The following is a 112348-nucleotide window of genomic DNA, read 5'->3' on the forward strand; positions in this document are numbered from 1 at the left end:
CACGTCCACCATCTGTGCGCTGCCGTCCCGGCGCAGGTGCGTCAGGGCGGCGGGGGTCTGTTCTGCATTCACAGCATCCATACTTCCACCTCGTCCCCGGCCGCGAGTTCCGTTACGCCGGCGGGTACGTGGACCAGGGCGTTGGAACCGGCCAGCGCACGCACCAGGTGGGAGCTCTCGCCGCCTTCCAGCCGGACGGTGCCGTCCGGCTGGAGGTTGCCGCGCCGGACCTGGTGTTTGTGCTGCGGCGACGTCAGCGGATGGCTGAGCCTGGCGCGGACAGGAAGGCGGAGGGCCGGAGCCCCGAGGACTGCTGCCAGGGCCGGCCGGAGGAACATCTCGAAGGACACCAGGCAGCTGACGGGGTTCCCGGGGAATCCCAGGAACGGGACGCCGTCGAACATTCCGATCCCCTGCGGCCCTCCCGGCTGCATGGCCACGTGCAGGAATTCCACCGGCTGGACTTCCATGGCCTGCCGCACAACCTCGTAGGCGCCTTTGCTGACGCCGCCGGTGGTGACGATGACATCGGCATCCGCACCCTGGCGCCGGAGCAGCTTCTGCAGTTCCGCGGGATCGTCGGTGGAAATACCGGCCCGCCGCACGTCCAGGCCTGCCTGCGCCATGGCGGCGGCAAGGAGGGTGCCGTTGGCGTCGTAGATCTTGCCGGCAGGCAGGTCCTGCCCCGGTTCCACCACCTCGTCGCCGGTGGTGACGAACAGGACCCGGACGGCGCGGTAGACCTCCACATCGGGGATACCCAGGGCGGCAAGCAGCCCCAGCTGGGCGGGACCAAGGCAGGTTCCGCCGGCCAGGGCACGCTCCCCCGCGGCAATGTCGCTGCCCACCGGGCGGACGTAGGTCCCCGCCGCCGTTGCCGGCAGCGTGACGCGTGCGTCCGTTCCGGGAGCGGGAAAGCTGTCCGGCACCGCACGTTCAATGGGTACGACGGCGTCAGCACCGTCAGGGAGCATGGCGCCTGTCATGATGGGCGCCGCGGTCCCCCGGGCCAGCGCGGGCGGACGCATCCCCGCCGGGACCGGCGCTGCGACGGCGAACTCCGTGCCGTCGTCGTACATGTCTGCGGAATTGACGGCGTACCCGTCCATCTGGGAATTGGCGAAGGGCGGCAGGCTGACGGGTGCCAGGAATCCGTGCACCAGTGCCCTGCCGAGGGCCTGGGACAGCGGAACGGTTTCGGTGCGGGATTCTGACCGCAAAGGGGCCAGCAGATCCGCAACGGCGGCAACATGGTCGGCAACGGAGCGGGCCTGGTGTGGCGTGCCCGCAGGGGCGTGGCGGTGCAGGCTGGTCATGGATGCGCCTTCAGTGTGGGCCGTCAGGATTTCACGTCCACTCTAACCGTGTGGAATCCGGTGGCGCCGTCCGGGACCACTGGCCGGGATTCCTCGTCCTGGACGGTGCCCGCAAGGTCAGTGGCCCGGACCTGGACCTCGTACTGCCCTGGTGTCAGGTCCATGCTGAGCTTCCATTGGTACCAGGTGTCCGTGGAGATCCCGGATGACAGCTCAGCGGCCTGCCAGGAACCCCGGTTGACCCTGAGTTCAACGGCGCTGACGCCGGTGTGCTGGGCCCAGGCAATGCCGCCAAAGGTGACCGTTCCGGCGTTGACGGGCCTGCCGCTGCGGGGGACGTCGATGCGGGAGGAAAGCTTGATGGGACCATGGTCGGACCAGCCCCTCGTGGTCCAGTAAGCGGTGTCCTCCGCGAAGGTGGTCACTTTCAGCTCCGTGACCCATTTCGTGGCGGAAACATAGCCGTACAGGCCAGGCACCACCAGCCGGACGGGGAATCCGTGTTCGAGCGGCAGCGGGCCGCCGTTCATGCCCACGGCCAGGAGTGCGTCCCGGCTGTCCGTAAGCACTTCCAGCGGGGTGCCGGCAGTCCATCCGTCGGCGCTCCGGGACAGCACCATGTCCGCGCCCCGGGCCGGCCCGGCCAACGCCAGGAGGTCGCGGACCGGCCAGCCGAGCCAGCGCGCGTTGCCGATGAGGTCCCCGCCTACCGGGTTGGACACACAGGCGATGGTGATGTGGCGTTCGGTCAGCGGCTTGGCAAGGAGCTCAGCGAGGGTCAGTTCCACCTCGCGCTGCACCATGCCCGTGACCTTGAGGACCCAGGCATCGGGGTCGACGGCGGGTACCACCAGCGCCGTATCGATCCGGTAGAAGTCGTTGACGGGGGTGACGAGCGGCTGCATGCCCTCAACGCCTGCCTCCGCTCCTGCAGGGATGGGCGGCGCCGGTACCGCCGCCGGGGTTATTACCACCCGGGCCCGGGCATCGTTGACCTTCAGCACGGTCCCGCGCCAGGATCCTGCCACGACCCCGCCAACGGCCGTGAGTGCGGCACCTGCGGCGAGGTTCCGGAGGAACGTGCGGCGGGCCGTGGCCTGCCCGCCGTCAGGGGCCGCTTCCCAGGCCTTCAGCCTGCCCATCAGCAGCCGGAGGATCAGGGCGGCGGCGGCGGCCGCAGCCACGGGAAGTGCCAGGGCCACCGGTGTGGCCTGGGCCCGGCCGGCGACAGCGGCCACGCCCGCGAGTCCAAACACGGCGATAACGGCCAGCCCCGCGAAACGCCGCCGCCGTTCCACTACTCCTGCCAGGGCCGCGAGGACGGCGATGACGAGGGCCATACTGGCCAGGAGGGCCGCCTTGTCCGCCGTGCCAAAGAGTGAGACCGCCCAGTCCTTTACTGCCGGCGGGACGGCATCAATGACGGCTCCGCCCACCGCTGTCAGCGGCGACACCGACGGGCTCCACACGCCGGCCAGCAACTCTCCGAGGACCACCCCGCCGACCACGGACACCACGCCGGCGGCCGCAGCGTGCCCGCCCGGGCGTCCCCGTACCCGCTGTACCCGCGCGCTGGGTTCCGCCGAACCGCCGTGGCGGGTACCGTCGTCGTGCGTGGCCTGCTGCCGGGCGCTGTTCACCCTTCAAGCATAGGTTCGCGGGGCCTTTCCGCCGGTTGCCCGGCGCGGATTCCTGCCGGTCCGGGGCAGCAACCGTCACGGGTGTGATGTGGAGCCCATCGTGGCGTAGCCTGAATTCATGAGTGTCCAGCTAGGCATGCCCCAGCCCCGCGAAGAAGCGGACCCGGCCCAGCCGGCCGTCCCGGCTGCGCGTCCGGCTGACGCGCCTGCGGGCCTGGTGGACAGGTACGGGCGCCGGGCCAGCGACATGAGGCTGTCCCTGACCGATAAATGCAACCTCCGCTGCACCTACTGCATGCCTGCCGAAGGCCTGGAATGGCTGGCAAAGCAGGCTGTCATGACGGCCGAGGAGATCGTCCGGATTGTCCGGATCGGGGTTGAGCTGCTCGGCGTCCGCGAGCTGCGGCTCACCGGCGGCGAACCCCTGGTGCGGCACGACCTGGTGGACATCATTTCCGCGCTGCGCAGCAACCATCCGGACCTGCCCATCTCGATGACCACCAACGCCGTGGGGCTGGCGAAGAAGGCCGCCCCGCTCAAGGCCGCGGGCCTGACGCGGATCAATGTCTCGCTCGATTCCCTGCACGAAGAGACGTTTACCAAACTCACCCGCCGCCCCTTCCTTGACCAGGTGCTGGCAGGCGTGGACGCCGCATGGGCGGCCGGACTTGGTCCGGTCAAGCTGAACGCCGTCCTGATGCGCGGGATCAACGATGCCGAGTCTCCTGCCCTGCTGGGTTGGGCTTTGGACCGGGGGTATGAGTTGCGCTTCATCGAACAGATGCCGCTCGACGCCGACCACGGCTGGACGCGCCGGAACATGATCACCGCCGCCGAAATCCGCGAAATTCTTTCCGCCGAATACGTCCTGAGCGCCGATCCGCGGGAACGCGACGGTGCGCCCGCCGAAAGGTTTGAAGTACGACGCCGGGTGGCCGGGTTGGATGCCGGCGTCGCCCCTTCCGCGCACGGCCCCGTCCTGGGAACGGTGGGAATCATCGCCTCAGTCACCGAGCCGTTCTGCTCGGATTGCCGCCGGACGAGGATCACGGCCGAGGGCAAGATCATGAGCTGCCTCTTCTCGCGTGAAGAGTACGACCTCCTGGGGCTGCTGCGCTCGGGCGCCGACGACGACGCCCTGGCGCGCCGGTGGCAGGACGCAATGTGGATTAAGCCAAAAGCCCACGGCATGGACCACGTGGGACTCGACGCTCCGGACTTCGTCCAGCCGGACCGCAGCATGAGCGCCATTGGGGGCTGACCGGAATGCATGTACGTTACTTCGCTGCCGCACGCGCCGCCGCCGGGTTCGAGGAGGAAAAGTTCGACCTCCCTACCGGGGCAACCGTGGCGGACCTCCTGGACGCCGTCCTCGCCGTGCCCCGGGAGGAGCCCCCGGCCGGGACGCCGCCGCTGGCACGCATCCTCTCCCGCAGCAGCTTACTGTTGAACGAGGTGGCGGTGCGGGACCGTTCAACTGTTGTGGGCGCCGATGACGTCGTGGACGTCCTGCCGCCGTTCGCCGGAGGGTAGCCGCGCCCTACCGCCAGGTTGCCTGCCGCCCGCGGAGCCGGTGCAGCGTCAGGCCCGCCGGAAGGTGGAGGTCATGAAAGGCGTGAAGGCGGGGCGCTTGCCGTTTGTACGCGCGTTGGTTTCGTCCACCACGTGTTGTTCCAGGCCTGTCCGCAGCTCGGTAACGTGAACGAGCACCGCGCTCCGCGGCTCTGAGTCTGCGGGGCCAGTAAGGAAGATGCTGTGCCGTGTCCACCCCGTGCCGGCGCGCCGCTCAACCCGGAGCACGCCGTCATGCCAGGTGCAGCGGGACGGACTGCCGGGAGGCCCGCCGGTGCTGTCGACGTAGTACCAGAACACATCACGGTGGTCGGGATCCAGGGTGAAGACGCCGTGGCCCTCAAAGTGCGCACCGTCAGGCTCCACGTGCCGGTAGCTCTGGACCACCGCAAATCCCCCGGCTGCCCGGCGGTATGCCACCTCGGCATCCACCGTCCGCTGCGGCCCCCAATGCCCCGCAGCCAGCTCGGTACTCCCCCGCCAGTCGCCGAGGAGGCCCGCCAGCGCCGGATGAACACCGGCGGGCACGTTCGGTCGCGGCGGATCCGGGGCGCCATCATGGCCCAGCCGGAGTACGTTCACGCCATCCACTCCTCACCAGCACGGCGATGTCGGATGGCCTCATCGTAGTCCTGCAGTCTGCGCCCCGCGAGTGGTCCGCGCGCCCAACGCGGGCCGTTCTGGCCAGCGGTCAGGACCGCACTATAAGAACCCGCGTTTCGGTCGCCCGATGCTCAGAGTCCGAAGGTCTCGGTTTCGTCGAACGGGCCCACCACGGTGACGGTGCGGGGCGCGGCGGCCAGTTCCGCGGCCAGTTCCTGCACCTGTTCGGCGGTGACGGACTTAATCAGCCGCAGGGTCTCGTCGATGTCCTGGTACTCGCCGGACACCAGTTCGGCCCGGCCCAGGCGTGACATCCGGGAGCCGGTGTCCTCGAGGGCCAGCACAATCCCGCCGCACAGCTGGCCCACGGCCTTGCGCAGTTCGTCTTCGGAGATGCCGTGCTCGGCGAGTTTGTCCAGCTCGATGCCCAGCAGTTCAAGGACTTGCCGCACCTTTGAGGGCGTGCAGCCTGCATACATGCCGAAGTAGCCGGCGTCAGCGTAGGACGACGCGAAGGAGTAGGTCGAATACACCAAGCCGCGCTTTTCACGGATCTCCTGGAACAGCCGGGAGGACATGCCTCCGCCGAGCACGGCGTTGAGGACACTCATGACATAGCGGCGCCCGTCCGTGGCAACAATCGTGGGGCAGCCCATGATGATGTTGGCCTGCTCAACGGCACGTTTCACCACCTGGAGCCCGGCGGTTCCGGTGATCAGCGCCCGCTCGGTGGACCGGCGGTCGACCGGCGACGCGTCCGTCTCAAGCGACCAGCCTGCAGACTCAAGGGCATCCACCACGAGGCCGCAGACGACGTCGTGCTCCAGCCCGCCGGCAGCGGTGATGACCAGTTCGTCGGGCCGGTAGTAGCGCTGGTAGTGCTCCCAGACGGAGTCGCGGGCAACGGCGCGGATGGCGTCCGGGGTTCCGCCGATGGGGCGGCCCAAGGGGTGGCTGCCAAGAACCGAAGCAACGAAGTGCTCATGAGCAACATCGGTGGGGTCGTCGCTGTCCATGGCGATTTCCTCAAGGATGACGTCCCGTTCCTGCTCCATCTCGGCGGGGTCGAGGACCGCGCCGGTGATCATGTCGGCAATGACATCAATGGCCATGGGCAGGTCCGTGTCAAGGACGCGGGCGAAGTAGCAGGTGCTTTCCTTTGCCGTCGCGGCGTTCGATTCGCCGCCCACCTCGTCGAAGGCCGAGGCGATCTCCAGCGCGGTGCGCCGTTTGGTGCCCTTGAAGAGCAGGTGCTCCAGGAAGTGGGTGGAGCCGTGTTGTCCGTGGGCCTCGTCGCGGGACCCCACGCCTACCCAGAAACCGATGGTGGCCGACCTTTGGCCAGGCATCGCTTCGGTCAGAACCCGCACGCCACCGGGCAGCACTGACCGGCGGACTTCGGAGCCGCCGTCGGAGCCATGGACCAGGGTGTCGCCGAGGTGGTTCTGCTCAAGGGGCAGGGGTACAACAGTCATTGAGGCCTTTCGGGTGGTGCAGCCGGATCTGGCTGTCATCGTAACAGCGGCGGGGCCGGTGGATCGTCCCACCGGCCCCGCCGTTTCATACTGGTGTTCCTGTCAGGGAACCGTTAGATCTCGACGCCTTCAGCAGGCTCCGTGGCGTGGGCGCGTTCGGTGCCTTCCGCGCCTTCTTCCTCGGCCACAACCGGGGAGAGCGAGAGCTTTCCACGGTCGTCGATCTTGGTGATTTCCACCTGGACCTTCTGGCCCACGGAAACGACGTCATCAACGTTGTCCACGCGCTTGCCGTTGGCCAGCTTGCGGAGCTCGGAGATGTGCAGGAGGCCGTCCTTGCCCGGGGTCAGCGACACGAAGGCACCGAAGGTGGTGGTCTTGACGACCGTACCCAGGTAACGCTCGCCGATTTCCGGAACCTGCGGGTTCGCGATGGCGTTGATGGCGGAGCGTGCTGCGTCAGCAGACGGACCGTTGGTGGCGCCAATGTAGACAGTGCCGTCGTCCTCGATGGAGATGTCGGCGCCGGTGTCTTCTTGGATCTGGTTGATCATCTTGCCCTTGGGGCCGATGACCTCGCCGATCTTGTCCACGGGGATCTTCACGGCGATGACGCGCGGTGCGAACTCGGAGAGCTCGTCCGGAGTGTCGATGGCCGAGTTGATGACCTCGAGGATGTGCAGGCGGGCTTCGCGGGCCTGCTTCAGGGCCGCTGCCAGGACCGAGGCGGGGATGCCGTCGAGCTTGGTGTCCAGCTGGATGGCCGTGACGAACTCGGAGGTACCTGCAACCTTGAAGTCCATGTCGCCGAAGGCGTCTTCGGCGCCGAGGATGTCGGTCAGCGCGGCATAGCGGGTCTGGCCGTCAACCTGGTCGGACACCAGGCCCATGGCGATACCGGCGACGGCTGCCTTCAGGGGCACACCGGCGTTCAGCATGGACAGGGTGGAGGCGCAGACGGAACCCATCGACGTCGAACCGTTGGAGCTGAGGGCCTCAGACACCTGGCGGATGGCGTAGGGGAATTCCTCGCGGGAAGGCAGTACAGGCACCAGGGCGCGTTCTGCCAGGGCACCGTGGCCGATTTCGCGGCGCTTGGGCGAACCCACGCGGCCGGTTTCACCGGTGGAGTACGGCGGGAAGTTGTAGTTGTGCATGTAGCGCTTGCGCGTGACGGGCGACAGCGAATCGATCTGCTGTTCCATCTTGAGCATGTTCAGCGTGGTGACGCCCATGATCTGGGTTTCGCCGCGTTCGAAGATGGCCGAACCGTGTACGCGGGGCAGAACCTCAACCTCGGCGGTGAGCTGGCGGATGTCCGTCAGGCCGCGGCCGTCGATGCGGATCTGGTCCTTCAGGATGCGCTGGCGCACAACCTGCTTGGTGACCGAGCGGAACGCTGCGGACAGTTCCTTTTCGCGGCCTTCGAACTGGCCGGACAGCGAGGCAACGGTTTCGTCCTTCAAGGCATCAGAAGCAACGTCGCGCTCCTGCTTGTCGGCGATCTGGAAGACAGCGGCCAGCTTGTCGGCAGCAGCTGCTTCAACAGCGGAGTACACGTCGTCCTGGTAGTCCAGGAAGACCGGGAACTCGACGGTGGGCTTCGCGGCGCGGCCGGCGAGGTCCGCCTGCGCGTCGCAGAGTGCCTTGATGAACGGCTTGGCAGCCTCGAGGCCCTCGGAGACAACCTCTTCGGTGGGGGCGGTGGCGCCCTGTTCCTTGATGAGGTTCCAGGAGTTGTCGGTTGCTTCGGCTTCCACCATCATGATGGCGACGTCGTCACCGGCGATGCGGCCGGCGACGACCATGTTGAAGACGGAGTTTTCCAGCTGGGAGTGCTTGGGGAAAGCAACCCACTGTGAACCGTGCTCATCGGCGACCAGGGCAACGCGGACGCCGCCGATGGGGCCGGAGAACGGCAGGCCCGAAAGCTGCGTGGACATGGAGGAGGCGTTGATGGCCACCACGTCGTAGAGCTCGTCGGGGTTGATGGCCAGGACGGTCACCACGATCTGGACTTCGTTGCGCAGGCCCTTGATGAAGGCGGGGCGCAGCGGACGGTCCATGAGGCGGCAGGCCAGGATGGCTTCGGTGGAGGGGCGGCCTTCGCGGCGGAAGAACGAGCCCGGGATGCGGCCGGCAGCGTACATACGCTCTTCGACGTCCACCGTCAGGGGGAAGAAGTCGAAGCCTTCGCGCGGGTGCTTGCCTGCGGTGGTGGCGGAGAGCAGCGCGGTGTCTTCGTCGATGTACACCATGGCTGCGCCGGCTGCCTGCTTGGCGAGGCGGCCGGTTTCGAAGCGGATTACACGCTTGCCGAAGCGGCCATTGTCAATGACGGCTTCTGAGAACTGGATTTCGGGACCCTCCATAGAGAGTCACCTCCGTTTCTGTTTTACGGAAGTCCAGCCACATCAACCCAGGCCAGCATATGTCGACTGGCCCTGCACCCGGTCGTCGATCGAGACCCACGGGCCAGGGCAGCCATTCGATGCTGCCGTTCCCGGGGATCACTACCGAGGACCGCGAATGCGTGATGCGGTTGATCCTCCTGTTTAGTTTTTTAGGTGGAGCGGGGCGGCCCGGTCCCGAAGGGGACAGGGCCGCCCGAAAGTCCGACTAGCGGCGCAGGCCGAGGCGCTCGATGAGCGCACGGTAGCGGTTGATGTCAGTCTTCTTCAGGTAGCCAAGCATGCGCTTGCGACGACCGACCATGCCCAGCAGACCGCGCTGGGTGTGGTAATCGTGCTTGTGCTCCTTCATGTGCTCAGTCAGATCCTTGATCCGCTGGGTCAGGACTGCAACCTGGACCTCGGGCGAACCGGTGTCGCCTTCGCCGGTTGCGTATTCCTTGATGATGGACTGCTTTACAGCGGCGTCAAGTGCCACAATAACTCCTTGGAAATGTGCCGTGAGGGCCCGGGTCAGTAATTCACTGCCGGGTCTGCCGCTGCGGCCAACCGGTCAAACCGGGTGCGGCCGTACACAGCAGGAACCAGCCGCCACGGACTGCAGCCGGATCCATCGTCTAGTTTACCGGCCGCGGCCCAATGTTGTCGAAACAGGGCCGGCGGCGGCCCGGCGTCCGGTCAGCGCCGGAAACCGGGTCAGGGCGCCAGCCTGTCCCTGATGGCAGCCATGCCGTGCAGGACTTCCGCGAAACTGGTGCTGAGCGGGGACAGTCCCACCCGGAGCCCGCGGGGTGCCCGGAAGTCCGGGATCACATCCCCGTCCCACAGCGCCTCGACCGTGGCCTTGGTGAACTCGGCGTGGTCCACCGTGATGTGGCTGCCGCGCTCCGCCGGATCACGCGGCGACGCCAGCTCGGCACCAAGCGGTGCCAGCAAGGCCTCGAAGACCTCTACGGCGAACGCCGTGAGCTTCTCCGACTTGGCCCGGATGGCTGCCATGGATACTTCCTCGATGAGGTCGAGGGTGCCCCGCATGGCCAGCATGCCGAAGACAGCGGGCGTTCCGCTCAGGAAGCCGCGGATGCCCGGCGCAGGTTCATACCCGGCAGCCATCTCGAAGGCGTCCTTTCGGCCCATCCACCCCCAAATGGGCTGGTTCAGTGATGGCAGGTGGCGCTCGTTGACATAGGCGAAGGCCGGCGATCCCGGACCTCCGTTGAGGTACTTGTACGTGCAGCCGGCGGCGAAGTCCACGCCGGCACTGTCCAGGCCGATCTCCACCGACCCGGCGGAATGGCAAAGATCCCACACCACCAGCGCCCCGGCGTCGTGCACTGCCTGGGTGATCGCCGGGAGGTCCGCGAGGTGCCCTGAGCGGTAGGCGATCTGGCTGAGGAGTACGACGGCGGTGCGCGGCCCGGTGGCCTGGCGCACCTGGTCAACGGTCACCCCCGCCGCGGGATCCGTTTCGATCCAGCGCAGGGTGAGGCCCTCTTCCAGGGCGATGCCCTCGACAAGGTACCGGTCCGTGGGGAAGTTTCCGGTGTCGAGGACGAGCTCGTTCCGGTCCGGGTCGTCCACCGCTGCCAGGGCGGCCCGGATCAGTTTGTAGAGGACCACAGTGGTGGAGTCGGCGATGATGGTCTGGCCCGGTGCCGCGCCGAGGACCGCACGGCCCAACTGGTCGCCAATGGCCTGCGGCAGGGCCAGCCACTTCTCGTCCCAGCCGCGGATGAGCCGGCCGCCCCATTCGTCGCTGATGAAGGCCGCGATGTCCCCGGCCGTGCGCTTGAGCGGCCTTCCCAGGGAATTGCCGTCCAGGTAGGACAGCGGCGTGTCCGTTCCGATGAACAGTTCCCGGTAGTGCGCCAGCGGGTCTTCCCGGTCGAGTTCGCCGGCACGCTGCCGGAGTACCTCGTCCGCCGGGACCGCGGTATGCCCGGAGCCTTGCTGGTGAATGCTCATTGTCCGATCTCCGTCCTGACGGCGAATAGTTCCGGAAAGAACGTCAGCTCCAGTGCTTTCTGCAGGAAGGTCACCCCGCTGGAGCCTCCGGTGCCCGTCTTCATCCCGATGGTGCGCTGCACGGTGCGGAGGTGGCGGAAGCGCCAGAGCTGGAAATTGTCCTCGAGGTCCACGAGTTCCTCGCAGGCCTCGTAGGCGCCCCAGTTCTCCGCCGCGTGCTCGTAGATGTACTTGAACAGCGGAACAAGTTCGGGCGTGAATTCGTGGGCGCGGGTGACGTCCCGTCCCAGGACTCCAGCCGGCACGTCGAAGCCCTGGCGGGAGAGGTAGGCCAGGAATTCGTCGTAGATGCTGGGAGCCGCGAGCAGTTCCTCCAGCATGGCGTGCGCTCCGGGATCGGACTCGAAGACCGGGAGCATCTTGCGGTTCTTGTTGCCGAGCACGAACTCGACCGCGCGGTACTGGGCCGACTGGAACCCCGAGGAGTTTGCCAGGAAGCCGCGGAATTGTGAGTACTCGGTGGGCGTGAGCGTGGCGAGGACGGACCACTGCTCGGTGAGGGTCTTCTGGATGTGCTTGACGCGGGCGATGCCCTTCAGCGCCGAGCCGAGATCGTCGGCCCGCAGCCACGCCGCGGCGCTGCGCAGTTCATGCAGCACGAGCTTCAGCCACAGCTCCGTGGTCTGGTGCTGGATGATGAACAGCAGCTCATCGTGGTGTTCGGGCTCGCTGACCGGCTGTTGCGCACTCAGCAGCGTGGGCAGCTGCAGGTACGAGCCATAACTCATCCGGGAGCTGAAGTCGCGGACGATTCCCTTGTCCAGCTTGCGGGTGTTCTTCTCGACGGACACGTACAGCCTTTCGCGTGCTTCCTGGGTGGTCCTAGTGCCGTGCCAGCAGCTGGCGCGCCTGCACCACGTCCAGTTTCATCTGGTCCACCAGGGCTTCGGGACCACGGTAGGCCACCATGCCGCGAAGGCGCGCCACGAATTCCACGATCACTGTCTGGCCGTACAGATCGAAGTCCTCCACGGCTTCCCGGGGCCGGTCGATGACGTGGGCTTCGACCTGCCGGCTGACGCCGTCGAACGTGGGGTTCGAGCCAACGGAAATGGCCGCCGGCCAGCGTTTGCCGGCCTCGTCCACCAGCCAGCCGGCGTAGATGCCGTCTGCCGGAATCAGGCCGGAGGAGTTACTGGCCAGGTTCGCTGTGGGGAACCCGAGGGCGCGGCCGCGGGCTGCGCCGTGGACCACTTCGCCGCGCATCCGGTGGGGCCTGCCGAGCACCTCCGCCGCCGTGGCCACGTCGCCTTCCTGCAGTGCTTCGCGGACCCAGGTGGACGAGCAGCGCCGGTCCGTGCCGTCGTCGTCATGCAGCGGGTACCCCTCGGAGCCGAATTCGCTGATGACCTGTACCTCGAAGCCGAACTTCCCGCCCAGGGCCTTCATGGTCTCCAAGTCCCCGGAGTTGCCGCGGCCGAACCGGGCATCGTGGCCGATGACCACGTGGCTGGCGTGCAGGCAGTCCACCAGGTACTGCTCCACGAATTCTTCCGCCGTGAGGCTGGCAAGGTCGAGTGAATACTTGACCACAAGGATGGCGTCCAGGCCCAGCTCGCCGAGGGCCTCGAGCTTGTCCTCCAGGCCCATGATCAGGCGGGGGGCGCTCTCCGGGCGGTGGATGACGGCCGGGTGGGGATCGAACGTGACGGCAACGGCTTTGGAGTGCGTGAGCCTGGCGGAGCGAATGAGTTGGGACAGGACCTGCTGGTGCCCGCGGTGAACGCCGTCAAAGTTGCCAAAGGTGACAACGGATGGGCCAAAGTCCGCCGGGACCTCGGACGGATCGTTCCAGATGTAGACCATCACCCTCGCCTTAAACTGCCTGCAGCATCAATGATCCGCGGCCATCCGGCCGCGGAATTCTTCAAGGTTACCCGCATTCACCGGTCCGCTTTTCCCAGCGAGGGCCGGCGCCGGTAGAGCCATACCAGGCCAAGGACGGGGAGTATCAGCGGGATGAACCCGTAGCCGCGGCCAAACAGGGACCAGACCGTTTCGTGCGGGAACGCCACGGAGTCGAAGATGCTGAGGGAACCCACCACCACAACGCCCACCAACTCGACCAGGACCGCCGCCACGGAGACCTTGAACCAGGTGCTCCCCGCCTTGGCCAGCGACACCGTGGCCACGGCGTACACCAGGGCTGCGAAGGCGGACAGCAGGTAGGCCACCGGGGCGTCGGAAAACTTGGTGAGGATCTGGTAGCCGGCGCGCGCTGTGGCCGAGATGGCAAAGACGGCGTACACGGCAATCAGCAGCCGGCCCGGGCCGGTATTGCGGGTGTTGCCGCCGGCGCCGGTGCGCGCCTTGTTCCTGCTGCCTTGGTCCGCCGCCATCGCGTCGGCGGACTGGGGGTGCTGGTCATTCACGTTGTGTGCTTCTTCCACTTCAGTACCAGATCTGGTTCATTCGGGCGGCCATCACCAGGGCGGTCACGCCGACGGCGGCAAGGACAAAGTTGCTCCACCGGGTCCGTTCCAGGATGGACCAATAGACGGCGGCCGGGGGCAGCAGCATGGCAGTCACCAGGTAGCCCCAGAACTCCCAGGCCTCGCCGGCAATCGTTTCGCCGGCGATGACCCTGATGATCGACCCCACCAGGTAGACCACCAGGGCCACCTCCACTGCCGCGACGGACAGGATGGTGGCGTCGTTGGGTGCCTTCCTCATGATGCCCGCAGCCAGGCAGATGACGGTGGAGAGGAGCCCAACGGCCAGGATGATGTAGAAATACGCGTCCACTCAGGCCTCCCCACCGGCCGCGGAGGAGTTGCCGTTGCCGTTACCGGGAGCGAACACCAGGACCGGTTTGGCGTAGTTGCCGCTGTCCGCCAGCAGGGCCACCAGGCTCCCGTCGGGAGCGAAGGCGGCTGCAGGGTGGTCGGCGGTTGCGGCGCCAGGGCTTCCCGGGGCCGCTCCGGCGGCAATCCGGCGGCCATAGGAAATTTCCGTGGTTTCCTCGGCGCTCAGCTCGCGGTTGGGCATGAGGGCCCGGGCGGCCTGCGACATTTCCAGCACGTCCAGCTCTTCGGCGAGCTGTTCCAGCGTGCGGGCCTGGTCCAGCGAGTACGGGCCAACGTGGGTCCGCCGGAGGGCCGTAAGGTGTCCCCCCACCCCCAGGCCGTTGCCCAGGTCCCGGGCGAGGGCGCGGATGTAGGTTCCCGAGGAGCACTCAACGGTGACATCGATGTCGATGACGTCGGCCCCGGTGTCGCGCCGGATGCCGTGGACTTCGAACCTGTGGATGGTGACGGGCCGGGCGGCGAGCTTCACGTCCTCACCGGAGCGAACCCGGGCGTAGGCGCGTTCGCCGTTGACCTTGATGGCGCTGACGCTGCTGGGCACCTGCTGGATGCCGCCGGTGAGCGCTGCGACGCCGTCGTGGATGGCTTGCTCTGCCACCGCGGACGTGCCGGCCGAGGCAACCACGTCCCCTTCGGCGTCGTCCGTCACCGTGGACTGGCCCAGCCGGATGGTTGCAGTGTAGGTCTTGGACGTTCCAACGATGTAGGTGAGCAGGCGGGTGGCCTTGTTGATGCCGACCACCAGCACCCCCGTGGCCATGGGATCAAGTGTGCCGGCATGGCCCACTTTCCGGGTCCCCGCGATGCGCCGCATCCGGCCAACCACATCATGGCTGGTCCATCCCTGCGGCTTGTCCACTATCACCAGTCCAGAAAGCACGCCTACCAGTATATCGGCGCTGGTTGGGGGCACAGCGCACGCCCTGCCCGGCCCGGTGGCAGCGCTAGGATGGCTGGCATGCCTGAGCTTGCCGCCCATGTCCGCGACGTGCCCGTCAACCAGATCCGGGAAATCACCGAGGCCGCGTGGCGCACCCCCGGAGCGCTGGTGCTCAGCATCGGCGAGCCCGGGTTCGCGCTCCCCCGCCATGTCCTGGACGCCGGAATGGCCTGCCTGGACCGCGACGAGACGAACTACACGCCGAACGCCGGGCTTCCCGCCCTCAGGGAGGCGTTCGCGGCGAGGTTCCGCGAGGAACAGGGCGTCGACGCCGGCGCCGACAGGGTCTATGTGGTTTCCGGGGCCCAGCAGGGCCTGCACTTTGCCATGAGCCTGCTGCTGTCCCCCGGCGATGAGATCCTGATACCCAATCCCGGCTACCCCACCTTTGCGATGACCAGCCGGCTCCTGAGCGCTGTTCCGGTGGGCTATCCGCTGTACCCGGACCACGGCTTCCAGCCCTGCACGGCGGACATCGAGGCCCTCATCACGGCCAGGACCAGGGTGCTGGTGCTGAACTCCCCCTCCAACCCGCTCGGTGCCGTCCTCAGTGAGGACTCGGTCCGGGAACTGATGGATCTTGCCCGCCGTCACGACCTGTGGGTCATTTCGGACGAATGCTATGAGGCGTTCACCTACGATGTGCAGCACGTCAGTCCCGCACGGTACGACGCCGTCGCGCCAAGTGAGGCGCGCGTCTTCACCTCCCTGACACTGTCCAAAACGTATGGCCTGACAGGACTTCGGATCGGCGCGCTTGTGTGCCCGCCCGGGTTGCAGCAGCAGATGGACAACGTCATGGAATCGATCGTGTCCTGCGTCGCCGCTCCCTCCCAGTACGCGGCGCTGGCGGCGCTGACCGGGCCGCAGGACTATGTGCAGCACGCCCACCGGCACTACCGGAACAACAGGGACGCCGCCTCCGCAGTCCTCGACGGCAAGAACATCCCGTACCTGCGGGCGCAGGGTGCGTTCTACCTGTGGGCGGACATGTCCCACGTCAGCAGTGGCGACGTCCGGCAGTGGGTGCGCCGGTTCCTGGCCGATTCCGGTGTTGCGCTGGCGCCCGGCACCGCGTTCGGCACCATCGGCGAAGGCTGGGTCCGGATAGCCCTCTGCGGCAGGCAGCAGGATCTGCTGGAGGGCCTGTCCAGGCTTCCGGCACGGGCGGCGGACTGCACGCAGGCCGGTTAGCTGCCCGCGCCAGTCAGGGCCTTGTCCAGCCAGGTCCGCAGCGCATCGGCAGGAGCGGCTCCGGCCTGGCGCGCGGCCACCTTGCCGTCCACCAGGACCATCAGCGTGGGGATGGCCTGGACGTCGAACCTGCGGGACAGCGCCGGCGACTTGTCCACATCCACCTTCACGAGCTTGATCGCGCCTGGCCGCTCCCGTGCGAGCTTGTCCAGGACAGGGCTGACCATGCGGCACGGACCGCACCATGCGGCCCAGAAGTCCACGAGCACCGGCACCGGTGACTCCTCGGCGACACGGCCGAAGTCAGCGTCTCCTGCGTCCACGATCCACGGCAGCCCGGCCTTGCAGTTGCCGCAACGGGGCCTGCCGGCAGCCTGCACCGGAATCCGGTTGGTCTTGCCGCACGCGGTACAGGCCATGAGTGTTGTTTCCACGTCAGTACTCCGTCCGTTCCTTGTTGGCGCCCCACGCCTTGAAAGGGGCGTCCGACGCCGGGAGGTCACCACGGGTCACAGGCATGAGATCCGTGCGGGTACCGTCGAAGTACTCGTAGAACAGGGCATCGTCGAAGCCGGCCGCGGCCGCACCGTGGCGGTCTGCGGCGAAGTAGACGCGGTCGATCCGGGCCCAGAGGGCGGACGCGAGGCACAGCGGGCAAGGCTCGCAGCTCGCGTAGAGGACCGCGCCCTGCAGGTTGAAGTCCGCCGTTCCGGCAGCTGCCGCACGGATGGCCACCACCTCGGCGTGCGCGGTGGGGTCGTTGTCGCGGGTGACCCGGTTGACGCCTTCGAAGACCCGCCCGTCGGCCGTCACCACCACCGCGCCGAAGGGGCCGCCGCCGCGGCCGACGTTTTCCGTTGCCAGGCCCACGGCCTGCTGAAGGTAGCGGGAAGGGCTGTTTTCGTCGGGTGCCGTGGTCATAGCTCGATCCTAGCCATGGGCGGGCCGTTGGGGGGTCAAAATGGGGTCGGTTTCAGGGGGAAAGCACCGATGACATCCTGGCGCCGCAGGCATATCCTTGCCCCCGGGGGTCCGCATTTTTTTGCCTCTTGGGAGGCTTCCTATCCGGCCCGCTAAGGGCACGCACCCGGAGTACCCACAATGAAGAAGAAGATCACCATTATTGGTTTGGTGGCGGCTGTGGTGGCTTTTGCCCCAGCCAGCCCGTCGACAGCCTCTGACAAGGGCCATGACGACCCCAAGCCGGAAGACGTTGCCACCGGCCTTGCCACGCCGTTGCACCTGGCCCTCGGAACAGCGAAATCCATCTACGTGAGCCAGGACTTCGCCGGCAAGCTGAGCCGGGTCAACCGGGACGGCACCGTCGAAGATGTCTATGCCAGCCCCAAGCCCGGGTGGGACATAGCAGGAGTGGACACCCGCGGGGCCACAACGTTCTTCCTCGAAAGCACCGGTGCCGGCCTGGGCAAGCCGGAGAACCTTGAAGGCTACCTGAAAGCCATCAGCCCGAACGGGGATGTCAGGACCATCGCCAACTTCGCCGACTACGAGCGGGAGAACAACCCCGACGGCGACCAGGAGTACGGCTTCGGTGACGATGTCAGTGACGCGTGCCTGCAGCAGTGGCCCAAGGAGTCCCCGGCTCCTGCCCGCTATACGGGTACCGTCGATTCGCATCCCTACGCGCTGGCCGTTCAGGGCAATACCGCCTACGTGGCTGACGCCGGAATGAACGCCATCCTCAGCATCAACCTGCGGTCCGGCGAGATTTCCACCCTGGCCGTCCTGCCGCCGCGGCCGGTGGTCATTCCTGAAACTGCTGCCCGTCCGGAGGCGGAAGGCGGTCTCGGCGTGCCAGCCTGCGTCGCGGGATACGAGTACGCATTCGAGCCGGTGCCCACCGATGTGGAGATCGGCCAGGACGGCTGGCTGTACGTGACGTCGCTTCCCGGCGGACCGGAAAGCCCGGCCCTCGGGGACCGCGGTGCGATCTTCCGGATCAACCCATGGAACGGCAGGACGAAGGTGTGGGCGGACGAAATCCTCAGCCCCACTGGTTTGGCCATCGCGGACAACGGTGACGTCTATGTGGCTTCGCTGTTCGGCGGGAAGATCCTGAAGTTCAGCGGTTGGAAGGGCGAGCGTTCGGAGTTCCTCACGGTCAACCAGCCGGCCGACGTGGAGATCCAGGGGCGGACACTGTACGCCACCACAGACGTGCTGCCGGCAATGCTGGGACCTGAACCCCCAGCCGGTCCCCCGCCGGCAACCGGCAAGCTCATCAAGGCCGGCATCCGCTAGGCAGGCAGCAGGGATTCCAAAAACGCAGCAGGCCCGGACCAAATGGTCCGGGCCTGCTGCGTTGGTCATGCCTTACTTGGTGCTGTCCGCGTCCTTGTTGGCGTCTTCATCGATGTCGTCGTCGCCGGCGAGGTCAAGGTCCTCTTCGTCGAAGTCGTCTTCATCGATGTCAACATCCTCGGGAGCATCGCTCTTGTAGGGATCAGCTTCGCCTGCGTGCTTGGCGTTGGCAGCCAGGGCGGCCACCTCAGCGTCGCGCTTCTTGGCTTCCCGCAGCAGTTCCTCCAGGTTGGACGCAACCACGGGAATCTGGTCAGCCACGAACTCAAGCGTGGGGGTCAGCCGGACCGTGATGTTGCGGCCCACTTCCTGCCGCAGCACACCCTTCGCCTTCTCAAGCCCCTTGGCAGCATCGGCCTGGACGGCCTGGTCTCCCAAAACGGTGTAGTACACAGTGGCATGCTGCAGGTCGTTGGTCACCCGGGCATCGGTGACAGTAATACCTTCAAGCCGCGGATCCTTGACCTTCCGGCCAAGAGCCTCAGCAACAACAACCTTAATCCGCTGCGCCAACTTGGCAGCACGTGCCGGATCAGCCATTACCACTCCTAAATATTTGGATGTACGACGGCGCGTTAGCGACTTGCGTACAAAAGGTTCGGTTAATTGCCACGCACCTAAGGCGAGTCTACGACGGACCCGCGTTGGATTTTTTCCGGCGGCCTGGGAGTGGCATCGGGCCTGTCGGAGCCGGGCGGTTTGCGGTCGAAGATCGAAAACCGCCCGGCGAAGGGGCGGGGCCGCCGGAAAAATCCAACGGCCCCGACCTTCTGTTACAGCTCGACCAACTTAGACGCGCGGCTTCTCGCGCATCTCGAAGGTCTCGATGATGTCACCTTCGGTGATGTCGTTGTACGAGCCAAGACCGATACCACATTCGAAGTCCGTGCGGACCTCGGTGGCGTCGTCCTTGAAGCGCTTGAGCGTCTCGATGGTGAGGTTGTCGCCGATGATCTTGCCGTCGCGGCTGATCCGTGCCTTGGTGTTGCGGCGGATGATGCCGGAGCGGACGATCGAGCCGGCGATGTTTCCGAACTTGGAAGAGCGGAAGACTTCGCGGACCTCGGCGGTGCCAAGCTGGAATTCCTCGTATTCCGGCTTGAGCATGCCCTTGAGCGCTGCTTCGATGTCATCGATTGCTGCGTAGATGACGGAGTAGAAGCGCATGTCGACGCCTTCGCGGTCTGCCAGGTCGGCAACCCGCTCGGCGGGCTTGACGTTGAAGCCGATGATGACGGCGCTGTCCACTGTTGCCAGGTTGACGTCGTTCTGCGTGATGGCACCCACACCGCGGTGGATGACGCGCAGCTGCACGCCTTCGCCGACGTCGATCTTGAGCAGGGCGTCTTCGAGGGCTTCCACGGCACCGGACACGTCACCCTTGAGGATGAGGTTGAGGGTGTCGATCTTGCCGTCGGCCACTGCCTGGTCGAAGTCTTCGAGGCTGATGCGCTTGCGGCGCTTGGCGAGCTGGGCGTTGCGGTCAGCTGCTTCACGCTTTTCGGCGATCTGGCGGGCGGTCCGCTCGTCGGAGGTCACCAGGAAGGTGTCACCGGCGCGCGGCACGTTGGACAGGCCGAGGACCTGGACGGGGCGGGACGGCAGTGCCACGTCGAGTGCTTCGCCGTCTTCGTCGAACATGGCGCGGACGCGGCCGTGGGCCGTGCCTGCCACGATCGTGTCGCCGACTGCCAGCGTTCCGGACTGCACCAGGACGGTGGCAACCGCACCGCGGCCCTTGTCCAGGTTCGCTTCGATCGCGATACCGCGGGCGGCCTTATCCGGGTTGGCCCGGAGGTCCAGTGCGGCGTCTGCGGTCAGCAGCACAGCGTCGATCAGCTCGTTGATGTTGAGGTTCTGGCGGGCAGAGACCTCAACGAACATGGTGTCGCCACCGTATTCCTCGGGAACCAGGCCGTACTCGGTCAGCTGGCCCTTGACCTTGTCAGGGTTGGCGCCTTCCTTGTCGATCTTGTTCACTGCCACAACGATCGGCACGTTGGCCGCCTGGGCGTGGTTGAGAGCTTCAACGGTCTGCGGCATGACACCGTCATCGGCTGCCACCACGAGGATGGCGATGTCGGTGACCTTCGCACCACGGGCACGCATGGCGGTGAACGCTTCGTGGCCCGGGGTATCGATGAAGGTGATGTCGCGCTCGACGCCTTCGTGTTCGTGGCTGATCTGGTAGGCACCGATGTGCTGGGTGATGCCACCGTGTTCGCCGGCCACGACATCCGAGTTGCGGATGGCGTCCAGGAGCCGGGTCTTACCGTGGTCAACGTGGCCCATGACGGTGACCACGGGAGCACGCGGTTCGAGTTCTTCGTCGCCTTCGGCCTCAAGCTCGGCCTCGACGTCGATATCGAACGTGGAGAGCAGTTCGCGCTCTTCGTCCTCGGGAGAAACAACCTGGAGCTTGTAGCCCAGTTCTTCGCCGAGGAGCGCGAAAGTGTCTTCGTCCAGCGACTGGGTGGCAGTGGCCATTTCACCGAGGTGGAACAGCACGGTGACCAGTGCGGCGGGGTTCGCCTCGATCTTGTCGGCGAAGTCCGTGATGGACGAGCCTCGGCGCAGGCGGATCACAGTGTTGCCATCGCCGCGGGGTACGCTCACGCCACCCAGCGACGGTGCGCTCATCTGCTCAAGTTCCTGGCGCTTTGCGCGCTTCGACTTGCGCTGCTTGCCGCGGCCTGCGCCGCCCTTACCGAAGGCACCCTGGGTACCGCCGCGACCGCGGCCGCCCTTGCCGAAGCCACCGCCGGCGGGAGCACCGCCGCCGCCACCGGGACCACCGGTGCCGGGTGCGCCGGGGCGCCCCGGACCGCGTCCGCCGGCGCCCGGACGTCCTGCACCGGCAGGTGCGGGACGCTCAGTGCGGTTGGGCATCATGCCCGGAGTGGGACGGGGACCACCGGGGCGCGGTGCGCCGGGACGGGGGCCACCGGCACCTGCTGCGGGACGGGGCCCACCTGCACCGGGAGCGGGACGCGGACCACCGGGACGGGGGCCACCGGCGCCTGCCGCGGGACGGGGACCGCCGGGGCGTTCTCCGTCGCTGCGGCCGGGACGGGGCATGCCCTGGGAAGTTGCGAAGGGGTTGTTGCCCGGACGGGGTGCACGGTCACCGTCGCCGCCACGGCCGCGGGGCATGCCCTGCGAGGTGGCGAACGGGTTGTTGCCCGGACGGGGGCCGCCGGGACGGGGTGCCGAGGAACCCTGTGAAGAGCCGCCCTGGCGGGGTGCGGGGGCGGGAGTCTCAGCCTTGGGGCCGGGACGGGCACCGGGCTTGGCGCCCGTGGACGGAGCCGCGGGTGCCGCAGACGACGCCTGGGGTGCCGCCGGAGCGGAAGCTGCCGGAGCTGCCGGAGCAGCGGGGGCCGGTGCCTCGACCTTGGGGGCCGGAGCCTTGGGCGCGGCGGGGCCGGGAGCCGGAGCTGCCGGGCGCGATTCCGCCGCGGGGGCGGGTGCCTTGGGAGCGGCAGGTGCCGCAGCCTTGTTGGCGGCGTCGGGGAAGGCGTTACGCAGCTTCCGCACAACGGGGGCCTCAATGGTGGAAGAGGCGGAGCGAACGAATTCGCCCAGTTCCTGCAGTTTTGTTACTGCATCTTTGGAAGTGATACCGAGCTCTTTGGCGAGCTCATGTACGCGGACCTTGGCCACATTTCTCCTGTCTCGGTCCGCACCGAGCCAGGTACGAACCGTCTACTTCTTACTGCGGACCCTGGCCGCGGCTGGTGCGGAAGGGCCCATTGCAGAGCGCAACAAAGTTGTCATCGTTACGCACTCATCGCTGGGAACTCATCGGGTTTCCATCAGACTTCTGACCCGCTTTCAGGTTGGACGGTTGGTGCTGCAGCCACCGGGGCGCCTGCGGAGGCCGGGCCTGGCTTGATCCGGCGTTCGACGTCGGCGGTTTCGGTTACGCCCCGAAGGGCACGTCCGAATGCCCGCCGTTTGAGCGCCAGGGCAAGGCACGATTCGCTGGGATGCAGCCATGCACCCCGGCCAGCCATCCGGCGCCGTTCATCCACCAGGACAGCGGATGAACCGCTGCCGCCGGCGACGAGCCGGATTAACTCAGTCTGCGGACCTTTCTTCCGGCAGCCGATGCAGGTACGTTCCGGCCGATTTCCGCTGGTAGGTGTTGCTGCCACGGTGATCGTCCTGACGTTCATATCTGCTGGCCCCCGCAAAACCTGTCCCGCTGCTGCGGAACGGGCACACGAAGGCGCACTACTGCCGGCCGTTAGGCGCGGACCTATCTATTCTAGCCCCTTCGGGCCGTTCTGCCCGAACCCATGGCCTGCCACGGTGTGGCAGGCCACCTGGGACGGGGCGCTGAAAGTGCTTCAGTTTTCCTTCGGCGCGGCGGCGTCGGAAACGATGTCGATACGCCAACCGGTCAGCTTGGCGGCGAGGCGGGCGTTCTGGCCTTCCTTGCCGATCGCCAGGGACAGCTGGTAGTCGGGGACCACCACCCGCGCGGAGCGGGTTGCTTCGTCGGTGATGGTGACGGAATTCACGCGCGACGGCGAGAGGGCGCTGGCGATGAACGTCGCCGGGTTCTCGCTGAAGTCAACGATGTCGATCTTTTCGTCGTTGAGCTCCGTCATGACGGCGCGGACGCGGGAACCCATCTCACCGATGCAGGCGCCCTTGGCGTTGATGCCGGATGCGTTGGCCTTCACGGCGATCTTGGTCCGGTGCCCTGCTTCGCGTGCCAGTGCCACAATCTCCACTGAGTGGTCCGCGATTTCCGGGACCTCCAGTTCAAACAGCTTGCGGACGAGGCCGGGGTGGGAGCGGGACAGCGTGACTGACGGACCCTTGGTGCCGCGGTGGACGTCGATGACGAGGGCGCGGAGCCTGTTGCCGTGGATGTACTTCTCCCCCGGCACCTGCTCGGGCGGCGGCAGGAGCGCTTCCAGCGAACCGAGGTTCACCTGGATCATGTGCGGGTTGTTGCCCTGCTGGATGGTGCCGGATACCAGCTCACCTTCGCGGCCCTTGAACTCGCCCAGCACGTTGTCATCCTCAACGTCGCGCAGGCGCTGCAGGATGATCTGGCGGGCGGTACTGGCAGCGATGCGGCCGAAGCCCGCGGGGGTGTCTTCGAACTCGCCGATCGGTGCGCCGTCGTCGTCAATTTCAACAGCCCAGATGGTCACGTGGCCGCTCTTGCGGTCAAGCTCTGCACGGGCTTTTTCGAAGGCGCCGGGCGACTTGTGATAGGCCACCAGCAGCGCCTGCTCAATGGTGGGAATCAGGAGGTCCAGCGGAATTTCACGCTCACGCTCCAAAAGTCTCAGTGCGCTCATGTCAATATCCATCAGGCCTCCTCGGAAGGTCCATTGTGTTCTGGTTCCAGGCCATCTTCCGAAAGGTGGCTGAATTCGATCTCGACTTTTCCGGTGCGGATCCTGTCGAAAGGAAGTTTTACGGGATCGCCCTGCTTGGGTTTCATGCCCTTCTTGACGGCGATTTCCGGTACCAGGGTGACTCCCCCGTCATCCACCGACTGGATGCGTCCGGTGATGTTCTCACCCTGGATGACCTTGACGCTGGCAATCCGGCCTTTGGCGCGGTGCCAGTGGCGCGGTTCCGTCAGGGGGCGGCCGACGCCGGGTGACGAGACTTCGAGGTCGTACGGGCGGGTGTCGGCGCCGGGATCTGTATCGAGGACATCCGAGAGCACCTTCGAGATGTCAGCGATGACATCGAGGCTCACGCCGCCGGTTTCTTCCTGCGGCAGGTCCACCACGACGTGGAGCACCCGGTGGGAGCCGGCAACGTTGATGGTGACGTCCTCGAGGTACAGCCGGTTGGCCAGGACGGACGGTTCAAGGAGGGCCCGGAGCCGGTCGGCTTCCGGATTGTGGGCCGGCGCGGAATCAGCCTTCCCCGGTGCGGTGTGGTCTGATGAAGCCTGGGCTTCTGCATTGCTCACGATGCCGGCCGCCTCCCTTATAGATGATGTGGTGTGTACTAGCGTAGCCATTTTACCGGTCCAGTGGTGCACCCGGATCCCCTTCCGCCGTGACACCATGGTCTGTTGTGAAAGACGACAGCCAGGAAAGAAAACCGCGGATGCGCTACGTGCGGTACGCCGTCTTTTCGCTGGCAGCCCTGCTGGTCCTCAGCCTTGGATTCGCCGTCATTCCGGGCGAGCAGCCCGCTCCGGCCCCGCCGACGTTCACCGATCAGGCCCGCGCGGCTGCCCTGGAAGACGCCTTGGCACTGCGGGCCGCAGGGTTGGACCTTGCCGCCCCGGGGGCAGGTGACGGCGTTGCGGGGCGTCCCGCGCAGGCGGTTGTGACGTTGCTGACTTTCCAGGCCCGCGCCTTCCTGCCGGCGGGTTCGCCGACGTCACCATCGGCCCGCCCCTCCACGTCGCCCGGCCCGTCCGCGACAACCCACCCAACGGCGTCGGGGTCCCCGGCGCCGGCTGCTGCTCCCAATGCCGTGGATCTGGCCAGGGCCTTGGCCGCCAGCGGTTCCCGCCGGCTCAAGGATGCGCAGGAGGCCGACGGCGGGATGGCGCGCCTGCTCGCGGGTGCGGGGACCGCACAGCTGCTGGCCGCCCGGCAACTTGCCGCAGCCGCCGGTGAGCCTGGCGCAGTCACGGGGGCTGCCGCGGACCAGGCGGACGCGGCCGCAGGTTCCGGCCAGCAGGCCGGCTCCGCCCCCACGCCGCTGCCGGCGGATTGCCCGTTCGCGGCACCTGGCACCACCACCGCACCCCTGGGCGCAACACCGGGAGGAGCGTCGCCCGCAAGCGGCAGTCTTTCCGCAGATGGTGCCGCCGGAAAAACTGTCGAAGCGGGAACTGCCGGGGCCGGGCTTGCGGCCGTGCTGCAGGCTGAGCAGAAGGCGGCCTACGGGTACCAGGCAGCCCTGCCGCGCCTGGCTGCGGAAGATGCCGTGCCGGCGTCGGAATTCCTCCAGCAGCACCGGGCCGTCGCGGAAGAAACCGAAAACCGCCTCCGGCTGGCGTGCCAGGCGGCCCCGCCGCAGCCGCCGGGATACGCACTGGATGCAAATTTCCTCAGCGCCCCGGCCACAGGCCTGGGCACGCTCGAGGCAGCTGCTTTGCCCGTATACGGCGACCTGGTTGCCTTGACCGGGGGCGCTGACCGGACGTGGGCCCTCTCGATGCTTGAATCAGCTGCTGCCCGGACCGTCCATTGGGGCGCCGACCCGGGCCCGGTGCCGGGTGTCGTCCTGGATGCTGCCGGGCTGCCCGCATTGCCGGCCGGCAGTTAGCCCGGCCCTGCAGACACTAGGCTGATGCCGATGACTCCAGCAACGAGCGTGCCCATCCCGTCCGAACTCGACGCGAGGTACCGCCGCAGCAGTTCCGGGCGGGCCTGGCTTGCCTCGCTCCCGGGCCTGATTGCCGGCCGGATGGAACAGTGGAACCTGGCGTCCGCCCTCCTTCCGGGGGCCCCGCCCTGGAGCGGCCATGGGGCAGTGGTGGTGCCCGTGCTGAGGGAGGATGGCACGCCTGCCGCCCTCAAGGTCGCCTACCCCCATAACGAAGGCCTCGGCGAGCCCCAGGCCCTGGCACTGTGGGCCGGTCGCGGTGCCGTGGGCCTGCTGGAGCGGGATGGGCAAACGTGCTCCATGCTCCTGGAACGGCTGGAGGCGGGCGCCTCCCTCAACGACGTGCCGCTGGACGAGGCGGCAGCAGTGTGGGGCGGCCTGGTCCGGCAGCTCAGCCTGGTGCCCGACGCCCGGCCGGAGTGGAGCGCCTTCGAACACATCGCGGCCCGCGCCGAGCAGTGGAGCGATGAATTTCCCGCGGACTGGGACCAGCTGGGCCGGCCCTTTCCGCGGTGGCTGCTCGAGGCTGCCCTTGAGGTCTGCCAGACCCGCGGCGCTGTGGGCCGCCGCTCCGCCCGTGACGTGCTGGTCCACACTGACCTGCACTTCCTGAACATCCTGGCCCGTCCTGGCACCGGGCGGCCCGGAAGCCGACAGCCGGCCGGACGGTACGTTGCGATCGACCCGCAGCCGCTGATCGGCGAGGCCGAGTTCGCCGTCGCTCCGCTGCTGTGGAACCGGCTGTACGACCTGCCGGCGGACGGTCCGGAGGCGGCGCTGCGGCGCCGCTGTGAAGACTTCAGTACCGCGGCAGGACTGGACCCGGAGGCAGCCCGGCAGTGGGCGGTCGTCCGGGAGGTGGCGAATGCCCTCTGGTATGCGGCCGAACCCCACCACCGGGGCGACCTTGCCCGGTCCCTCTGGGTGGCCAGTACGCTGGCGGGACGGACGCTGCCGGGGTTGCCGCCGGCCCGTTTGCTGCCTGAACCGGGGCAGGACAGTGGGTCCGGAACGCTCCGCTGAGTGACGGGTTGCTTCACCGGGTTGCAGGCAAGCCGTTAGTGCGCCCGCACGGCCTGGAGGGCGGACCTGACCGCGTCCACAGCTGTTGCAACGTCGTCAGCGCCGGTCCGCCAGTTACTGACAGAGACGCGAAGGATGTCCCGGTCCCGCCACCGGGAGCCGGACATCCACACCCTGCCATCCGCGATGATGCGGGCGGTCACGGCCCGGGTGGTGTCGTCGTCGCCGAATGACAGGCTGACCTGGGTGTACTGCACGTCATTGAGTACTTCGACCCCGTCGATGCCCCGCAGCCCCGCAGCGATCCGTGCGGCTGCGGTGGCCAGCCCGTTGACCTGTGCGGCAACGCCGGTCCTGCCCAGGCTCCTTAGCGCCGCCCACACCGGGACGCCCCGGGCCCGCCGGGACAGTTCGGGCACCTTTTCGAACGGATCGCCCGGCCCCTCGGCATCGTGCACTAGGTAGCTCGCATGCAGCCCCATGGCCGCACGCAGGGCCGGGGCGTCACGGACTATGGCGATGCCGCAGTCGTAGGGGACGTTCAGCGTCTTGTGGGCATCAGTCCCCCACGAGTCGGCGCCATCGATTCCATCCGTCAGATGCCGCAGTTCCGGCGATGCTGCCGCCCACAGCCCGAAGGCACCGTCGACGTGCACCCAGGCGTTGTGTTTCCTGGCCACCCTGATGGCCTCGGTAAAGGGGTCGAATGCACCGGAATGGAGGTTCCCGGCCTGCAGGCAGACGAGCGCCGGCCCGCTGCCGGCTCCCAGTGCTGCGTCCAGGGCGTCAGCAATCATCCGTCCCTGGCTGTCGGCCTCGACCACGGCCGGTTGGCCCAGCCCCAGGTACCGCAGTCCCAGGTCCACGGTGTCGTGCCGTTCACGGCCCACGATGCAGCGGATCCGCGGCGCGCCCGCCAGCCCGTCGCGGTCCAGGTCCCAGCCGGCGTCGGCAAGGAGCCGCCACCGCCCCGCGGCCATGCCGGTGAAGTTGGCCATCGTGGCGCCGGTCACGAACCCGACGTCGGAGCCCGCCGGCAATCCCAGCAGGTCCACAAGCCACGTCCCGGCGGCTTCCTCGATGGCAGCCATGGCAGGGGTGGCGTAGCGCAGCCCGGCGTTCTGGTCCCAGGCGCTGACCAGCCAGTCCGTGGCCAGCGCCGCGGGCAGGGTTCCGCCGATGACCCAGCCAAAGAAACGGCTGGAGGGCATCGCCATGAGACCGGGTTCGGCAGCCCGGGCCAGGAAGTCCACCACATCTTCCGCTGGGAGGCCCTGGTCCGGGAGGCTTCCGCCGAACACGTCCGTGAGGTCATGCGCCTGCAAGGCCGGGCCCACATGCCGGCCGGGAAGGCTGTCCAGCCAGGCCGTGGCGTGCCTGGCAGCCGCTTCCAGGGCCGGCCCGTAGGCGTCGTCGCCGTGTGACATACCTGCATGCTACGCGCTGTCCCCGGCAGCGACGAGGGGTGCCGCCGCGGGGTCCGGACCATGCCGGGGCGGGGCCGGTCAGGCGAAGTTTTCCTGCCACACGTCAAACCCGAGTTTAACGATCAGGGCGGCCACCACCACCAGGAATACCACCCTGACGAACCGGCTTCCCTGCTTGACCGCGGTCCGTGCGCCAAGGTAGCCGCCGGCCATGTTGGCGATGCCCAGCAGCAGGCCGAGTCCCCACAGGATCGAGCCGTGCGGCAGGAAGAACATGAGGGCACCGGCATTGGTTGCCATGTTCACGATCTTGGCCTTGGCACTGGCCTCCAGGAACGCGTAGCCCATGGCCGATACCAGCGCGATGACAAGGAACGATCCGGTGCCCGGACCGATCAGGCCATCATAGAAACCGATGACCGCACCGATCAGGCAGGCCACGACGTAGTGCTTGTGGCCGTCGTGCCGCAGCGCCGTAATGTCCCCGACGTTGGGCTTGAGTGCCGTGAAAAGCGCGACGGCGACCAGCGCGGCGACGATGATCGGCTTAAAGACGCTGGCGGGCAGGTTGGCCGCCAGGATCGCGCCGCCGAAGCTCCCGGCGAGGGCAATCACCGCCATGGGCAGCGCCGTCTTCAGGTCCGGCCCCACCCGGCGGTAATAGGTGACGGCACTGGTGGTTGTCCCAAAAATCGAACCCAGTTTGTTGGTTGCCAGCGCCTGCACCGGCGTGATGCCCGGGACCAGCAGCAGCGCGGGCAACTGGATCAGCCCTCCCCCGCCCACCACCGCATCGACCCAGCCGGCACCGAAGCCGGCCAGGACGATGAGGATGAGGGTGGTCAGCTGGAGATGCTCAAGACCGAAGTCCACGCCCGGGATCAGCTGTTGCGGACGGCGTTGACCACGTAGTCAACAGCCTTGTCCACCGCGACGTTCTCGGCCTCTCCGGTGCGGCGGTCCTTGATCTCCACGACGCCGTCCACCAGCCCGCGGCCGACAGCAAGGATGGTGGGCACGCCCAGCAGTTCGGCGTCACCGAACTTCACGCCCGGGGACACCTTGAAGCGGTCGTCGTAGATGACGTCAAGGCCGGCGGCTTCGAGGCCCAGGGACAGCTGCTCAGCGGCGGCGAAAATGTCCTCGCCCTTGCCCACCGCGACGACGTGGACGTCGGCAGGTGCCACGGCGCGCGGCCAGGTGAGGCCCTTGGCATCATGGTTGGCCTCGGCCAGCGCAGCCACCGCACGGGTGACGCCGACGCCGTAGGAACCCATGGTGACCGTGACCTGCTTGCCGTTCTGGTCCAGCACCTTGAGGTCCAGGGCTGCGGCGTACTTGCGGCCGAGCTGGAAGATGTGGCCCATTTCGATGCCCCGTGCCGTTTCCAGGGGGCCGGAACCGTCCGGTGCGGGGTCGCCGGCGCGGACCTCGGTGCACTCGATGACGCCGTCCCAGGTGAAGTCGCGGCCGGCAACGAGGCCGAAGACGTGCTTGCCAGCCTCGTTGGCGCCAGTGATCCAGCTGGTGCCGCTGACCACCCGCGGATCCACCAGGTACAGCAGCTTGGTGGCCCCTTCGGAGCCCAGGAGCGGGGCGTCCAGCGACAGTCCGGGGCCCAGATAACCCTTGACGATCAGGGGCTGCTTCTTAAGGTCCTCCTCACCGGCCTGCTCGAGTCCGATCTCGCCGGCCATCGGCAGGAACGCGCCGATGTTGGCCTCGACGCGTTTCAGGTCCACGCCACGGTCGCCGGGAAGGCCGACGACCACCAGTTGGCGTTCACCGGTGGGCAGCGTTACGGCGAGGACAACGTTCTTCAGCGTGTCAGCGGCAGTCCAGGCGCCGCCGTCGGCCTCGGCCCGGGGCGCGATCTGGTTGGATGCGTTGACCAGGGTCTCAATGGTGGGTGTATCAGGGGTGTCCAGGACCTCCGCCGCAGGCGCACCCCTGAAGTCGATGTCCTCGGGCACCACGGTGGTGACGGCTTCGACGTTGGCTGCGTAACCGGCGGCAGACCGGACAAAGGTGTCTTCGCCGATTTCCGTGGGGAACAGGAACTCCTCGCTCCGGGAGCCGCCCATGGCGCCGGCGGTGGCTGCCACGGGGACAACATCAAGGCCGAGTCGAGCGAAGATCTTGAGGTAGGCGGACCGGTGGGCCGCGTAGCTGGCGTCCAGGCCGGCGTCGTCCACGTCGAAGGAATAGGAATCCTTCATGATGAACTCGCGGCCCCGGAGGAGGCCTGCCCGGGGACGTGCCTCGTCGCGGTACTTGTTCTGGATCTGGTACAGGCTGAGGGGCAGGTCCTTGTAGGAGGAATACAGGTCCTTCACGAGGAGGGTGAACATTTCCTCGTGCGTGGGGGCCAGGAGGTAGTCGGCGCCCTTGCGGTCCTGCAGCCGGAACAGCCCCTCGCCGTATTCGGTCCAGCGGTTGGTTGCCTCGTAGGGTTCACGCGGCAGCAGGGCCGGGAAGTGGACTTCCTGGGCACCGATGGCGGTCATTTCCTCACGGATGACCTGCTCCACCTTGCGGAGTACGCTCAGGCCCAGCGGCAGCCAGGTGTAGATCCCGGGAGCCGCGCGGCGGATGTAGCCGGCGCGGACCAGCAGTTTGTGGCTGGCCACCTCTGCGTCGACGGGATCTTCACGCAGGGTGCGCAGGAAAAGCTGGGACATTCTAAGGACCACGGGTGGTATCCGTTTCTGGAAAAGTGCTGGATCAGCAGGGCCGGACAAATTCGTCTGCATACCAATCTACCGGCACAGCGCGCCTCGCCCGGAAACAGTAGAGCCACGCCCGGTTGTGCAAAGCCCCTGGCCCCCCAATAGGGCTGGTCATTGCATCCGGGCGTGGCTCAACGCCGTTATCGCCTTATTACAGGTGAGGACTGGTGAGACCGCCCACTCCACTCAGCGCAGCTAGATCGAACCTATGTGATGGCGGGCACGTTGACAAGTAAATTCTTCCGTGGCGGGCTATTGCCCGGAAGAAAAGCCGGACAGTACGCCGCCGGGCGGCCTACTTGATGAGGGCTGCCGCGGAATCCAGGAGCGACCCTGCCTGCTCCTGGGCACCCGCACCGTCTGTTCCGCCGGATGCGACGGCGGTCAGCACCACGCCGTGGTGGACAGCCTGGGCAGTGGTAACCGACTGGACCTGGCCGTTAGGCAGTGTCGTTTCGGTGCGGAACGCGGTGGTTCCCTCAACCCCGCTGACGCCATCGATGCGGGTGATGGCAACCGCCACCTTGACGCCCGCGGCGGTCATGACCATGTTCGAGCACTTCTCCAACTGCTCCGAGGGGTCGGAGACTTTCGCCAGCGCGGCCTGGTCCAGTCCCGACATGAGGGACAGGGCGGTGACCATACCGGAGGCGGCGTCCGTGCTGAGGCCCATGGCAATTGCCGCCCCGTCCAAGGACGGTACCGTGCTGGAGGCCGCAAGATCCTTGCATTCCGCCGGCTCTACCTCGATGGAGGACATAAGGTCCTTGGACTGCTGCACCGTGGTGGTCAGCTGGTCGCCGGGGACCGGTGTCAGCCGCCGGTCTGCCGAGTCCCGCACCTCGCGCACGACCCCGGCAAGCTCCTCGCTGGTGTACGCCTTGTCCGGCGTAGGGGTTGGCGAGGGAGTGGTCGTTTCCGCCGATGCTCTGGCTGAGGCAGAGCTCCCCGCCGACGCAGCGTCCCCCTCTGGTGCCGAGGTGCCTCCGCAGGCTGAAACACCGATGACGAGAACCGCAGAAACCGCAAACGTACCCAGCACAGAAGTCTTCAATTTTCCCCCAAGTCCACATACGGCCCTGCTTCGGGCCGCTAGAAGAGAACTGTAGCGAACGTGCCCACCTGGCGGAAGCCGACACGTTCATAAGTGGATCTGGCCCTGACGTTGAAGCCGTTGACGTAAAGGCTGGTCAGCGGTGCGATCTTCTGCGCCTGTTCCACGACGGCGGACATATAGCCGGAGCTCAGGCCCTTCCCGCGGTACAGCGGATTCATCCACACCCCCTGGACCTGGGTGACATCGGCAGTGACCGCGCCGAGCTCGGCTTTGAAGACCACTTCCTTGGCTTCGTTGAGGTGGGCCAGCGAATAGCCCTGCCGGATCAGCCCTTCGACCCGGCGGCTGTAGAACTCCCGGCCGCCCAGGAACGGCGAGTAGCCCACTTCCTCTTCGAACATGGCGGCGCAGGCGGGCAGGATGCGCTCGAAGTCTGCGAGTTCGCCCAGTCCCAAGCCCGGGTTGGGTGGAACGTCGGCCGGCCCGTCGATCACCATCAGGGGCTGGTCCGGGCGGATCTCGTGGGCGCGGTGGCCCAGTTCAGCAAGTTCCCCGTGAAGGGCCAGCACCGCATCCGCGGGGCCGAAAGCCGACGCGTAGCGCCGGCCGGAACGGTTGGCGGCTTCGGCCACCAGCGGCGCGAAGGCCGGGTCGAGCTGGACGGGGACCAGGTTGGCGCCCGCCCAGCAGGCACCCACCAGCATGCCGTCGTCGAAAACACCCACGATGCCGGCACCGCCGCTGGTGGGAGCGGCAGTACCGGCAGTGCGTAAATGCGCGAGGATGAACACGTTGGCCACACGGTCCTGCTCAGCCAAAAGCCTGAGCGCTGCGGTGTCGCCCCCGTCCAGGGTGCGGACGGATATCCCCGGCGGGTCCGGCTCGTCCTTACGAGACGCTAACCACGGGGCCACCTTTGACAGCATCTTCGCCATCGGCCTCCCCCATCTCTTCCGCGATACGCATGGCCTCTTCGATCAGTGTCTCAACAATTTGGCTCTCCGGCACAGTCTTGATGACTTCACCCTTCACAAAGATCTGTCCCTTGCCGTTGCCGGAGGCGACGCCGAGATCGGCTTCGCGTGCCTCGCCCGGTCCGTTGACCACGCAGCCCATGACGGCGACGCGCAGCGGGATCTCCATGCCTTCCAGGCCGGCTGTGACCTGCTCGGCGAGCGTGTAGACGTCCACCTGCGCGCGTCCGCAGGACGGGCAGGACACGATTTCGAGCTTGCGGGGCCGCAGGTTCAGTGACTGCAGGATCTGGTTTCCCACCTTGATCTCCTCAACGGGCGGGGCCGAGAGGGAGACGCGGATGGTGTCGCCGATGCCCCGGGAGAGCAGTGCGCCGAAGGCGGTCGCGGACTTGATGGTTCCCTGGAATGCCGGACCGGCCTCGGTCACGCCGAGGTGGAGGGGCCAGTCGCCCTTTTCGGCGAGCATCTCGTAGGCGGCCACCATAATCACGGGGTCGTTGTGCTTGACCGAGATCTTGAAATCGTGGAAGCCGTGCTCTTCGAACAGGGAGGCTTCCCAGACAGCGGATTCAACCAGGGCCTCGGGGGTGGCCTTGCCGTACTTCTTGAGGATTCCCGGTTCCAGCGAGCCGGCGTTGACGCCAATGCGGATGGAGGTTCCGTGGTCCCGGGCGGCCGCGGCGATTTCCTTCACCTGGTCATCGAACTTGCGGATGTTGCCGGGGTTGACCCGAACGGCCGCGCAGCCGGCTTCGATGGCAGCGAAGACGTATTTGGGCTGGAAGTGGATGTCCGCGATGACCGGAATCTGGGACTTGCGGGCAATGATGGGCAATGCTTCGGCATCATCGGCCGACGGGCATGCAACGCGCACGATGTCGCAGCCGGAGGCGGTAAGTTCCGCGATCTGCTGCAGGGTGGCGTTGATGTCGGTGGTGGGCGTGGTGGTCATCGACTGCACGCTGATGGGGGAATCCGAGCCTACTCCCACCGAACCGACTTTGATCTGGCGCGTCTTGCGGCGCGGGGCAAGGACGGGCGGCGGTGCTGCGGGCATTCCCAGGCTGACCGAGGTCACGTGGACTCCTAGAGGTGAAGGGTAAATGGCTTAGGCTGCGAGGCCGGCGAGCATGCCGGTCACGGGTGACCATTCGGTGACGCGGATGCCGGCTATGACCCCGGCGGCGGCGAACGGATCCTGCTTGAGGACCGAGTTCAGGGATGCTTCGTTGTCCGCTTTGAAGATCAGCAGCGCGCCGGCGCCGTCTCCATAGGGTCCGCTGGCAAGGATCACGCCGTCCTCGGCCAAGCCGCCGGTCCATTCGCGGTGGGCGGGGCGTGCCTCGTTGCGGGCTTCGGTGGAATCAGCGGCGTAAACGTACTCAACGGCAAAAACTGTCATAGCGCTACCCTATCGCTCCCCCGGCCTAGGCCAGGAAAATCACCTTCACGGCTGCCGCTATCCCCGCGGCCCACAGCATGGACGCCAGCGTGCCGATGATGAACCGCTCCGCGGCCACCGGGGTTTCCTTGAGTTCAGCGAACCGGCCCAGCCCCTTGACGGCGACGATGTACGCGATGGCAACCGGCTGACCGGCCAGGATGGCCAGGCAGACGCCGAGTCGCTCCAGGACCCCGATGATGGCACCGCCGCGGAGGATCCGCTGGACGGGTTCGGCGGGAACGCCCGACGCCGGCTGGCCAGTCGCCGCCGTCAGCTCACCGTTGACAGCCTGGCCGGCGTCGTCGTCCGGGGCCCGGCCCGGGACGTCCACCGTGACGTCGGCCGAGGGATCGTCTGCAGTGTCACGTCCCTTGGCGGCCGCGTCCGCCTTGTCGTCAATTGTCCGGGCCAGCCGGAAGACGAGGGCGGTGACGGGCCAGCCGCCAAAACCTGCCGCCAGCAGTGCAGCAGCGATCCACAATGCGGTCACCGGTCTCCTTTGGTATGGGCAAGGGCGTAATCCAGGAGCATTGCTGCTGCCGGCCTGGCAGCCCATTCTTCCTGCCAGCCGGAACGAAGGACGGCGCGGCTCACCGACTGCTCCGTAATTCCCAGTTCCCGGGCCACGGGCTTCTGGCTGCCATGCCTGCCCCCTCCGCCCGCTGCCCGCAGCCGGTCAACCACGCGCCACTGCGCCTCCGTCCGCTGTTGCACCAGGCGTCCTATCAGGCGCAGGACGGCCTGGGCATTCGCTGCGGCGTTCGTGGCTGCATGTGCTGCGGTATTCACTGAAGTGTTCATTTCGGCGTTCGTTCCAGCAGTGGCTCCGTTGTTTGTGCCGGCGGGCTCTTCCCGGGAATTCCGGGGTGCGCCTGTGCCACTGTCCATGGTGCCCGCCACCACCGACAACGGAACATGGCCGGCCGCACCCTTGGCGGTTTCCACTGCCGTGCGGGCAGCCACGAAGCCGCTTCCGGTCCCTTCGCGCGGGCTCCGGCCAGGTTCGAGGCGGACGTCACCGATGCCAATACCGACGTACCAGTGCCCGCTCCGCAGAGCGTGCAAGGCAATGTCCACCACGTCCAGGGCGTCGCCGACGGTTCCCTGGAGTTCGTCGCCGACGGAGCGTTCGAAATGGGCACCGGTGAGGCTGCGCAGTTCCGCGATCAGGTGGGGCACGCGGTCAACGTCGGAGGTGCTGCCACGCTGGTCGATGGTGAGTACGTACATACCTCAACCGTATGCGGGTGATAGCCAATAATCAATCATAAATAGCTGATTATTTAATCTCAGCCGTATTGAGCTGATTATCGATAGTCAGCCATTTGAAGCTACAGGTTCCCATCGACGGGCCGGCCCATCATCCGAAGAGGTTCACGGGTTTGACGATGTCGGCGTAGATCAGCAGCGCACTCATGCCCATCAGCAGGGCGGCCACCACATACGTGACCGGGAGCATCTTGGCGATGTCGAAGGCACCGGGGTCCGGCTTACCGAAGAGTTTTGCTACCTGGCGCCGTGCACCCTCGTACAGTGCGCCGGCCACATGGCCGCCGTCGAGCGGCAGCAACGGAACCAGGTTGAAGACGGCAAGGGCGAAGTTCAGTCCGGCCAGCAGCCCCACCAGGGTGGCCACCCGGGACTGCAGCGGAATCTCTTCCATGGCGGCCACCTCGCCGGCCACCCGCCCCACGCCCACCACGCTGATGGGTCCGTTGGGATCGCGCGGTTCCTCGCTGAAGGCGGCCTTCGCCACGCCCACCACACGGGCCGGAAGGTTGAAGATCACTCCTGCCACCTGCCTGATGTTCTCCCCCGCCATCGGCAGGACGGACGACGCCGGCTGCGGCACCAGTTCGGTCTGCGAACCAATGCCGAGGAAGCCAACGTCCTGGTAGCGCAGGGTGCCCGACGCATCGGTTTCCTGCCGGCCGTCGACGCCGATGATGGGCCGGGCGGAGAGGACGGGGGTGACAGTGGTGGACACCGAAGAGCCGCCGCGCTCAACCGTGATGGCCACTTCCCGGCCCGCGGATGCCCGGATCCATTCGGTCAGCTGGTCCCAGCTGGTGACTTCTTTTCCGTCGAAGGACGTGACAGTGTCGTTGGGCTGCAGGCCGGCCGCGGCTGCCGGGGTCAGCTGGCAGTCGGCCGAATCCGGGTCCACGGTTTCGCCGGCGGCAACCTGGCATTTTGAGACATCCGAAATGGTGGTGGTTGCCGTGGCCGTGCCGAAGCCCATGAGGAGGATTGCCATGAGGAGGACGCCGAGGATCATGTTCATGGCGGGCCCGCCCAGCATGACAATGACTTTCTTCCATACCGGAAGGCGGTAGAAGACGCGTTTTTCGTCCCCGGGCCCCACTTCCTCGTGCGCCATGGACCTGGCCTCGGTGGCCAGCGTCTGGAACATCCCGGTGCTGGAGGGCCGGACGGAGCCGTCCTCCTTGTTGGGCGGGTACATGCCGATCATGGACACGTAGCCGCCCAGCGGGATGGCCTTCACGCCGTATTCGGTTTCGCCCTTCCGCCGCGACCACAGGGTGGGGCCGAAACCGATCATGTACTTGGTGACGCGCACCTTGAAGAGCTTGGCGGGTACCAGGTGTCCCACTTCGTGCAGCGCGATGGACGCGGCGATGCCGATGGCTACGAAGACGACGCCGAGGATGAAAAGAAGAACGGGGGTCATGGAGGTGCTGCTGCTTCCCTAGAGACTGCTGACTGCTAAACGTTCGTGGGCGCGGGCCCGTGCCCAGCTCTCAGCATCCAGCACGGATTCCACCGTCAGCCGGGAGGAACCTGTGTGTTCGCTGAGGACCGCATCCACGGTGTCCACGATGTCCGTGAAGCGGATCCGCCCGGCGTGGAAGGCTGTCACGGCTTCCTCGTTGGCGGCGTTGAAGACCGCGGGGAAGGTGCTCCCCTGCTTCGCCGCGTCCTTGGCAAGGTCCACCGCGGGAAAGGCTGCTGCGTCGAGCGGCTCGAACGTCCAGGTGGCTGCCTTGGTCCAGTCACACGGCGCCGCCGCGTTGGGCACCCGGTCCGGCCACCCCAACCCCAGGGCGATGGGCAGCCGCATGTCCGGCGGGGAGGCCTGCGCGATGGTGGAGCCGTCCACGAACTGCACCATGGAGTGCACCACGGACTGGGGATGGACCACCACGTCGATCCGGTCCAGCGGGATGTCGAACAGGAGGTGTGCTTCGATGACTTCGAGCCCCTTGTTGACCAGGGTGGCGGAGTTGGTGGTGACCATCAGCCCCATGTCCCAGGTGGGGTGGGCGAGGGCTTCCTGCGGCGTGACCCCGTGCAGTTCTTCCCGGCTCCGGCCGCGGAAGGGCCCGCCGGAGGCGGTGAGGACCAGCTTGTCCACTTCCGCTGCACTGCCCGAGCGCAGGCATTGGGCGATGGCGGAGTGCTCGGAGTCCACGGGAACGATCTGCCCGTCGCGCGCAGCAGCCTTCACCAGCGAACCACCGACGATCAGCGATTCCTTGTTTGCCAGCGCCAGCGTGGCGCCGGATTTCAGCGCGGCAAGGGTGGGTGCAAGGCCAATGGACCCGGTGATGCCGTTTAGCACCACATCGGTGTCCAGCTCCGCGATGCGCGTGGAGGCATCCGGTCCGGCGATGATCTCCGGGCGGTAGCCGGAACGGCCCGCTGCGGCGGCTGCTTCGTCGATCAGCACGGCAAGCTCGCGGGCGTCCCCGGCGGCGATGCCGACGGCCGCCGCACCGGTGTGGACGGCCTGCCGGGCCAGGAGCGCGGGGTTGCCGCCCCCGGCGCTCAGTGCCACGACCTCGAAAAGATGCGGGGCGCCGTCGACGACGTCAATCGCCTGGGTGCCGATGGAACCGGTGGATCCGAGGATGGCGATTCTGCGTGGCTGCATGGGTTAAGTATCCCGCACCAATGCGGTCCGGTACGCCGCGGCCTGCACGCCTTGACCCCGACGCGGCCGGGCGTAACGTGGATTTCGTGGACTGGCTTTCCTGGTTCGATGCGGCGGACTACGAGTTCGCCCGGCAGGTGCTGCAGCGGGGAGTGGCCGCGCTGTTCTTCGTGGCTTTCCTGTCCTCGCTCAACCAGTTCCCGGCGCTGCTGGGTGAGCGCGGACTGCTTCCGGTGCCCGACTACCTTTCCGGCTTCAGCCGGCTGCGCCGGCCCACGCTGTTCCGTTGGCGCTATTCGGACGGCCTCCTGCGTGGCGTCTGTGCAGCCGGGCTGGTGGTCTCGTCCCTCCTCGTAGCGGGCATTCCGCAGCTGGGACCGCCATGGGTGCCGCTGATCGCTTTCCTGGGCCTGTGGCTGCTGTACATGTCGATCGTGAACGTGGGACAGACTTTCTACGGCTTCGGCTGGGAGATGCTGCTGCTGGAGGCCGGCTTCACGGTGGCCTTCCTGGGGTCTGACCAGACCGATCCGCCGCGCACCATCATGATCCTGGTGGCGTGGCTGGTGTTCCGGCTCGAATTCGGTGCCGGGATGATCAAGATCCGCGGCGGCCGCGAGTGGCGGGACCTCACCGCCCTCTACTACCACCACGAAACCCAGCCCATGCCGGGGCCGCTCAGCCGGCAGGCGCACCTGCTGCCCAAACCGCTCCACCGGATGGAAGTGGTGGGCAACCACTTCGCCCAGCTGGTGGTGCCATTCCTCCTGTTCGCGCCCCAGCCCGTTGCCAGTGCGGCAGCGGCCATCATCATCGCCACCCAGCTCTGGCTGGTGGCGTCCGGGAACTTCGCCTGGCTGAACTGGATCGCCGTTGTGCTGGCGTTCGCCGCCGTCAGTGACCCCGTCGCACACGCGGTCCTGCCGGTGATCCCGCTGGACTGGCACGGGGAGGCAGGCCGTGAAACGCCCCTGTGGTGGCTGGCTGTCACGTTGGCGGCCACCGCCCTGCTGCTGGCCCTGAGCTACCAGCCGCTGCGCAACCTGTTCTCGCGCCGGCAGTTGATGAACGCCAGTTTCAACCGCTGGCAGCTGGTCAACGCCTACGGTGCCTTCGGAACTGTGACCCGGGAACGCATTGAGATCGTGGTGGCAGGAACCCTTGACGACGACCCCGACGACTCCTCCGACTGGCGTGAATACGGATTCAAGGGCAAGCCCGGGGACCTGCGCCGGATACCCCGCCAGTGGGCGCCGTACCACCTGCGGCTGGACTGGCTGATGTGGTTCCTGCCGCTGCGGACCGTGCACGAGGAATGGTTCCATGCCTTCCTCGGCAAGCTGCTGGAAGCGGACCGGACCACCCTGCGGCTGCTCCGGCATGACCCGTTCGACGGCGGGGCGCCGCGCTGGGTGCGCGTCCGCCGGTACCACTACCGGTTCGCCACCCGGGCGGAGTTCCGGGCGTCCGGGAACCGGTGGATGCGCACGTTCCTCTCCGAGCCGATCCCGCCCCTGTCTCTGCGGCGCCGGCAGGGACGGCAGGGCTAGCAGTACAACCGGCCCGCCGGTTTGCAGGACGCCGCGGACCGTCAGGCTTTCTGGCCGGCCCGCCGGAGGATCGATTCGGCGTGCTTGAGGATGGGCCCGTCGATCATTTTCCCGTTATGCCGGAAAACGCCCGAGCCTGCCTCCGCGGCAGCGTCCAGCAGCTCTGCGGCAGCGGCGACATCGGCGTCGGACGGCGCGTAGGCCTCCCGCACCACGGCGGCCTGCGTGGGGTGGATGCAGGCCTTGGAGCTGAATCCGGACGCGACGGCGTCGGCCGCTTCGGCGGCCAGCCCGTCAGTGTCCGGGATGTTGACGTAAACCGCATCAACCGCCTGCTTCCCGAAGGCACGGGCAGCCACCAGGACCGTTGACCGCGCGTGGAGGGCGACGGCCCGGTAGCCGCCGTCGTCCGTCCTGCTGGAGGTGCCGCCCAGGGTGGCGAGCAGGTCCTCGGCACCCCACATCAGCGCAACGACGTTGGGGGCGGCGGCAATGGCGGGAGCGTTCAGGACGCCCAGGGCCGTTTCGCACAGGGCCACCACCTGGTAGCCCGCCAGCGCTTTGAGCTGGTCCGCGCTTTCGGCTTTGGCCAGCATCACCGTCCTGTAGGGCGTGTGCGCCAGGCAGTGCAGGTCTTTTTCGAACTCCTCGGTGCCCGCGGGGTTGATCCTGACGATGGTGCGGCTGGGATCAAGCTCGGGTTCCTCGCCTGTGGAACCCACCTGGGCAAGGATGGCGCCGCGGGCGCGCTGCTTGTCCGCCGGCGCCACCGCGTCCTCGAGGTCAAGGATGACGGCGTCAGCGCGGGCGGCGGCTTTCCGGTACCGCTCGGGCCGGTCGGCGGGGCAGAAGAGGAGGGCGGGGCCCATCGCAAAGGTCATACAGCCATTCTCCGATGATTTTTTCGTGCCGGGCTTATTTTCCGTGCTGCGCTTCAGCGTGCGCGGCACGGGTCCACATGAGGCAGCTGCGGGTGGCCAGGGCCACCACGGTACCGTCCTGGTTCCGGCCGGTATGTTCCATGGTGACGATTCCCTGCCCCGGCCGGGAGCCCGAGGGCCGTTTGCCGCTGATGACGGTCTCCGTGTAGAGCGTGTCACCGTGGTACAGCGGGTGCGGGAAGGACACATCGGTCAGGCCCAGCTGCGCGATGATGGTTCCCTGGGTCAGCTGGGTGACGGACTGGCCCACCAGGGTGGCCAGCGTGAACATTGAGTTGACCAGGCGCTGGCCGAACGGTTGGGTGGCACTCCAGGCGGCGTCGAGGTGGAGGGCCTGGGTGTTCATGGTGAGGGTGGTGAACAGGACGTTGTCCGCTTCGGTCACGGTCCGGCCGGGCCGGTGGGCGTAGACCACTCCCTCTTCAAGTTCGTCGTAGTACAGTCCGCGCTGTTCGATAACCCGGGGATTCTCCGCCGTCATACCGTCAGTTCCCGGTCTTCCTCGAAGAGTTCCGCGCCGGTGGCGGCGATGACATCCTCCACAGAGACGTTCGGCGCCAGCTCCTGCAGGACCAGGCGGGAACCGGAGCTGTCGCGGACCACGTCGATGACGGCCAGGTCAGTGATGATCCGGTCCACGCAGCCCTTGCCGGTCAGCGGCAGCGAACACTGCTGGACGATCTTGGGTTTGCCGTTCCGGTCCACGTGTTCCATCATCACGATGACCCGTTTGGCCCCGAACACCAGGTCCATCGCGCCACCCATGCCCTTGACCATCTTGCCCGGGATCATCCAGTTGGCGAGGTCACCGTTGGCCGCAACCTCCATGGCACCCAGGACGGCGACATCCACATGGCCACCCCGGATCATGCCGAAGGACGCCGCCGAATCGAAGAACGCCGCCCCCTTGTTGACCGTGACGGTTTCCTTGCCGGCGTTGATCAGGTCCGGATCGATGTCGTCCTCTGCCGGGTAGGGTCCGACGCCCAGGATGCCGTTCTCCGAGTGGAGCACCACTTCCACGCCGTCCGGAATGTAGTTGGGGATCAGCGTGGGCATGCCGATGCCGAGGTTCACGTATTGGCCGTTATGGAGCTCTTTGGCCACCCGGGCTGCCAGCTCGTTGCGCGTCCATCCCTTGCTGTCCGCCGGTGCCGTGGAACCGGCGGCTCCCGCGTGCGGTTGGGAAGCCGAGCGTCGGTACTCGTGGCGGACGGCTTCGGGCCGCGGCGCGTCGGGGCTGTTCGGGTCCGTGCCGGTGCTCTGTGCCCGGTTTTCCTGCACGTTCATGCTCCTGCCTCCCGGCTGATGGCAACGGTCCGCTTTTCGATGCGCTTTTCCGCGTCCGGGGCCAGCACCACCCGCTGCACGAAGATACCGGGGGTGTGGATGTGTTCGGGGTCCAGTTCACCGGGCTCCACGAGTTCCTCCACCTCGGCGATGGTGATCCTTCCGGCCATGGCGCAGAGCGGGTTGAAGTTCATGGCCGTGGCGTGGAACACCAGGTTGCCGTGCCGGTCGCCTTTCCAGGCGTGGACGAGGCCGAAGTCCGGGGTGAGAGCTTCCTCCAGCACGTAGTCCACCCCGCCGAACGGGCGGACCTCCTTGGGGGCTGAGGCGACCGCGATGCCGCCGTCGGCGTCGTATTTCTGCGGCAGGCCGCCGTCGGACACCTGGGTGCCGACCCCCGCCTTGGTGTAGAAGGCGGGGATGCCGGCGCCGCCGGCCCGGAGCTTCTCGGCCAGGGTGCCCTGCGGGGTCAGCACCACTTCCAGTTCGCCGGCGAGGTACTGCCGGGCGAACTCCTTGTTCTCGCCCACATAGGAGCTGATGGTGCGACGGATCCTGCCGTCGCGGAGCAGGATTCCCAGCCCCCAGTCGTCCACCCCGCAGTTGTTGCTGACGGTTTCCAACCCTGACGTGCCGGCCCTGTGCAGGGCATCAATGAGGGTGACCGGTATGCCGCAGAGGCCGAACCCGCCCACGGCAAGCGAGGAGCCGTCCGGAATGTCCGCCACAGCTTCGTCGGCGCTTGCAACAACCTTGTCAATCATCATCGATCCTTTCAGGCCAGCTACAGTCCGGGGTGCGGCGGCTGGCCGCTACAGGCCCAGTTCGCGGGCGATCAGCATCAGCTGGACCTCCGTGGTGCCCTCCCCCACTTCAAGGATCTTGGAGTCGCGGTAGTGGCGTGCCACGGTGAACTCGTTGATGAAGCCATAGCCGCCGAATACCTGGGTGGCATCCCGCGCGTTGTCCATGGCCGCCTCGCCTGCGACCATCTTAGCGATGGCCGCCTGGGTCTTGAACGGCTTGCCGGCGAGCATCCTGGCGGCCGCGTCGTAGTAGGCAAGGCGTGCCGTGTGGGCCCTCGCCTCCATGCGGGCGATCTTGAACGAGATGGCCTGGTACTTGCCGATTTCCTGGCCGAACGCCTTGCGTTCCCTGGCGTACCGGACGGAAAGGTCAACGCAGCCCTGGGCTGCTCCGGTGGCGACGGCAGCGATCGCAATGCGGCCTTCATCAAGGATGGACAGGAAGTTGGCGTAGCCCCGGCCTTCCTCCCCCAGCAGGTTCGCTTCCGGGACCCGGACGTCCTTCAGCGTCAGCGGGTGGGTGTCCGATGCGTTCCAGCCCACCTTGTTGTATGCCTTTTCAGCCTTGAAGCCGGGCGTGTCGGTGGGCACCAGGATGGTGGAGATTTCCTTCCGGACAGTGCCGTCCCCGCGGTCATGCTGCCCGGTGACCGCGGTGACGGTGACCAGCCTGGTGAGGTCCGTACCGGAGTTGGTGATGAATTCCTTGTTGCCGTTGATCACCCACTCGGTCTTGTCTCCGACGGCCTCCCGATGGGCGTGCGTCTTGGTGCCGCCGGCGTCCGAACCTGCCTCGGGTTCGGTCAGGCCGAAGCCTGCGAGCGCCTGTCCCGAGGCCAGCTGGGGCAGCCATTGCTGTTTCTGCTCTTCGGTCCCGAACCGGTAGATGGGCATGGCGCCGAGGGAGACGCCTGCTTCCAGGGTGATGGCCACGGACTGGTCCACCCGGCCCAGCTGTTCCAGGGCCAGGGCGAGGGCGAAGTAGTCTCCGCCCATTCCGCCGTACTCCTCCGGGAAGGGCAGGCCGAACAGTCCCATCTCCGCCATCTGCTTGACCACTTCGTAGGGAAAGCTGTGTTCCTCGTCGTGTTTGGCCGACACCGGCGCCACCACGTTGTCCGCGAAGTCCCGGACCGTGTCACTGAGGTCCTGGTATTCCTCGCTGAGTTCAAAACCGGGCATGTTAATGGGCTCCTTCGCCGTTGGTGGTCTCACCGTTCGTACTGTTGTCCTGTGGCTGCTGTGCGGGATGAATGGTGGCCAGGACCTGGTCCGCCTTGACCAGGTCTCCGGGTTTGGCGGCCAGGTGCACGGTCCCGGCCAGCGGCGCCACCAGCTGGTGCTCCATCTTCATGGCTTCGACTGACGCAAGGACCTGGCCGGCCTCGACGGCGTCGCCGTCCCTGACCGGGACGGACACCACCGTGCCTGGCATCGGCGAGCGCACGGCGGGATCGGCGTCGCCGTCGTCCCGCTGGATGGCTGCGCGGACCCGTTCCAGCCGCGCCTCCCGGGTCAGGACCTCCAGCCGGCAGGACCAGCCCCCGGTGCCGAGGTAGATGTGTGCCGGGGCCGCCGGCCCAAAGTGGACCGCCGCCACGGAGTAGTCGTTGACCGCGTCGCCGAGCGTCAGCTCCGCGTGGCCGGGCCCGGAAAAGCGCAGCACGGCTGTGTGTCGCGTGCCGCCGTCGACCGTCACCCCTACCGGGCCGGACGCGGGGTCCCCGTAGACACCTACGGTGGCCACTCCGCCGTCGGGCTTTCCCAGGCTCACCCGGCGCGGTGCCGGTGCACCCAGCCGCCAGCCGCTGCGTGCCTGCCACGGGCTTTCGTTGGAGTTGCCGTCCTGAGTGGCGGCCCCGGCAGTGACTGCCAGGGAGGTGAGCGCAGCGGCCACGAGCTCGGCCTCCCCCACATGGCGGAACGCAAGGTCGGGCAGCTTCCGGGCGATCAGTCCTGTGTCGAGCCGGCCGGCCCGGACCTCGGGATCGCCGATCAGGAGCCGCAGGTATTCGACGTTGGTTTCAACACCCAGGGCCGTGTAGCCGGCGAGCGCCCGGTCCAGGGTGTCCAGGGCGGCCGCCCGGTCCGCTCCCCAGGCGATGACCTTGGACAGCATGGGATCGTAGCTGGAGGACAGCTCCAGCCCTTCCACCAGGGAAGAATCCACCCTGATCCGGCCGCCGGCGTCCCCGGGCATCTCATCGAGCAGGTACACGGTTCCGGTTGACGGCAGGAAGTTCTTCTCCGGCACCTCGGCGTACACGCGCGCCTCCACCGCGTGGCCGGAAAGTTCGACGTCGGCCTGCCGGACGGTGAGTTCCGCGCCGGCGGCGATGCGTACCTGCCATTCCACAAGGTCGGTTCCGGTGACCATTTCGGTGACGGGGTGCTCCACCTGGAGCCGGGTATTCATCTCCATGAAGTAGAACTCGTCGGGTGCGTCATCGGAGACGAGGAATTCCACGGTCCCTGCGCCGATGTAGTTGACGCTGCGCGCGGCGTTGCAGGCGGCTTCGCCGATGCGTGCCCGCACGTCGGCCCCGTGGGGCAGGCCCTCGAGCAGCGGCGACGGTGCCTCTTCGATCACTTTCTGGTGCCTGCGCTGCAGGGAGCATTCGCGCTCGCCCAGGTGGATGACGTTGCCGTGGGTGTCCGCCAGCACCTGCACTTCGATGTGGCGCGGAGTGGTGACCAGGCGTTCCAGGAACAGGGTGTCGTCGCCGAAGGCGCTGGCGGCCACGCGCCGGGCGGTGGCCAGGACGGCCGGAAGGTCTTCGGGTTTCTCCACCACGTGCATGCCCTTGCCGCCACCGCCGGCGGACGGCTTGATCAGCAGGGGGAAGCCGACGGCGGGGGCTGCTTCGATCAGTTCCGTGTCCGTCATGCCGGGCCTGGCGACGCCGGGCACCACCGGAACGCCGTAGCCGGCCACGTGGTTCTTGGAGCGGATTTTGTCGCCCATGACGTTGAGCGCCTCCACCCCGGGACCCATGAACGCGATCCCAGCATCATCCAGCGCGCGGGCGAAGTCGGCATTCTCGCTGAGGAACCCGTAGCCCGGGTGCACGGCTTCGGCGCCGGACTGCCGGCAGGCGGCAATGATGTTGCCAATGTTGAGGTAGCTTTCGGCGGCGGCGGCGAGGCCGATCCGCACGGCCGTGTCAGCCTCGCGCACGTGCCGGGCGCCGGCGTCGGCATCGCTGTAGACGGCCACGGAGCGGATTCCCAGGGCACGCAGGGTTCGGATCACCCGGCAGGCAATCTCTCCCCGGTTCGCCACCAGCACGGTGCCGAAGAGCGGCCGGCCGGACGCCTGGTTGCCTGCGGTGGGACTGGTGGCCGTGGAGGTCAGTGAAGGCGTGGTCATGGTCCGGCTCACATCCTGAAAAGGCCGAAGGAGGTCTCCGGCAGTGGCGTGCGGGAGACGACGTCCAGTGCGAGGCCCAGGACGGTCCGGGTGTCAGCGGGATCGATGACGGCGTCGTCCCAGAGGCGGGCAGTGGAGTAGTAGGGACTGCCCTGGTCCTCGTACTGCCGGCGGATGGGGGCTTTGAACTCTTCTTCGTCCTCCGCCGGCCAGTCTTCCCCGGCGGCCTCGTACTGGTCGCGTTTGACGGTGGCCAGCACGCTGGCGGCCTGGTTTCCGCCCATCACCGAAATCCTTGCCGCGGGCCACATCCAGAGGAACCGCGGGGAATATGCGCGGCCGCACATGGAGTAGTTGCCGGCGCCGAAGGATCCGCCGATCACCACCGTCAGCTTGGGTACGCGCGCGGTGGCTACCGCCGTAACCATTTTCGCGCCGTTCTTGGCGATGCCGCCCTGCTCGGCGTCCCGGCCCACCATGAAGCCGGAAATGTTCTGCAGGAAGACGAGGGGAATCCCCCGCTGGTCGCACAGCTCGATGAAGTGTGCGCCCTTGAGCGAGGATTCGCTGAAAAGGACACCGTTGTTGGCCACGATCCCCACCGGGTGCCCGTGGATCCTGGCGAAACCGGTGACCAAGGTGGTGCCGTAGTCCTTTTTGAACTCGTGGAACCTGCTGGCGTCCACCAGCCGTGCAATCACTTCGTGGACATCGTACGGGGCGTTGACGTCCACAGGTACGGCCCCGTAGAGCTCCCCGGCATCAACCACGGGTTCGACGGCGGGTTCCACCTGCCAGGCGGGCGCGGCGGCGGGCGGCAGGGTGGCCACGATGTCGCGAAGGATCTGCAGTGCGTGTTCGTCATTGTCGGCCAGGTGGTCCGTCACGCCGGAGATCCTGGAATGCACGTCACCGCCGCCCAGTTCCTCGGCGGTGACGATCTCTCCGATCGCGGCCTTCACCAGGGGCGGCCCGCCCAGGAAGATGGTGCCCTGGTTCCGGACGATCACCGTTTCGTCGCTCATGGCCGGGACGTAGGCACCCCCGGCGGTACAGGAGCCCATCACGGCGGCGAGCTGCGGGATCTTTGCCGCGGACAGGCGTGCCTGGTTGTAGAAGATCCGTCCGAAGTGGTCCTTGTCCGGAAAGACCTCGTCCTGCTTGGGCAGGAAGGCTCCGCCCGAGTCCACCAGGTAGATGCACGGCAGGTGGTTTTCCAGGGCGATTTCCTGGGCGCGCAGGTGCTTCTTGACCGTCAGGGGATAGTAGGTGCCGCCCTTGACGGTGGCGTCGTTGGAGATCACCAGCACCTGGCGGCCGTGCACCAGTCCGATGCCGGCGATCACGCCCGCACCCGGTGCGTCGTCGTTGTACATCCCGTTGGCTGCCAGCGGGGCGATCTCCAGGAACGGGCTGCCGTCATCCAGCAGCTGGTCGATGCGCTCCCGCGGCAGGAGTTTGCCCCTGGCCACGTGGCGTTCACGCGACTTCTGCGGGCCTCCCAGGGCAGCGTCCGCCAGCCGCTTCCGGAGGTCCTCCACCAGTTGCAGCTGCGCATCCCTGTTGGCGGCGAAAGCTCCGCTGGCGGGGTCCACCCTGCTGGCAAGGGTCTCCATCGACGCTTCCTGTTCTCTCAGCGGATCCTATGGCCGGATCCGGTAGCAAAATTCGGTGGGCATGGCCGCTCAACCACAGACTCGGTTAGTGCCCAATAACTGAAATTCAGGTTAGTCTCTATTAACTGTGATGTCCAACACGGGCGGGGGCCTTGTTAGACTCGGCGGGTTTGAGGAGGAAATGTGCCCACAACCGATGAAGGCAAGAGCACCGGGGCGGATGCCCCCGCCGCCCGGCCCGCCGGCGCAACCCAACGCAGCAAAGCCAAGGAAGACCGCCGCCAGGCCCTGCTCGCCGCGGCCGCATCCCTGTTCGCCGTCAACGGGTTCAAAAGTGTTTCCCTCGAAGACCTCGGAGCGGCGGCAGGAGTCAGCGGACCCGCCGTCTACCGGCACTTTCCCGGCAAGCAGGCCGTCCTGGCGGACCTGCTGGCTACCGTCAGCCGGGAGCTTCTGGACGGCGGGCGGAAGGTGGTGGCAGAGAACTCCGATCCCAAATTGGCACTGCGCCGCCTCGTGGAGTTCCAGGTGGACTTCGCCCTCGGCAAACCCGAGGTGATCCGCGTGCAGGACCGCGACCTCAGCAACCTCTCCGAACAGGACCAGTCAGCCGTGCGGGCACTGCAGCGCAGCTACGTGGAGGTGTGGGTGGATGTCCTGTCCAGGCTCCACCCCGGCACGGACGCCGCCGAACTCCGGACCCGCGCCCACGCCACCTTCGGGCTGATCAACTCCACCCCGCACTCGGTCCGGAGCCACGGCCGCCGGATGGCGGCCGCGGCCCGGCCGCTGCTCGAGGAGATGGCGCTCGCCGCCCTGACGGTGGACAGCCCGCAAGTGCGCTGACGTCCGGGTGTCCGGCCGGGGTCAGACCATCGTCAGGACCATTCCCGGTTCGGCCAGGATTGCTCCGACGTCGGCCAGGAACCGGGAGCCCTGTTCACCGTCCACCAGGCGGTGGTCGAAGGACAGGCTCAGGGTCATCACCTGGCGCAAGGCCACCTCGCCGCGGTACTCCCACGGCATGGACCGCACGGCACCCAGCGCCAGGATGGCGGCTTCGCCCGGGTTGAGGATGGGAGTGCCGGCATCGATGCCGAAAACGCCGATGTTGGTGATGGACACAGTCCCGCCGGACAGGTCTGCCGGCGGCGTTTTCCCCGACCGTGCGGTGTCTGCCAGCAACGCCAGCGCCTCCGCCAACTGCTCCAGGGTCAGCGAGTGGGCATCCTTAATGTTCGGCACCGTCAGCCCCCGCGGAGTGGCCGCCGCGATGCCCAGGTTCACATAGTTGAAGGTAACGATCTCCTGGCTCGCCTCGTCCCAGCGTGAGTTCAGCGATGGATTGCGGCGCAGGGCGATCAGCGCGGCTTTGGCCGCGAGCGTCAGCGGAGTCAGCTTGAGGCCGGCGAACGCCCGGCTGCCCCGCAGTTTCGCCAGCAGCTCCATGGTGGGGGTGACGTCCACGGTGAGGAACTCGGTGACATGCGGAGCGGTGAAGGCGCTGGACACCATCGCCGCCGCTGTGTGCTTGCGGACCCCCTTGATGGGCGTCCGGGTTTCCCGTTCCCCCTCGCCCCCGGCATGTGCCTGGCCGGCGGGTGCTGCGGCCTGGGCGGCACTGCCCTGCCGCAGGAACTCCTGCACGTCCTCGCGGGTGATCAGGCCTGCCGGGCCGGTGCCGGGTATCAGCGCCAGGTCAACACCGTGGTCCCTTGCCAGCTTGCGGACCGGAGGCGTGGAGCGCGGCCGGTCACCTGAAGGCACACCGGCCCTGGCTTCGATGACTTTGGTTTCGACAGGCTCAACCACCGGCGCCGTAGCGTCAGTAGCCCGGGTTTCGGCTGGCGTAATGCGGACAGGCGCCTCGTTTGCAGGCACCGCCACCTGCGGGAGGTTCCGCGGCCGGCGCGCTGGGCGGCCGGAGCTTTCGACGACGGCGCCGTACCCCACGAGGTTGGGTTCCCGTTTCGGCGCCGCCGGTTCCTCCCCCGCCGCCCGCTGGCCGGCTGGCGTAACGCCACGGGAAGGTGCGCCGTGCCCGGCCGGTGCCGTCCCGGCGTCGTCCGCTACCTCGAAGGAAACGATGGGCTTGCCCACCTCAACAACGGTGCCGGGCTGCTCATGCAATTCCCTGATGACGCCGGCGAAAGGCGACGGCAGCTCCACCACCGCTTTGGCTGTCTCCACCTCGGCAATGACCTGGTTCAGGCTGACGGTGTCCCCCACAGCCACTTTCCAGTTGAGGATCTCTGACTCGGTGAGCCCTTCCCCGAGGTCGGGAAGCCGGAATTCCTTGATCATGGTGACGCTCATCCTTCCAGCCCGCTCAGTGAATTCGGCCGACCCAAGGCACGGTCCACGCCATCGAGGATCCGGTCAAGGCCCGGCAGGTGGTGCATCTCGAGTTTCGAATAGGGGTAGGGGATATCGAACCCGGTAACCCGGACGGGTGCGGCTTCCAGGTGGTAGAAGCACCTTTCGGTGATGCTGGCCGCCACCTCGGCCCCCAGCCCGCCGGACTGCCCGGCCTCGTGCGTGATGACCAGGCGGCCGGTCTTCCGTACCGAGGCCACCACGGTGTCGTAGTCCACCGGCGCCAGCGAGCGCAGGTCGATGACCTGGATGGAAATGCCTTCGTCGGCGGCGGCCGAGGCGGCGTCCAGGGCGGTCTTCACCAGCGGGCCGTAGGCCACCAGGGTGACGTCGGTCCCGTCGGTCAGGACCCTCGCCTGCCCCATGGGATCTGCGGCATCCAGCCCGGCGGCCTCATCCACTTCGCCCTTGTCGTGATACCGCCGCTTGGGCTCGAAGTAGAGGACGGGGTCGTCGCTGGCGATGGCCTGCTGGATGACCGTATATGCGTCCTGGGGGTTAGACACGGTGACCACCCGAAGGCCGGAGGTATGCGTGAAGTAGGCCTCCGGCGACTCGGAGTGGTGCTCCGGCGAGCCGATGCCGCCGCCGAACGGCACCCGGATGGTGATGGGCATTTTGACTGCGCCGCGGGTGCGGTAATGCAGCTTGGCCACCTGGCTGACGATCTGGTCGAACGCGGGGTAGATGAAGCCGTCGAACTGGATTTCCACCACGGGGCGGTAGCCGCGGTAGGCAAGGCCGACGGCGGCACCCACGATGGCGGATTCGGCCAGCGGCGTGTCCACCACACGGTGTTTGCCGAAGTCTTTCTGCAGCCCGTCGGTCACCCGGAACACGCCGCCGAGGGCGCCGATGTCCTCACCGAGGAGGACCACCTTCGGGTCATGGTCGAGGGATTTGCGCAGCCCCGCGTTGATGGCACGGGCAAAGGTCATGGAAGTCATCAGCGTGCACCTTCTTCTGAAACGGCACCTGCGGGATCGCCGAAGGAGGCCAGGTAACGGGCGTAGTGGTCCTGCTGGCGGTCCAGCCACGAGTTCGGCGCGCTGTACACGTGCTTGAAGACGTCCATGGGCTGCGGGTCCGGCATGGTGGTGCAGCCTTTCCGCATCTCGCGGGCCACAGTGTCCGCACTGTTCCTGACGTGGTCCTGCAGTTCGCCGGTCAGCAGCCCCTTGCGTTCCAGCAGCGCCGCGACCCGGCTGATCGGGTCCTTCGCGGCCCAGTCCTCGAGTTCGTTGGCGTCACGGTAGCGGGTGGGGTCATCGGCGGTGGTATGCGGCCCCATCCGGTAGGTGACGGCTTCGATGAACGTGGGGCCGCCGCCGCGCCGCGCCCGGTCGAGGGCAACGCGCGTGGCTGCCATGACGGCCAGCACGTCGTTGCCGTCCACCCGCAGGCTGGGGATCCCGAAGCCGGCCGCACGGTCCGCGAGCTGGATGTGCGACTGGAGCCGGACCGGTTCCGAGATGGCCCAGTGGTTGTTGGTGCAAAAGAACACCACTGGCGCCTGGAAGCTGGCAGCGAAGACCATGGCTTCATTGACGTCGCCCTCGCTCGTTGCCCCGTCACCGAAGTAGGTGACGGCCACGGAATCTGCGCCGTCGTTCTGGATGCCCATGGCGTAGCCGGTGGCGTGCAGGGTCTGGGCGCCGATGATGATCTGCGGCGTTGCCATGTTGATGGCGTACGGATCCCAGCCGCCGGACGCGTTGCCGCGCCAGACCCGCAGGAGGTCTGTGAGGTCCACGCCGCGGCAGTACGCCACACCGTTCTCACGGTAGCTGGAGAAGACGAAGTCGTCGCCGCGCAGGGACCTGCCGGAGCCTATCTGTGCCGCTTCCTGCCCCAGCAGCGGGGGCCACAGGGCAAGTTCGCCCTGGCGCTGGAGGGCCGTCGCCTCGACGTCGATGCGCCTGATGACGGTCATGTCCTCGAACAGCGAGCAGAGCTGTTCGTCCGTGATGTCCTGAACCCAGAGATCGAACTCGGGGTGGCTCACCCGCTCCCCCGCCGGAGTGATCAGCTGGACCAGCTTTTGTACCGGAACGCCGGATAACCCCGGCTCCTGGAATTCCCCGGCGCCCTCATGGGCTTGTGCGCCGCCCTGGCCCGTTTCGTCTGTAGACACGATAGCCCCGCAACTTCTGTCGTCGGTGACCTGCGGAGCTGGGACTTGTGGTCCCGCAAACCGCGGCCTTCCGGGCCCCTTCGCCCGGATACTGTGACCCTACTCACAATGCACAGGGGGTACAACCACCGGGGCATTTACTGAGCAGAATGCCCTGTGGCTGCCGTCTGCACCGTGCTACCGTTGCGCATTATGCAAGCTCTGGATGGCACTGATACCCGCCTGCTTTCGGCACTGGCCCAGGATCCCAGGAGGACCGTGGTGGCGCTCGCCCAGAAACTGGGACTGTCCAGGAACACTGTCCAGGCGCGGATGGCCCAGCTCGAGAAAAAGCACGTCTTCCTGTCCTTCGAACGCAGGATCAACCCTGCCGCCCTGGGCTACCCGCTGATGGCCTTCATTTCCGTGCACGTCCAGCAGCAGAAGCTCACCCGGCTGGCACAGGATTTGGCGGCCATCCCGGAGATCCTCGAAGGCTACGGCCTGACCGGATCCGCAGACCTCCTGCTGCGCGTAGTGGCCCAGGATGCCGAGGACCTTTTCCGCATTAACGGCAAGATCCTCGCGTGCGACGGCGTGGAACGGGCGGACACGGCGCTGGCCATGGGCGAGCTCATCCCGTTCCGCGTGCAGCCGCTGCTGGAGCGGGGTCCGCAGCCCGGCTGACCCGTTATATGGCCGGAGCGGCCGGAGGCGAAGTCCGACGGCTGCAGCACGGGTTATAGGCTTGAGGCAGTTATCCGTGCGGAGCCCGAACAGGCCCACACCAGGCGGTGCCAGGCACCACATCCGGAAAGGCTCCACTTTGAGCAATCCCCAGGAACCGTACCAGCCCGGACACCCCGGCTCCGGGCAGCTGCCACAGCCGCCGCAGCAGCCCCCCGCCGGATACCCCGGCACTCCGAATCCCCCTTACGGCCAGCCGCACCAGGGCAGCCCGTATCCGGTCACCCCAAACCCCGGAAACACGGCCAACCCGTACAGCCAGCAGCAACCGGAGCAGTACCGGGGCGCAGGTCCGTTCGGCCTCCCGGGCGGAGAGCCGCCGGCGAGGAAGCGGCCCAGGCTGTGGATCATCCTGACGGCCATCGGCGGAGTGCTGCTGCTCGTGGTGGTGGGCATCGTCATCCTGGTGAACGTGGCCGGCAGTGCCACCAACCACGCCAAAGACCTGGCTGACGGTTTCACCAAGCTCGTCATTGCCGGCGACAGCTCCAAAGCGTACGACGACTACCTGGACCCGGCACTGAAGGAGCAGCTGTCCAAGGAAGCCTTCATCTCCGGCGTCGACAGCCTGAAAATGGACGGGACCTGCACGCCCGCCTACAACAGCATGCAGGTTGCCACCGAGAACGGCGTTAAGTCGGCGGACGTGGGCGGAGTCATCACCTGCGAGGGCAAGAAGGTTGACCTGGCCTACCGGTTCGAGGGCACGGACGAGCTGAAGATGACGAACATCAAGCTGCGCCCCGCTGCCTAGCAACACAACCCAAAGGCCCCCTCCCCCGTGGACTGTCCACGTTGGAGGGGGCCTTTTATTGCCCGTTGCCGGGTAAGGCGTTAGTGGTCTACTGCCTTCTCGGCACCAACACCGGTGAGGGACCGGACCTCCATTTCGGCCTGCTTGGCCGGATCCTCCCGGTTCTTGTCGAGCACCGTACCGAGCCAGCCCAGGAAGAACGCCAGCGGGATGGAAACGATGCCGGGGTTGCTGAGCGGGAAGATGGCGAAGTGCGCGTCCTTGATCATCGAGGTGGCCCCGCCGGACACTACCGGCGAGAAGATGATCAGGATGATGGCTGCACCGAGTCCGCCGTACATGCTCCACACGGCGCCCTGGGTGGTGAACCGCCGCCAGAACAGTGAGTAGATGATGGTGGGCAGGTTGGCCGAGGCAGCCACGGCGAAGGCCAGTGCCACGAGGAACGCCACGTTCTGGCCGTTGGCCAGGATGCCGCCCAGGATGGCGAGGATGCCGATCACCACCACCGTGCGGCGGGCCACCCGGACTTCCGTTGCGGCGTCCGCTTTGCCCTTGGCGATCACGTTGGCGTAAATGTCATGGGCGAACGAGGCGGCGGCGGTGATCGTCAGGCCCGCCACCACTGCCAGGATGGTGGCGAAGGCGACGGCGGAGATGAAGCCCAGCAGCAGCGGGCCGCCGAGGTGGAAGGCCAGCAGCGGAGCCGCCGCGTTCACGCCGCCGGGAGCGGACTTGATGGTGTCGGCACCCACCAGCGCGGCAGCACCGTAGCCGAGGACCAGGGTGAACAGGTAGAACAGGCCGATCAGCCAAATGGACCAGACCACCGACTTGCGGGCTTCCTTGGCGGTGGGGACCGTGTAGAAGCGCATCAGGACGTGCGGCAGGGCCGCCGTTCCCAGCACCAGGGCGAGGCCAAGTGACATGAAGTCCAGCTTGGAGGTTTCGCTCTTGCCGTACTGCAGGCCCGGGTTGAGGACCGCGGGGTTGTTGGCCGTTTCCACGGCACCGCCCAGCAGGGCCGAAAGGTTGAACCCGTAGATGGCCAGGACCCACATGGTCATGACGGCGGCACCGGCGATCAGCAGGATGGCTTTGATGATCTGGACCCACGTGGTCCCCTTCATGCCGCCAATCAGGACGTACATGATCATGAGGGCGCCGACCACGATGATGACCAGGGCCTGTCCGCCCCAGTCACTGATGCCCAGCAGCAGGGAGATCAGGCTGCCTGCACCGGCCATCTGGGCCAGGAGGTAGAAGAAGCACACCGCCAGGGTGGAGATGGCGGCTGCAATGCGGACGGGCCGCTGCCTGAGCCGGAAGGACAGCACATCGGCCATGGTGAACTTGCCGGTGTTGCGGAGCAGTTCAGCCACCAGGAGCAGCGCCACCAGCCAGGCCACCAGGAACCCGATGGAGTACATGAAGCCGTCATACCCGTTGATGGCGATGGCGCCGGTAATGCCCAGGAACGAGGCTGCGGAAAGGTAGTCACCGGCGATGGCGGTGCCGTTCTGCGATCCCGTAAAGGAGCGCCCGGCTGCGTAGTAGTCGGCGGCAGTCTTGTTGTTCCGGCTGGCGCGGAACACGATCACCATGGTGACGGCCACGAACAGGCCGAAGATGCCCATGTTCAGCAGGGTGGTGTCCTTGAGCGCGGCCACGTCCACTGCGGTTGCGATAGTAATCATTTGTTGGCTCCACCCACCCGGTTGCCGTGCTTGTCGAATTCGTGGCCCTCGATCTCGTTCCGGATCTCAGAGGCGATGGGGTCCAGCTTCCTGTTGGAATAACTGACATACCATCCGGTGATCGCGAAGGTGGAGACAAACTGGAGCAGGCCCAGGATCAGGCCGATGTTGATGTTTCCCCAGACTTTGGTGGACATGAATTCCACCGCGTAGTCCGCGAGCAGGACGTAGGCGAAGTACCACAGCAGGAAGGCCACTGCCATGGGGAAAACAAAGCTGCGGTGGCGCTTGCGCAGTTCCTGGAACTGCTCGGTCGACTGGACCTGTTCAAAGTCGACGGACGCCGCAGCGTCCGGACTTTGGGCATCGTTACCCATGGTTCCTCCTCATTGAGACATGCCGGTACACACTGGACGGCAGGCCCGGATAAGGAAACGCCGCTGGTGTGACAGCAATCACTCTGCTGCGTCGCGGCAGCCACTTCCAGCCCCACCGCAGCTGTGGTCGCTCAACGGTCGGGATGCTGCGACAAACGGCACCCCCAGCTACGCTGGGCCCATGCCGGACTCCCCCCTCCTGACCGCCGCGGCCGTGGCCGTGATCGCCATGGCCATCGCCGTCGTCGTCGGCGTGGGACTGAAGGTGCTCCGATCCTTCCGCGACCTGGGCACGGACGCCGAACGCGCCACCTACCACACCCTGCACGCGGCCTCGCAGGCGGGCCAGCACCTGCGCCGCGGCCTCAACCCCGCCGGCGCTTCGAAGGCAAGCCGCCACCTGCGCACGCTGCTTGGCTGTGACGCGCTGGCCATCACGGATACCTCGGGTGTGCTCGCCTGGGACGGGGCGGCGGAGGACCTGAAGCCGCGGCTGATGGAACTGGCCGCTGAGGTCCTGGCCGGCGGGCGGACGGCCGTACTGTCGCCGGGACCGGACGGGACCGGCGGCGCCCTGGCGGCTGTCATAGCACCCGTGCGGGCCGGCTCACGCGTGGTGGGCGCCGTCGCCGCCTTCGCTCCGTTGGCAGGGTCCGGCTTGGTGCGGGCCGCCGGCGAGGTGGCGGACTGGGTGGCAGTGCAGGTGGAGTTGGCCGAGCTGGATGCCTCGCGGACCCAGCTGATGGAAGCCGAAGTGCGGGCACTGCGCGCCCAGATCAGCCCGCATTTTATTTACAACTCGCTCAACGCCATCGCGTCCTTCATCAACACCGATCCTGCCCGGGCACGCGAACTGGTGGTGGAGTTTGCCGACTTCACCCGCTATTCCTTCCGCCGGCACGGCGACTTCACCACCCTGGCCGAGGAACTGCGCTGTATCGACCGGTACCTGCTGCTGGAGCGGGCCCGCTTCGGCGAGCGCGTGCAGGTCAGCCTCCGGGTCGCGCCGGAGGTCCTGAGTACCGTCATCCCGTTCCTCAGCCTGCAGCCGCTGGTGGAGAACGCCGTCCGGCACGGCCTCGAAGCGAAGGAGGGGCCAGGGCACATCACCATCACGGCCGACGACGCCGGCGCCTACGCGCAGGTGACCATCGAGGACGACGGCGTGGGGATGGACCCGGAGCAGCTGCAGTCGATGCTCGCGGGACATATCGACGGCGAGCACGTGGGCCTGCGGAACGTCGATGCCCGCCTCCGGCAGGTGTACGGCGACGTCCACGGGCTGGTCATCGAAACCGCACCGGGCGAAGGGACCCTCATCACCATGAAGGTGCCCAAATCGCAGCCCGGCCATGATGCCTGATTCCCGGCGCTGGCCTGCTGCGTGCCCGCGGAAAGCTACCCTTGGAGCATGATTAACGTCCTCGTCGTTGATGATGAGCTGCCGGCCGTGGAAGAACTCGCCTTCCTGCTGGGCCGGGACGAGCGGATCGGCAAGGTCCTGCGGGCGACCTCCGGCAGCGAAGCCCTCCGCGCCCTCGCGTCCGCACAGGTGGACGCGGTCTTCCTCGACATCCACATGCCTGCCGTCTCGGGGCTGGAAATCGCCCGAGCCATTGCCGCCGGCAGCCATCCGCCTGCGGTGGTCTTCGTGACCGCTGACGAGGACCACGCCCTGGCGGCCTTTGAACTGGCCGCCGTCGACTACCTCCTCAAACCCATCCGGGCCGAGCGGCTGGCACGCTCCGTGGGCCGGATCAGCGAACTGCGCGACGGCGGCGGCACGCCGGAGATGATCACCGTGGACCAGGGCGGTACCACCAGGATGATCAGGCGCGACGACGTCACGTACGTCCAGGCGCAGGGAGACTACGCGCGGCTCCACACCGCCGACGCCAGCTACCTGATCAGGGTTCCGCTGGCGGATCTGGAACAGCAGTGGGCCGATGCCGGGTTCATTAGGACGCACCGCTCATACCTGGTGGCCCTGAAGCACATCTCCTCCATGAAGCTTGCGGCAGACGGCCCGCGGGTCACCGTGGCGGGCGCCGGGCTGCCCATCAGCCGCCGGCACCTGCCCACCGTGCGGGAGCGGCTGCAGGCAAACCGGATCAGGCCGAACGCATGACCAGGGTACGGGTGACGGCCCCCGCCACGGCCGCGCATCCGGTCACGGAATCCCGGGAAGCGGCGCAGGAATCCGATGTGGGCCAGGTATTCGTGCGGTCCCTCATCAGGTCGCAACTGCGCCTGGCCCTGGTGGTGGCCGGCGGGTTCCTGGTCATCCTCGGCGCTTTTCCCCTCCTGCTGGCCGCCGTCCCCGGCCTGGCCGAGACGACGATTGCCGGTATCCCGTTCGACTGGATCCTGCTGGGCGTGGGCATCTACCCGGTGATCGGCCTCAGCGCCTGGCTGTACACCAGGACGGCTGCCCGCAACGAGGCCCGCTACCGGGACCTGGCCGGTGACCCATGATCGCCGCGGGTACACGGTGAACCGGAGCCTGGCGTGAACCCGGGTGTTGCAGCCGCGGCCCTCGCCGTGGTGTCCGTGGCCACCGCGGTCATCGGGTTCTACGGCCTGCGTATCTCCCGGACCACCGGCGATTTCTTCGTGGCGTCCCGGACCGTGCGGCCATGGTGGAATGCCTCCGCGATCGGCGGCGAATACCTTTCAGCCGCCAGCTTCCTGGGCGTCGCCGGCCTGCTGCTGCTCTCAGGAACGGACGCCCTGTGGTTCCCTGTGGGTTATACGGCCGGGTACCTGATGCTGCTGCTCTTCGTCGCTGCGCCCCTTCGGCGTTCCGGGGCGTACACCATACCGGACTTCACCGAAGCCAGGCTGGACTCCCGGGCGGTCCGCAAGGTCACCAGCCTGGTGGTGGTGCTGGTGGGCTGGCTGTACATCGTTCCGCAGCTCCACGGGGCAGCCCTGACCATCCGGATCACCACCGGGCTGCCGTCCTGGGTGGGGTCGGTGGCCGTTGTGGTTGTTGTCTGTCTGACAGTGGTGGCGGGCGGCATGCGGTCCATCACGTTCGTCCAGGCGTTCCAGTACTGGCTGAAGCTGACCGCCCTGGCGGTACCCATCCTCTTCATCGTCTTCATGCTTGCCGGCAGCGGGACGCCGGCCCTGGCCGCGCCGGCCGAAAACCCCACCGGCCTTGCCCCCGCGGGGTGGTACACCAACGTTTCGCTGCTCGTGGCACTGCTGTTCGGGACCCTTGGCCTGCCGCACGTCCTGGTCAGGTTCTACACCAACCCGGACGGACAGTCCGCGCGGCGGACCACGCTGATCGTGCTGGGGCTGCTGTCCGTGTTCTACCTGTTCCCCACCGCCTACGGCCTGGTGGGCCGCATGTTCGCGCCGGACCTTGCCCGCTCGGGCCAGCCCGACGCCATGGTCCTGCTGCTGCCCCGTGAACTCATCGGCGGCCCCGCCGGGGACCTGCTCTCGGCGCTGGTGGTGGCCGGCGCGTTCGCCGCGTTCCTGTCCACCACGTCCGGGCTGGTGGTGTCCCTGGCCGGCGTCATCAGCCAGGACGTCCTGGGCGCCGGCGTGGGGGGCTTCCGCCTCGCAGCGGTGGTCTCCGCCGTCGTGCCGCTGGGGTTCGCCCTGATGACGGGCTCCCTGGCGTTGGCCGGCAGCGTGGGACTGGTGTTCGCCTTCACCGCCTCCACCGTCTGCCCCGTCCTCCTGCTGGGCATCTGGTGGCGGGGACTTACCGACACCGGAGCCATCGCCGGCATGGTGACCGGCGGGGTACTGTGCGGCGGTGCCATGATCGCCGGCTCGCTGGCAGGGGCTGCGAGCACACCCGCGTGGCTCGCCCAGCCCGCGGCCTGGTCCGTTCCCACGGCCTTCGCCGTCATGGTGCTGGTGTCCCGGGCCACGGCAGGCCGGGTACCAAAAACGCTGGTCCGCGTCATGACGCGGCTGCACACCCCGGAAAGGCCGCTGGCAACCGGACGCTGATTGGGTGGACAATTACGCCATGTCCACCCGGGACGAAAACCCGGCAGCGGAGCCGGTTCCGCCCTCCGTGCGGGCGCAGCTGCTCGCCACGGAGCACTGGGGCCTGCTGGCTTCCCGGAGCACGGCCCAGGGTGAGGTGCTGACAAGGATCAGCATGTTTCTGACCTTCACCTCGGCGGGCCTGGTGAGCGTAGCGCTGGTGGGGCAGGCCACCCGATTCTCGGATTCGTTTGTCCTGCTGGCCGTGGTGGTGCTGTTCATCGACGTGGCCATGGGGCTGCTGACCCAGCTGCGGGTCATGAACATTGCCCACGAGGACCTGATGTACGTCACGGCCATGAACCGGTTGCGGGCAGCCTACGTGGACCTGGATCCGGGCATCGCCCCATACCTGATGGCGGCCCATCACGATGACGAGGCGGGTTCCGTCCAGACCTACTACTTCTTCGGCAACCGCGGCAACTTCCGCCATGTGGCCGGCAGCAGCATGATTTTCATGTCGACGGCGAACGGCGCCCTGATTGCCATCCTGGCGGGGCTGCTTCTGACCCTGCTGGGTGCCGGAACGGTTGCGGCGCTCCTGGTGGGCGGTGCATGCGGGCTGTCGTTCCTGGCCGTCTCGGCATTGAACGGCTACCGGAGCTACCGGGACGTCTGGAGCCGGTTCACGCCGCTCTCCCCTTCTACGCCAGGGGCGGATCAAGTAGAGGCGGAATAAGTACAGGCGAAGCTAAGGCATCCCCAGCACGGCCTTAGTCGATGGCAGCCATCAGTTCAATGACGCGGTCCAGGAAGGCGTCCACCTGGGCTTCTTCGTAGCCGTCGCGTCCGGTCTCCGGGCGGAAAACGGCGCGGCGGACGCTGTCCACGCTGAGCGGCTTGTCATGTTCCAGGTACGCCACGAGTTCATGGCAGAGCCGGTCCACATCGTCGGTGTTGTAGCTGCGGGCCTTGTTCTTGGCGGGCCGGCGGAAACGTTCCCCGTCCGGGCGGTGGAGGCGTCCGCGGAGGATCCCCGAGAGCTTGCCGATTTCGCGCAGCCAGGCTTCCTCGCCGCTGGCCGCAATCAGTTCATCGCGCTCCCTGCGGGCGAAAGCGTCTTCCAACCGGTCCAAGGCCGCATCCACCACGGCGGCGGAATAGCCACCCTTGACCGGATCGAAGGAGACAGCCCGGACGTCAGAGCTGTTGATGGGCTGCTCGGCGTCGTGTGGTGACTCCAGCGACACCCGTGCCCGCTGGAGGAACTGGTCCACCTGCTTGGCGTTGTACCCGTATTCACTGCGCTGCACACGCTCAAATGACGCAGGGATCTGCCGATGAATATCCAATGCCACTGTTGGTTCCTTCAATGCTCTTCAGCCGTAGCGCTGTGGCACCAGTCTATTGGTGCCAAGATGATGCTGCCCTGTCAGGACTGTGCTTAGGCGGGCCTACCAGCTTCCGGTGACAAACCCGTACAGGACGTAGACCAGCGGGGACGCAAACACTATGGAGTCCAGCCGGTCCATGACCCCTCCATGCCCTGGCAGGATGCTGCTCATGTCCTTGACGCCAAGTTCGCGCTTCACCATGGACTCCGCAAGGTCACCGGCTGTGGAGGCCGCCACGGTGCCGACGGCGAGGACCACGCCCACCCACCAGGGCTTGTCCAGGATGAAGAGGCAGGCCAGGACGCCGATCAGGACGGCGCCGGCCACTGAGCCGGCAAAGCCTTCCCAAGATTTCTTGGGGCTGATCTTTGGTGCCATGGGGTGCTTGCCCAGCGATGCCCCCACCAGGTAGCCGAACGTGTCATTGGACACCACCAGCAGCAGCATGACGGCGATCTGCCAGGCGCCTTCCGGGACGGCACCTCCCGGCCAGAGGCCCAGTGGCGTCGCACCCCCGGCGGCGTGCAGCGGCAACGCGGCGAAGCTGATGAAGAACGGCACCCAGCCCAGGGTGAAAACCCCGGCAAAAATGCTGTTGGCCGAGCCTGCGGCGGTGTCGATGGATCTCCAGAGCAGCACAGCCACCGAACTGAGGAGCATCGCGAAGAGCAGGCTTTCGACGCCCCCGAGGTACGCCACGAACGGCATGGCCACCGTGCCGGTCATTACCGGAACGATGGGCATCCTGGTGCCGTTGGCCTCCAGGGCACGGTAAATCTCCCAGACACCGAAGATGGCGAACGTGGTGGTGACCGCCACGAAACCCAGCGGAAGGAACAGCAGCCCGCCAAGCACGGCGAGCAGCATGGCCAGGCCCACCACAACGGCCGCCGGAAGGTTCCGGCCGGCCTTGGGCGTTGGGTTGCTCCTGGGCTGCTTCCCCCGTGTGCGCGCCCGTGGTGCGGGGGCCTGATCTGCCTGGCCCATCAGACTTCGAGCAGCTCTGCTTCCTTGCGCTTGAGCAGCTCATCGATGCCGTCCACGTGGGCCTTGGTCAGGCCGTCCAGCTCCTTTTCGGCCCGGGTGCCCTCGTCTTCGCCGGCTTCGCCGTCCTTGACCAGGCGGTCCAGGGCTTCCTTTGCCTTGCGGCGGATATTGCGGATGGACACCTTGGCGTCCTCGCCCTTGGTCTTCACGATCTTGACGTATTCCTTGCGGCGTTCCTTGGTCAGTTCCGGGATGGTGATCCGGATGACGTTGCCGTCGTTGGACGGGTTGGCCCCCACCTCGGAATCGCTCAGGGCACGTTCGATGTCCCGCAGGGCGGTCTTATCGAACGGTGTGATCAGGATGGTGCGGGCGTCCGGGATGGCGAACGAGGCGAGCTGCTGCAGGGGCGTGGGTGAGCCGTAGTAGTCCACCAGGACCCTGTTGTACAGGCCGGGGTTGGCGCGGCCGGTGCGGATGGAAGCGAAGTCTTCCTTGGCAACCTCTACGGCCTTGTCCATCTTCTCTTCGGCTTCGAGCAAGGTTTCTTCGATCACGGTCTCTCCTGGGGTTCTGGTGCGGTCCGGGGGGCCGGTTCCATGCACACGTGGTTCTCTGTCGCTGCTTCCGCCACCGCCCGGGAGCGGCAGCGGAACTGTCCTGAAAACATCCTAGCCGGAGCTAGGCGGAGACCAGGGTGCCCAGCTTCTCTCCACGGATGGCGCGGGTGACGTTGCCTTCGCCTTCCATGCCGAAGACCACCATGGACAGGTCATTGTCCTTGCACATGGTCATGGCGGTCTGGTCCATGACACGGATGTCGCGCCGCAGGGCGTCGTCGTAGCTCAGGGTCTCCAGCCGTTCGGCGGTGGGATCCTTCTTGGGGTCCGCGGTGTAGACGGCGTCAACGCCGCTCTTGGCCATGAGGACAACATCCGCGTGGACTTCAAGGGCGCGCTGGGCGGCCACGGTGTCCGTGGAGAAGTACGGCAGGCCGGCACCGGCACCGAAGATGACGACGCGGCCCTTCTCCATGTGGCGGATGGCGCGGCGCGGGATGTAGGCCTCAGCCACCTGTCCCATGGTGATGGCGCTCTGCACGCGCGTCTCCACGCCCGCCTGCTCCAGGAAATCCTGCAGGGCGAGGCAGTTCATGACCGTGCCGAGCATGCCCATGTAGTCCGCCCGCGAGCGGTCCATCCCGCTCTGGGACAGTTCGGCGCCGCGGAAGAAGTTTCCGCCGCCCACCACGATGGCCACTTCAACGTCCGGGACGGCCGCGGCAATCTGCTTGGCGACGTTGCGGACGGTCTCGGGATCGACACCCAGCTTCCCGCCGCCGAAGACCTCGCCGGAGAGCTTCAGGAGGACCCGCCGTCGGCTCTTCTCTTGCTGCATTACAGTATTGACGGCTTCCATGGTGCCTTCCCGTTGGTGACGTTCGAAAAAAGGTTATCCTGCCGGAACCGGTGGCCGGAACCAGTGATGCCCGGTGCCCGGCGCCCGGCGCACAACTCTGGGCACAAACCGTGCGCATGCAAAAGGGGCGGCCACCGAAGTGGCCACCCCCTTACGTGTTCGACTAGGCGCCGACGCGGAAACGCGCGAACGCGGTTCCCTTGACACCGGCCTCTTCGAGGATCTGTGCCACGGACTTCTTGGCGTCCTTGGCGAAGGCCTGGTCAACCAGTACCTCACCCTTGTAGAAGCCCGTAACGCGGCCTTCCACGATCTTGGTGAGGGCGGCCTCGGGCTTGCCCTCGGCCTTTGCGGTCTCTTCGGCGATGCGGCGCTCGGACTCGACCAGGTCGGACGGAACGTCTTCGCGGGTCAGGTAGTTCGGGGCCATGGCGGCGATGTGGACGGCGACGTCGTGCGCGGCGGTGGCAGCGGCTTCGCTTTCACCGTCGACAGCGAACAGGACGCCGACCTGGGCCGGGAGGTCCTTCGAGGTCTTGTGCAGGTAGGCATCAACCGTTGCACCCTCGATGCGGGAAATGCGGCGGACGACGACCTTTTCGCCCAGGACAGCGCCTTCTTCGATGACGACCTCGGACAGCGGCTTGCCGTCCACATCGGTGGCGAGGAGGGTTTCGAGGTCGGCAGCACCGGACTCGACGGCGACGGCCAGGACCTTGTCGGCCAGCTGGATGAACTTGTCAGCCTTGGCAACGAAGTCGGTCTCGCAGTTGACCTCGATCATGACGCCGACGCCGTTGCTGACCTTGGCGGCAACGAGGCCTTCGGCGGTGGAGCGGCCTTCGCGCTTGGTGGCGCCCTTGAGGCCCTTGATGCGGATGATTTCGATGGCCTTTTCGGCGTCACCGTTGGCTTCGTCAAGAGCCTTCTTGACGTCCATCATGCCGGCGCCGGTGCGCTCGCGCAGGGCCTTGATGTCAGCGGCAGTGTAGTTCGCCATGTGAACCCCTCTGTCTAGAAATTTGTTGTGGTGTACGGACTGACAGGATGGCTGCCCGCGGTGCGGGCGGCCATCCTGTCAGCAGCTCCGGCTGCGGACAGCACGGAGAATCCGGATTTAGCTGTGTTACTTGGCGTCTTCGGCGGGAGCCTCGGCAGCAGCCGGGGCGTCAGCGGCCTCGGCCGGAGCTTCGGCAGCGGCCGGGGCGTCAGCGTTTTCTGCCGGAGCAGCAGCAGCGGCTTCCTCGGCCTTGCTGCCTTCGAGGAGCTCGCGCTCCCACTCAGCCAGCGGCTCTTCGGGAGCTTCGGTGGTGCCCGAGCCGCGGTTGTTGCGGGCGATCAGGCCCTCAGCGACGGCGTCGGCAACAACGCGGGTCAGGAGGTTCACGGAGCGGATGGCGTCGTCGTTGCCCGGGATCGGGAAGTCGACTTCGTCGGGATCGCAGTTGGTGTCCAGGATGGCCACAACCGGGATGTTCAGCTTCTTGGCCTCGTCAACGGCGAGGTGTTCCTTCTTGGTGTCCACGATCCAGAGCACGGAAGGTGCCTTGGTCAGGTTGCGGATACCGCCCAGGTTGGACTCGAGCTTGGTGAGCTCGCGCTTGAGGAGCAGCAGTTCCTTCTTGGTGTAAGCGGAACCGGCGACGTCGTCGAAGTCGATCTCTTCGAGTTCCTTCATACGCTGGATACGCTTGGCGACCGTCTGGAAGTTGGTCAGCATGCCGCCGAGCCAGCGCTGGTTCACGTAGGGCTGGCCAACGCGGGTGGCCTGCTCGGCGATTGCTTCCTGGGCCTGCTTCTTGGTGCCGACGAAGAGTACGGTGCCGCCGTGGGCAACGGTGGCCTTCACGAACTCGTAGGCGCGGTCGATGTAGGACAGCGACTGCTGAAGGTCAATGATGTAGATGCCGTTGCGCTCGGTGAAGATGAAGCGCTTCATCTTCGGGTTCCAACGGCGGGTCTGGTGTCCAAAGTGGACGCCGCTGTCAAGCAGCTGGCGCATAGTTACGACGGGCATGCCGACGCTCCTTCCGGCAGGTCATTCATGAGATAGCCGCGAGGCTTCTTACCCTGCCAATTGTTGACGGTTGATTAGCGTGGCCCGGGTTGGGCCGTGCTCCTGGCATCCACCGCGCTTCCCATCCGTACTGTTGGACGGACCGCAGGAGGCGCGATCCTCCGATGGTGCGGCCGGGGCCGTGCCTTTGGAGGGCTGGATGCGCGTAGTCAGCCCGCTGCTCCCCCACACTCCTGAATGAGTTGTGCCGACGCGGCCCGGACAGGCAGCATCACCAAAAAGGTGGACTGCCGGGGCGGGACGCGTTGAGGGCGCAGCAAACTGCTCCGTCAATAGTACTACAGGCACCACCGCCCACGGGACGTGCGGCGGGCACCATCAGGGCTTTTCCACATAGGCCCGGGCGGCCCGTGACCGCGCCGGTTTGATGGGCGCATGCTGGGCCCATGAAACCACCGGTCCTGCTTGCCGCGCTGCTGCTGCTTCCTGCGTCGGTCTCATCCATCCCGCAGCCGTTGTCCTACAGTCCGCGGGGGCCGGGTCCTGCGCCGGCAACGCTCCAGGCGCTTCCGACGGCGGCGGACGATGTAGGTGCCTCCGTTGCCCGCCCGTCGTGGGACTGGCCGCTGGCACCCCGCCCGCCGGTGCTGCGCGGCTTTGACCCGCCGCCCAAACCGTGGCTCAGCGGCCACCGCGGAGTGGACCTGGAAACCGCGGGTCCGGCGGCGGCAGTGGTGTCGCCTGCGGCCGGAACTGTCAGCTTCGTGGGTGTGGTGGTGGACCGGCCGGTGATCACCATAGATCACGGTGCCGGCCTGCGGAGCAGCTTCGAGCCCGTGGACAGCACCCTGGCGGTTGGCAGTACCGTGACGCAGGGGCAGGTCATCGGCACCGCACTCCCCGGCCACTGCCCGGCCGCCGGTTGTATCCACTGGGGCGTCCGGCAGCGCGAGGAGTACGTCAATCCCCTGCAGTTCGTCCTGGACCTGAGGCCTTCAGTCCTGCTGCCGCTGCACGGAACGCCCTAGACGATGGCCGAGATTCCGGTGATGGCGCGCCCGGTGACCAGGGTGTTGATCTCGGCCGTGCCTTCATAGGAGTAGATCGCCTCAGCGTCGGCGAAGATCTTCGCCATGCCATAGTCCGTGACGATGCCGTTGCCGCCAAGGATGCCCCGCCCCAGGGCCACGCTCTCGCGCATCCGTTCGGTGGTGAAGGCCTTGGCCAGGGCCGACTGCTCGTCCTTGGCCAGTCCGTCATCTTCGAGCTGGGCGAGCCGCACCATCATCCCCATGGAGCTGACGGCGTTGCCAAGGATCTGCACCAGCTGGTTCTGGATGAGCTGGAAGGATGCCAGCGGACGGCCGAACTGCTTGCGCTCCACGGCGTAACTCCTGGCGACGTCGAAGGCCGCCAGCTGCTGGCCCACAGCCTGCCATGCGACGGCCAGCCGCGTTACCTTCAGGACCTTATTGACGTCGCGGAAGCTGTTCGCATTGGCGAGCTTGAAGAAGTCCGGCACCACCACGTCCTCGAGGACAATGTCGGCGTTCTGTACGGTGCGGAGGGAGATCTTGTTCTCGATCTTGGTGGCACTGAAACCCGGCAGGGTGGTGTCCACGAGGAAGCCCTTGACCTGGTTGTCAGCGACGTCGCGGGCGTAAATGACCACCCAGTCGGAGAAGGTGGCGTTGCCGATCCAGCGCTTGGCGCCGTTGAGGATCCAGGCATCGCCGTCCCGGCGGGCCGTGGTGCGGGTACCGCCTGCCACATCGCTGCCCCCAAGTGGTTCGGTGAGGCCGAACGCGCCGATCTTCTTCAGCGCGTAGATGTCCGGCAGCCACTCCTCCTGCTGTTCCTGGGATGCCAGCGCTTCGATGGACCCCGTGAAGAGTCCGTCGTGGACCCCCAGGAAGGTGGCAATGGAGGCGTCGGCGCGGGTCAGTTCGGCATGGACCAGACCGGCGAAGAGGTTGGAATGGCCTTGGCGCCGGACAGGGCTGACGAGGTCCACGTCAGCGAGCTTGGGGATGAGGTCCAGGGGGAACTCCCCCCTGTTCCAGCAGTCCGCGGCGATGGGGCGGACCTCGCGGGCCAGGAAGTCGCGGACCTCGGCCAGGCGGTCCTGCTCCTTGGCGGACAGGAGCTGTTCGAAAGCGTAGAAGTCGCCGTCCGCGTAGGGAAGGTCATGGGGGTCTGCAGCAGGAGTGGACATGGTTGCCTTCCGGGGATCAGCGTGCTTTGCCCACTGACGGGGCGCAGTAAGTTACTCGTCAGTAACATACCGCAGATCCGGCGGTTAGGAAAGGGAAGCATGATCACAGCAGAGTCCCTCAGTGGGGGCAACCACCTACCGGCCGGCACAGGGAAAAGGGGTTTAACGCAGAAACCGCGGCCGGACGTTGATTGTCGGCCGCGGTTTCTGCGTTTCTGCCCGCCGTTCCTCACGGCGCAGTAGGGCTACTCGGACTTGAACCGAGGACCTTAGGATTATGAGTCCCGCGCTCTAACCAGCTGAGCTATAGCCCCAAAAATACCCCGGGCCTTCCGCGCGGGGCGCGGCGGCAGGGCAGGAACACTCTAGCAAATGCCGGGGTGCTGTCAGACCACCATGTCCTCGTACCGCGCGCCGCGGTACAGGTCCTCGAAGGTTTGCAGGGTGCCCTGGATGCTGTGCGGCTCCACCATCTGGCGGCTGGCCTGGCCCATGGCTTCCTGCTGGTCCTTGGGAAGCTCCAGGATCTGGGTGAGCTTCTTGGCGAGGTCATCGCTGTCATTGGGGGTGAACAGGTAGCCGTTGTGCCCGTCCCGGACCAGGTGCGGCAGTGCCATGGCGTCGGCCAGGACCACCGGGGTGGATGCGGACATGGCCTCGAGCGTCACCAGCGACTGCAGCTCGGCCGTTCCCGGCATGCAGAAGAGGTCCGCCTGAATGTAGGCCTTCCGCAGGTCGTCGTCGCTGGCGAGGCCCAGGAACTTCACGCGGCTCCCCAGGCCGAGGCGCTGCACCAGTTCTTCGAGCGCCGGCCGTACCTCGCCGCCGCCGACAATTTCCAGGTGCACGTTCAGTTCCGGCGGGGTCTTGCCGATGGCCTTGATCAGCACGTCCACGTGCTTCTCCTCAGCCAGCCGGCCCGCGAACAGCACCGTGGGGTGTTCGTGCGGTTCAATGGTTTCCCCCGGCTGTACCTCGTAGGCGGCGGAGTCGATGCCGTTGGAGAGCGGCAGCACCTTGCGCAGGAACGCGTGCTCATGCATGGCCTTGGCCGCCAGCGGAGTGGGCGTGGTGACCACGTCCGCCTGGCCCATGACCTTGCCCATGTCCTTCCAGGAGATCCGTCCCACGATGTCCTTGAACCACTGCGGGAACGGCAGGAAGGGGTTGAGGTTCTCCGGCATGAAGTGGTTGGTGGCGACGATCCGGATGCCGCGCTTGACTGCCTCGTAGAGGACGTGCTCGCCAATCATGTAGTGGCTTTGGATATGCACCACGTCCGGCTTGACCCGGTCGAACAGCAGGCTGATTTCCTTCTTGATCTCCCAGGGGAGGCAGATGCGGAACGTCTCGTGCGTGGGCACGCTGTGCGAGCGGAGCCGGTGTAGGGTCGCTTCGTCGCGGAACTCGGAGTAGCTCTTGCCCTTGCCGTCGCGGCAGGCCAGGACATGGACGTTGTGGCCCCTGCCGGTCATGCCCTTGGCGAGGCGGTAGCCGAACTGCGCGGCGCCGTTCACGTGGGGCGGGTAGGTGTCCGCGGCGATCAGGATGGTCAGTGGCTGGTCGGCTGGCGTGGTCACGTGGCGGGCTCCTGATGGTCACGGTGCGGACAGCGTTAACTGTCTGCACGGCTGGCCGCCGGCGTCGGCGCGGCTGGGCCTCATGGGCTGGATGGCTGGTGGGCGGATGGGGGCTAGTGGGACGGCCTGCCCGGGGACTTCCGTGCGTCTTTCTTGCGCTTGGTGACCTCGGGATGGTGCCGCGAAAGGGCGATAACCCCAACGATAGCAAGGAGCGCGGCGGTTGCCATGGCAATGGCCATGACGGCGTGGACGTCGGGGCGCAGTTCACCCAGGATGACGATGCCGATGGCGATTCCCACCATGGGATCGATGACCGTCAGGCCGGCGATCACCAGGTCCGGCGGACCCGAGGAGTACGCGCTCTGCACGAACCAGGACCCCAGGCCGCCCGCGGCGATGATTGCCACCACGGAGTACCACTGCACGTTCAGCAGGAACAGTCCGTTGGGGTCCAGCAGGTGCTTGCCGATGATCCGGGTCAGCACCGCAACGAAGCCGAACAGGACACCGGCGCCAAGGATGTAGATGAAGGCGTTCATCCGGTGCCTGAACATCACGGCCAGGGTCCCGAAGAGGCCAACCGCAAGGGCGAGGAGCAGCACGATGGTCAGTTCGTCCTCAGGGCTGACGTGGTGGTTTTCCTGTGTGACGTTGACCGCCAGGAGGACGAACAGCGCCGACCCCGTCACGCAGGCAGTAATGGCCACCACCGTGGCGCGGTTGATGGTGAGGTCCTGGTCCCGCGCGTTCACGATGGTGGTGATCACCAGTGCGATGGCGCCGATCGGCTGGATCACGGTCAGCGGTGCCGACACCAGGGCCACAGCATTCATGGCCATCCCGGCGCACAGCAGCAGCAGGCCGAACACCCAGCGGGGATTCCGCAGCAGGCGCAGGAATCCGTTCGAACTCAGGGCGAGTCCCCCGGTATCGGCCTTCACGGCACTGCCCTGGCGCTGGGCTCCCAGGGCGAGGCAGAACGCTCCCAGCACGGCGAGGAGGACGGCCATCCATATCATCAGGAGGTCCCGCCGTCGGGCGTTGTCCGGGTCCTGCCCTTGCGCAGCATGGCCCAGACATAGTTGTAGGCGGCGATCCAGTGCCCCACCAGGCCCAGGCCCAGCACAATCCATGCCGCCACGAAGAGTGCGTGGGAAAAGCCGGTGTCCAGCCGGGAAAGAACCAGCATGGGGGTGCCGAGGAGCAGCAGCCCGGTGCGCACCTTCCCCACCGTGCTGACGGGGAGGTCAGGGTGGCCGCGGAAGAGCGAGAGCGTCAGAGCGAGCAGGACTGCGTCGGGGACGACCAGCGCCGCCAGGTAGAGCCAATGCACGACGCCGGCAATCACCAGTGTGACGGCTACGGCCAGGAGCGCCAGCCGGTCCGCGATGGGATCCAGGACCCGGCCCAGCCGGGAAGCCTGGTCGAACCGGCGGGCAACGTAGCCGTCCACCCAGTCGGTGCACGCCATGACCGCCAGGACCACCACACCGGCGCCGTATTCCTTTTGCGCCAGCACCAGCCAGATGAAGAGAGGAACCCCCATGAACCGCACCACAGTGAGCAGGTTGGGGATGGTGAACACGATGTCGTGGTCAACCTGGGGGCGGTCCGGACGGGAACCGGCACCAATGAACTTCACCTGTCCCCCTTCCTGTTGCCGCCCTGCGGCGTGGTCCTGCCGGACAGTGGCCTGCCGGCGGTAGCTGTGCCGCCCGCCAACTCGTGGCCCGGAATGTTGATGAAGCTGCTTGCCCGGGCGCTCCCGCCCGGCCGGTTGGTCCTAGTAGGTGCGGATCAGCTTCCGCAGCAGGACCACCAGGAGGGTTCCCGCGGCAGCCAGTGCGGCCAGCGGCTTCCACCGGTCCTGCAGCCCGCCGGAGGATTCGGACAGGCCAGCGAGCTTGTGGGCTGCCGCGTCCTTCCCTCGCCCGGCCAGCGCCTGGCCCTGACGGGCCTTTCCCTGGGCAACCTCGAGCAGGTACCTGCCCTGGGTCTTGACGTCCAGTTCCGTTCCCAGGTTGTCGCGGACCTGGGTGAGGTGCTGGCGGCGCTGGTTCAGGCGCCGGGACAGTTCCGGCTCCGAAGCGTGCGGGAATTCCTTGTCGTGCTCGGCGGCCTTGGCAGCCTTCTCGGCCTTGGCCTTCGCCGCGGCCTCTTCCTTGGCAGCCTTCGCGGCCTTGGCCTCGGGGCTTGCCGGGTCCAGCACGGCCGGGTTGAAGGCAGAGCCTTCCTTGGCCACGCCGATATCGTGCTTGATGCCGCGGATGGTTTCTTCCGGCAGCAGGGGCATGGCCTTCTTGAACCTGGCCATGCCGATGAGGCCTCCCACCAGGGCGATCAGCAGGAACGCGGCGGAGACCAGCAGTGCCGCCAGCCAGGCGGGCATGATGGTGGCCAGGCCCATGATGGCCGCAACAATCAGTCCGACCACCAGGAAGGCCAGGAAAACCAGGGCAACAGCGAAGAAGGCGGCCGCGACGCCGACCTGCACGCCTTTGCGCTTGAGTTCGACCTTGGCGAACGCGATCTCGTCGCTGATCTGGCGGGGCGCCAACCTTGCAAGGAGCTTGACCGTTCCGGGCAGCGCGGTGATGCGCAATCCGGGTCTGGTCTGCCCGCTGTGACGTCCGCTCATCGGTTCCGCCTAACTGGTTTGTGTGCTCGATCCGGCATCGTTTGTCCCGGGAAATGTGCACAGGCACAGTCCCCGCCACAAAACTACCATTCAGGTTCAGGGCGGACTTCGGGGCTTGCCGGGCGGCACTGATTACAACGCTGCAAATCGTGGGGTGCCGGGCCTAGGATGGACATCCGTGACCACAGCTTCCAATCCGGGCGACCTGCTCAGCCCCCGCCGCAGACTTTTGTACATCTTCCTCCTCGGTGCCCTGACCGCCTTGGGGCCTTTCACGATCGACCTGTACCTGCCGGCTTTCCCCGCCCTGGAGGCCAGCCTTGGCGTTACGGAGGCGCAGGTCCAGCTCACCCTGGCAGGGACCACCCTGGGCTTTGCGTTCGGCCAGCTGGTGGTGGGTCCGTTCAGTGACAAATTTGGCCGCAGGAACCCCTTGATCCTGGCCACCGCCCTGCATATCGCGGCGTCGATCGGTGCGGCTCTGTCCACGGATATCACCACCCTGGGGATCTTCCGCGTGCTCATGGGTGTGGGCGCTGCGGGCGGCGGCGTGGTGGCGATGGCCATGGTCCGTGACCTGTTTTCCGGCTACGCCATGGTGAAGATGTTTTCCAGGATGGCACTGGTCAACGGCCTGGCACCCATCCTGGCGCCGGTGATCGGGTCGCAACTGCTGCTGGTGATGCCCTGGCCCGGAATCTTCGTGTTCCTGGCCTCCTACGGCACCCTGGTGATCGTGGCAGCGCTGGTCCTGGTCCGTGAAACGCTGCCGCCGGAGAAGAGGGGACAAAGCGGCATGACGGCCCGGCAGCGCTACCGGGTCCTGTTCAGCGACCGGATCTTCGTGGGCCTGCTGATGGTGGCGGGCCTGAACTTCGGTGGACTCTTCACCTACCTCTCGGCCTCGCCGTTCCTGTTCCAGGGCGTGTTCGGCTTCTCAGCCCAGGAGTACGGGCTGCTCTTCGGTATCAACTCGCTGGGCATCGTGGCCGGCGTGCAGACCAGTTCGAGGCTGATCAGGCGGGTGCCGCCGCAGTGGATCCTCGCCGCCGCAACGGCCTGGATGTTCCTGATGGCCCTCCTGATCGTGGTGTTCGACCTCCTGGGCTTCGGCCTGTGGGGCGTGATGGTGCCGCTGTGGTTCTACATTTTGGGAACGGGGTTCATGTTCCCGTGCGTGCAGGTCCTGGCGTTGGCGAACCACGCCTCCCAGGCGGGCACCGCCGCGTCCCTGCTGGGCGCCGCCACCTTCATGATGGCCGGGCTGATCTCACCCGTGGTCGGATGGCTGGGCATCACCAGCACCAGCATGGGGGCGGTCCAGTCTGTCTGCATCCTGCTGGCCATGGCAGCCCTGTGGCTGGTGGTCCGCCCACGCACGGTCCCGGCCATCGCCTGACATGATGAGGGCATGAAACACCTGCCGCACAGGAATGGACGGGGACTCTTCCTCGGCGCGGTGCTGGGCGCCGTCGCGGGTTACTTCGCGGGCCGCGCCGCCGGCAACGCGGCGATGGGAATCATCCTTGGCTCACTGGCTGGCGCGGCGCTGCTGTACCGGGTCGATCCGGGCGGGCGGAACCGCCGCTGAATCCCGCCTGGACGGCATCTGCAGCAATTGCCGGAGGCAGTAGCCGCGTGGCTGTACCGGGCCAATTGGCTGCGCGATAAAATGTGTCCGTGCCCAGTTGGCAGGATCGCCCCCAGCTACCGGCCACATGGCAGCGATGCGATGCCCGGATCCTGCCTCTGTGGTGGGACCGGGCGTGCGTGCAGATGGGCGAGCAGTCGGCCGCCCTGTACGCCGCCGGGCTCTTCACCGAGGACCGCCGCAGGCCCATCGCCCAATGGTTCAACCCCGCGTTCAAAGCCGCGCTGCTGGTGGCGCCCGAAACCTCTCCCGAGTGGCCCGTGCAGCGGTTCGGCATCTTCTATGCACCCCCGGATGCAGGCTTCGTGCGGATCCACTCTGCCCCGCATGAATGGAGCCCCCGGCAGCCCCGCAAGTCCCCCACCGAGCAGGAAGCGTTCCTGGCTGCGATAGCCGAGGCAGAGCGGTTCCTGCAAGTTGAAATGGACTTCGTGTGAGGAGGCAAAAAGCCCCCGTCCTCCAGTGGAGGACGGGGGCTTTTCAGTGCAAGCTCCTCCTGCTGGACTTGAACCAGCAACCCTTCGATTAACAGTCGAATGCTCTGCCAATTGAGCTAAGGAGGAATGAAGCAGGTACGACCTTAGCAAAGGATTCCGGCAAAAGTGAAATCGGCGGAATCCCCTGCCATCGAGCTCCTGCCGGAAGGGAAAAAGAGCCAAAAAAATCCCCGTTCCGGAAGACCGGAACGGGGATTGGCAGCTCCTCCTGCTGGACTTGAACCAGCAACCCTTCGATTAACAGTCGAATGCTCTGCCAATTGAGCTAAGGAGGAATGAAGCGGGTATTAGCCTAGCAAACACCCCGGCTGGAAGCGAAATCGGCGGACGGAACCGGCATCAGGCCAGGCACCACGCCAGGCATCAGGTCAGGCATCGGAGCGCAGGGACCTGCGTTCCATCTCCAGCATCATCAGCTCGCGGTTGAGCCGTTGGAACGCCTCAGGATCTGCAGCGGGATCGAGCCGCTGGAGCTGGCCCATCTTGTCCGCCTTGACCCGGGTGATCTGCAGCTCGAACAGGCGGGACAGGATGTCCCGGCAGTACTTCTGCACACCCTCCTCCGTGCTCGCCGGCAACGGCACCACCGCCAGCTCGGACACCAGCGCCCGCAACGGCTCCGGGACCTCGTGCATCACATGCTCAACCCAGCGCGCAGGATCGGTCACCATGCCCGGGCCGGTGGCGCGCATGGCGTCATGGACCGCCTGGAAGGCCGGGGTGGCAAACCTGGCGGCGGCGAAGCGGTCCCAGACGGCCCCGGAGAGCAACGCCGGTTCCTGCAGCGCCACCTCCACCGCCTGGCGCTCCATGGAGGCCACAGGGTCCCGCGGGTCCGGGCGGTGATAGGACGGGACGGCGCCCGACGCCCGTCCGGCAGCAACGCCGGGCCCGCCGGCTTCTGCGGGCCTTCCGGCAGCCTGGCCGCCCTGCTGCGCCGCAGCCGTCCCGGCACCTCCCTGAGGGCCCGCAGATGCACGTTTCATGGCGACGGCCACGGCCCTGTTCGCCTCTTCGACGGACATGCCCAGCCATCCCGCCAGTTCGCGGGCGTAGGCGGGCCTGATGCCGGCGTCGCGGATCTGCGCCACCACCGGAGCGGCTTCGCGCAGCGCTGCGACGCGGCCTTCCACGGTGTCAAGGTTGTGGCGCTTCAGCGACGCCCGGATGGCGAATTCGAAGAGCGGCCGGCGGCTGCTGATCAGGGCCTGGACGGCTGCGTCCCCTCGGGTCTGCCGAAGGTCGCACGGATCGGCGCCGGTGGGTTCCACGGCCACGTAGGTCTGCGCAGTGAACCGCTGGTCCTCCTCGAAGGCACGCAGGGCCGCCTTCTGGCCGGCGGCGTCGCCGTCGAAGCAGAAGACCACCTCTCCCCCGGTGCCGTCGTCGGACAGCAGGCGCCGGGCGATCTTGATGTGCTCGGTGCCGAACGCCGTGCCGCAGGTGGCTACCGCCGTCGTAATTCCCGCAAGATGGCAGGCCATCACGTCGGTGTAGCCCTCCACCACCACCAGCTGGCGCTCCTTGGCGATGCTTTTCTTGGCGAGGTCGATGCCGTAGAGGACCTGGGACTTCTTGTACAGCGTGGTCTCGGGGGTGTTGAGGTACTTGGGGCCTTGGTCGTCCTCGTAGAGCTTGCGCGCGCCGAAACCGATGGTGTCACCGGCGATGTCCTTGATGGGCCAAATGAGGCGTCCCCGGAAGCGGTCATAGATGCCCCGGTTGCCCTCGGAAAACATCCCCGTGAGCTTCAGCTCCGCGTCGGTGAAGCCGCGGCCGCGCAGGTGTTTGAGGAGTGCGTCCCAGCCCTGCGGGGCGTAACCACAGCCAAAGTGCTCGGCGGCAGCGCGGTCGAACCCGCGGCCGAAAAGGAAGTTCCGTGCCTCGGCGGCGCCGGGGGTCAGCAGCTGGGCCCGGAAGAATTCATCGGCGATCTTGTGGGCGTCCAGCAGCCGCTGGCGCCGCCCCACTTCCTCACGGTTGGGCCCGGTGCCGCCGTCCTCGTAACGCAGCTCGTAGCCGATGCGGGCGGCAAGTTTCTCCACTGCCTCGTGGAAGGAACTGTGGTCCTGCTTCTGCACGAAGGCGATGACGTCGCCGTCCTCGCCGCAGCCGAAGCAGTGGTACCGGCCCACCTGCGGGCGGACCGTGAACGACGGCGAGCGCTCGTCGTGGAAGGGGCACAGGCCTTTGAAGGTCCCCAGCCCGGCACCCTTGAGGGTGACGTAGCCGTCCACCACTTCCTTGATGTCCGTGCGCTGGCGTACTTCGTCGATATCTTCACGTTTGATCAGGCCAGCCACAGAGTAATCCTAGTCCCGTGGACTGACCGCCCGGCCCGTCGTGTCATTCCGCTCACCACAGCGAGGGCAGGCTCCCCACGAGGCGCTCGTACATGGCCAGGGCGGATCCGTCGGTCAGCGACGCCACCTGGTCGATCACCACGCGCAGCCGGGCACCGTCGTCCCCGGCATCGCGCCAGTCGGCGGCGAACATCGGCTCCAGGTTCCGGTCACCGGTGGCGCTCAGGGCGGTGACCAGGGCGTGCAGGACCTCGCGCTGGCGTTCGTAGATGGGTTGCCGGTGTTCGGTGGTCATGACGAACGTGGTGGCCATGCCCTTCATGACGGCAATCTCCATGACTGTCTCGTCCGGAACCATGAGCTCGGCGCTGTAGCGGGTGAGCCGGCCTGGCCCGTAGACCGAGCGCGTCGTTTCGAGGGCGCTCTGGCAGAACCGGCCGATGAGCTGGCTGGTCATGTTCTTCAGGGCGCCCATGGACTTGCGGCTGCCGTCCGCTTCCCGCACCCAGACGTCGGTTGCCTCCAGGCGGGCCAGTGCGGCGTCGATGGCGGCGGGGTCGTTGTGCGGCAGGTACCACTGCTTGGCGTAGCCCACCACGCGGGCGCGGTGGTCCGGGTTGTCCATCCACCGCAGCTGGAAGTGGCCGGCAACAATGGCGTCCTCCACGTCGTGCACGGAGTAGGAGATGTCGTCGGCCAGGTCCATCACCTGGGCCTCAAGGCAGGAACGCCGCTCGGGCGCACCCTCCCGGATCCAGTTGAAGATGGGGAGGTCATCCTCGTAGGCACCGAACTTGCTGGTGCGCCGGCCGTGGATCACCGGCGCGTCGAGCGCGGACCAGGGATATTTCGACGCCGCGTCCAGGCTGGCACGGGTGAGGTTCAGCCCGGCGGGATGGCCCCCGGCGGTGAGGACCTTGGGTTCGAGCCGGGTGAGGAGCCGGAGGGTCTGGGCGTTGCCTTCGAACCCTCCGATGCCATGCGCCACCTCGTTCAGGGCGGACTCCCCGTTGTGGCCGAACGGCGGGTGGCCGAGATCGTGGCTCAGGCACGCGGTGTCCACCACGTCCGGGTCGCAGCCCAGCGCACGGCCCAGTTCGCGGCCCACCTGGGCCACCTCGAGGCTGTGGGTGAGGCGGGTCCGGACGAAGTCGTCCGTGTCCGGGGCCACCACCTGGGTCTTCGCTCCCAGCCGGCGCAGGGCCGATGAGTGCAGCACCCGGGCGCGGTCCCGTTCAAAGTCCGAACGGTAGGTGCTCTTGGGCGGCTCCTCCACCCAGCGGGCGGAGTCCCGGGAGCCATAACCGGAGGACGCTCCGGCCATGGCGGGGCCGGCGGGTGATTCAGCCACGGGAACCTCAGCCACCGGAAACGTCCAGTTCGGCCGCGGCGATGTCCCGCGACTGTGCATCGTTCAGCGCCCGGGAATCCAGCCAGTCCTTGGGCAGCGCGGGCCGCTTGGGTGACCCGGCACGTCCACGGGGGCCTTCTGCGTCGCCGCCGGGGTAGGGCGAGTCCAGGTCCAGCTCGGCGAGGGTGTCACGGAGCACTTCAAGGCTGGTTACCAGGGCCAGCCGGGTGCGGAGTTCCCCGCCCACAACGTAGCCCTTGAAGTACCAGGCGATGTGCTTGCGGATCTCCCGCAGCGCCTTGCCCTCGTCGCCGAAGGTTTCCACCATCAGTTCGGCGTGCCGGTAGACGCCCTCGGCCACCTGGCGCAGGTTGGGGCGGTGGCGGACGTCGCTGCCTTCGAACGCTGCCTGGAGGTCGCCGAAGAGCCACGGCCGGCCCTGGCAGCCGCGGCCCACCACCACGCCGTCCACGCCGGTTTCGCGGACCATGCGCACCGCGTCTTCGGCGGACCAGATGTCGCCGTTGCCCAGCACCGGGATGTCCGGCAGGGCCTCGCGGAGGCGGGCGATGGCCGACCAGTCCGCCTGGCCGGAGTAGAACTGTGCCGCGGTGCGGCCGTGGAGCGCGACGGCGGCAACACCGGAATCGCGGGCGATCCGGCCGGCGTCGAGGTACGTGAGGTGGTCATCGTCGATGCCCTTGCGCATCTTGATGGTCAGGGGGATGTTGCCCTTGGACGCTTCCCGCACGGCGGTCTGCACGATCGCGGTGAAGAGGTCGATCTTCCACGGCAGGGCGGAACCGCCTCCGCGGCGGGTGACCTTCGGGACGGGGCAGCCGAAGTTCAGGTCGATGTGGTCCGCGCGGTTTTCTTCCACCAGCATCCGGACGGCCGCGCCCACTGTGCCGGGATCCACCCCGTAGAGCTGGACGGACCGGACTTTCTCGTCGTCGTCGTGCGAAATGATCCGGAGGGACTCGGGAGTCCGCTCCACCAGCGCGCGGGACGTGACCATTTCCGCCACGTACATGCCGCCGCCGTATTCGCGGCACAAACGGCGGAAAGCGGAATTGGTGATCCCCGCCATGGGGGCCAGGATTACCGGCGTGTCCACGGTGAGGGGACCCAGCTTCAGGGGCGGGAGTTCCAGCCGGGCGGTGGATGGGGTTGCTGCAACAGTCACTGTTCCATTGTTGCAAATCCGGCCAAATCGGGTGCCCGCACCAGTGCCGATCGGTCCTGTTGCCGGACTGCCCGCGGTGTTAACGTGGCCCCGATCGGGTCCGCCCGGGCCCGGCTGACCAGGAGGAGTAACGATGCTCTCAGACACCTCACTGCCGGTGGTCAAGGCGACGCTGCCCGTCGTCGGGGAGAACATCCGGGAGATCGCGTCACGCTTTTACACCCACATGTTCCAGGAGCATCCGGAGCTGCTGGACGGCCTGTTCAACCGCGGGAACCAGGCGGACGGGCGGCAGCAGCAGGCACTGGCCGGTTCCGTGGCCGCTTTCGCCGGGTTCCTGGTGAACGACCCCACGCACCTGCCGGACCATCTGCTGTCCCGGATCTCGCACAAGCACGTCTCGCTCGGGCTGGCTCCGGACCAGTACCAGGTGGTGCATGACAACCTGATGTGGGCCATCGTGGATGTCCTGGGCGACGCCGTCACGTCCGAGGTGGCGGCGGCCTGGGACGAGGTGTACTGGCTGATGGCCAACATGCTGATCAACAAGGAGCGAGGGCTGTACGACGCGGTCCGGCTGGGCCCGGAGACCATCTGGCGCACCTGGCGGGTGGCCGAGAAGATTCAGGAGACCGACGACGTGGTCAGTTTCGTCGTGGAACGCACTGACGAACGCGCGGTGAAGCCCTCGCTGCCGGGCCAGTACGTCACCATCCGGATGGAGATGCCCGACGGCGTCCTCCAGCCCCGCCAGTACAGCCTCACCCAGGCCGACGACGGCCAGCACCGGCGGTTCGCGGTCAAGCGCGTCCGCGGCGACGGAACAGCCGCCGGGACACCCGACGGCGAGATGTCCACCCTCCTGCACGACCACGTCAACGTGGGCGACGAGGTGACCCTGTCTGCCCCGTTCGGCGACGTGGTGCTGGAGTACACGGACCGGCCGGTGGTGCTGGCGAGCGCCGGCATCGGCATCACCCCCATGGCCGGAATGCTGTCCCATCTGGTGAAGGCCGGCTCGCAGCGGAAGGTGGCGTTCCTGCACGCCGACGACTCCCCCGGGTCCTTTGCGCTGCGGAACCAGGTCACGGCGGACATCGCCGCCCTGCCGGATGCGTCCCTTAACGCGTGGTTCCTCAACGGGGACGGCGGCGGGGACGATGCAAACGTGCACACGGGTTTCATGAACGTCCGCGACGTGAAACTGCCTGCCGACGCCGAGTACTACCTGTGCGGTCCGGTGGCCTTCATGCAATCGGTCCGCAGCGCCCTGGTGGGCCTGGGCGTTCCGGCCAGGGACATCCAGTACGAAGTGTTCGGCCCGGACCTCTGGCTGGCCGACTACCAGTAGGAGCCGTCAGCCGCGGTCGGCCCTGCGGCCCCGGCGGGTGGGAAGAGTGGCATCACCGGAGCCGTCGGCGTCGGCGCCTGATACGGGGGTGCTCGCCGGGTGTTCCGTAGCCCTGCGGGACCGTGCTTCGAGCGCCGCTGCGGCCAGCGCCCCCGTGTCCTCGACGCCCTCTGAAGGCAACCGGCCGCCGTCGTCCGTCCACTCCTTTGCTTCGCGCTGCCGGAATCCGGATGGCGCTGTCCGCGACGTGCCCGGCGCAGCGTTGGCGCCGGCAGCGGTTACGACGGCGGGAGGCGCCTGCCGGATACCGGTGGCCTTGACCACCAGCACGGCGATGAGGGTGGTCACCGGGATGGCCAGCACCAGGCCGATCGAACCGACGAGGGTCCGGATGACCTCCTCGGAGAGTTCGGCGCTGGTGAGGGTCTCCCCCAGCGGCCGGTCGTACAGCATGACGATGATGAGGATGGGCAGGGCCGCTCCGGCGTAGGCGAACGCGATGGTGTACACGGTGGAGGCGATGTGGTCGCGGCCGATCCGCATGGCCGACGTAAACAGCTTGCGTGCGCTGCTGTTGGGCGCCAGTTCGTAGAGTTCCCAGACGGCTGAGGACTGGGTGATGGTCACATCGTTGAGGACGCCCAGCCCGGAGATAATCAGTCCGCACAGGATCACCCCCGAAATGGAGATGTTCGCCGAGGTGTTGATCAGGGTGGTGGCGTCGTGGTTGCCCACCCCGGCGAGGTTCGCTGCGCTGGTGGCCCACCAGGCCAGGAGGGCCGTGATCGCCAGCCCGAACATCGTGCCGAGCAATGCGGTGGAGGTCCGGGCGGAGAAACCGTGGGCGAAGTACAGCACCCCGATCATGATCACCGTGGATCCCACCAGTGCCAGCAGCAGCGGCGGCTTGCCCTCCACCAGTCCGGGCAGCATGAAGCTGGCCAGCACGAAGTAGGCGCCCACCAGGCCGATGAGGGCCCGGAGTCCGCGCCAGCGGGCGACGGCGATGACCACGAAGGCGTACAGGATGGCCAGCAGGACAATGGGCAGGGTCCGGACGAAGTCCACGAAAATGTACGCCGGCGAGCCCTGTGTGGAAGCCGCGCCCTGGGCATTGGAGAGGTTGAGGTAGCGGATCCGGTCGCCGGGCTTGACGCCGTGCGATGTGGCAACGTCAGGGTTGATTACTACCTTGACGGGGCTGCCGCCCTTGTCCGGTTCGGTGAACGCGAAAGTGCAGTTGGACCCCTGGGGCTGCTGGCCCGATCCCTGCTGGGGCCGGCCGCCCTGCCCCTGCTCCTGGGTGGCCACGCCCTGCATGCAGTTTTCCGTTGCCACATTCTTGATGGTCCCGGTATCGAAGGTCACTCCGGGAGCCGTCGAGTAAGGGTTGGCCAGCGAGATCCCGTCCTTGCTTCCGGACGGCCAGAGCATGGCCATCCCGGCGAGGGTGAGCAGTGTGATGGGGATCAGGATGGCGGCGAGGATACGGTTGGCCTTCCTGCGGGCAGCCATCGCCTGGGCCGTCGGCTCCGAATGATCTGTGGAAGCGTGGGAGTGTCCTGCGCCCATCAGCAGTTGAACCTCATACGTTGAACTCTACGTGGGGCACCGTAGGGTTGATAAATGGACCATTCGGACTTGGAGGTACCGGCGTGGGCAACCGTGGCATGAAGGATAACGGCGGGGTGCAGACCGGGCAGCGGCCTGTGGTTCCCCTGCACCGGCCTGTACTGAACGTCCTGGCAGCGTCCGGACCAACGAGGGCCGTGGCTTTGGTGCTGCATGGCGGCAAGGCCCACAGCCGGGAACCCGTGGAGGCCCGCCACCTGAGTCCCGCCAGGATGGTTCCCTTTGCCCGGCACCTGCACCGCGCGGGCCGCAAGCACGGGCTGGCCGTCTGGTCCCTCCGTAACAGCGTCCGCGGGTGGAACGGCAACGACATGTCGCCGCTGCAGGATGCGAAGTGGGCGCTGCAGCAGATCGGGGAAAGCCACCCCGGGGTTCCGGTCTTCCTGGTGGGGCACTCCATGGGCGGCCTGACCGCCGTCTGCGCCGCGGACCACCCGCAGGTGGAAGCAGTAGTGGCGCTGGCCCCATGGCTGAGCCCGGAAACGCCGGCGGAGCGCGTTGCCGGCGTCAAGGTCCTGATCGTGCACGGGACCACGGACCACATGACCAGCCACCGGCAGTCATTGGCGTTTGCACGCCGCGCCAGCGCGGACGCGGACAGTATGCAGTACGTCTCGCTCAAGGGCGTTGGCCATTTCATGCTTCGCAAGGTCAGGATCTGGCACATCCTGGCCACCGGATTCGTCATCCGGGCTTTTGCCGAGAGCACCGGCGCCCCGGTGCGGCCGGCCCGCGCCTTCGGCCAGCTGCTGCCCGAAGGGTCAGTGCACGTAACCCTGTGAGCCGCAGCAACGTCAACGGGACCGGAGGGCGGGGCCTCCCTGCCATCAGTCGCGTGCCCCCGGAAGGAGGCAGCCATGCCCTGGCGACCGGCGCCCCATGACCGTTTCTACCGGCTGATCGTGCGCACCGGGCTGTTCCTCCGGTGGGCTTTCCGGGTAAGGGTCATCAGTACCGGAACCGGCCACCTGCCTCCCGCGGGGCTGCGCAGCGGGGTGTCCCGCGCTGTGGTCCCCGGCACCGGAGCGGTTTTTGCCGTCACGCACTTCGGATACCTGGACTTCGCCGTCGCTGAACTGCTGGTTTGGAAGCATGCGCGGGCGCAGCTGCGGTTCCTGATCCACCAGGGTGCGGCCGACCATTGGTTCGCGGGCCCGGCGGTCAGCGCCAGCGGCCATGTGGTGGTGGGGTACACCGGCCGGGCCGGCGCCTACGACGAGGCCGTCGCGAAGCTGCGTGCCGGCGAGTACCTCGCCGTCTTTCCGGAAGCTGGCGTGAGCCGCAGCTTCACAGTGCGCGGCTGCAGGACCGGTGCGGTCCGGATGGCGGCCGAAGCCGGAGTGCCGGTGATTCCCGTGTCCGTCTGGGGTGCGCACCGCCTGTTGACCCGCGGCCACGGATTCTCCCTGCGCCGGGCCTGGCGCGCACCGGTGCGGATCCATGTGGGCAGCGCGGTGACCTTTGCGCCGGATGTGGATGCCGGGGCGGCCACGGCGTCCCTGCGGGACATGCTCCAGGACGGGATCGACCGGTGCATCGCCGACTTTCCGCTGCAGCCGGAGCCCCGGGCCTGGTGGATGCCGGCGCGCCTGGGCGGGGGCGCCCCCACCGAGGCCGAACGGAAAATCCTGGACAGAGACGACGAAGCCCGCGGCCGCCGTCGTGGTCCCCCCAACTAGGTCGCAGCAAATGTCGGAATGGAGCCGCATAACGACATCTGCTGCGACCTAGTTGGGCTGCGGGCCGGGATTGCCTAGTCGGAGACCACCAGGGTCTCCGCCGCGGCCAGCCGGGCCTTCCCGCTGTCCAGCAGGGGTTCGACGGCGGCGCGCAGGGCGGCCATCGAATCGTCGAGTTCCAGCATGACCGGGTGCTGGTACGCAGTGAGGGACAGCATGTCCCGGACGGCCTCGGCAGCGTCGTCGGCTGCCAGGGCAGGGTCATGGCCCACGAACACGTCCGTGGGTGCTCCCGGAGCGGCAGCATCCTGGCCCCCGAGCCCCTCACCGGCGTCCGCCGCGTCCGGGGTTGCCGGGGCGGCGTAGCTCACGGCGAACGCCCGGATGCGGCCCTTCTTGCTGGGGGCCACCCCCTGGCCGAACGCCGATTCGGGCTGCGCCCGGAGGACGATGGCGCCGTGGGCTCCGGTGAGTTCGTCCAGGAACAGCTTCTGCACCTGGCCAACGGACAGCACTCCGGGCGAATCCCAGTCATGGATGGCGGTGTAGTAACGGCCCACCACGTCGGTCAGTTCAACCGATCCGGTGGCCAGGTCCATCACCACATCGGATCCGGCGTTCTCGCCGCTGACCGGCCGGCCGCCATGGTCCGTGTCCGGGAAGACCGGCAGCTTCAGCGCGCCCGGCTGCACAACCACCAGGCGCGAGCGCTGGATGGGCGCGAGGCCGGCGGCCCCGGCAAAGGCGGCACCCGGGGTGGCGGGCTCCACCTTGGCACGGAGCTTGGCCACGCCCGACGGCGCGTTGGCGGCTTCGCGGCGCAGCATGGCCAGGAGCGTGGCACCGATGCCGGCACGCCGGTGGTCCCGGGCCACCTCGATGTAGCTCCACAGGCGTTCCGGGTGCAGCGCCGCTTCATAGACGACGCCGGCGGCCACGGGGATGCCGACGCCGTCGATCACGTCTTCGGCAACGATGCAGCGCCGCCACGGCAATCCGCCGGTCCCGTTCGAGGACGGTGCAAGGGCGCTGCGGAACTGCCGGGCCTGCGCGGTTTCCGGGCCGCCCCAGATCTCCAGGAGGGCGAGGTCGTCACCGTCGCGCCATTCGCGGTATTCGATGGCCATGGCTAGGCGCCGATCAGGCGTGCGGCCAGGTAGCCCTCCACCTTGTCCAGGGAGACCCGTTCCTGGCTCATGGTGTCGCGTTCGCGGATGGTCACGGCCTGGTCCTCGAGCGTATCGAAGTCCACGGTGATGCAGAACGGGGTGCCGATCTCATCCTGGCGGCGGTAACGGCGGCCAATGGCACCGGCGTCGTCAAAGTCGATGTTCCAGTTCTTGCGGAGCTGGGCAGCGAGGTCCTTGGCCTTCGGAGACAGGGCCTCGTTGCGGCTCAGCGGCAGCACGGCAGCCTTCACCGGAGCCAGGCGCGGGTCCAGCTTGAGCACGGTGCGGACGTCGACGCCGCCCTTGGCGTTGGGTGCCTCATCCTCGGTGTACGCGTCGATCAGGAACGCCATGAAGGAGCGGGTCAGGCCGGCGGCAGGTTCGATCACGTACGGGGTGTAGCGCTCGTTGGTGGCCTGGTTGAAGTAGCTCAGGTCCGTGCCGGAGGCCTTGGCGTGGGTGGAGAGGTCGAAGTCCGTGCGGTTGGCCACGCCTTCCAGCTCGCCCCATTCGGAGCCTTGGAACCCGAAGCGGTACTCGATGTCCGTGGTGCCCTTCGAGTAGTGGCTGAGCTTCTCCAGCGGGTGCTCGAAGAACCGCAGGTTCTCCTCACGGATGCCCAGGCCGGTGTACCAGGCCATGCGCTCCTTCATCCAGTACTGGTGCCACTCTTCGTCGGTTCCGGGCTCGACGAAGAACTCCATTTCCATCTGTTCGAACTCGCGGGTGCGGAAGATGAAGTTGCCCGGCGTGATCTCGTTGCGGAAGGACTTGCCGATCTGGCCGATGCCGAACGGCGGCTTCTTCCGCGAGGTGGTGAGGACGTTGTTGAAGTTCACGAAGATGCCCTGCGCGGTTTCCGGGCGCAGGTAGTGCAGCCCCTCCTCGCTGGCAACCGGGCCCAGGTAGGTCTTGAGCAGGCCGGAGAATTCCTGCGGTTCGGTCCATTCGCCGCGGGTGCCGCAGTTGGCGCAGGCGATGTCCTTCAGGCCGTTTTCCGCCGGGCGGCCCTTCTTTTCCTCGTACTCTTCTTCGAGGTGGTCCGCGCGGTACCGCTTGTGGCAGGACAGGCACTCCACCAGGGGGTCGGAGAAGACATCAACGTGGCCGGACGCTTCCCAGACCTGCTTGGGGAGGATGACCGAGGAGTCCAGGCCCACCACGTCTTCGCGGCCGCGGACCATGGACTGCCACCACTGGCGCTTGATGTTTTCCTTCAGTTCGGCGCCGAGGGGCCCGTAGTCCCAGGCTGAACGCGAACCTCCGTAGATCTCACCGGCCTGGAACACGAAGCCCCTCCGCTTGGAGAGGGAAATGACCTGGTCGAGGACGGATTTTGCTGCCATGGGGGTAACTCCAATTTCTACAGGGCCGCTGGGTGCGGTCCGCGGTTTTCAGGCCACGCACGGCACCGGATGTGGGACACGACCGGTGCCCTGGCGGGCGGATGAAGGGATGCGTGAAAGCTGCGTTTCCTAGCCTACCGGCCGCCGTCCACGGAGCGCGCCCCGCGGCCACGGCAGTGTTGCCAGGATGATGGCTGCCAGGGTCAGGATGGTGCCCAGGACGGTGGGAAGGGCCACCACGCTGCCCGGGGCCGGCACGAAGACGTCCAGGGCCAGCGAACCCATCAGCTGCCCCGCAATCATGCCCAGGCCGGTGACCAGGACGCCGAGGGTCCGGACCAGGAGGGCACCCAGGCCGATGAACACACAGCCCATGGGACCGCCCAGGTAGTACCACCACTCCGCCGGCAGCGGGTTTCCGGTGCCAGCCACCACCACTTTGATGCCCAGCACCGTCCAAAGGACCAGGCAGCCGGCGATGAAGTTGACCAGGGTGGCGGCAATCGGGGTGCCGTAGTGAACGGTTGCGGTGCCGTTCATCGCCTGCTGGAAACTCATCAGGAAGCCCGCCGCCACGGGCAGCAGGAGGGGCAACAGCAGGGCGGCAGCCCCGCCGTCGGATTCCGCACCGGAGCCGGATGTGGCGAATCGCGGGGACACGGCCCAGGCGACAGCGGCGATGGTGAGGATGCAGCCGACAATGCGGATGCCGGTGACGGATTTCTTGCCCGCGGGGCCCAGGCCCAGCCGGTCCACCAGCAGGCCGCTGACCGTCTGGCCCGTGACGGTGGCCACCGTAAAGAGCGCCACGCCCAGGATGCCGACAGTGAATGTCTGGGCAAACACGAACAGTGCGCCGATTCCGCCGGCCAGGACATAGGCGGGCGGGAAAGCCCTGCTGCGGACGGCGGGAATGATCCGGGCAAGGCCGGCCCGGCCACGCGGCAGCAGCAGCGAGATGAGGATCATGACCAGCAGTCCTGTGCTGAAGCTCACCACCGCGGCGCTGATGCCGTCGTCCAGCCGGGCACCCAGGGCGCCGTTAATCCGGCCCTGGACGGGAATGGCAAGGCCTGCGCCCACCGCCAGCGGCAGGCCTGCAAGCACGGGCAGACGGGAGGTGGAGGTCATTGGATCCACCTTACGTCAGGCATTATTGCTCTATGAGCATCCCCGTTGACGACGTCCCCATCCGCGACAGCATGATCCGGCTGGGCCAGCTGCTGAAGCTTGCCAACCTCGTGGAGGACGGCGTGGAAGCGGCTGAGCTGATCAAGAACGGGCTGGTGAAGGTCAACGGCGAGATCGACGACCGCCGCGGCCGGCAGCTACACAACGGCGACACCGTCACCGTGAACGGCCAGACCGTGCGGGTGGTCGCGCCGGAGGCCTGACCACCCCCGGCACCCCGCCTGCTGCACCTTCCCCGCTGCGCCCTGCCTGCTGCCCCCTGCGGCAACCGGGCTTGGCGCCCGGGCCGCCGCCCGTCGTCGTTCGCCCTATTTCTTCAGGACCTCGTGGGTGAGGAATTCGCCAACGTGGCCGATCTCCTGCTGGTTGATGCCGTGCCACATTCCCGTGTAGAGCACCTTGGTGAGCTTGACGTGCTTGCGCACCCAGCCCATGGTGAAGTCGATCTTGTCCTCCGTGATCACCGGATCCTGCTGGTCCCTGCCCCAGAACATGGGCACGGTGCCGTCCAGTTCGGCGTCCTTGAAGGTGGGGTCGTCGCCGGCGTCCACCACGAATCCTGAAAGTCCGACGACGGCTGCGAAGTCCGCGGGCCGCTGCCGCAGGAGGGTGGTGGCCATGGCCATGCCCATGGAGAAGCCGAGCAGGGAGACGGAGGGGTGCCCTTCCTTGATGGTGTCGATCCAGTCCAGGACGTACGCCGAGGCCTTCTTGACCCGTTCCAGCGAATAGTCGATCGAGGCCGTCAGCGGGAACCAGGTAAAGCCCGGGCCCATGGCGATCGGGGCACGGACGGAGGCGACGGCGAACCCTCCGGGCAGGAGGTCCGCGAGGCTGAGCAGGTCCTGCTCGTTGGCGCCGTACCCGTGCAGGAGCACCAGCAGGGGTTTACCGTCCCGCTCGCCTTCAGGGTGCGACCACAGGACGACGGGGGCAGGAAATACTTCGGCTTCAGTCATGGTTTCCATTCTTACAGTTACCCGAAAGTAACAACCTACGTTCGCGTAGGCAGCGAGGCGGAAGGCAGGATAGGACCCGTGACTGACGCAAGCCCCCTCCAAAGCCCCATCACGGACACCGGATCCCACCCCTGGACCCGGTACGTGGCCATGGGCGACTCCTTCACCGAGGGCATCGGCGACCCCGAACCCTCAAGCCCCGGCGGCTACCGCGGCTGGGCGGACCGCGTGGCCGAAGAGCTGGGCCGTACGCTGCCCGACTTCGCCTACGCCAACCTTGCCGTCCGCGGCCGGTTGCTCCAGCAGATCGTCGACCAGCAGCTCGCTCCCGCCCTGGAGCTCAAGCCCGACCTGGTGACGCTGTCCGCAGGCGGCAACGACCTGATCCGCCCCGGCGGAGACCCCGACGCCCTGGCCGAAAAGCTGGACTCCGTAGTGCAGATCCTGTCCATGGGCGGAGCCACGGTGGTGCTGTTCAACGGGCCGGACACCGGCTCTTCGGTGCTGGGCAGGATCCGCAGCAAGGTGGCCATCTACAACGAGAACCTGCGGACCGTCGCAGCGCGGCACGACGCCGTGATTGCGGACATGTGGTCCCTCCGGCAGCTCAGCGACCCCCAGATGTGGGACCAGGACCGCCTCCACTTCTCTCCGCTGGGCCACCACACCATCGCAGCCATGGTGCTTGAGTCCCTGAACGTGGATCATGGCCTGGAACCTCTCCTGCCCAAGGACCTGCCCCCTCGCACCTGGCGCCAGGCACGCAGCGGTGACCTCGTGTGGGCGCGCGAATATTTCGTGCCGTGGGTGCTGCGCCGCCTGCGCAACCAGTCGTCCGGCGACGGCGTCACTGCCAAGCGTCCGACGCCTGGCCCCGCCTTTGGGCCGGGCGTTCCCCTGGGTTCGGGGGAAGGTCCGCTGGGAACCGCCGACGCAGCGCGGCGCTGAGCTGTTCTGTTCTGCTCTGCTCTGCTCTGCTCTGCGGCAGCTTGCTGGTGGCCGCCGGAACGGCATGCGGTCCGTGACCGTTAAGCTGGAAAGACCCACTCGAGAGGCGCAGCACCGTGAGTAACCTGTTTTTCTGGATCATCATCCTGTCATTCGTGATCCCGATGGCCATGCGCATGTACCGGAAATCGGTGGCCAAGCGGAACCATGACCAGAGCTTTTCCGGTCGGTACCCCGAGCAGTTCCCAGGCGCCGGCCAGTATCCCGGCAGCCAGGACCCGGGCGGCCAGTTCCCCGGTTCGGCCGGGCCGCAGAGCAGGCAGCCGCGTGATGGCTACACCCAGCAGGACTACTACTCGGGCGGGTTCCGTCAGATTGGGCAGCAGGCGCCGAACGTTCCGCAGCCCGGACCCTACCAGTACGGCCAGCCGCCGGTTCCCGGCCAGGCCGGGCAGCCCTTTGGACAGCCGCCGTACGGGGAGCAGCAGTTCAACCAGCCTCCCTACAGCCAGCCACAGCCCGGCCAGCAGCAGCCCGGGTACTCCGCGCCGGAACAGCCGGCAGCGCCCGCCACTCCCCCGCCGCCGTCGGCTCCGCAGGGATTCCGGGCGCGGAAGCTCGCGGAACTGGACCAGAAGTACAGCGACGGCGAAATGTCCATGGAGGACTACATGGCCCGCCGCAGCGAAATCATGAACGGCTAGCCTGGGCCGCAGAAGCCCTTTGAGCGTCCCCCGGGCGTCATCAAGTCCCCCGGACCCATCAATCAGGGGCCTGTCCGCACAACCCGGTCCTTGAGGGTTCGGATCTGCGGACAAGCCTCTGATTCATGTGCAAGCCGTGCTGCTAGGCCAGGAAGTCCGACCGGAGCTGGGCGCCCAGCTGGCCGATTTCGGTCAGGAAGCCGTCGTGGCCGATGGGCGCCTGGATGAGGTGGACGCCAACGTCGCCGGGCAGGGCGTGGGCCAGCTCGTGCGACTGGGACGGGAAGTAGAGCCGGTCCGATTCCACGGCCGCCACGAAGAACCGGGCGCTGGTCCGGGCGAGGGTATCGGCCAGGCTTCCCCGGCCACGGCAGACGTCGTGGCTCATGAGCGCCTCGGTGAGGGCGATGTAGCTGTTCGCGTCGAAGCGCCGGACGAGCTTGTTGCCCTGGTGGTCCAGGTAGCTCTCCACCTGGTACCGGCCCCTGCCGGCAAGGACCCCGCCCTGCAGCGGCGACTCCGAAGCCTGGGCTTCACGGCCGAAGCGGTGCTCCAGCTCGGCCGCGGACCGGTACGTTATGTGGGCAATGCGGCGGGCGAGCGCCAGGCCGTCCTCGGGGCAGGGACCGCCGTAGTAGTCGCCGTCGTTGAAGTTCGGGTCCTGGCGGATGGCCAGGGTCTGGGCCTGGGCGAACGCGATCTGTTCGGCCGTGCTGGCGGCTCCCACTGCGATGACGGCGCAGCGCTTTACCCGTTCGGGGAACGTGACGGCCCATTCCAGGGCCCGGGCGCCTCCCATGGAACCGCCCAGCACCGCGTACCAGCTGCCGATGCCCAGCTGGTCCGCCAGGCGTGCTTCAGCTTCCGTGCTGTCCCGGAGCGTCACCAGGGGGAACCTGGAGCCCCAGGGCTTTCCGTCGGGGCCGGGCGAGGACGGCCCGGTGGAGCCGTAACAGCCGCCGACGATGTTGATGGAGACCACGAAGAAGCGGTCCGTATCGACGGGTGCGCCGGGCCCGGCCAGGTGCTCCCACCAGCCTTCCTCATCAGTGTCCCCGCGGGTCACGTGCGTGCTGCCGGTCAGGGCGTGCTCCACCAGGATGGCGTTGCTGCCATCCGCGTTCAGCGTCCCCCACGTTTCGTACGCCAGGGTGACGTCCGGCAGGTATCCGCCACCTTCGAGTTGCAGCCCGCCAATGGAGGCATAGCGGACAATTCCGTGTTCGGGTGCGGTTGTACGGGCGACGGTAACCGTCATGGCAAGACCTCTTCTACGCGCTTGCCCGCCGTCGTTTACCGGCAGGCCAGGTCTTCACCCGGGGCACCCCGCCGCGGAAGGAGGGTTGCCGGCCAGCAAGCCGGGGCTGTCACTGGCACTCATGACCTGGTTCGAGTGTACGAAACACCCCCCGCTGATGGCCAAGCATGTGACTGGTTGTGACTTGCCGGCCCGCGATGCTTTTCCCGGACGGCAGCCCCGCGGAGGGGAGGCCGGCCGCCTGGCCGGCCTCCCGCCGTCGTACGTCTTCGGCCTAGCCGAGCGCGCCCTTGGCGGCCCGGAAGCCCGCTTCAAGGTCTGCCAGGATGTCATCGATGTGTTCGATGCCCACGGACAGCCGCACCAGGCCGGGCGTCACGCCCGCTATTGCCTGCTGTTCCGGGGTCAGCTGGCTGTGGGTGGTGGAGGCCGGGTGGATCACCAGGGAACGGACATCGCCGATGTTGGCGACGTGGGAGTGCAGTTCAAGGGCGTCGACGAACCTCTGCCCCGCTTCGGCTCCCCCGGCAAGGTTGAAGGCGACGACGGCGCCCGTCCCCTTCGGCCCGTACTTGCGGCCGCGCCCGTACCACGGGCTGGACGGCAGGCCTGCATAGGCGACGGATTCGACGTCGTCCCGTCCTTCCAGCCAGCGGGCGACTTCGGTGGCATTGGCCACGTGGCGTTCCACGCGCAGGCTCAGCGTTTCCAGGCCCTGGGCGATCAGGAAGGCGTTGAACGGCGAGACCGCCGAGCCGAGGTCCCGCAGGAGCTGGACGCGCGCCTTGAGGATGTAGGACAGGTTTGCACCGAGGATCCCGTTTTCCCCGAGGTCCCTGCCGTAGACCAGGCCGTTGTAGGTGGGATCCGGGGTGTTGAAGCCCGGGAACCGTTCGGGGTCCTTGCTGAAGTCGAACTTGCCCGAGTCGACGATGACGCCGGCGATTGCCGCTCCGTGCCCGCCGAGGTACTTCGTGGCCGAGTGGACCACGATGTCGGCCCCCCATTCCAGGGGACGGATCAGGTAGGGCGTGGAGAGGGTGTTGTCCACAATGAGGGGCACGCCGGCCTGGTGTGCCACCGCGGAGATGCCTTCGATGTCCAGGACGTCCTGGCGCGGGTTGGAGACCACCTCGCCGAAGAACAGCTTGGTGTTGGGCTGCACGGCGTCCCGCCACTGGTCCAGGTTGTCCGGGTCCGCCACGAACGTCACGGTGATGCCGAACTTCTTCAGCGTGTGGGCGAACAGGTTGTAGGTTCCGCCGTACAGGCTGGGGCTGGCCACGATGTGGTCGCCCGCCTCGGCGACGTTCAGGATGGCGAAGGTCTCCGCGGCCTGGCCGGAGCTGAGCAGCAGGGCGCCGAGTCCCCCTTCGAGGCTGGCGATCCGCTGCTCCACGGCCTCCTGGGTGGGGTTGCCGATGCGGGTGTAGATGGGGGCCAGTTCCGCCAGGGCGAACCGGTTGGCCGCGCTTTCGGCGCTGGGGAACACAAACGAGGTGGTCTGGTAGATAGGCAGTGCCCGGGCGCCGGTGGCGCCGTCGGGCTCCTGGCCGGCATGGATCTGGCGGGTTTCGAAGGACCATCCGTTGGACATTCAAGGCTCCTTTGACGTGGGCCCGGCATGCTGTGAGCACCACGGGCCGCGCTTGCCGCCCGGCCGTTGCCGGACAACCAGGTCCTCACCCGGGGCACCCCACCGCGGATGGAGGGTTGCCGGCCAGCGAGCCGGGGCTTGGCGCTGGCACTCATGACCTGCGCCCAGTGTAGGAACACCTTGGCGGCGGCGGACAGGATTGTGACGAACATGGTCTCCGCGACCGCCTGCAGGACGGAAAACTGACACCCAAGAAAATGAAAATTTCGAGTAAGGCAAGCCTAAGCTGAGAGCCCGATCACAAAGTGCCAAGATGTTGGCATGCGCATGGATCACGTCTCTTACGCCTGTGAACACGATGGCCTCGCGGCCACGACCGAACGAATTGCATCTGCCCTCGGCGTTGAGGCAGTGAAAGGCGGGGTACATCCCCGGTTCGGGACCCGGAATATGATCATCCCGCTCGCGGGCCACAAGTACCTCGAAGTGGTGGAGGTCCTGGACCACCCCGCGTCGGACAAGGCCCCCTTCGGACAGGCCGTACGGGCCCGTTCAGCAGCGGGCGGCGGCTGGATGGGCTGGTGCGTCGAAGTGGACGACCTCGCCCCGTTCGAAGAGCGCCTCGGGCGCTCGGCCGTCAACGGCAACCGCAAGTTCCCGGACGGCCGGGAACTGGTGTGGAAGCAGATCGGCATCCTCGGGCTCATCGCCGATCCCCAGGTTCCGTACATGCTCAAGTGGGAGGGCGACCCCTCACTGCACCCGTCCAACGCCTATGACAGCAGCCTCAAGATGAGCTGCCTGACCATCGCCGGTTCCGCTTCGCGGGTCACCGAATGGCTGGGCGAGCCGGTGGAGAAGCCGCTGGAGGACGTGGCTGTCGAATGGGTGGCCCCGCACGGCACCCCCGGCATCCTGTCCGTCACCTTCGAAACCGCCAATGGAGCAGTCACCCTCTGACCCTCCACCTGTGGTCCGGTTTCACACCGGACCACAGACGCGGGCGCCTGCCCGCGCCAGCTTCGGCCGCCATGGGGTGGTGACAACGGCGTCACCACCCCATGGCGGCCGAATCCATTTCCCGGCCTGCCGGCCTGCCTGGCCTATCCCAGGCCGACGGCCTTTCCGAAGAGGCTGAAGCCCACGAACGCCACGATGTCCAGCAGCGCGTGCGCGATGACCAGCGGCATCACGCGTTTGGTCCGGGTGTAGATCCAGGCAAAGACAATGCCCATCACCACGTTCCCGATGAAGGGACCGAAGCCCTGGTACAGGTGGTAGCTGCCGCGCAGCACCGAACTGACGGCAATCGACAGCGGCACGCTCCACCCGAACCTGCCGAAGCGGTCCAGGAGGTAGCCCACCACGATGACTTCCTCCACGATGCCGTGCCGGATGGCGGAGAGGATCAGCACCGGCACGGTCCACCAGTAGGCGTCCAGGGCGCTGGGGATGATGGCGGTGGTGATCCCCAGGGCACGGCCCGCAGCGTAAAGGCCCAACGACGGGATGCCGATGAGTGCGGCCAGCCCCACCCCCTGCAGCAGGTCCTTGCCCGGACGGGCGAAAGTGAAGCCCAGTCTCGTGAAAGCTGACCCAGACTGCGGTCCGAGGTCCCCGGAGGACGCCTGCCGGGAGCCCGTGAGGAAGTACAGCACCAGCAGGACCGGGACGAGGGCGAAGATGATGTCCAGGAGCTGATAGGTCAGGTCGAAGTATTCGCGGGTGCTCTGGGACCGGTTGAGCGTCGAGGTTCCCTCGGCCAGCGGCGCCCGGGTCATCTTGTCCAGGAGCTGCACTACCGAGTACACGGCGGACTGCCCCAGGGACAGGCCCAGGACAATCCAGACTTCGAACGCCAGGCGGCGGCGGGAGGGAACCAGCATGTACCCATCTTGCCCGCAGTTTCTGGGCCGGGGCTGATGGCCCCGCCGTGTCAGGGCACGGGGGCGACGATGACCTCGGTGCCCTTGGCCTCAAAGGCGGCCTTGTCCCGCGGCGAGATGCCGGCGTCCGTGATCAGCCGTGTGAAGTCATAACCGTCCATGGTGGCGAAAGCACGCACCCCCACCTTGGAGGAATCGGCAATGACATAGGACACCCGTGCCCGGCTGGCCAGGAGTGCGTTGACCGATGCCTCACCCTCCCCCGTGTTGGTGGGACCCACCTCGGGGTCGATGCCATTCACGCCGATGAAGGCGATGTCCAGGACCACCTTTTGCATGATGATGTCCGTATACGGGCCTACCAGCTCGTAGGACCGCGGGTTGAGGATGCCCCCGGTCACCATCACCTTGATGTTGGGCCGCACCGCCAGTTGCCCGGCAATGTTGATGGCATTGGTAACAACCGTCAGCGTTGACTGGTTGGAGGGGGCATTCAGGTCCTCACGGGTGGCCAGGATCTGGGCCAGTGCCGTGCTGGTGGTCCCGCCGCACAGGCCGATGACGGCACCGGGCCGTATCAGGGCGGACGCCGCCCGGGCGATCTGCTCCTTCGCCTCGGCATGGTCGTCCCGGTTGTAGCGGCCGGGCAAATCGTAGGCGAGGGCGCCGGTGGTGGCACCGCCGCGGGTGCGGGTCAGCAGCCGCCGCTTGGCCAGGCTGTCCAGGTCCCGGCGCGCTGTGGCGGGCGAAACCCCGAGGGTGTTAACAATCTCGTCCACTTCCACCTGGCCGGCCCTGGCAAGCAAGTCGAGGATGGCGGTCAGGCGGTCAGTGCGGGTCATGCGGGCCTCTCAGTACAACGGCCACCACTCCGGATGACGTTTCATGATCATAACAGACCTCAAACAATCATCTAACGTCAAAATGTGGAGGGCGGGTCCGCTGTTTACCGTTCCCGGACACCGGCCCGCCACACAGCGTACGTTAACGGCATGCCCGGGCGGTAGGCGAGATGGGTGGCGGACGGTGCGTTCAGCAGGTGCAGGTCGGCCCGGTGTCCGACGGCGATGGAACCGACGGCACGTTGGCCGTCGGCATCGGTGCCGCGTTCCTTGTGCAGCGCCAGCGCGCCGCCATAAGTGGCCGCACGGACCGCCTCGTGCACGCTGAGCCGCATCTGCAGTACGGCCGTGGCCACGCAGTACGCCATCGAACTGGTGTAGGAAGTACCCGGATTGCAGTTGGAGGCGAGGGCCACCTGGATGCCCGCATCCAGGAGGGCACGGGCCGGGGCCAGCGGCTGGCGGGTGGACAGGTCGCACGCCGGCAGGCAGGTGGCCACAGTCCCGCGCACCCCCGACCCGGACGCCGGGTCCCAGCCGGACCAGGTTCCGGCCAGGGCGTCAATGTCGGCGCCCGCGAGGTAGTTGACGTGGTCCACGCTGGCGGCTGCCATGTCCACTGCCAGCCGGACGCCCGGACCCTCGCCCAGCTGGTTGCCGTGCACCCGCAGCCCCAGCCCGGCATCCCTGCAGGCCTGCAGGACGCGGCGGGACTGGTCCTCGGTGAAGGCGCCCTTCTCGCAGAAGACGTCCGCCCACTGCACATACGGCCTGACCGCCGAGAGCATCGGCCCGCACACCAGGTCTGTATAGGCGTCAGCGTCCTTGCCGGCGGGAACCAGGTGGGCACCAAGGTACGTGGCCTGGTCCGCGGCGGTGGAGGCAATCCGGGCGCTGCGCGCTTCCTGCTCCACATCGAGGCCGTAGCCGGTCTTTGTCTCCAGGTACGTGGTGCCCTGCGAAACGGCCTCGGCCACCCTGCCCAGGGCCAGCCGCGTGAGATCGAAGTCGGGGGTGGCCCGGGTAGCGTCCACTGTCACCGCGATCCCGCCGGCCGAGTACGATTCCCCGGCCATCCGCGCCTCGAATTCCGCTGTCCGGTCACCCGCGAACAACAGGTGCGTGTGGGAGTCCACCCACCCGGGCAGCAGCGCGCGCCGCCCCGCGTCGACGGCGTCGTCAGCAGCGGGAGCGTTGGCCGCCGGCCCGATCCAGGCGACGCGTTCGCCCTCAATCACCACCGCCGCATCCTTCAGGACCCGGTGCTCCAGGTCCTGGGTCATCAACTCGGCGATATTGGTGATCAGGATGCTCATGCTTTTATTCTTCAGCGCCGGATGGACCAGCGCGTGGCCGCCAGCGCCTGCGCTGTCCGGGATTCCGGACTCGGGCCTGCCGGGATGCCCTGCATACTGCCCAGGATCTGCCTCGCGGCCAGTTCGGCAATGGCGGCCGACGTCTGGAAGCCGTAGCCGCCCTGCCCCGCCAGCCAGTAGAAGCCAGGCGCCTCCGCGTCGAATCCTGCTACGGGAACGCCGTCGGCCGCCTCGGTACGCAGCCCTGTCCAAGCCTTGCGGACGCCCGAGATACCCAGGGTGGTCAGCTCATTAAGCCGGTCCACCAGCCGCTCCACGTCCCCTGGCCGTGGCCGGGCGTCCTCAGGTCCGCTGGGCACGTGTTCGGACGGGGAGATGAGCACGCCGTCGCCTTCGCGCCGGAAGTAGAAGGAATTGTCCGCTGCCGCCACCATGGGGCTGCCCTCCGGGAGGGGGTGTTCGACGGCGGCAATCGCCGCGGTGCGCCGGTACGGCTGGAGGCCTAGCTTCTCCACGCCGCTGATAACGGCGAGTTCGTCGGCCCAGGCTCCCGCCGCGTTCACCAGCACCCCGGCTTCGAACCCCTCGGCACCGGCACCCACCTGCCAGCCCGAGCCGAGGTGCTGGGCGGAATGCACCCTTGCTCCGGTGATGATGTCCGCGCCGGCCTCTACGGCCCGCCTGCGGTGATCCTCCAGCAGCAGCGGCGCATTGCTGCCAAAGGATCCTTTGTCCAGCCCCGCCGCGGCAAAGGATTCGGGGACCAGCGCCGGGCACAGCTGCAGCGCTTCGGCGTGGGAGATGGGCTGCATGGAGCCGCTGGCCTCCGCCGTCACCTCTTCCTCAGTGCCGATGAGCAGGAAGCTGCGCGGGGTCAGGACGGGCTCGGGGAGTTCGGCATCGCGGGCGGCCATCAGCTCCAGGGTCCGGGCGGTCAGCTCCTGCACCACTGGCGGACCATAGCTGGGGATGAGCTGGCGGGCGGAGCGGGAGGACGTGTGGTACGCCAGTTCCTGCTCCGCCTCCACCAGGGCCACGGTACAGTTCCCTGCCAGCGCCGAAGCGAGGGACAGGCCCGCAATGCCGCCGCCGACGATCAGGACATCGTAATGAGCTGCCATGCCATCATCCTTGCAGAGATCTCGCCGTCCGGCGCCCGGAAGAAGCAGGCGCCCTCAGGCGGCTGTCTCCGCACGGCTGGCGACGAACGCACCGACGCACGTTTCGACGTCGTCCGCCGAATGTGCGGCCGAGAGCTGAACCCTGATCCGCGCGGCGCCGCGCGGCACCACCGGGAAGCTGAAGGCGGTGACGAAGACGCCGTGGTGCAGCATCCGGTCGGCCACCTTGGCGGCCACGACGGCGTCGCCGAACATGACCGGGACAATGGCGTGCTCGCCCGGCAGGAGGTCGAAGCCTTCCTCGGTCATCCGGCGGCGGAAGAGCGCTGCGTTCTCGAAGAGCCGGCTCCGGAGGTCCGCCGAGTTTTCCACCAGGTCCAGTGCCTTGATGGTGGCGGCGACGATGGCCGGTGCAAGGGAGTTGGAGAACAGGTAGGGGCGGGCCTTCTGCCGGAGCATGGCCACGATTTCGGAACGGCCGGAAACGTAGCCGCCGGACGCGCCGCCCAACGCCTTGCCGAACGTACCGGTGTAGATGTCCACCCGGTGGGAGACGCCGGCGTGCTCAGGGGTTCCGGCGCCGGTGCCGCCCATGAAGCCCACGGCATGGGAATCGTCCACCATCACCAGCGCGCCGTACTTTTCGGCGAGGTCGCAGATGGCTTCCAGCGGGGCGAGGAAGCCGTCCATGGAGAACACGCCGTCGGTGACGATGATGCGGCGGCGGGCGTCGGAGGCCTCCTGCAGCCGCGCCTCAAGTTCGGCCATGTCCTGGTTGGCGTACCGGTAGCGGCGCGCCTTGCAGAGGCGGATGCCGTCGATGATGGATGCGTGGTTCAGGGCGTCGGAGATGATGGCGTCCTCGGGGCCGAAGAGGGACTCGAACACCCCGCCGTTGGCGTCGAAGCAGCTGGAGAACAGGATGGTGTCCTCGGTGCCCAGAAACCGCGAGACCCGGGATTCGAGCTCGAGGTGCAGGTCCTGGGTGCCGCAGATGAAGCGCACGCTTGCCATGCCGAAGCCGCGTTCATCCATGGCCTGCTTGGCGGCGCCGATGATGTCCGGGTGGTCCGCCAGGCCGAGGTAGTTGTTGGCGCAGAAGTTCAGGACGTCGGCGCCGGGGGCGCCGATCCTGCCTGCGGTGATGTGGCTGGACTGGGGCGAGCTGATGCTGCGCTCGTTCTTGAAGAGCCCGGCGGTGCGGATGTCTTCCAGTTCGTCGCGGAGCTGGTCCTTGATGGAGGTGTACATGGGGTTCCTTAGAGTCGGGTCCAGTCGAGGACAACTTTGCCGCCGCTGCCGCTGCGGGCAATCTCGAAGCCCTTTTCCCAGTCTGTGGCAGGGAGGGTGTCCGTGACCACGGCGGAGATGCCGGCGTGCAGGGCGGGGTTGGAGGAGAGCATGGCGCTCATGGCATACCAGGTCTCGTACATCTCCCGGCCGTAGATGCCCTTGAGCGTGAGCATGTGGGTGACCACCTTGCCCCAGTCGATGGTGATGTCCTGGCTGGGCAGGCCCAGCATGGCGATCCGGCCGCCGTGGTTCATGTTGTCGATCATTTCGGGCAGGGCCGAAGGGTGGCCGGACATTTCCATTCCGATGTCGAACCCCTCGCGCATTCCCAGTTGGCGCTGGGCGTCCCGGACGCGGGTGGCGGAGACGTCGATGGTGAGGTCCGCACCCAGCTTGGCGGCAAGTTCCAGGCGGGGCCCGGAGACATCGGTGATGGCAATCTTGCGGGCTCCGGCGTGGCGGGCGACGGCGATGGCCATCAGGCCGATGGGCCCGGCACCGGTGATGAGGACGTCCTCGCCCACCAGCGGAAAGCTCAACGCGGTGTGCACGGCGTTGCCGAAGGGGTCGAAGATGGCGCCAAGTTCCGGGGTGACCGAGGGATCGTGGTGGACCCAGACGTTGGTTTCGGGAAGGACGACGTACTCAGCGAAGGCACCGTCCCGCTGCACGCCGACGCTCACGGTGTGGATGCACATCTGGCGGCGGCCGGCCCGGCAGTTCCGGCAGATGCCGCAGACGATGTGCCCCTCGCCGGAGACCCTGTCCCCCACCCTGACGTCGCGGACGTCAGCGCCCACCTCCACCACTTCACCGTAGAACTCGTGCCCGGCGATAAGCGGGGCTTCAATCATGCCCTGTGCCCAGGCGTCCCAGGACTGGATGTGGAGATCGGTCCCGCAGATCCCTGTGGTCATCACCCGGATCTTCACATCGGCCGGGCCGGCTTCGGGTTCCGGGCGGTCAACCAGTTCGAAGCCGGCCTGCGGACCCGCCTTGTACAGAGCCTTCATCGGCTTCCTCGCTTCTTCGTCACGTGCTCGGCAGGATCCTGCCTTCCCCCATTACAGCGCCGGCAAAGCTTTAGCACAATGGGAATCTTCTCAATCGACGATGTAGCAATAACTAATGCGTAAACTGATCGGATGGAGATCCACCAGCTTGAAATCCTGCGCGAACTCGGAGCCCTCGGCAGCGTCAAGGCAGTGGCCGATACCCTCATGGTCACCCCCTCCGCTGTTTCCCAGCACTTGGCCCTCCTGCAGCGGTCCGTGGATGTTCCGCTCACGCGCAAGGAGGGGCGGAACCTGGTGCTGACGGACGCAGGCCAGGTGCTCGCGGACGCCGGGGCCGCCGTCGTCAGCGCCATGGCGGACGCCCGGGCGGCGATCGGCAGCTACCACGGCTCGAGCGGCGGCCGCGTCACCGTCAGCGGCTTCCACAGCGCCGGCCAGGCCGTGTTCGCCACTTTGGCCCGGATCCTGGAGGGCCCGGGGCAACCCCGGCTCGAGCTGTCCGATGAGGACGTGGCGCAGCAGGACTTTCCCGCGCTCACCGCCCGGTATGACCTCGTGCTGGCCCACCGGATGGACCACAGTCCGGGCTGGCCAACGGAACGGGTGACGGTGGTGCCGCTGCTGCACGAACCCCTGGACGTGGCCCTGCCCGCCGCGCATCCGCTCGCCGGGAAGGCAGCGGTCACAGCGGACGACGTCGGAGGCGAGGCCTGGGTGACCAGCCACGCCGGATACTCCCCCGCCGACGTCCTGTCCGCCGTCGCGGCCGTGTCCAGCCGGGAACCGACCATCGTGCACCGCATCAACGACTACTCCACCGTCGCCGCACTGGTGGCAGCCGGCGGCGTGATCGGGCTGCTCCCCCGGTACACCGCCGGCCCCGTCCTGCACCCGGACATCGTGCTGCGGCCGCTGAAGGGAATCAGCACCCGGCGGCGGATAGATCTGCTGGCGCGCCCGGAAAACCTGAAGCGCCGATCGGTGATGACGGTCTGCGAGGCGCTGCAGGACATCATGGCAGGGCTGGTGAAGCAGGGCTGACAGGTACAGGGCTGACAGCGGCAGGGGCGCGGATCAGGCGCCGGAGCCTGATGGGTTTGCCTGGCCCTGCCCGTGCGCCTTGCCGTTTCCATTTCCGTTTCCGTTCCCATTCCCACCGTGCCCGCGTCCGTGGCCGCGGCCCAGGCCCGGACCCGGGTGGTCTCCGCCGCCCCCGGTGATCCGCTGGGCAGTTGCGGTGCCGCCGTCCCGGACGCCCGCAACCCGGACCACGTCACCGGTGGCGATGTCCGCGATGGTGCCGTTCCTGGTGACCCTGGTGTCCGAGTTGACCGTGTAGGCCTGGGTGAAGCCGTCCCCGCTCCTGACGGTGATCGACGTGCTGCTGACGGCCTCCACCGTGCCGCGCTGCCCAAGCACTGTCTGGAAGGTCCCGTCCGCCTTTTTTACGACGCTCTCGCCGTGCTGGAACTGGGGGCGCTGGGACGTGTCCGGTGTGGCTCCGCGGCCTTCGTGGCCCGGCGTTGACGGTGAGGCGGACGGGGAAGGAGACGGCGTGGCTGAGGGCGGCCCTGCGGACCAGGCCAGCGCTGCGCCGGCCCCGCTGAGCGCCACCACAACGGCCCCCGCCAGGAGTGCCTTCCGAGTCCTCAGGGTCTTCGGTCCCATGTCCGCCACTTCCTTCAGCCGGCCTGCCGCCCGGCAGGCCCCGACGGCTCCAGTGTAGGACCGTGGCGCGACAGTGGGTACGGGTATTTTCCAACGGCCCCGAGTGGGTCCTTAAAGCCCAACTGGGTCGCAGTAGATGTCGTTCTGACGGTTCAAAACGACATTAACTGCGACCCAGTTGGGGGGTGGGAGCTACTGCGCGGTGACGCCCAGTTTCTCCAGGATGAGCTCGCGGACACGGCCGGCGTCGGCCTGGCCGCGGGTGGCCTTCATGACGCCGCCAACGATCGCGCCGATGGCCTGCACCTTGCCGCCGCGGATCTTGTCCGCGACGTCGGGCTGCGCGGCGAGTGCAGCGTCGATGGCTTCCAGGAGGGGTCCGTCGTCGGACACGACGGCGAGGCCGCGCTTCTCGACGATCTCCGCCGGGGTGCCTTCGCCGGCGAGGACGCCGTCCAGCACCTGGGCTGCCATCTTGTTGTTGATCTTGCCGGCTTCCACCATCTGCGCGAGTTCCACGATGGTGGCGGGCTGGACGCCGAGCTGGCCGGGGTCGACGTCGGCTGCCTTGGCACGGCCCACGATCTCACCCATCCACCATTTGCGGGCCACAGAGGCGCTGGCACCGGCAGCGATGGTCTCCTCGATCTCGTCCAGGACCCCGGCGTTCACCACGTCGCGGAATTCGAGGTCCGAGTAGCCCCAGTCGGCCTTCAGGCGCTTGCGGCGCTCCGCCGGCGGCTCGGGCAGGGTGGCGCGCAGCTCCTCCACCCATTCGCGGGAGGCCACCATGGGAACCAGGTCCGGCTCGGGGAAGTAGCGGTAGTCGTCAGCGTCGGACTTGGCACGGCCGGAGGTGGTGGTGCGCGTGTCCTCGTGCCAGTGGCGGGTCTCCTGGATGACCGGTTCGCCCGAGTCAAGGACGGCTGCGTGGCGCTGGATCTCGTAGCGGACGGCGTGTTCGACGGCGCGCAGCGAGTTCACGTTCTTGGTTTCGGAGCGGATGCCGAACCGTTCGCGGCCGTGCGGGCGGAGCGAGACGTTGGCGTCGCAGCGGACGTTGCCGCGTTCCATCTTGGCGTCGGAGACCCCGAGGTTCTTGACGATCTCGCGGACGGCCGCCACGTAGGCCTTGGCCAGTTCCGGCGCACGGGATCCGGCGCCCTCGATCGGCTTGGTGACGATTTCCACCAGCGGAACACCGGCACGGTTGTAGTCCACCAGGGAGAAGTCTGCGCCCTGGATCCTGCCGGTGGCGCCGCCCATGTGGGTCAGCTTGCCGGCGTCCTCTTCCATGTGGGCGCGTTCGATTTCCACGCGGAACACGGTGCCGTCCTCGAGTTCGACGTCAAGGTACCCGTCGTAGGCGATGGGCTCGTCGTACTGCGAGGTCTGGAAGTTCTTGGGGGTGTCCGGGTAGAAGTACTGCTTCCTGGCGAAGCGGCAGGTCTCGGCGATCTTGCAGTTCAGCGCCAGGCCGATCTTGATCGACGATTCGATGGCCGTCTTGTTGACCACCGGCAGGACGCCGGGCATGCCCAGGTCCACCTCGTTGACGTTGGTGTTGGGCTCATCGCCGAAGACATTGGGCGCGGAGGAGAACATCTTGGTCTTGGTGTTGAGTTCAACGTGGACCTCAAACCCCAGGACGGGATCGTACTTCTCCATGGCTTCTTCGAAGCTCAGGATGGTGTCGGTGCTCATTATTTAGCCTCCTGGGTTTCGAGGGTGCCGGACGTGGCGAGTTCGGGGGCCTGCGCGAGCAGCGGTCCGCCCCACTTTTCCTCTAGCAGAGCTTCCAGCACGGCGCCCACGCGGTAAAGCCGGGCGTCTTCCCGTGCGGGGGCGAGCAACTGGATACCGACGGGCAGCCCGTCCTCGTCCGCGAGGCCGCCCGGGAGGGACAGGCCGGGGACGCCGGCGAGGTTGGCCGGGATGGTGGCGACGTCGTTGAGGTACATGGCCAGCGGATCGTCCAGCTTTTCACCGAGCCGGAAGGCGGTGGTGGGTGCCGTGGGCGAGATGAGGACATCGGCCTTGGCGAAGGCGGCGTCGAAGTCGCGCTGCACGAGGGTGCGGACTTTCTGCGCGGAGCCGTAGTACGCGTCATAGTAGCCCGCGGACAGGGCGTAGGTGCCCAGGATGATGCGGCGCTTCACTTCGTCGCCGAAGCCTGCGGCGCGGGTGGCACCCATAACGCGTTCGATCGTCATGGGCCCCTCTTCGGGGAGCACGCGCAGGCCGTAGCGGACGCCGTCGAACTTGGCCAGGTTGGAGGAGGCCTCGGACGGCATGATCAGGTAGTAGGCACCGAGCGCGTACTGGAAGTTGGGGCAGGAGACCTCGACGATTTCCGCGCCGGCTTCCTTGAGCAGCTCCAGGGATTCGTTGAAGCGGTTTTCGACGCCGGCCTGGTAGCCCTCGCCGTGCAGCTCCTTGATGATGCCGATCCGCAGGCCTTCGACGTTGCCGGTCTTGGCGGCGGCGACGAGATCGGCCAGCGGCTCGGGCAGCGAGGTGGAGTCGCGGGGATCATGGCCGCCGATGACCTGGTGCAGGAGTGCGGAGTCCAGCACGGTCCGGGTGACCGGCCCGATCTGGTCCAGCGAGGAGGCCATGGCGATGGCGCCGTAGCGGGAGACGCTGCCGTAGGTGGGCTTGACGCCCACGGTGCCGGTGACGGCGCCGGGCTGGCGGATGGACCCGCCGGTGTCGGTGCCCAGGGCCAGCGGGGCTTCGAAGGCGGCGACGGCGGCCGCGGAACCGCCGCCGGAGCCGCCGGGGATCCGGTCCAGGTCCCAGGGGTTGCGGGTGGGTCCGTAGGCCGAGTGCTCGGTGGAGGACCCCATGGCGAACTCGTCAAGGTTGGTCTTGCCCAGGATGGGCATCTTCGCGGCACGCAGCCGTTCCACGACGGTGGCGTCGTAGGGGCTGTGCCAGCCCTCAAGGATTTTCGAGCCGGCCGTGGTGGGCTGGCCGACCGTGACGATCAGGTCCTTGACGGCAATGGGGACGCCGGCCAGGTAGTGCAGCGCCTCGGCTTCCGCACCGCCGGCGGCGCGGATGGCGTCAACTTCGGCGGCGACGGCGAGCGCTTCCTCCGCGTTGACGTGCAGGAAGGCGTTGACGCCGCGTTCCCCGCCGTCCACTGTGGCGATCCGGTCCAGGTGGGCCTGGGTGGCTTCGACGGCGGTGACCTCACCGGCGCGGAGCTTCTCGGCGAGAGCTGCTGCGGACAGGCGGATCAGGCCCGCGGCAGTGGTGTTCTGTTCAGTCATGGTTTATGCCTCATCCAGGATTGCCGGGACCTTGAATCGGTTGTCGTCCGAGTCCGGAGCCCCGGACAGTGCCTGCTTGGCGCTGAACGTGTGCCCCACTACGTCCTCGCGGAAGACGTTGGTCAGTGGAATGGGGTGCGAGGTGGCCGGGACGTCGTCTCCGGCGGCTTCACTGACGGACTTGACCGAATCAACGATGACGGCGAGTTCTCCGGCCATCCTGTCCAGCTCTTGGGCACTCATCTCGATGTGAGCGAGCCGCGCGAGGTGCGCAACATCGTCACGGTTGATCGCAGCCATGGATCTCCCCTGCAAAGTTCGGATTGGTTTCCGATCCATTCTAGTGGGGAAACGCAGATGCCCGTCTGACGGCCCCCAGCGGGCGTCAGACGGGCACCGTTCGCTGCCGTTGGCCGGCCCCGGAGGGCGAGCCGCAGGCAGCAACAGACTAACCGATCCCGATGGCTCCGGTCAGCATGCCGATTCCCAGCATGACCAGGGACACCACGGCGGCGCGCCACAGGACCTTCTTGTGGTGGTCACCGAGGTCCACCTTGGCGAGGGACACCAGCAGCAGGATGGCCGGGACCAGCGGGCTCTGCATGTGGAACGGCTGGCCGGTGATGGAGGCCCGGGCCATCTCGGCGGCGCCGATGCCGTAGTGCGCGGCTGTCTCGCTCAGGACCGGCAGGACGCCGAAGTAGAAGGCGTCGTTGCTCATGAAGAACGTCATGGGGATGCTGAGCAGGCCGGTGATGACTGCCATGAGCGGGCCCATGCTGGACGGGATGATCTGGACGAGCCAGGCGGACATGGCTTCCACCATGCCGGTGCCGGTCAGCACGCCGGTGAGGACGGACGCTGCCATGACCATGCTGACCACGGCCACGATCGAGGAGGAGTGTGCCACGAGCTGGGCGCCCTGGTCCTTGACCTTCGGGAAGTTGACCAGCAGGGCAATGGCGGAGCCCACCATGAAGACGTAGGGCAGCGGCACGAGGTCGGCGATCAGCATGGCCATGACGGCCACGGTCAGGCCCAGGTTGAACCAGAACAGCTTGGGGCGCAGCGTGCTGCGGTTGGGGTCCAGTGCGGTGTCCGCCATGGCGGCGTCGTGGTCGTCCACGGGCGTCTCGGTGCGTTCGAGCACGGCCACGGAACCGCCTGCGGGGGCTGCTCCGCCGGGGGTGTTGCCGTTGTGCCCACGGCCTGCGCCGGAACCGGCGGCCGGGCCGGCGGGAGCACCGCCGTCGAACTCTGCTGCGGTATCGGGCACGCCCCAGATTTCGGGTTGGGTGCTGCGGAGGCGGTTGCGCTCCTGCAGGCCAAGGATCCAGGCGAAGACGAGGACCACAACGATGCCGCCGATCAGCGACGGAATCATGGGCACGAAGACATCGTTGACGTCGATCTTCAGTGCGGTGGCGGCGCGGGCCGTGGGACCGCCCCAGGGGACGATGTTCATGGTGCCGTTGGCGAGGCCGGCGACGCAGGTGAGGACCACGGGGCTCATCTTCAGGCGCAGGTAGATCGGCAGCATGGCCGCGGTAGTGAGGATGAAGGTGGTGGAACCGTCACCGTCCAGGGAGACAGCGGCAGCGAGCAGGGCGGTGCCCAGGACCACCTTGGCGGGGTCGTTGCCCAGTTTGCGGAGGATGAACTTCACCAGCGGGTCGAACAGTCCGACGTCGATCATCAGGCCGAAGTAGATGATGGCGAACATCAGCAGGGCTGCGGTGGACGTCATGGACTTCATCGAGTCCAGGACCATGTCTCCGATGCCCAGGCCGGCACCTGCGAAAAGGCCAAAAACGGTGGGGACGATGATCAGCGCCAGCACTGGCGTCAACTTCTTCGTCATGATCAGCACCATGAACACCGCGATCATGGCGAATCCAAGTATTACCAGCACAGCCGGCTCCTTCTTGTGAACGGCACCACAGCGTTGTGATGCGTGCTACAGACTGTAGGGTGGCGGACGTCACGGCCGTGCCTTTGGCTCAATTGATTGGCATACTGCTTATTGGGAGCATTTTGCTCATTGTGCTCACGCGGTATCCGCACTAACGACGCCGCGCAGATGACGCCGTACCCAGGAAGCCGTCCGGCCCATGCCAGTCAAGGAGGATCATGCAGCGCTCCGTGCCGCGCCCGCCGCTGCGGTTCTCCACCCAGACGCTCCTGTTGCAGCTGGGCGTAGTGCTTTTGGTGGTTCTGCTCAGCGCCGCCGTCCATACCTGGCTCACCTATGACCGGGTGGGCAGCGAAGCGGAAAACCAGGCCCTGACGCTGGCACGCACAGTCGCGTCGGACCCCGAGGTGCGTGCCGACGTGCTGGCCATCAGCGGTGAAGAAGGGACTCCCCCGGCGTCTGAGCTGGCGTCCGGTCCCCTGCAGGTTTCCGCCGAAGCGGCGCGCACCCGGACCGGGGCGTTGTTCGTGGTGATCACCGACGAAGAGGGCATCCGCCTGGCCCACCCGGACCCCCAGCGGCTCGGCGAAAAAGTCAGCACCGATCCGTCCGAGGCACTGTCGGGGCAGGAAGTCACCACCCGCAACACCGGAACGCTGGGAGCATCGGCGGGAGCGAAGGTCCCGGTCTATGCCGCGGACAACTCCACCGTGGTGGGCGAGGTCAGCGTCGGCTACTCGATGGAGACGGTGGCCCAGAGCGTGGCCCGGGACATCGGCCCCGTGGCGCTGACCGCCGCCGGCGCCCTGCTGGCCGGAATCCTGGGCTCGTTCCTGCTGCGCCGCCGGCTGCAGCGGCTCACGCTGGGGCTGGAACCGGAAGAGATCAGCACGCTGGTCCACGATCAGGTGGCAGTGCTCCAGGGCGTGGACGACGGGGTCATCGGCGTCTCGGCCGACGGCCGGGTGAGCGTCTTCAACGCCGCGGCGCAGCGCATGCTCGGGTTGCCGGACCTGGCCGGCACGCGCTGGGAGGACGCCCCGGTGCCGGACCAGCTGACTTCCCTGACCAGCCCGGACCGGCCGGCCGCCGATGCCGTGGAGCTGGTGGCCGGCGGGCGGGTGCTGGTGGCCAATGCCCGCAAGGCCCTGCACGGGCGGGAGGACCTTGGCTGGGTGGTGATGCTCAGGGACCGCACCGAACTGCAGGAACTCACCCGGCAGCTGGACGCCGTGGGCACCATGTCCACCGCGCTCCGCGCCCAGCGCCACGAATTCGCCAACCAGCTCCACACGCTGGCGGGGTTCATGAGCATCGGGCAGCACCGGCAAGCACGGGACTACCTCGCCACCCTGGCCGCCACCGGGCCGCTGAAGTTCCCCGTGGAGCAGGCCGAGCTGCTCCAGGACCCCTACCTGCAGGCCTTCGTGGGCGCCAAGGGCGTGGAGGCCGACGAACGGGGCGTGTCGCTGCGGATCGGTCCGGAAACCCTGGTCCGGGGCCAGGTGACCGAGGCCCAGGACGTCACCACCGTGCTGGGCAACCTGATCGACAACGCGGTAAACGCCGCCGTGGCCGGTGCCGCAGCGGAAAAATGGGTGGAGCTTGAGGTGCTGGACGAACCGGGCGACGACGGCGGCACGCTGCACGTCGTGGTCGCGGACTCAGGTGACGGGCTGGCCGGGGGAACGGACACTGAGGCGGTGTTCGCCGAAGGATTCACCACCGCCACGGGCGCGCTGAACAGAAACAACCGTAACGGCGGCGGGCAGGGCTTCGGGCTGGCCCTCGCCCGGCAACTGGCGCGCCGCCGCGGCGGGGACGTCACGGTGCTGGACCGCGGCAGCAGCGGCGGGCCAGGCGCGGTGTTCATGGCCACCCTGCCGCACACCACCGCGGGCGCCGCCGCCCAGACTTCCGATGAAGGAAAGGACCAGAATGGCTGACGACTTCCGGGTGCTGATCGTGGATGATGACTTCCACGTCGCCAAACTGCATGCCGCCTACGTGGACTCGGTGGCCGGGTTCCTGGCGCTGGCCCCCGTTGGGTCGGCGTCGCTGGCATTGCAGGCCATCCACAGCCTCCGGCCAGACCTGGTGTTGCTGGATGTCTACCTGCCGGATGCTTCCGGGCTGGACCTGCTGCAGCAACTGGACGTGGACACCGTGATGCTCAGCGCAGCGTCAGACACCGCATCCGTCCGGGTGGCCTTCCGCCGCGGCGCCCTGGGTTACCTGCTGAAGCCGTTCACGGCAGATGCGTTGTCACAGCAGCTCCGGTCCTACGCCAGGTACCGGCGGCTAATGGCCCAGCCGGGGGCCCTGGACCAGGAGTCCCTGGAACGGGCCAAGAGATCGCTCATCCCCGGGGACGTCACGCCGTCGGCCAAACCACGCTCCGCCACCGAGGCTGCGGTGCTGGATTCGCTGGAACCGGGCCAGCAGTACTCCGCCGCGGAGGTCGCGGCGCGGGTGGGCGTTTCGCGGGCCACGGCGCAACGGTATCTGTCATCGCTGGCGGACGATGGCGCCGTCGACATCCAGCTCCGGTACGGGACCACCGGCAGGCCGGAGCACCGCTACGGCCTGCCGGTGGCCTAGCTGGACCGGGAAACACTTGCCGCCGGTCCGGCAACAAAGGCAGCTTAGGCGCTCTTCTGGGCCACCAGTTCGATTTCGACCAGCATCTTGGGGTCGAGGAACGGCAGCACGTGCACCAGGGACAGGGTGGGGCGGATTTCGCCGAAGACCTCGCCGTGGGCACGGCCGGCGTCCTCCCACTGGCTGATGTCCGTCAGGTAGAGCTTTGACTGGACCACGTCCCCGTAGCCGAACCCGGCGTCCGCGAGGACATCGCCCAGTTTCTGCAGGATGAACTGCGTCTGGGTGTAGAAGTCTTCGCCCACGATCCCGTTCTCGCCGCTTGCCGCGGTGGCCGAGATGTACAGGGTGTTGTCCACCTGGACGGCGCGGGAGTAGCCGAGGGACTGTTCCCAGACGGAACCGGTGCCGTAGGTTTTGCGCATAGCGGGGCCTTTCAACAATGGAATGCGGGTCGGCACCACTGTAGGGCGGCTACAGGTCCAGCCGGTAAACCAGCAGCTTTATGTCGGTTCCGGGCACGAGCCAGTCGCGTTCGGGGACCCGGCGGAAGCCCGTGGTGCGGTAGAGGCCGTGGGCGCTTTCCCAGGTCTGGCCAGTGGTGAGGGCTACGGCGTTGATGCCGGGAAGGGACCGGGCGTGCTCGATGATGGCCTCCACCATGGCCCGGCCGGCGCCGCTGCGCTGCACGGCAGGGTCCACCACCAGCATCCGGAATTCGAGCTCATCCTGCAGTGCGATGTCCGCATACGGCTCGCCGGCCAGCGCCAGGGTTACCGATCCCACCACCGCTCCCCCGCGTTCGGCGACCCAGATGGTGGCCTGGCCGGCGCGGTCCGCCACGTCCTGGACCTTGACCATGTAGGGGTGCGCGGCGTCCTCGAAGTAGCCGGCGGCCAGGTAGGAATCGCGGGTGATGCGGGCAACGGCGTCGTAATCCGATTCGACGGCGGTGCGGATGGTTATCTGCGGATGCACCCGTCAATGGTAGTGCTGCCGGGCGCGCCGGCGGACGGAAACAGCGTTTTCCGTGATTGAACTATCACTCTTCGGTTGCGCCGGAACCGGGCGTCCTGGTCAGAGCGGGAACCTGCCCGATAGCTCCAGCCCGGCAGCACAGGTCCAGGCGTCCAGCCGTTCCTGGTCTGAAGGGCCGCCGTCCAGCGGACTGGTGAGCCGCGGACGCCGCACCCAGCACCCGGCTTCCTCGGCGATGAGGGCGCCGGCCGAGAAGTCGTGCTCGTTCAGGCCCCGTTCGCCATAAGCGTCGTGCGTCCCGTCGGCCACCATGCACAGGTCCAGCGCCGCCGAGCCGAGCCGGCGGACGTCGGCGAAGCCGTCGGCCAGTTCGGCGAACTGGGCGGCCTGCTGGGACCGGACCGCGGGGTCGTAGCTGAAGCCTGTGGCCAGGATCTGACCCGTCCGGCCCGGCACCGGACCGTCCAGCCGGGTGGTCCGGCCGCCTTCCTCCAGCCAGGCGCCGGCGCCGCGGGCAGCGTAGTAGACGCGGCCCAGGGCGGGGGCGTTGACGACGCCGGCCAGCCAGGCGCCGTCGGCATCAGCCACTGCCACGGAGGTGGCGTAGTAGACGATGTTCCGGATGAAGTTGGTGGTGCCGTCCAGCGGGTCGATGGACCAGCGGTAGCCGGTGGGGTTCGCGGGGCGCGTGGTCCCGTGCTCTTCACCGGTGATGCTGTCCCCCGGGCGGGCGGCCGTGATGACCTCCCGCACGGCGTTCTCCGCCGCCAGGTCGAAGGCGGTGACCCAGTCGCCGGCTGCCCCCTTGTTGCTGACGCCCAGCGCTTCGCCGTTCCGTCCCGAGAGGACCCGGGCACCGGCCCGGGCTGCCTCCTTCGCGACGTCCAGGAATTCCTCCGGCCCGGTCATGCCTTCTCCTCCACTGCTGCTGCCTTCTCTTCTTCCAACGCGGCGCTCTCCTCCGAGGTGTCTTCGACGTCCGTTTCCGCGGCGTCCCCCACCGCGGCCGGGCCGCCGTCGAGCAGCAGCCGGAATCCGTCCTCGTCCAGCACGCGGATCCCCAGCTGTTCCGCTTTGTCCAGCTTGGTGCCGGCGCTTTCGCCGGCCACCACGTAACTCGTGTTCTTTGAGACGGACCCGGAGGCTTTGCCGCCGCGGACCAGGATGGCTTCCTTGGCTTCGTCCCGGCTGAAGTTGGGCAGCGAGCCGGTCACCACCACGGTGAGCCCTTCCAGGGTGCGCGGCGTAGACTCGTCCCGCTCATCCTCCATCCGGACGCCTGCGGCAGCCCACCGGTCCACGATCTCGCGGTGCCAGTCCTCGGTGAACCATTCCTTCAACGCGGCAGCGATAGTGGGCCCCACCCCGTCGACGTGGGCCAGTTCCTCCTCGGAAGCTGCCCGGATCCCGTCCATGGTGCCGAAGGCCTGGGCGAGTGCACGCGAGGCGCGGGGACCCACGTGCCGGATGGACAACGCCACCAGCACCCGCCACAGCGGTTGGCTCTTGGCCTTGTCCAGTTCCTTAAACAGCTTCTCCGTGCTGGCAGTGGGTTTCGACGGGGACTTTGCCGTGCCCTTGCTGTAGA

108 protein-coding genes, 3 tRNA genes and 2 riboswitches (2 of these 113 cut by a window edge) are annotated in these 112348 nt (G+C 67.2%); of the genes, 29 read left to right on the top strand and 82 right to left on the bottom strand.

Annotation, left to right across the window (positions count from 1 at the left end):
* The 3 genes in view from moaC to OVA06_RS11185 are tightly spaced (at most 23 nt apart) and all read right to left on the bottom strand, a layout consistent with a single transcriptional unit that may run on beyond the window.
* On the bottom strand, positions 1-81 hold the 5' end (the start) of the coding sequence (gene moaC, locus OVA06_RS11175) for a cyclic pyranopterin monophosphate synthase MoaC (RefSeq protein WP_261619639.1). It extends 414 nt beyond the left edge of the window; 81 of the gene's 495 nt are visible here — the first part of the coding sequence; its start codon is at positions 79-81; its stop codon lies beyond the left edge, outside the window.
* Positions 69-1316, bottom strand: a complete 1248-nt coding sequence (locus tag OVA06_RS11180; protein ID WP_268158306.1) for a molybdopterin molybdotransferase MoeA — start codon at positions 1314-1316, stop codon at positions 69-71. Before OVA06_RS11180 ends, moaC begins: the two co-directional genes overlap by 13 nt.
* Positions 1317-1339: 23 nt before the next feature.
* Complete coding sequence (locus tag OVA06_RS11185) at positions 1340-2956, bottom strand: molybdopterin-dependent oxidoreductase (RefSeq protein WP_268158308.1); 1617 nt, start codon at positions 2954-2956, stop codon at positions 1340-1342.
* Between the two features lie 118 nt (positions 2957-3074).
* Here OVA06_RS11185 and moaA point away from each other — a divergent pair, with 118 nt between their 5' ends.
* Positions 3075-4217, top strand: coding sequence for a GTP 3',8-cyclase MoaA (gene moaA, locus OVA06_RS11190; protein WP_268158310.1), 1143 nt, complete (start codon positions 3075-3077; stop codon positions 4215-4217).
* 5 nt (positions 4218-4222) lie between these two features.
* Positions 4223-4489, top strand: coding sequence for a MoaD/ThiS family protein (locus OVA06_RS11195; RefSeq protein WP_268158312.1), 267 nt, complete (start codon positions 4223-4225; stop codon positions 4487-4489).
* Between the two features lie 48 nt (positions 4490-4537).
* Here OVA06_RS11195 and OVA06_RS11200 read toward each other — a convergent pair whose 3' ends face one another.
* The 10 genes from OVA06_RS11200 to truB form a co-directional block, all read right to left on the bottom strand.
* Entirely contained in the window at positions 4538-5110 is a 573-nt protein-coding gene (locus OVA06_RS11200; RefSeq protein ID WP_326493579.1) for a DUF1579 domain-containing protein, read from the bottom strand.
* A 152-nt stretch (positions 5111-5262) separates the two neighbouring features.
* Positions 5263-6606, bottom strand: coding sequence for a M16 family metallopeptidase (locus tag OVA06_RS11205; RefSeq protein WP_268158314.1), 1344 nt, complete (start codon positions 6604-6606; stop codon positions 5263-5265).
* A 113-nt stretch (positions 6607-6719) separates the two neighbouring features.
* Positions 6720-8978, bottom strand: a complete 2259-nt coding sequence (locus OVA06_RS11210; protein WP_056083352.1) for a polyribonucleotide nucleotidyltransferase — start codon at positions 8976-8978, stop codon at positions 6720-6722.
* A 247-nt stretch (positions 8979-9225) separates the two neighbouring features.
* Positions 9226-9495, bottom strand: a complete 270-nt coding sequence (gene rpsO, locus OVA06_RS11215; RefSeq protein WP_056083357.1) for a 30S ribosomal protein S15 — start codon at positions 9493-9495, stop codon at positions 9226-9228.
* 218 nt (positions 9496-9713) lie between these two features.
* Positions 9714-10982 (bottom strand): kynureninase, encoded by a 1269-nt coding sequence (locus OVA06_RS11220; protein ID WP_268158317.1) that lies wholly within the window; start codon positions 10980-10982, stop codon positions 9714-9716.
* Positions 10979-11833 (bottom strand): tryptophan 2,3-dioxygenase, encoded by an 855-nt coding sequence (kynA, locus tag OVA06_RS11225; RefSeq protein ID WP_268158319.1) that lies wholly within the window; start codon positions 11831-11833, stop codon positions 10979-10981. Before kynA ends, OVA06_RS11220 begins: the two co-directional genes overlap by 4 nt.
* A 31-nt stretch (positions 11834-11864) precedes the next feature.
* Positions 11865-12848, bottom strand: coding sequence for a bifunctional riboflavin kinase/FAD synthetase (locus OVA06_RS11230; protein WP_268158321.1), 984 nt, complete (start codon positions 12846-12848; stop codon positions 11865-11867).
* Between the two features lie 77 nt (positions 12849-12925).
* Positions 12926-13381 carry a hypothetical protein gene (locus OVA06_RS11235; RefSeq protein WP_261619652.1) on the bottom strand — a complete coding sequence of 152 codons (456 nt, stop codon included), beginning with the start codon at positions 13379-13381 and terminating at the stop codon, positions 12926-12928.
* A gap of 52 nt (positions 13382-13433) precedes the next feature.
* Complete coding sequence (locus OVA06_RS11240; RefSeq protein ID WP_261619633.1) at positions 13434-13787, bottom strand: hypothetical protein; 354 nt, start codon at positions 13785-13787, stop codon at positions 13434-13436.
* Positions 13788-14729, bottom strand: coding sequence for a tRNA pseudouridine(55) synthase TruB (gene truB, locus OVA06_RS11245; protein WP_268158325.1), 942 nt, complete (start codon positions 14727-14729; stop codon positions 13788-13790).
* A gap of 78 nt (positions 14730-14807) precedes the next feature.
* On the opposite strand from truB, the gene OVA06_RS11250 reads away from it, so the two are divergent.
* Positions 14808-15983 (top strand): pyridoxal phosphate-dependent aminotransferase, encoded by a 1176-nt coding sequence (locus OVA06_RS11250; RefSeq protein ID WP_268158327.1) that lies wholly within the window; start codon positions 14808-14810, stop codon positions 15981-15983.
* Here OVA06_RS11250 and trxA read toward each other — a convergent pair.
* Together trxA and OVA06_RS11260 are read right to left on the bottom strand one after the other, a co-directional pair.
* Complete coding sequence (gene trxA / locus OVA06_RS11255; RefSeq protein ID WP_397427783.1) at positions 15980-16402, bottom strand: thioredoxin; 423 nt, start codon at positions 16400-16402, stop codon at positions 15980-15982. The genes OVA06_RS11250 and trxA overlap by 4 nt on opposite strands.
* 16 nt (positions 16403-16418) lie before the next feature.
* On the bottom strand, positions 16419-16904 hold the full coding sequence (locus OVA06_RS11260) for a nucleoside deaminase (RefSeq protein WP_056083375.1): 486 nt from the start codon (positions 16902-16904) through the stop codon (positions 16419-16421).
* Positions 16905-17084: 180 nt separating this feature from the next.
* Between OVA06_RS11260 and OVA06_RS11265 the strand changes: the two genes are divergently transcribed.
* Complete coding sequence (locus OVA06_RS11265) at positions 17085-18245, top strand: ScyD/ScyE family protein (protein WP_056083379.1); 1161 nt, start codon at positions 17085-17087, stop codon at positions 18243-18245.
* A 72-nt stretch (positions 18246-18317) separates the two neighbouring features.
* Here the strand turns inward: OVA06_RS11265 and rbfA are convergent, their stop codons facing one another.
* From rbfA to rimP, 5 genes are all read right to left on the bottom strand, one after another.
* On the bottom strand, positions 18318-18845 hold the full coding sequence (gene rbfA / locus OVA06_RS11270; protein ID WP_056083382.1) for a 30S ribosome-binding factor RbfA: 528 nt from the start codon (positions 18843-18845) through the stop codon (positions 18318-18320).
* A 249-nt stretch (positions 18846-19094) separates the two neighbouring features.
* The gene (infB, locus tag OVA06_RS11275) at positions 19095-21968 is read right to left on the bottom strand and encodes a translation initiation factor IF-2 (RefSeq protein ID WP_056083385.1); all 2874 of its coding nucleotides are present in this window, start codon (positions 21966-21968) and stop codon (positions 19095-19097) included.
* 152 nt (positions 21969-22120) lie between these two features.
* On the bottom strand, positions 22121-22483 hold the full coding sequence (locus tag OVA06_RS11280) for a YlxR family protein (protein ID WP_261619628.1): 363 nt from the start codon (positions 22481-22483) through the stop codon (positions 22121-22123).
* 174 nt (positions 22484-22657) lie between these two features.
* On the bottom strand, positions 22658-23638 hold the full coding sequence (gene nusA, locus OVA06_RS11285) for a transcription termination factor NusA (protein ID WP_015936638.1): 981 nt from the start codon (positions 23636-23638) through the stop codon (positions 22658-22660).
* Positions 23638-24255 carry a ribosome maturation factor RimP gene (gene rimP, locus OVA06_RS11290; protein ID WP_268158332.1) on the bottom strand — a complete coding sequence of 206 codons (618 nt, stop codon included), beginning with the start codon at positions 24253-24255 and terminating at the stop codon, positions 23638-23640. The genes nusA and rimP overlap by 1 nt, the downstream gene beginning before the upstream one ends.
* 140 nt (positions 24256-24395) lie before the next feature.
* On the opposite strand from rimP, the gene OVA06_RS11295 reads away from it, so the two are divergent.
* Both OVA06_RS11295 and OVA06_RS11300 read left to right on the top strand, forming a co-directional pair.
* Positions 24396-25571 (top strand): DUF4439 domain-containing protein, encoded by a 1176-nt coding sequence (locus OVA06_RS11295; protein ID WP_268158334.1) that lies wholly within the window; start codon positions 24396-24398, stop codon positions 25569-25571.
* 30 nt (positions 25572-25601) lie between these two features.
* A complete protein-coding gene (locus OVA06_RS11300; protein WP_268158336.1) occupies positions 25602-26654 on the top strand; it encodes an aminoglycoside phosphotransferase family protein in 1053 nt (350 codons plus the stop codon).
* Between the two features lie 35 nt (positions 26655-26689).
* Here the strand turns inward: OVA06_RS11300 and OVA06_RS11305 are convergent, their stop codons facing one another.
* The 11 genes from OVA06_RS11305 to dxr form a co-directional block, all read right to left on the bottom strand.
* Entirely contained in the window at positions 26690-28081 is a 1392-nt protein-coding gene (locus tag OVA06_RS11305; protein ID WP_268158338.1) for a pyridoxal phosphate-dependent decarboxylase family protein, read from the bottom strand.
* A 78-nt stretch (positions 28082-28159) separates the two neighbouring features.
* On the bottom strand, positions 28160-28954 hold the full coding sequence (locus OVA06_RS11310; RefSeq protein ID WP_056083406.1) for a sulfite exporter TauE/SafE family protein: 795 nt from the start codon (positions 28952-28954) through the stop codon (positions 28160-28162).
* A gap of 8 nt (positions 28955-28962) precedes the next feature.
* Entirely contained in the window at positions 28963-30774 is a 1812-nt protein-coding gene (locus tag OVA06_RS11315) for a proline--tRNA ligase (protein WP_268158340.1), read from the bottom strand.
* A gap of 331 nt (positions 30775-31105) precedes the next feature.
* Positions 31106-31660, bottom strand: coding sequence for a hypothetical protein (locus OVA06_RS11320; RefSeq protein ID WP_268158342.1), 555 nt, complete (start codon positions 31658-31660; stop codon positions 31106-31108).
* Between the two features lie 242 nt (positions 31661-31902).
* Positions 31903-32793: a GNAT family N-acetyltransferase gene (locus OVA06_RS11325; RefSeq protein ID WP_056083415.1), complete on the bottom strand. Its 891-nt coding sequence runs from the start codon at positions 32791-32793 to the stop codon at positions 31903-31905.
* A complete protein-coding gene (gene ispG / locus OVA06_RS11330; RefSeq protein WP_015936629.1) occupies positions 32756-33922 on the bottom strand; it encodes a flavodoxin-dependent (E)-4-hydroxy-3-methylbut-2-enyl-diphosphate synthase in 1167 nt (388 codons plus the stop codon). Before ispG ends, OVA06_RS11325 begins: the two co-directional genes overlap by 38 nt.
* Before the next feature lie 30 nt (positions 33923-33952).
* Entirely contained in the window at positions 33953-34246 is a 294-nt protein-coding gene (locus OVA06_RS11335) for a YciI family protein (RefSeq protein WP_015936628.1), read from the bottom strand.
* 25 nt (positions 34247-34271) lie between these two features.
* Positions 34272-34778, bottom strand: coding sequence for a hypothetical protein (locus OVA06_RS11340; RefSeq protein WP_268158345.1), 507 nt, complete (start codon positions 34776-34778; stop codon positions 34272-34274).
* A complete protein-coding gene (locus OVA06_RS11345; protein ID WP_268158347.1) occupies positions 34775-35518 on the bottom strand; it encodes a MarR family transcriptional regulator in 744 nt (247 codons plus the stop codon). The genes OVA06_RS11340 and OVA06_RS11345 overlap by 4 nt, the downstream gene beginning before the upstream one ends.
* Before the next feature lie 130 nt (positions 35519-35648).
* Positions 35649-36980, bottom strand: a complete 1332-nt coding sequence (locus OVA06_RS11350; RefSeq protein WP_268158349.1) for a M50 family metallopeptidase — start codon at positions 36978-36980, stop codon at positions 35649-35651.
* An 18-nt stretch (positions 36981-36998) separates the two neighbouring features.
* On the bottom strand, positions 36999-38183 hold the full coding sequence (gene dxr, locus OVA06_RS11355; RefSeq protein ID WP_268158351.1) for a 1-deoxy-D-xylulose-5-phosphate reductoisomerase: 1185 nt from the start codon (positions 38181-38183) through the stop codon (positions 36999-37001).
* 86 nt (positions 38184-38269) lie between these two features.
* Between dxr and OVA06_RS11360 the strand changes: the two genes are divergently transcribed.
* Entirely contained in the window at positions 38270-39733 is a 1464-nt protein-coding gene (locus tag OVA06_RS11360) for a lipase maturation factor family protein (protein ID WP_268160764.1), read from the top strand.
* 41 nt (positions 39734-39774) lie between these two features.
* Here OVA06_RS11360 and OVA06_RS11365 read toward each other — a convergent pair whose 3' ends face one another.
* From OVA06_RS11365 to OVA06_RS11395, 7 genes are read right to left on the bottom strand one after another with little or no spacing between them, the layout of a single operon-like run.
* Positions 39775-40614, bottom strand: a complete 840-nt coding sequence (locus tag OVA06_RS11365) for an HpcH/HpaI aldolase/citrate lyase family protein (protein WP_268158353.1) — start codon at positions 40612-40614, stop codon at positions 39775-39777.
* A gap of 34 nt (positions 40615-40648) precedes the next feature.
* Positions 40649-41155: a MaoC family dehydratase gene (locus OVA06_RS11370; protein ID WP_056083433.1), complete on the bottom strand. Its 507-nt coding sequence runs from the start codon at positions 41153-41155 to the stop codon at positions 40649-40651.
* Positions 41152-41964 carry a CoA transferase subunit B gene (locus OVA06_RS11375; protein ID WP_268158355.1) on the bottom strand — a complete coding sequence of 271 codons (813 nt, stop codon included), beginning with the start codon at positions 41962-41964 and terminating at the stop codon, positions 41152-41154. The genes OVA06_RS11370 and OVA06_RS11375 overlap by 4 nt, the downstream gene beginning before the upstream one ends.
* Positions 41961-42728 (bottom strand): CoA transferase subunit A, encoded by a 768-nt coding sequence (locus tag OVA06_RS11380; RefSeq protein WP_056083438.1) that lies wholly within the window; start codon positions 42726-42728, stop codon positions 41961-41963. The genes OVA06_RS11375 and OVA06_RS11380 overlap by 4 nt, the downstream gene beginning before the upstream one ends.
* 48 nt (positions 42729-42776) lie before the next feature.
* A complete protein-coding gene (locus OVA06_RS11385) occupies positions 42777-43952 on the bottom strand; it encodes an acyl-CoA dehydrogenase family protein (RefSeq protein ID WP_268158358.1) in 1176 nt (391 codons plus the stop codon).
* A gap of 1 nt (position 43953) precedes the next feature.
* The gene (locus OVA06_RS11390) at positions 43954-46140 is read right to left on the bottom strand and encodes an acetyl/propionyl/methylcrotonyl-CoA carboxylase subunit alpha (protein WP_268158360.1); all 2187 of its coding nucleotides are present in this window, start codon (positions 46138-46140) and stop codon (positions 43954-43956) included.
* Between the two features lie 8 nt (positions 46141-46148).
* Positions 46149-47756 carry a carboxyl transferase domain-containing protein gene (locus OVA06_RS11395; protein ID WP_056083449.1) on the bottom strand — a complete coding sequence of 536 codons (1608 nt, stop codon included), beginning with the start codon at positions 47754-47756 and terminating at the stop codon, positions 46149-46151.
* Between the two features lie 183 nt (positions 47757-47939).
* Here OVA06_RS11395 and OVA06_RS11400 point away from each other — a divergent pair, with 183 nt between their 5' ends.
* Positions 47940-48602 (top strand): SACE_7040 family transcriptional regulator, encoded by a 663-nt coding sequence (locus OVA06_RS11400; RefSeq protein ID WP_056083452.1) that lies wholly within the window; start codon positions 47940-47942, stop codon positions 48600-48602.
* 21 nt (positions 48603-48623) lie between these two features.
* On the opposite strand, the gene OVA06_RS11405 is transcribed toward OVA06_RS11400, so the two are convergent.
* From OVA06_RS11405 to pdhA, 3 genes are read right to left on the bottom strand one after another with little or no spacing between them, the layout of a single operon-like run.
* A complete protein-coding gene (locus OVA06_RS11405) occupies positions 48624-50072 on the bottom strand; it encodes a dihydrolipoamide acetyltransferase family protein (protein WP_268158362.1) in 1449 nt (482 codons plus the stop codon).
* Positions 50069-51079, bottom strand: a complete 1011-nt coding sequence (locus OVA06_RS11410) for an alpha-ketoacid dehydrogenase subunit beta (protein ID WP_056083458.1) — start codon at positions 51077-51079, stop codon at positions 50069-50071. Before OVA06_RS11410 ends, OVA06_RS11405 begins: the two co-directional genes overlap by 4 nt.
* Entirely contained in the window at positions 51079-52266 is a 1188-nt protein-coding gene (pdhA, locus tag OVA06_RS11415) for a pyruvate dehydrogenase (acetyl-transferring) E1 component subunit alpha (RefSeq protein WP_261619611.1), read from the bottom strand. Before pdhA ends, OVA06_RS11410 begins: the two co-directional genes overlap by 1 nt.
* A 192-nt stretch (positions 52267-52458) precedes the next feature.
* Here pdhA and OVA06_RS11420 point away from each other — a divergent pair, with 192 nt between their 5' ends.
* Both OVA06_RS11420 and OVA06_RS11425 read left to right on the top strand, forming a co-directional pair.
* Complete coding sequence (locus tag OVA06_RS11420; protein WP_268158365.1) at positions 52459-52932, top strand: Lrp/AsnC family transcriptional regulator; 474 nt, start codon at positions 52459-52461, stop codon at positions 52930-52932.
* 139 nt (positions 52933-53071) lie between these two features.
* Complete coding sequence (locus OVA06_RS11425) at positions 53072-53746, top strand: hypothetical protein (RefSeq protein ID WP_268158367.1); 675 nt, start codon at positions 53072-53074, stop codon at positions 53744-53746.
* Positions 53747-53826: 80 nt separating this feature from the next.
* Here OVA06_RS11425 and OVA06_RS11430 read toward each other — a convergent pair whose 3' ends face one another.
* Complete coding sequence (locus OVA06_RS11430) at positions 53827-55443, bottom strand: solute symporter family protein (RefSeq protein WP_056083468.1); 1617 nt, start codon at positions 55441-55443, stop codon at positions 53827-53829.
* Positions 55440-55820, bottom strand: coding sequence for a DUF485 domain-containing protein (locus tag OVA06_RS11435; RefSeq protein ID WP_045730980.1), 381 nt, complete (start codon positions 55818-55820; stop codon positions 55440-55442). The genes OVA06_RS11430 and OVA06_RS11435 overlap by 4 nt, the downstream gene beginning before the upstream one ends.
* A 181-nt stretch (positions 55821-56001) precedes the next feature.
* On the opposite strand from OVA06_RS11435, the gene OVA06_RS11440 reads away from it, so the two are divergent.
* The 5 genes from OVA06_RS11440 to OVA06_RS11460 are packed head-to-tail and all read left to right on the top strand — an operon-like array spanning position 56002 to position 60513.
* Positions 56002-57183, top strand: coding sequence for a sensor histidine kinase (locus OVA06_RS11440; protein ID WP_261619609.1), 1182 nt, complete (start codon positions 56002-56004; stop codon positions 57181-57183).
* Positions 57184-57231: 48 nt separating this feature from the next.
* The gene (locus tag OVA06_RS11445; RefSeq protein ID WP_056083474.1) at positions 57232-57948 is read left to right on the top strand and encodes a LytR/AlgR family response regulator transcription factor; all 717 of its coding nucleotides are present in this window, start codon (positions 57232-57234) and stop codon (positions 57946-57948) included.
* Positions 57945-58295 carry a hypothetical protein gene (locus OVA06_RS11450; protein WP_056083476.1) on the top strand — a complete coding sequence of 117 codons (351 nt, stop codon included), beginning with the start codon at positions 57945-57947 and terminating at the stop codon, positions 58293-58295. The genes OVA06_RS11445 and OVA06_RS11450 overlap by 4 nt, the downstream gene beginning before the upstream one ends.
* A 33-nt stretch (positions 58296-58328) precedes the next feature.
* Positions 58329-59795 carry a sodium/solute symporter gene (locus OVA06_RS11455; RefSeq protein WP_268158371.1) on the top strand — a complete coding sequence of 489 codons (1467 nt, stop codon included), beginning with the start codon at positions 58329-58331 and terminating at the stop codon, positions 59793-59795.
* A 19-nt stretch (positions 59796-59814) separates the two neighbouring features.
* Complete coding sequence (locus OVA06_RS11460) at positions 59815-60513, top strand: hypothetical protein (protein WP_261619608.1); 699 nt, start codon at positions 59815-59817, stop codon at positions 60511-60513.
* 34 nt (positions 60514-60547) lie between these two features.
* Here OVA06_RS11460 and OVA06_RS11465 read toward each other — a convergent pair whose 3' ends face one another.
* From OVA06_RS11465 to rpsB, 6 genes are all read right to left on the bottom strand, one after another.
* Positions 60548-61132 (bottom strand): DivIVA domain-containing protein, encoded by a 585-nt coding sequence (locus OVA06_RS11465; RefSeq protein WP_056083480.1) that lies wholly within the window; start codon positions 61130-61132, stop codon positions 60548-60550.
* Between the two features lie 96 nt (positions 61133-61228).
* Positions 61229-62155, bottom strand: a complete 927-nt coding sequence (locus OVA06_RS11470) for a phosphatidate cytidylyltransferase (protein WP_268158373.1) — start codon at positions 62153-62155, stop codon at positions 61229-61231.
* Positions 62155-62712: a ribosome recycling factor gene (gene frr / locus OVA06_RS11475; protein ID WP_015936600.1), complete on the bottom strand. Its 558-nt coding sequence runs from the start codon at positions 62710-62712 to the stop codon at positions 62155-62157. The genes OVA06_RS11470 and frr overlap by 1 nt, the downstream gene beginning before the upstream one ends.
* 124 nt (positions 62713-62836) lie before the next feature.
* The gene (gene pyrH / locus OVA06_RS11480; RefSeq protein WP_056083488.1) at positions 62837-63574 is read right to left on the bottom strand and encodes a UMP kinase; all 738 of its coding nucleotides are present in this window, start codon (positions 63572-63574) and stop codon (positions 62837-62839) included.
* A gap of 163 nt (positions 63575-63737) precedes the next feature.
* Positions 63738-64574: a translation elongation factor Ts gene (tsf, locus tag OVA06_RS11485; protein ID WP_056083491.1), complete on the bottom strand. Its 837-nt coding sequence runs from the start codon at positions 64572-64574 to the stop codon at positions 63738-63740.
* 126 nt (positions 64575-64700) lie between these two features.
* The gene (rpsB, locus tag OVA06_RS11490; protein ID WP_261619607.1) at positions 64701-65591 is read right to left on the bottom strand and encodes a 30S ribosomal protein S2; all 891 of its coding nucleotides are present in this window, start codon (positions 65589-65591) and stop codon (positions 64701-64703) included.
* 446 nt (positions 65592-66037) lie between these two features.
* On the opposite strand from rpsB, the gene OVA06_RS11495 reads away from it, so the two are divergent.
* A complete protein-coding gene (locus OVA06_RS11495; RefSeq protein WP_268158377.1) occupies positions 66038-66619 on the top strand; it encodes a M23 family metallopeptidase in 582 nt (193 codons plus the stop codon).
* Here OVA06_RS11495 and OVA06_RS11500 read toward each other — a convergent pair.
* The 6 genes from OVA06_RS11500 to OVA06_RS11525 all read right to left on the bottom strand — a co-directional run bounded on the left by OVA06_RS11500 (position 66616) and on the right by OVA06_RS11525 (position 72027).
* Positions 66616-67806 (bottom strand): acyl-CoA dehydrogenase family protein, encoded by a 1191-nt coding sequence (locus OVA06_RS11500; protein WP_268158379.1) that lies wholly within the window; start codon positions 67804-67806, stop codon positions 66616-66618. The two genes, OVA06_RS11495 and OVA06_RS11500, sit on opposite strands and share 4 nt — an antisense overlap.
* Positions 67807-68046: 240 nt before the next feature.
* Positions 68047-68120: transfer RNA gene (locus OVA06_RS11505), tRNA-Ile, on the bottom strand.
* Positions 68121-68192: 72 nt separating this feature from the next.
* Entirely contained in the window at positions 68193-69386 is a 1194-nt protein-coding gene (locus tag OVA06_RS11510; RefSeq protein WP_268158381.1) for a glycosyltransferase, read from the bottom strand.
* Positions 69387-69499: 113 nt separating this feature from the next.
* A complete protein-coding gene (locus OVA06_RS11515) occupies positions 69500-70408 on the bottom strand; it encodes a DMT family transporter (protein WP_056083506.1) in 909 nt (302 codons plus the stop codon).
* Entirely contained in the window at positions 70408-71031 is a 624-nt protein-coding gene (locus OVA06_RS11520) for a CDP-alcohol phosphatidyltransferase family protein (protein ID WP_261619604.1), read from the bottom strand. Before OVA06_RS11520 ends, OVA06_RS11515 begins: the two co-directional genes overlap by 1 nt.
* A 141-nt stretch (positions 71032-71172) precedes the next feature.
* Positions 71173-72027: a phage holin family protein gene (locus OVA06_RS11525; protein ID WP_268158384.1), complete on the bottom strand. Its 855-nt coding sequence runs from the start codon at positions 72025-72027 to the stop codon at positions 71173-71175.
* 178 nt (positions 72028-72205) lie between these two features.
* On the opposite strand from OVA06_RS11525, the gene OVA06_RS11530 reads away from it, so the two are divergent.
* From OVA06_RS11530 to OVA06_RS11540, 3 genes are all read left to right on the top strand, one after another.
* Positions 72206-73426 carry a multidrug effflux MFS transporter gene (locus tag OVA06_RS11530; protein ID WP_268158386.1) on the top strand — a complete coding sequence of 407 codons (1221 nt, stop codon included), beginning with the start codon at positions 72206-72208 and terminating at the stop codon, positions 73424-73426.
* A gap of 12 nt (positions 73427-73438) precedes the next feature.
* On the top strand, positions 73439-73618 hold the full coding sequence (locus tag OVA06_RS11535; RefSeq protein ID WP_268158388.1) for a hypothetical protein: 180 nt from the start codon (positions 73439-73441) through the stop codon (positions 73616-73618).
* Between the two features lie 89 nt (positions 73619-73707).
* On the top strand, positions 73708-74115 hold the full coding sequence (locus tag OVA06_RS11540; RefSeq protein WP_056083688.1) for a hypothetical protein: 408 nt from the start codon (positions 73708-73710) through the stop codon (positions 74113-74115).
* Between the two features lie 53 nt (positions 74116-74168).
* Here the strand turns inward: OVA06_RS11540 and OVA06_RS11545 are convergent.
* The 5 genes from OVA06_RS11545 to dusB form a co-directional block, all read right to left on the bottom strand.
* Positions 74169-74241 (bottom strand) — tRNA-Asn (locus OVA06_RS11545).
* A 136-nt stretch (positions 74242-74377) separates the two neighbouring features.
* Positions 74378-74450, bottom strand: a tRNA-Asn gene (locus tag OVA06_RS11550).
* Positions 74451-74543: 93 nt separating this feature from the next.
* Positions 74544-76478, bottom strand: coding sequence for a DNA primase (gene dnaG, locus OVA06_RS11555; protein WP_261619602.1), 1935 nt, complete (start codon positions 76476-76478; stop codon positions 74544-74546).
* Between the two features lie 52 nt (positions 76479-76530).
* On the bottom strand, positions 76531-77802 hold the full coding sequence (locus tag OVA06_RS11560; RefSeq protein ID WP_268160766.1) for a deoxyguanosinetriphosphate triphosphohydrolase: 1272 nt from the start codon (positions 77800-77802) through the stop codon (positions 76531-76533).
* 34 nt (positions 77803-77836) lie between these two features.
* Positions 77837-79015: a tRNA dihydrouridine synthase DusB gene (gene dusB / locus OVA06_RS11565; RefSeq protein WP_268158393.1), complete on the bottom strand. Its 1179-nt coding sequence runs from the start codon at positions 79013-79015 to the stop codon at positions 77837-77839.
* 133 nt (positions 79016-79148) lie between these two features.
* Here dusB and OVA06_RS11570 point away from each other — a divergent pair, with 133 nt between their 5' ends.
* Entirely contained in the window at positions 79149-80366 is a 1218-nt protein-coding gene (locus OVA06_RS11570) for a globin domain-containing protein (RefSeq protein WP_268158395.1), read from the top strand.
* A 6-nt stretch (positions 80367-80372) separates the two neighbouring features.
* Here the strand turns inward: OVA06_RS11570 and OVA06_RS11575 are convergent, their stop codons facing one another.
* A complete protein-coding gene (locus OVA06_RS11575) occupies positions 80373-81938 on the bottom strand; it encodes a YibE/F family protein (protein WP_268158397.1) in 1566 nt (521 codons plus the stop codon).
* 98 nt (positions 81939-82036) lie between these two features.
* Here OVA06_RS11575 and OVA06_RS11580 point away from each other — a divergent pair, with 98 nt between their 5' ends.
* On the top strand, positions 82037-82780 hold the full coding sequence (locus OVA06_RS11580) for an alpha/beta hydrolase (protein ID WP_268160768.1): 744 nt from the start codon (positions 82037-82039) through the stop codon (positions 82778-82780).
* 75 nt (positions 82781-82855) lie between these two features.
* Entirely contained in the window at positions 82856-83677 is an 822-nt protein-coding gene (locus OVA06_RS11585; protein ID WP_268158399.1) for a lysophospholipid acyltransferase family protein, read from the top strand.
* A 74-nt stretch (positions 83678-83751) separates the two neighbouring features.
* Here the strand turns inward: OVA06_RS11585 and OVA06_RS11590 are convergent, their stop codons facing one another.
* From OVA06_RS11590 to OVA06_RS11600, 3 genes are all read right to left on the bottom strand, one after another.
* Positions 83752-84804, bottom strand: a complete 1053-nt coding sequence (locus OVA06_RS11590) for a GNAT family N-acetyltransferase (RefSeq protein WP_268158401.1) — start codon at positions 84802-84804, stop codon at positions 83752-83754.
* Between the two features lie 2 nt (positions 84805-84806).
* Positions 84807-86192, bottom strand: coding sequence for a glycine--tRNA ligase (locus tag OVA06_RS11595; RefSeq protein WP_056083544.1), 1386 nt, complete (start codon positions 86190-86192; stop codon positions 84807-84809).
* A 129-nt stretch (positions 86193-86321) separates the two neighbouring features.
* The gene (locus OVA06_RS11600) at positions 86322-87323 is read right to left on the bottom strand and encodes a DMT family transporter (protein WP_268158403.1); all 1002 of its coding nucleotides are present in this window, start codon (positions 87321-87323) and stop codon (positions 86322-86324) included.
* Positions 87324-87355: 32 nt separating this feature from the next.
* On the opposite strand from OVA06_RS11600, the gene OVA06_RS11605 reads away from it, so the two are divergent.
* Positions 87356-87586 (top strand): RNA-binding S4 domain-containing protein, encoded by a 231-nt coding sequence (locus OVA06_RS11605; protein WP_045730958.1) that lies wholly within the window; start codon positions 87356-87358, stop codon positions 87584-87586.
* A gap of 105 nt (positions 87587-87691) precedes the next feature.
* Here the strand turns inward: OVA06_RS11605 and OVA06_RS11610 are convergent, their stop codons facing one another.
* The gene (locus OVA06_RS11610; RefSeq protein WP_268158405.1) at positions 87692-88342 is read right to left on the bottom strand and encodes an alpha/beta hydrolase; all 651 of its coding nucleotides are present in this window, start codon (positions 88340-88342) and stop codon (positions 87692-87694) included.
* Positions 88343-88420: 78 nt separating this feature from the next.
* On the opposite strand from OVA06_RS11610, the gene OVA06_RS11615 reads away from it, so the two are divergent.
* Together OVA06_RS11615 and OVA06_RS11620 are read left to right on the top strand one after the other, a co-directional pair.
* Positions 88421-89290 carry an SGNH/GDSL hydrolase family protein gene (locus OVA06_RS11615; RefSeq protein ID WP_056083553.1) on the top strand — a complete coding sequence of 290 codons (870 nt, stop codon included), beginning with the start codon at positions 88421-88423 and terminating at the stop codon, positions 89288-89290.
* A 116-nt stretch (positions 89291-89406) separates the two neighbouring features.
* A complete protein-coding gene (locus OVA06_RS11620; RefSeq protein WP_268158408.1) occupies positions 89407-89994 on the top strand; it encodes a hypothetical protein in 588 nt (195 codons plus the stop codon).
* Between the two features lie 142 nt (positions 89995-90136).
* Here the strand turns inward: OVA06_RS11620 and metX are convergent, their stop codons facing one another.
* Both metX and OVA06_RS11630 read right to left on the bottom strand, forming a co-directional pair.
* Positions 90137-91252, bottom strand: coding sequence for a homoserine O-acetyltransferase MetX (gene metX / locus OVA06_RS11625; RefSeq protein WP_056083563.1), 1116 nt, complete (start codon positions 91250-91252; stop codon positions 90137-90139).
* 12 nt (positions 91253-91264) lie between these two features.
* Positions 91265-91379: riboswitch (SAM riboswitch) on the bottom strand.
* 147 nt (positions 91380-91526) lie between these two features.
* On the bottom strand, positions 91527-92849 hold the full coding sequence (locus tag OVA06_RS11630) for a bifunctional o-acetylhomoserine/o-acetylserine sulfhydrylase (protein WP_261619593.1): 1323 nt from the start codon (positions 92847-92849) through the stop codon (positions 91527-91529).
* Positions 92850-92892: 43 nt separating this feature from the next.
* Positions 92893-93008: riboswitch (SAM riboswitch) on the bottom strand.
* A 162-nt stretch (positions 93009-93170) separates the two neighbouring features.
* Between OVA06_RS11630 and OVA06_RS11635 the strand changes: the two genes are divergently transcribed.
* A complete protein-coding gene (locus tag OVA06_RS11635; protein WP_015936572.1) occupies positions 93171-93809 on the top strand; it encodes a VOC family protein in 639 nt (212 codons plus the stop codon).
* A gap of 143 nt (positions 93810-93952) precedes the next feature.
* On the opposite strand, the gene OVA06_RS11640 is transcribed toward OVA06_RS11635, so the two are convergent.
* The 6 genes from OVA06_RS11640 to tdh form a co-directional block, all read right to left on the bottom strand.
* Positions 93953-94735, bottom strand: coding sequence for a CPBP family intramembrane glutamic endopeptidase (locus OVA06_RS11640; protein WP_268158410.1), 783 nt, complete (start codon positions 94733-94735; stop codon positions 93953-93955).
* A 50-nt stretch (positions 94736-94785) separates the two neighbouring features.
* The gene (locus tag OVA06_RS11645) at positions 94786-95577 is read right to left on the bottom strand and encodes a DeoR/GlpR family DNA-binding transcription regulator (protein ID WP_056083574.1); all 792 of its coding nucleotides are present in this window, start codon (positions 95575-95577) and stop codon (positions 94786-94788) included.
* Between the two features lie 104 nt (positions 95578-95681).
* On the bottom strand, positions 95682-96893 hold the full coding sequence (locus OVA06_RS11650) for an amidohydrolase family protein (RefSeq protein WP_268158412.1): 1212 nt from the start codon (positions 96891-96893) through the stop codon (positions 95682-95684).
* A gap of 11 nt (positions 96894-96904) precedes the next feature.
* Positions 96905-98014, bottom strand: a complete 1110-nt coding sequence (locus OVA06_RS11655; RefSeq protein ID WP_268158413.1) for an NAD(P)/FAD-dependent oxidoreductase — start codon at positions 98012-98014, stop codon at positions 96905-96907.
* 54 nt (positions 98015-98068) lie between these two features.
* Positions 98069-99265, bottom strand: a complete 1197-nt coding sequence (locus tag OVA06_RS11660; RefSeq protein ID WP_268158416.1) for a glycine C-acetyltransferase — start codon at positions 99263-99265, stop codon at positions 98069-98071.
* 8 nt (positions 99266-99273) lie between these two features.
* Positions 99274-100320: an L-threonine 3-dehydrogenase gene (gene tdh, locus OVA06_RS11665; protein ID WP_268158418.1), complete on the bottom strand. Its 1047-nt coding sequence runs from the start codon at positions 100318-100320 to the stop codon at positions 99274-99276.
* A 132-nt stretch (positions 100321-100452) separates the two neighbouring features.
* Here tdh and OVA06_RS11670 point away from each other — a divergent pair, with 132 nt between their 5' ends.
* A complete protein-coding gene (locus OVA06_RS11670) occupies positions 100453-101364 on the top strand; it encodes a LysR family transcriptional regulator (protein WP_056083587.1) in 912 nt (303 codons plus the stop codon).
* 33 nt (positions 101365-101397) lie between these two features.
* On the opposite strand, the gene OVA06_RS11675 is transcribed toward OVA06_RS11670, so the two are convergent.
* The 5 genes from OVA06_RS11675 to OVA06_RS11695 form a co-directional block, all read right to left on the bottom strand.
* Positions 101398-101991: a DUF5666 domain-containing protein gene (locus OVA06_RS11675; protein WP_268158421.1), complete on the bottom strand. Its 594-nt coding sequence runs from the start codon at positions 101989-101991 to the stop codon at positions 101398-101400.
* A gap of 192 nt (positions 101992-102183) precedes the next feature.
* Positions 102184-103695, bottom strand: a complete 1512-nt coding sequence (gene gatB / locus OVA06_RS11680) for an Asp-tRNA(Asn)/Glu-tRNA(Gln) amidotransferase subunit GatB (protein WP_056083590.1) — start codon at positions 103693-103695, stop codon at positions 102184-102186.
* Positions 103695-105269 (bottom strand): Asp-tRNA(Asn)/Glu-tRNA(Gln) amidotransferase subunit GatA, encoded by a 1575-nt coding sequence (gene gatA / locus OVA06_RS11685; RefSeq protein WP_056083593.1) that lies wholly within the window; start codon positions 105267-105269, stop codon positions 103695-103697. The genes gatB and gatA overlap by 1 nt, the downstream gene beginning before the upstream one ends.
* 3 nt (positions 105270-105272) lie before the next feature.
* A complete protein-coding gene (gene gatC, locus OVA06_RS11690; RefSeq protein ID WP_056083596.1) occupies positions 105273-105569 on the bottom strand; it encodes an Asp-tRNA(Asn)/Glu-tRNA(Gln) amidotransferase subunit GatC in 297 nt (98 codons plus the stop codon).
* Between the two features lie 148 nt (positions 105570-105717).
* Complete coding sequence (locus OVA06_RS11695) at positions 105718-107181, bottom strand: CitMHS family transporter (protein WP_056083598.1); 1464 nt, start codon at positions 107179-107181, stop codon at positions 105718-105720.
* Between the two features lie 218 nt (positions 107182-107399).
* On the opposite strand from OVA06_RS11695, the gene OVA06_RS11700 reads away from it, so the two are divergent.
* Together OVA06_RS11700 and OVA06_RS11705 are read left to right on the top strand one after the other, a co-directional pair.
* The gene (locus OVA06_RS11700; RefSeq protein WP_268158425.1) at positions 107400-109127 is read left to right on the top strand and encodes a sensor histidine kinase; all 1728 of its coding nucleotides are present in this window, start codon (positions 107400-107402) and stop codon (positions 109125-109127) included.
* Positions 109120-109782 carry a response regulator gene (locus OVA06_RS11705; RefSeq protein ID WP_268158427.1) on the top strand — a complete coding sequence of 221 codons (663 nt, stop codon included), beginning with the start codon at positions 109120-109122 and terminating at the stop codon, positions 109780-109782. The genes OVA06_RS11700 and OVA06_RS11705 overlap by 8 nt, the downstream gene beginning before the upstream one ends.
* 44 nt (positions 109783-109826) lie before the next feature.
* Here the strand turns inward: OVA06_RS11705 and OVA06_RS11710 are convergent, their stop codons facing one another.
* The 4 genes from OVA06_RS11710 to ligA form a co-directional block, all read right to left on the bottom strand.
* Positions 109827-110207 (bottom strand): RidA family protein, encoded by a 381-nt coding sequence (locus tag OVA06_RS11710; protein ID WP_056083604.1) that lies wholly within the window; start codon positions 110205-110207, stop codon positions 109827-109829.
* 49 nt (positions 110208-110256) lie between these two features.
* Positions 110257-110760 carry a GNAT family N-acetyltransferase gene (locus OVA06_RS11715; protein WP_056083608.1) on the bottom strand — a complete coding sequence of 168 codons (504 nt, stop codon included), beginning with the start codon at positions 110758-110760 and terminating at the stop codon, positions 110257-110259.
* Positions 110761-110859: 99 nt separating this feature from the next.
* Complete coding sequence (locus OVA06_RS11720; protein ID WP_056083611.1) at positions 110860-111669, bottom strand: inositol monophosphatase family protein; 810 nt, start codon at positions 111667-111669, stop codon at positions 110860-110862.
* Positions 111666-112348, bottom strand: partial view of an NAD-dependent DNA ligase LigA gene (gene ligA / locus OVA06_RS11725; protein WP_268158431.1) — the 3' end only. The gene runs 1630 nt beyond the window's last position; 683 of the gene's 2313 nt are visible here — the last part of the coding sequence; its start codon lies beyond the right edge, outside the window; it ends in the stop codon at positions 111666-111668. The genes OVA06_RS11720 and ligA overlap by 4 nt, the downstream gene beginning before the upstream one ends.

The sequence above is a fragment of the Pseudarthrobacter sp. SL88 genome, from assembly GCF_026672455.1.
Lineage (GTDB): Bacteria > Actinomycetota > Actinomycetes > Actinomycetales > Micrococcaceae > Arthrobacter.

Bases quoted from the DNA above. Each gene is read 5' to 3' on its own strand.
- OVA06_RS11180 (WP_268158306.1), bottom strand. From the start codon at position 1,316: ATGACCAGCCTGCACCGCCACGCCCCTGCGGGCACGCCACACCAGGCC.
- moaA (WP_268158310.1), top strand. From the start codon at position 3,075: ATGAGTGTCCAGCTAGGCATGCCCCAGCCCCGCGAAGAAGCGGACCCG.
- OVA06_RS11195 (WP_268158312.1), top strand. From the start codon at position 4,223: ATGCATGTACGTTACTTCGCTGCCGCACGCGCCGCCGCCGGGTTCGAG.
- OVA06_RS11205 (WP_268158314.1), bottom strand. From the start codon at position 6,606: ATGACTGTTGTACCCCTGCCCCTTGAGCAGAACCACCTCGGCGACACC.
- OVA06_RS11210 (WP_056083352.1), bottom strand. From the start codon at position 8,978: ATGGAGGGTCCCGAAATCCAGTTCTCAGAAGCCGTCATTGACAATGGC.
- OVA06_RS11220 (WP_268158317.1), bottom strand. From the start codon at position 10,982: ATGAGCATTCACCAGCAAGGCTCCGGGCATACCGCGGTCCCGGCGGAC.
- OVA06_RS11230 (WP_268158321.1), bottom strand. From the start codon at position 12,848: ATGGTCTACATCTGGAACGATCCGTCCGAGGTCCCGGCGGACTTTGGC.
- OVA06_RS11235 (WP_261619652.1), bottom strand. From the start codon at position 13,381: ATGGCGGCGGACCAAGGCAGCAGGAACAAGGCGCGCACCGGCGCCGGC.
- OVA06_RS11250 (WP_268158327.1), top strand. From the start codon at position 14,808: ATGCCTGAGCTTGCCGCCCATGTCCGCGACGTGCCCGTCAACCAGATC.
- trxA (WP_397427783.1), bottom strand. From the start codon at position 16,402: ATGGCCTGTACCGCGTGCGGCAAGACCAACCGGATTCCGGTGCAGGCT.
- OVA06_RS11260 (WP_056083375.1), bottom strand. From the start codon at position 16,904: ATGACCACGGCACCCGACGAAAACAGCCCTTCCCGCTACCTTCAGCAG.
- OVA06_RS11265 (WP_056083379.1), top strand. From the start codon at position 17,085: ATGAAGAAGAAGATCACCATTATTGGTTTGGTGGCGGCTGTGGTGGCT.
- rbfA (WP_056083382.1), bottom strand. From the start codon at position 18,845: ATGGCTGATCCGGCACGTGCTGCCAAGTTGGCGCAGCGGATTAAGGTT.
- OVA06_RS11280 (WP_261619628.1), bottom strand. From the start codon at position 22,483: ATGAACGTCAGGACGATCACCGTGGCAGCAACACCTACCAGCGGAAAT.
- nusA (WP_015936638.1), bottom strand. From the start codon at position 23,638: ATGGATATTGACATGAGCGCACTGAGACTTTTGGAGCGTGAGCGTGAA.
- OVA06_RS11295 (WP_268158334.1), top strand. From the start codon at position 24,396: ATGCGCTACGTGCGGTACGCCGTCTTTTCGCTGGCAGCCCTGCTGGTC.
- OVA06_RS11300 (WP_268158336.1), top strand. From the start codon at position 25,602: ATGACTCCAGCAACGAGCGTGCCCATCCCGTCCGAACTCGACGCGAGG.
- OVA06_RS11305 (WP_268158338.1), bottom strand. From the start codon at position 28,081: ATGTCACACGGCGACGACGCCTACGGGCCGGCCCTGGAAGCGGCTGCC.
- OVA06_RS11325 (WP_056083415.1), bottom strand. From the start codon at position 32,793: ATGCTGTCAAAGGTGGCCCCGTGGTTAGCGTCTCGTAAGGACGAGCCG.
- OVA06_RS11335 (WP_015936628.1), bottom strand. From the start codon at position 34,246: ATGACAGTTTTTGCCGTTGAGTACGTTTACGCCGCTGATTCCACCGAA.
- OVA06_RS11345 (WP_268158347.1), bottom strand. From the start codon at position 35,518: ATGTACGTACTCACCATCGACCAGCGTGGCAGCACCTCCGACGTTGAC.
- OVA06_RS11350 (WP_268158349.1), bottom strand. From the start codon at position 36,980: ATGACCCCCGTTCTTCTTTTCATCCTCGGCGTCGTCTTCGTAGCCATC.
- dxr (WP_268158351.1), bottom strand. From the start codon at position 38,183: ATGCAGCCACGCAGAATCGCCATCCTCGGATCCACCGGTTCCATCGGC.
- OVA06_RS11365 (WP_268158353.1), bottom strand. From the start codon at position 40,614: ATGACCTTTGCGATGGGCCCCGCCCTCCTCTTCTGCCCCGCCGACCGG.
- OVA06_RS11370 (WP_056083433.1), bottom strand. From the start codon at position 41,155: ATGACGGCGGAGAATCCCCGGGTTATCGAACAGCGCGGACTGTACTAC.
- OVA06_RS11375 (WP_268158355.1), bottom strand. From the start codon at position 41,964: ATGAACGTGCAGGAAAACCGGGCACAGAGCACCGGCACGGACCCGAAC.
- OVA06_RS11380 (WP_056083438.1), bottom strand. From the start codon at position 42,728: ATGATTGACAAGGTTGTTGCAAGCGCCGACGAAGCTGTGGCGGACATT.
- OVA06_RS11385 (WP_268158358.1), bottom strand. From the start codon at position 43,952: ATGCCCGGTTTTGAACTCAGCGAGGAATACCAGGACCTCAGTGACACG.
- OVA06_RS11390 (WP_268158360.1), bottom strand. From the start codon at position 46,140: ATGACCACGCCTTCACTGACCTCCACGGCCACCAGTCCCACCGCAGGC.
- OVA06_RS11395 (WP_056083449.1), bottom strand. From the start codon at position 47,756: ATGGAGACCCTTGCCAGCAGGGTGGACCCCGCCAGCGGAGCTTTCGCC.
- OVA06_RS11405 (WP_268158362.1), bottom strand. From the start codon at position 50,072: ATGAGCGTCACCATGATCAAGGAATTCCGGCTTCCCGACCTCGGGGAA.
- OVA06_RS11410 (WP_056083458.1), bottom strand. From the start codon at position 51,079: ATGACTTCCATGACCTTTGCCCGTGCCATCAACGCGGGGCTGCGCAAA.
- OVA06_RS11420 (WP_268158365.1), top strand. From the start codon at position 52,459: ATGCAAGCTCTGGATGGCACTGATACCCGCCTGCTTTCGGCACTGGCC.
- OVA06_RS11430 (WP_056083468.1), bottom strand. From the start codon at position 55,443: ATGATTACTATCGCAACCGCAGTGGACGTGGCCGCGCTCAAGGACACC.
- OVA06_RS11435 (WP_045730980.1), bottom strand. From the start codon at position 55,820: ATGGGTAACGATGCCCAAAGTCCGGACGCTGCGGCGTCCGTCGACTTT.
- OVA06_RS11440 (WP_261619609.1), top strand. From the start codon at position 56,002: ATGCCGGACTCCCCCCTCCTGACCGCCGCGGCCGTGGCCGTGATCGCC.
- OVA06_RS11445 (WP_056083474.1), top strand. From the start codon at position 57,232: ATGATTAACGTCCTCGTCGTTGATGATGAGCTGCCGGCCGTGGAAGAA.
- OVA06_RS11450 (WP_056083476.1), top strand. From the start codon at position 57,945: ATGACCAGGGTACGGGTGACGGCCCCCGCCACGGCCGCGCATCCGGTC.
- OVA06_RS11460 (WP_261619608.1), top strand. From the start codon at position 59,815: ATGTCCACCCGGGACGAAAACCCGGCAGCGGAGCCGGTTCCGCCCTCC.
- OVA06_RS11470 (WP_268158373.1), bottom strand. From the start codon at position 62,155: ATGGGCCAGGCAGATCAGGCCCCCGCACCACGGGCGCGCACACGGGGG.
- pyrH (WP_056083488.1), bottom strand. From the start codon at position 63,574: ATGGAAGCCGTCAATACTGTAATGCAGCAAGAGAAGAGCCGACGGCGG.
- tsf (WP_056083491.1), bottom strand. From the start codon at position 64,574: ATGGCGAACTACACTGCCGCTGACATCAAGGCCCTGCGCGAGCGCACC.
- rpsB (WP_261619607.1), bottom strand. From the start codon at position 65,591: ATGCCCGTCGTAACTATGCGCCAGCTGCTTGACAGCGGCGTCCACTTT.
- OVA06_RS11495 (WP_268158377.1), top strand. From the start codon at position 66,038: ATGAAACCACCGGTCCTGCTTGCCGCGCTGCTGCTGCTTCCTGCGTCG.
- OVA06_RS11500 (WP_268158379.1), bottom strand. From the start codon at position 67,806: ATGTCCACTCCTGCTGCAGACCCCCATGACCTTCCCTACGCGGACGGC.
- OVA06_RS11515 (WP_056083506.1), bottom strand. From the start codon at position 70,408: ATGATATGGATGGCCGTCCTCCTCGCCGTGCTGGGAGCGTTCTGCCTC.
- OVA06_RS11525 (WP_268158384.1), bottom strand. From the start codon at position 72,027: ATGAGCGGACGTCACAGCGGGCAGACCAGACCCGGATTGCGCATCACC.
- OVA06_RS11535 (WP_268158388.1), top strand. From the start codon at position 73,439: ATGAAACACCTGCCGCACAGGAATGGACGGGGACTCTTCCTCGGCGCG.
- OVA06_RS11560 (WP_268160766.1), bottom strand. From the start codon at position 77,802: ATGGCCGGAGCGTCCTCCGGTTATGGCTCCCGGGACTCCGCCCGCTGG.
- OVA06_RS11570 (WP_268158395.1), top strand. From the start codon at position 79,149: ATGCTCTCAGACACCTCACTGCCGGTGGTCAAGGCGACGCTGCCCGTC.
- OVA06_RS11575 (WP_268158397.1), bottom strand. From the start codon at position 81,938: ATGGGCGCAGGACACTCCCACGCTTCCACAGATCATTCGGAGCCGACG.
- OVA06_RS11580 (WP_268160768.1), top strand. From the start codon at position 82,037: ATGAAGGATAACGGCGGGGTGCAGACCGGGCAGCGGCCTGTGGTTCCC.
- OVA06_RS11585 (WP_268158399.1), top strand. From the start codon at position 82,856: ATGCCCTGGCGACCGGCGCCCCATGACCGTTTCTACCGGCTGATCGTG.
- OVA06_RS11590 (WP_268158401.1), bottom strand. From the start codon at position 84,804: ATGGCCATCGAATACCGCGAATGGCGCGACGGTGACGACCTCGCCCTC.
- OVA06_RS11595 (WP_056083544.1), bottom strand. From the start codon at position 86,192: ATGGCAGCAAAATCCGTCCTCGACCAGGTCATTTCCCTCTCCAAGCGG.
- OVA06_RS11600 (WP_268158403.1), bottom strand. From the start codon at position 87,323: ATGACCTCCACCTCCCGTCTGCCCGTGCTTGCAGGCCTGCCGCTGGCG.
- OVA06_RS11605 (WP_045730958.1), top strand. From the start codon at position 87,356: ATGAGCATCCCCGTTGACGACGTCCCCATCCGCGACAGCATGATCCGG.
- OVA06_RS11610 (WP_268158405.1), bottom strand. From the start codon at position 88,342: ATGACTGAAGCCGAAGTATTTCCTGCCCCCGTCGTCCTGTGGTCGCAC.
- metX (WP_056083563.1), bottom strand. From the start codon at position 91,252: ATGACGGTTACCGTCGCCCGTACAACCGCACCCGAACACGGAATTGTC.
- OVA06_RS11630 (WP_261619593.1), bottom strand. From the start codon at position 92,849: ATGTCCAACGGATGGTCCTTCGAAACCCGCCAGATCCATGCCGGCCAG.
- OVA06_RS11635 (WP_015936572.1), top strand. From the start codon at position 93,171: ATGCGCATGGATCACGTCTCTTACGCCTGTGAACACGATGGCCTCGCG.
- OVA06_RS11640 (WP_268158410.1), bottom strand. From the start codon at position 94,735: ATGCTGGTTCCCTCCCGCCGCCGCCTGGCGTTCGAAGTCTGGATTGTC.
- OVA06_RS11645 (WP_056083574.1), bottom strand. From the start codon at position 95,577: ATGACCCGCACTGACCGCCTGACCGCCATCCTCGACTTGCTTGCCAGG.
- OVA06_RS11650 (WP_268158412.1), bottom strand. From the start codon at position 96,893: ATGAGCATCCTGATCACCAATATCGCCGAGTTGATGACCCAGGACCTG.
- OVA06_RS11655 (WP_268158413.1), bottom strand. From the start codon at position 98,014: ATGGCAGCTCATTACGATGTCCTGATCGTCGGCGGCGGCATTGCGGGC.
- OVA06_RS11660 (WP_268158416.1), bottom strand. From the start codon at position 99,265: ATGTACACCTCCATCAAGGACCAGCTCCGCGACGAACTGGAAGACATC.
- tdh (WP_268158418.1), bottom strand. From the start codon at position 100,320: ATGAAGGCTCTGTACAAGGCGGGTCCGCAGGCCGGCTTCGAACTGGTT.
- OVA06_RS11670 (WP_056083587.1), top strand. From the start codon at position 100,453: ATGGAGATCCACCAGCTTGAAATCCTGCGCGAACTCGGAGCCCTCGGC.
- OVA06_RS11675 (WP_268158421.1), bottom strand. From the start codon at position 101,991: ATGGGACCGAAGACCCTGAGGACTCGGAAGGCACTCCTGGCGGGGGCC.
- gatB (WP_056083590.1), bottom strand. From the start codon at position 103,695: ATGAGCACCGACACCATCCTGAGCTTCGAAGAAGCCATGGAGAAGTAC.
- gatA (WP_056083593.1), bottom strand. From the start codon at position 105,269: ATGACTGAACAGAACACCACTGCCGCGGGCCTGATCCGCCTGTCCGCA.
- gatC (WP_056083596.1), bottom strand. From the start codon at position 105,569: ATGGCTGCGATCAACCGTGACGATGTTGCGCACCTCGCGCGGCTCGCT.
- OVA06_RS11700 (WP_268158425.1), top strand. From the start codon at position 107,400: ATGCAGCGCTCCGTGCCGCGCCCGCCGCTGCGGTTCTCCACCCAGACG.
- OVA06_RS11705 (WP_268158427.1), top strand. From the start codon at position 109,120: ATGGCTGACGACTTCCGGGTGCTGATCGTGGATGATGACTTCCACGTC.
- OVA06_RS11710 (WP_056083604.1), bottom strand. From the start codon at position 110,207: ATGCGCAAAACCTACGGCACCGGTTCCGTCTGGGAACAGTCCCTCGGC.
- OVA06_RS11720 (WP_056083611.1), bottom strand. From the start codon at position 111,669: ATGACCGGGCCGGAGGAATTCCTGGACGTCGCGAAGGAGGCAGCCCGG.